87 protein-coding genes and 2 pseudogenes are annotated in these 103,307 nt (G+C 73.9%); 31 read left to right on the top strand and 58 right to left on the bottom strand.

Annotated elements, in window-relative coordinates; translation table 11 throughout:
• Nucleotides 1-675 (top strand): thiamine pyrophosphate-dependent enzyme (locus ACIQVZ_RS28750; protein WP_402453820.1); only part of this gene is annotated, 675 nt, incomplete at its 5' end.
• A gap of 108 nt (nucleotides 676-783) precedes the next feature.
• Here the strand turns inward: ACIQVZ_RS28750 and ACIQVZ_RS28745 are convergent.
• Complete coding sequence (locus ACIQVZ_RS28745) at nucleotides 784-1,623, bottom strand: helix-turn-helix domain-containing protein (protein ID WP_402453818.1); 840 nt, start codon at nucleotides 1,621-1,623, stop codon at nucleotides 784-786.
• Here ACIQVZ_RS28745 and ACIQVZ_RS28740 point away from each other — a divergent pair.
• Nucleotides 1,622-2,533: an NADPH-dependent F420 reductase gene (locus tag ACIQVZ_RS28740; protein ID WP_402453817.1), complete on the top strand. Its 912-nt coding sequence runs from the start codon at nucleotides 1,622-1,624 to the stop codon at nucleotides 2,531-2,533. The two genes, ACIQVZ_RS28745 and ACIQVZ_RS28740, sit on opposite strands and share 2 nt — an antisense overlap.
• A gap of 95 nt (nucleotides 2,534-2,628) precedes the next feature.
• Here the strand turns inward: ACIQVZ_RS28740 and galK are convergent, their stop codons facing one another.
• Together galK and galT are read right to left on the bottom strand one after the other, a co-directional pair.
• The gene (galK, locus tag ACIQVZ_RS28735; protein ID WP_350883147.1) at nucleotides 2,629-3,807 is read right to left on the bottom strand and encodes a galactokinase; all 1,179 of its coding nucleotides are present in this window, start codon (nucleotides 3,805-3,807) and stop codon (nucleotides 2,629-2,631) included.
• Nucleotides 3,804-4,904 (bottom strand): galactose-1-phosphate uridylyltransferase, encoded by a 1,101-nt coding sequence (gene galT, locus ACIQVZ_RS28730; RefSeq protein ID WP_402453813.1) that lies wholly within the window; start codon nucleotides 4,902-4,904, stop codon nucleotides 3,804-3,806. Before galT ends, galK begins: the two co-directional genes overlap by 4 nt.
• Before the next feature lie 168 nt (nucleotides 4,905-5,072).
• Between galT and ACIQVZ_RS28725 the strand changes: the two genes are divergently transcribed.
• Nucleotides 5,073-5,897: a DeoR/GlpR family DNA-binding transcription regulator gene (locus ACIQVZ_RS28725; protein WP_350883152.1), complete on the top strand. Its 825-nt coding sequence runs from the start codon at nucleotides 5,073-5,075 to the stop codon at nucleotides 5,895-5,897.
• 8 nt (nucleotides 5,898-5,905) lie between these two features.
• Here ACIQVZ_RS28725 and ACIQVZ_RS28720 read toward each other — a convergent pair whose 3' ends face one another.
• The 10 genes from ACIQVZ_RS28720 to ACIQVZ_RS28675 form a co-directional block, all read right to left on the bottom strand.
• A complete protein-coding gene (locus ACIQVZ_RS28720) occupies nucleotides 5,906-6,946 on the bottom strand; it encodes a LacI family DNA-binding transcriptional regulator (RefSeq protein WP_402453809.1) in 1,041 nt (346 codons plus the stop codon).
• 44 nt (nucleotides 6,947-6,990) lie between these two features.
• A complete protein-coding gene (locus ACIQVZ_RS28715) occupies nucleotides 6,991-8,712 on the bottom strand; it encodes a glycoside hydrolase family 36 protein (protein ID WP_402453807.1) in 1,722 nt (573 codons plus the stop codon).
• A gap of 2 nt (nucleotides 8,713-8,714) precedes the next feature.
• A complete protein-coding gene (locus ACIQVZ_RS28710; protein WP_402453804.1) occupies nucleotides 8,715-9,545 on the bottom strand; it encodes a carbohydrate ABC transporter permease in 831 nt (276 codons plus the stop codon).
• Between the two features lie 71 nt (nucleotides 9,546-9,616).
• Complete coding sequence (locus ACIQVZ_RS28705) at nucleotides 9,617-10,537, bottom strand: carbohydrate ABC transporter permease (RefSeq protein WP_402453803.1); 921 nt, start codon at nucleotides 10,535-10,537, stop codon at nucleotides 9,617-9,619.
• Nucleotides 10,534-11,877, bottom strand: a complete 1,344-nt coding sequence (locus ACIQVZ_RS28700; protein WP_350883163.1) for an extracellular solute-binding protein — start codon at nucleotides 11,875-11,877, stop codon at nucleotides 10,534-10,536. Before ACIQVZ_RS28700 ends, ACIQVZ_RS28705 begins: the two co-directional genes overlap by 4 nt.
• 220 nt (nucleotides 11,878-12,097) lie before the next feature.
• Complete coding sequence (locus ACIQVZ_RS28695) at nucleotides 12,098-13,324, bottom strand: radical SAM protein (protein ID WP_402453800.1); 1,227 nt, start codon at nucleotides 13,322-13,324, stop codon at nucleotides 12,098-12,100.
• 20 nt (nucleotides 13,325-13,344) lie between these two features.
• Nucleotides 13,345-14,079, bottom strand: coding sequence for a hypothetical protein (locus ACIQVZ_RS28690; RefSeq protein WP_350883168.1), 735 nt, complete (start codon nucleotides 14,077-14,079; stop codon nucleotides 13,345-13,347).
• 281 nt (nucleotides 14,080-14,360) lie between these two features.
• Complete coding sequence (locus tag ACIQVZ_RS28685; protein WP_402453797.1) at nucleotides 14,361-14,957, bottom strand: isochorismatase family protein; 597 nt, start codon at nucleotides 14,955-14,957, stop codon at nucleotides 14,361-14,363.
• A gap of 243 nt (nucleotides 14,958-15,200) precedes the next feature.
• Entirely contained in the window at nucleotides 15,201-16,592 is a 1,392-nt protein-coding gene (lysA, locus tag ACIQVZ_RS28680; protein ID WP_402453794.1) for a diaminopimelate decarboxylase, read from the bottom strand.
• Nucleotides 16,593-16,637: 45 nt separating this feature from the next.
• Nucleotides 16,638-16,832, bottom strand: coding sequence for a hypothetical protein (locus ACIQVZ_RS28675; protein WP_402453791.1), 195 nt, complete (start codon nucleotides 16,830-16,832; stop codon nucleotides 16,638-16,640).
• 379 nt (nucleotides 16,833-17,211) lie between these two features.
• Here ACIQVZ_RS28675 and kdpB point away from each other — a divergent pair, with 379 nt between their 5' ends.
• Together kdpB and ACIQVZ_RS28665 are read left to right on the top strand one after the other, a co-directional pair.
• Nucleotides 17,212-19,470, top strand: a complete 2,259-nt coding sequence (gene kdpB, locus ACIQVZ_RS28670) for a potassium-transporting ATPase subunit KdpB (RefSeq protein WP_402453789.1) — start codon at nucleotides 17,212-17,214, stop codon at nucleotides 19,468-19,470.
• 169 nt (nucleotides 19,471-19,639) lie between these two features.
• Complete coding sequence (locus ACIQVZ_RS28665) at nucleotides 19,640-20,128, top strand: universal stress protein (protein ID WP_350883186.1); 489 nt, start codon at nucleotides 19,640-19,642, stop codon at nucleotides 20,126-20,128.
• A 36-nt stretch (nucleotides 20,129-20,164) separates the two neighbouring features.
• Here ACIQVZ_RS28665 and ACIQVZ_RS28660 read toward each other — a convergent pair whose 3' ends face one another.
• The 4 genes from ACIQVZ_RS28660 to ACIQVZ_RS28645 form a co-directional block, all read right to left on the bottom strand.
• Complete coding sequence (locus tag ACIQVZ_RS28660) at nucleotides 20,165-21,508, bottom strand: ABC transporter ATP-binding protein (protein ID WP_402453786.1); 1,344 nt, start codon at nucleotides 21,506-21,508, stop codon at nucleotides 20,165-20,167.
• Nucleotides 21,509-21,664: 156 nt separating this feature from the next.
• Entirely contained in the window at nucleotides 21,665-22,852 is a 1,188-nt protein-coding gene (locus ACIQVZ_RS28655; RefSeq protein ID WP_402453784.1) for an alpha/beta hydrolase, read from the bottom strand.
• A gap of 60 nt (nucleotides 22,853-22,912) precedes the next feature.
• On the bottom strand, nucleotides 22,913-25,648 hold the full coding sequence (locus ACIQVZ_RS28650; RefSeq protein WP_402453782.1) for a molybdopterin-dependent oxidoreductase: 2,736 nt from the start codon (nucleotides 25,646-25,648) through the stop codon (nucleotides 22,913-22,915).
• Entirely contained in the window at nucleotides 25,645-26,544 is a 900-nt protein-coding gene (locus ACIQVZ_RS28645) for an FAD binding domain-containing protein (RefSeq protein WP_402453780.1), read from the bottom strand. Before ACIQVZ_RS28645 ends, ACIQVZ_RS28650 begins: the two co-directional genes overlap by 4 nt.
• A 505-nt stretch (nucleotides 26,545-27,049) precedes the next feature.
• On the opposite strand from ACIQVZ_RS28645, the gene ACIQVZ_RS28640 reads away from it, so the two are divergent.
• Nucleotides 27,050-27,502 (top strand): hypothetical protein, encoded by a 453-nt coding sequence (locus tag ACIQVZ_RS28640; RefSeq protein WP_350883196.1) that lies wholly within the window; start codon nucleotides 27,050-27,052, stop codon nucleotides 27,500-27,502.
• A gap of 11 nt (nucleotides 27,503-27,513) precedes the next feature.
• Here the strand turns inward: ACIQVZ_RS28640 and ACIQVZ_RS28635 are convergent, their stop codons facing one another.
• The 4 genes from ACIQVZ_RS28635 to ACIQVZ_RS28620 form a co-directional block, all read right to left on the bottom strand.
• The gene (locus tag ACIQVZ_RS28635) at nucleotides 27,514-28,143 is read right to left on the bottom strand and encodes a hypothetical protein (protein ID WP_402453778.1); all 630 of its coding nucleotides are present in this window, start codon (nucleotides 28,141-28,143) and stop codon (nucleotides 27,514-27,516) included.
• Between the two features lie 141 nt (nucleotides 28,144-28,284).
• Nucleotides 28,285-28,701, bottom strand: a complete 417-nt coding sequence (locus ACIQVZ_RS28630) for a cupredoxin domain-containing protein (RefSeq protein ID WP_402453775.1) — start codon at nucleotides 28,699-28,701, stop codon at nucleotides 28,285-28,287.
• Nucleotides 28,702-28,721: 20 nt separating this feature from the next.
• Nucleotides 28,722-29,189, bottom strand: coding sequence for a hypothetical protein (locus ACIQVZ_RS28625; protein WP_402453773.1), 468 nt, complete (start codon nucleotides 29,187-29,189; stop codon nucleotides 28,722-28,724).
• 320 nt (nucleotides 29,190-29,509) lie between these two features.
• Entirely contained in the window at nucleotides 29,510-31,144 is a 1,635-nt protein-coding gene (locus ACIQVZ_RS28620; protein WP_402453772.1) for a purple acid phosphatase family protein, read from the bottom strand.
• A 244-nt stretch (nucleotides 31,145-31,388) separates the two neighbouring features.
• On the opposite strand from ACIQVZ_RS28620, the gene ACIQVZ_RS28615 reads away from it, so the two are divergent.
• Together ACIQVZ_RS28615 and ACIQVZ_RS28610 are read left to right on the top strand one after the other, a co-directional pair.
• Nucleotides 31,389-32,507, top strand: coding sequence for an NAD-dependent epimerase/dehydratase family protein (locus tag ACIQVZ_RS28615; RefSeq protein ID WP_402453770.1), 1,119 nt, complete (start codon nucleotides 31,389-31,391; stop codon nucleotides 32,505-32,507).
• 39 nt (nucleotides 32,508-32,546) lie between these two features.
• Complete coding sequence (locus tag ACIQVZ_RS28610; RefSeq protein ID WP_402453767.1) at nucleotides 32,547-34,088, top strand: AMP-binding protein; 1,542 nt, start codon at nucleotides 32,547-32,549, stop codon at nucleotides 34,086-34,088.
• A 75-nt stretch (nucleotides 34,089-34,163) separates the two neighbouring features.
• Here ACIQVZ_RS28610 and ACIQVZ_RS28605 read toward each other — a convergent pair whose 3' ends face one another.
• Both ACIQVZ_RS28605 and ACIQVZ_RS28600 read right to left on the bottom strand, forming a co-directional pair.
• Nucleotides 34,164-35,336, bottom strand: a complete 1,173-nt coding sequence (locus ACIQVZ_RS28605; protein ID WP_350883210.1) for a HAMP domain-containing sensor histidine kinase — start codon at nucleotides 35,334-35,336, stop codon at nucleotides 34,164-34,166.
• Complete coding sequence (locus ACIQVZ_RS28600) at nucleotides 35,333-36,115, bottom strand: response regulator transcription factor (RefSeq protein WP_402453827.1); 783 nt, start codon at nucleotides 36,113-36,115, stop codon at nucleotides 35,333-35,335. The genes ACIQVZ_RS28605 and ACIQVZ_RS28600 overlap by 4 nt, the downstream gene beginning before the upstream one ends.
• Nucleotides 36,116-36,369: 254 nt before the next feature.
• Here ACIQVZ_RS28600 and ACIQVZ_RS28595 point away from each other — a divergent pair.
• The 3 genes and pseudogenes from ACIQVZ_RS28595 to ACIQVZ_RS28585 form a co-directional block, all read left to right on the top strand.
• A pseudogene (locus tag ACIQVZ_RS28595) lies at nucleotides 36,370-37,083 on the top strand (glycosyltransferase family 2 protein); the annotation flags it as partial.
• Nucleotides 37,084-37,182: 99 nt separating this feature from the next.
• Nucleotides 37,183-37,710, top strand: coding sequence for a DUF2064 domain-containing protein (locus ACIQVZ_RS28590; RefSeq protein ID WP_402453825.1), 528 nt, complete (start codon nucleotides 37,183-37,185; stop codon nucleotides 37,708-37,710).
• On the top strand, nucleotides 37,707-38,363 hold the full coding sequence (locus ACIQVZ_RS28585) for an SAM-dependent methyltransferase (protein ID WP_402453765.1): 657 nt from the start codon (nucleotides 37,707-37,709) through the stop codon (nucleotides 38,361-38,363). Before ACIQVZ_RS28590 ends, ACIQVZ_RS28585 begins: the two co-directional genes overlap by 4 nt.
• Before the next feature lie 132 nt (nucleotides 38,364-38,495).
• Here ACIQVZ_RS28585 and ACIQVZ_RS28580 read toward each other — a convergent pair whose 3' ends face one another.
• The 4 genes from ACIQVZ_RS28580 to ACIQVZ_RS28565 form a co-directional block, all read right to left on the bottom strand.
• Complete coding sequence (locus ACIQVZ_RS28580; RefSeq protein ID WP_350883214.1) at nucleotides 38,496-39,770, bottom strand: MFS transporter; 1,275 nt, start codon at nucleotides 39,768-39,770, stop codon at nucleotides 38,496-38,498.
• A complete protein-coding gene (locus ACIQVZ_RS28575) occupies nucleotides 39,767-41,230 on the bottom strand; it encodes an amidase (protein WP_350883216.1) in 1,464 nt (487 codons plus the stop codon). Before ACIQVZ_RS28575 ends, ACIQVZ_RS28580 begins: the two co-directional genes overlap by 4 nt.
• Nucleotides 41,231-41,575: 345 nt before the next feature.
• The gene (locus ACIQVZ_RS28570) at nucleotides 41,576-42,184 is read right to left on the bottom strand and encodes a cytochrome b/b6 domain-containing protein (RefSeq protein WP_402453761.1); all 609 of its coding nucleotides are present in this window, start codon (nucleotides 42,182-42,184) and stop codon (nucleotides 41,576-41,578) included.
• Complete coding sequence (locus ACIQVZ_RS28565; RefSeq protein WP_402453758.1) at nucleotides 42,168-42,881, bottom strand: molybdopterin-dependent oxidoreductase; 714 nt, start codon at nucleotides 42,879-42,881, stop codon at nucleotides 42,168-42,170. The genes ACIQVZ_RS28570 and ACIQVZ_RS28565 overlap by 17 nt, the downstream gene beginning before the upstream one ends.
• Nucleotides 42,882-43,144: 263 nt before the next feature.
• On the opposite strand from ACIQVZ_RS28565, the gene ACIQVZ_RS28560 reads away from it, so the two are divergent.
• The 3 genes from ACIQVZ_RS28560 to ACIQVZ_RS28550 all read left to right on the top strand — a co-directional run bounded on the left by ACIQVZ_RS28560 (nucleotide 43,145) and on the right by ACIQVZ_RS28550 (nucleotide 46,739).
• Nucleotides 43,145-43,618 carry a hypothetical protein gene (locus ACIQVZ_RS28560; protein ID WP_402453757.1) on the top strand — a complete coding sequence of 158 codons (474 nt, stop codon included), beginning with the start codon at nucleotides 43,145-43,147 and terminating at the stop codon, nucleotides 43,616-43,618.
• A gap of 301 nt (nucleotides 43,619-43,919) precedes the next feature.
• Nucleotides 43,920-44,240 carry a hypothetical protein gene (locus tag ACIQVZ_RS28555; RefSeq protein ID WP_402453755.1) on the top strand — a complete coding sequence of 107 codons (321 nt, stop codon included), beginning with the start codon at nucleotides 43,920-43,922 and terminating at the stop codon, nucleotides 44,238-44,240.
• A gap of 90 nt (nucleotides 44,241-44,330) precedes the next feature.
• Complete coding sequence (locus ACIQVZ_RS28550; protein ID WP_402453753.1) at nucleotides 44,331-46,739, top strand: HelD family protein; 2,409 nt, start codon at nucleotides 44,331-44,333, stop codon at nucleotides 46,737-46,739.
• Here the strand turns inward: ACIQVZ_RS28550 and ACIQVZ_RS28545 are convergent.
• Complete coding sequence (locus tag ACIQVZ_RS28545) at nucleotides 46,660-48,075, bottom strand: glycosyltransferase 87 family protein (protein WP_402453751.1); 1,416 nt, start codon at nucleotides 48,073-48,075, stop codon at nucleotides 46,660-46,662. The two genes, ACIQVZ_RS28550 and ACIQVZ_RS28545, sit on opposite strands and share 80 nt — an antisense overlap.
• 113 nt (nucleotides 48,076-48,188) lie before the next feature.
• Between ACIQVZ_RS28545 and ACIQVZ_RS28540 the strand changes: the two genes are divergently transcribed.
• Together ACIQVZ_RS28540 and ACIQVZ_RS28535 are read left to right on the top strand one after the other, a co-directional pair.
• On the top strand, nucleotides 48,189-49,292 hold the full coding sequence (locus ACIQVZ_RS28540) for a molybdopterin-dependent oxidoreductase (protein WP_402453749.1): 1,104 nt from the start codon (nucleotides 48,189-48,191) through the stop codon (nucleotides 49,290-49,292).
• Nucleotides 49,292-49,714, top strand: a complete 423-nt coding sequence (locus ACIQVZ_RS28535) for a hypothetical protein (RefSeq protein ID WP_402453746.1) — start codon at nucleotides 49,292-49,294, stop codon at nucleotides 49,712-49,714. Before ACIQVZ_RS28540 ends, ACIQVZ_RS28535 begins: the two co-directional genes overlap by 1 nt.
• Here the strand turns inward: ACIQVZ_RS28535 and ACIQVZ_RS28530 are convergent.
• Nucleotides 49,689-50,540, bottom strand: coding sequence for an S-methyl-5'-thioadenosine phosphorylase (locus ACIQVZ_RS28530; protein ID WP_402453744.1), 852 nt, complete (start codon nucleotides 50,538-50,540; stop codon nucleotides 49,689-49,691). The genes ACIQVZ_RS28535 and ACIQVZ_RS28530 overlap by 26 nt on opposite strands.
• A 243-nt stretch (nucleotides 50,541-50,783) precedes the next feature.
• Here ACIQVZ_RS28530 and ACIQVZ_RS28525 point away from each other — a divergent pair, with 243 nt between their 5' ends.
• A complete protein-coding gene (locus ACIQVZ_RS28525) occupies nucleotides 50,784-51,455 on the top strand; it encodes a transglycosylase family protein (protein WP_402453742.1) in 672 nt (223 codons plus the stop codon).
• Between the two features lie 75 nt (nucleotides 51,456-51,530).
• Here ACIQVZ_RS28525 and ACIQVZ_RS28520 read toward each other — a convergent pair whose 3' ends face one another.
• From ACIQVZ_RS28520 to ACIQVZ_RS28510, 3 genes are all read right to left on the bottom strand, one after another.
• Entirely contained in the window at nucleotides 51,531-53,534 is a 2,004-nt protein-coding gene (locus tag ACIQVZ_RS28520; protein WP_350883235.1) for an amino acid transporter, read from the bottom strand.
• Between the two features lie 248 nt (nucleotides 53,535-53,782).
• Nucleotides 53,783-55,378, bottom strand: coding sequence for a multicopper oxidase family protein (locus ACIQVZ_RS28515; protein WP_402453740.1), 1,596 nt, complete (start codon nucleotides 55,376-55,378; stop codon nucleotides 53,783-53,785).
• 98 nt (nucleotides 55,379-55,476) lie between these two features.
• Complete coding sequence (locus tag ACIQVZ_RS28510; protein ID WP_402453737.1) at nucleotides 55,477-55,887, bottom strand: DUF6153 family protein; 411 nt, start codon at nucleotides 55,885-55,887, stop codon at nucleotides 55,477-55,479.
• A 221-nt stretch (nucleotides 55,888-56,108) separates the two neighbouring features.
• On the opposite strand from ACIQVZ_RS28510, the gene ACIQVZ_RS28505 reads away from it, so the two are divergent.
• The gene (locus ACIQVZ_RS28505) at nucleotides 56,109-56,510 is read left to right on the top strand and encodes a YccF domain-containing protein (protein WP_350883241.1); all 402 of its coding nucleotides are present in this window, start codon (nucleotides 56,109-56,111) and stop codon (nucleotides 56,508-56,510) included.
• 130 nt (nucleotides 56,511-56,640) lie between these two features.
• Here ACIQVZ_RS28505 and ACIQVZ_RS28500 read toward each other — a convergent pair whose 3' ends face one another.
• From ACIQVZ_RS28500 to ACIQVZ_RS28470, 7 genes are all read right to left on the bottom strand, one after another.
• Nucleotides 56,641-58,272: an AMP-binding protein gene (locus ACIQVZ_RS28500; protein ID WP_402453735.1), complete on the bottom strand. Its 1,632-nt coding sequence runs from the start codon at nucleotides 58,270-58,272 to the stop codon at nucleotides 56,641-56,643.
• Nucleotides 58,273-58,412: 140 nt separating this feature from the next.
• Nucleotides 58,413-58,652: a chaplin gene (locus ACIQVZ_RS28495; protein ID WP_063346586.1), complete on the bottom strand. Its 240-nt coding sequence runs from the start codon at nucleotides 58,650-58,652 to the stop codon at nucleotides 58,413-58,415.
• A gap of 92 nt (nucleotides 58,653-58,744) precedes the next feature.
• Nucleotides 58,745-59,155, bottom strand: coding sequence for a hypothetical protein (locus ACIQVZ_RS28490; RefSeq protein WP_402453733.1), 411 nt, complete (start codon nucleotides 59,153-59,155; stop codon nucleotides 58,745-58,747).
• Nucleotides 59,152-61,719 carry an Hsp70 family protein gene (locus ACIQVZ_RS28485; protein WP_402453732.1) on the bottom strand — a complete coding sequence of 856 codons (2,568 nt, stop codon included), beginning with the start codon at nucleotides 61,717-61,719 and terminating at the stop codon, nucleotides 59,152-59,154. Before ACIQVZ_RS28485 ends, ACIQVZ_RS28490 begins: the two co-directional genes overlap by 4 nt.
• 45 nt (nucleotides 61,720-61,764) lie before the next feature.
• Nucleotides 61,765-62,526: a nucleotide exchange factor GrpE gene (locus tag ACIQVZ_RS28480; RefSeq protein WP_402453730.1), complete on the bottom strand. Its 762-nt coding sequence runs from the start codon at nucleotides 62,524-62,526 to the stop codon at nucleotides 61,765-61,767.
• Nucleotides 62,523-62,948 (bottom strand): hypothetical protein, encoded by a 426-nt coding sequence (locus ACIQVZ_RS28475; RefSeq protein ID WP_402453729.1) that lies wholly within the window; start codon nucleotides 62,946-62,948, stop codon nucleotides 62,523-62,525. The genes ACIQVZ_RS28480 and ACIQVZ_RS28475 overlap by 4 nt, the downstream gene beginning before the upstream one ends.
• Before the next feature lie 128 nt (nucleotides 62,949-63,076).
• Nucleotides 63,077-67,207 carry a hypothetical protein gene (locus ACIQVZ_RS28470; RefSeq protein ID WP_402453728.1) on the bottom strand — a complete coding sequence of 1,377 codons (4,131 nt, stop codon included), beginning with the start codon at nucleotides 67,205-67,207 and terminating at the stop codon, nucleotides 63,077-63,079.
• A 242-nt stretch (nucleotides 67,208-67,449) separates the two neighbouring features.
• Between ACIQVZ_RS28470 and ACIQVZ_RS28465 the strand changes: the two genes are divergently transcribed.
• Entirely contained in the window at nucleotides 67,450-69,240 is a 1,791-nt protein-coding gene (locus ACIQVZ_RS28465) for a protein kinase domain-containing protein (RefSeq protein WP_350883255.1), read from the top strand.
• 129 nt (nucleotides 69,241-69,369) lie between these two features.
• On the opposite strand, the gene ACIQVZ_RS28460 is transcribed toward ACIQVZ_RS28465, so the two are convergent.
• The 3 genes from ACIQVZ_RS28460 to metF all read right to left on the bottom strand — a co-directional run bounded on the left by ACIQVZ_RS28460 (nucleotide 69,370) and on the right by metF (nucleotide 74,025).
• A complete protein-coding gene (locus ACIQVZ_RS28460; protein ID WP_402453726.1) occupies nucleotides 69,370-71,610 on the bottom strand; it encodes a heavy metal translocating P-type ATPase in 2,241 nt (746 codons plus the stop codon).
• A gap of 204 nt (nucleotides 71,611-71,814) precedes the next feature.
• The gene (locus ACIQVZ_RS28455) at nucleotides 71,815-72,978 is read right to left on the bottom strand and encodes a permease (protein WP_402453725.1); all 1,164 of its coding nucleotides are present in this window, start codon (nucleotides 72,976-72,978) and stop codon (nucleotides 71,815-71,817) included.
• Between the two features lie 105 nt (nucleotides 72,979-73,083).
• Nucleotides 73,084-74,025, bottom strand: a complete 942-nt coding sequence (gene metF / locus ACIQVZ_RS28450; RefSeq protein ID WP_402453724.1) for a methylenetetrahydrofolate reductase [NAD(P)H] — start codon at nucleotides 74,023-74,025, stop codon at nucleotides 73,084-73,086.
• 250 nt (nucleotides 74,026-74,275) lie between these two features.
• Between metF and ACIQVZ_RS28445 the strand changes: the two genes are divergently transcribed.
• Both ACIQVZ_RS28445 and ACIQVZ_RS28440 read left to right on the top strand, forming a co-directional pair.
• Nucleotides 74,276-74,608 (top strand): heavy-metal-associated domain-containing protein, encoded by a 333-nt coding sequence (locus tag ACIQVZ_RS28445; RefSeq protein ID WP_402453723.1) that lies wholly within the window; start codon nucleotides 74,276-74,278, stop codon nucleotides 74,606-74,608.
• A 274-nt stretch (nucleotides 74,609-74,882) separates the two neighbouring features.
• Complete coding sequence (locus tag ACIQVZ_RS28440; RefSeq protein WP_402453722.1) at nucleotides 74,883-76,094, top strand: cytochrome P450; 1,212 nt, start codon at nucleotides 74,883-74,885, stop codon at nucleotides 76,092-76,094.
• Between the two features lie 76 nt (nucleotides 76,095-76,170).
• Here the strand turns inward: ACIQVZ_RS28440 and ACIQVZ_RS28435 are convergent, their stop codons facing one another.
• The gene (locus tag ACIQVZ_RS28435; RefSeq protein ID WP_402453720.1) at nucleotides 76,171-77,358 is read right to left on the bottom strand and encodes a Dyp-type peroxidase; all 1,188 of its coding nucleotides are present in this window, start codon (nucleotides 77,356-77,358) and stop codon (nucleotides 76,171-76,173) included.
• 52 nt (nucleotides 77,359-77,410) lie between these two features.
• Between ACIQVZ_RS28435 and ACIQVZ_RS28430 the strand changes: the two genes are divergently transcribed.
• A complete protein-coding gene (locus tag ACIQVZ_RS28430; RefSeq protein ID WP_402453718.1) occupies nucleotides 77,411-78,775 on the top strand; it encodes a right-handed parallel beta-helix repeat-containing protein in 1,365 nt (454 codons plus the stop codon).
• Between the two features lie 42 nt (nucleotides 78,776-78,817).
• Here ACIQVZ_RS28430 and ACIQVZ_RS28425 read toward each other — a convergent pair whose 3' ends face one another.
• Nucleotides 78,818-79,582, bottom strand: coding sequence for a hypothetical protein (locus ACIQVZ_RS28425; protein WP_350883271.1), 765 nt, complete (start codon nucleotides 79,580-79,582; stop codon nucleotides 78,818-78,820).
• A gap of 188 nt (nucleotides 79,583-79,770) precedes the next feature.
• A complete protein-coding gene (locus tag ACIQVZ_RS28420) occupies nucleotides 79,771-82,464 on the bottom strand; it encodes an SdrD B-like domain-containing protein (RefSeq protein ID WP_350883274.1) in 2,694 nt (897 codons plus the stop codon).
• Nucleotides 82,465-82,986: 522 nt separating this feature from the next.
• Between ACIQVZ_RS28420 and ACIQVZ_RS28415 the strand changes: the two genes are divergently transcribed.
• Nucleotides 82,987-83,361, top strand: coding sequence for a helix-turn-helix transcriptional regulator (locus ACIQVZ_RS28415; RefSeq protein WP_402453823.1), 375 nt, complete (start codon nucleotides 82,987-82,989; stop codon nucleotides 83,359-83,361).
• A gap of 36 nt (nucleotides 83,362-83,397) precedes the next feature.
• Here the strand turns inward: ACIQVZ_RS28415 and ACIQVZ_RS28410 are convergent, their stop codons facing one another.
• From ACIQVZ_RS28410 to ACIQVZ_RS28400, 3 genes are all read right to left on the bottom strand, one after another.
• Nucleotides 83,398-83,583: a hypothetical protein gene (locus ACIQVZ_RS28410; protein ID WP_402453716.1), complete on the bottom strand. Its 186-nt coding sequence runs from the start codon at nucleotides 83,581-83,583 to the stop codon at nucleotides 83,398-83,400.
• Nucleotides 83,584-83,622: 39 nt separating this feature from the next.
• A complete protein-coding gene (locus ACIQVZ_RS28405; RefSeq protein ID WP_350883278.1) occupies nucleotides 83,623-83,901 on the bottom strand; it encodes a helix-turn-helix transcriptional regulator in 279 nt (92 codons plus the stop codon).
• 218 nt (nucleotides 83,902-84,119) lie between these two features.
• Nucleotides 84,120-84,998 (bottom strand): LysR substrate-binding domain-containing protein, encoded by an 879-nt coding sequence (locus tag ACIQVZ_RS28400; RefSeq protein ID WP_350883280.1) that lies wholly within the window; start codon nucleotides 84,996-84,998, stop codon nucleotides 84,120-84,122.
• A gap of 124 nt (nucleotides 84,999-85,122) precedes the next feature.
• Here ACIQVZ_RS28400 and ACIQVZ_RS28395 point away from each other — a divergent pair, with 124 nt between their 5' ends.
• Both ACIQVZ_RS28395 and ACIQVZ_RS28390 read left to right on the top strand, forming a co-directional pair.
• On the top strand, nucleotides 85,123-86,175 hold the full coding sequence (locus ACIQVZ_RS28395) for a bile acid:sodium symporter family protein (RefSeq protein ID WP_402453714.1): 1,053 nt from the start codon (nucleotides 85,123-85,125) through the stop codon (nucleotides 86,173-86,175).
• 188 nt (nucleotides 86,176-86,363) lie between these two features.
• Entirely contained in the window at nucleotides 86,364-86,945 is a 582-nt protein-coding gene (locus ACIQVZ_RS28390; RefSeq protein ID WP_402453712.1) for a hypothetical protein, read from the top strand.
• A gap of 185 nt (nucleotides 86,946-87,130) precedes the next feature.
• Here the strand turns inward: ACIQVZ_RS28390 and ACIQVZ_RS28385 are convergent, their stop codons facing one another.
• From ACIQVZ_RS28385 to ACIQVZ_RS28375, 3 genes are all read right to left on the bottom strand, one after another.
• A complete protein-coding gene (locus tag ACIQVZ_RS28385; protein WP_402453709.1) occupies nucleotides 87,131-88,546 on the bottom strand; it encodes a DUF2079 domain-containing protein in 1,416 nt (471 codons plus the stop codon).
• A gap of 370 nt (nucleotides 88,547-88,916) precedes the next feature.
• On the bottom strand, nucleotides 88,917-89,870 hold the full coding sequence (locus tag ACIQVZ_RS28380) for a Gfo/Idh/MocA family protein (protein WP_402453707.1): 954 nt from the start codon (nucleotides 89,868-89,870) through the stop codon (nucleotides 88,917-88,919).
• Nucleotides 89,871-89,922: 52 nt separating this feature from the next.
• Complete coding sequence (locus ACIQVZ_RS28375; protein WP_402453704.1) at nucleotides 89,923-92,529, bottom strand: hypothetical protein; 2,607 nt, start codon at nucleotides 92,527-92,529, stop codon at nucleotides 89,923-89,925.
• 407 nt (nucleotides 92,530-92,936) lie between these two features.
• Between ACIQVZ_RS28375 and ACIQVZ_RS28370 the strand changes: the two genes are divergently transcribed.
• Nucleotides 92,937-93,098 (top strand): hypothetical protein, encoded by a 162-nt coding sequence (locus tag ACIQVZ_RS28370; protein ID WP_350883292.1) that lies wholly within the window; start codon nucleotides 92,937-92,939, stop codon nucleotides 93,096-93,098.
• The gene (locus ACIQVZ_RS28365; RefSeq protein ID WP_402453702.1) at nucleotides 93,095-93,268 is read left to right on the top strand and encodes a hypothetical protein; all 174 of its coding nucleotides are present in this window, start codon (nucleotides 93,095-93,097) and stop codon (nucleotides 93,266-93,268) included. The genes ACIQVZ_RS28370 and ACIQVZ_RS28365 overlap by 4 nt, the downstream gene beginning before the upstream one ends.
• 75 nt (nucleotides 93,269-93,343) lie before the next feature.
• Here the strand turns inward: ACIQVZ_RS28365 and ACIQVZ_RS28360 are convergent, their stop codons facing one another.
• Nucleotides 93,344-94,159 carry an SAM-dependent methyltransferase gene (locus tag ACIQVZ_RS28360; protein ID WP_402453700.1) on the bottom strand — a complete coding sequence of 272 codons (816 nt, stop codon included), beginning with the start codon at nucleotides 94,157-94,159 and terminating at the stop codon, nucleotides 93,344-93,346.
• Nucleotides 94,160-94,581: 422 nt separating this feature from the next.
• Here ACIQVZ_RS28360 and ACIQVZ_RS28355 point away from each other — a divergent pair, with 422 nt between their 5' ends.
• Both ACIQVZ_RS28355 and ACIQVZ_RS28350 read left to right on the top strand, forming a co-directional pair.
• Nucleotides 94,582-95,142 carry a sigma factor-like helix-turn-helix DNA-binding protein gene (locus ACIQVZ_RS28355; protein ID WP_350883298.1) on the top strand — a complete coding sequence of 187 codons (561 nt, stop codon included), beginning with the start codon at nucleotides 94,582-94,584 and terminating at the stop codon, nucleotides 95,140-95,142.
• Complete coding sequence (locus ACIQVZ_RS28350; RefSeq protein ID WP_350883300.1) at nucleotides 95,139-95,801, top strand: hypothetical protein; 663 nt, start codon at nucleotides 95,139-95,141, stop codon at nucleotides 95,799-95,801. The genes ACIQVZ_RS28355 and ACIQVZ_RS28350 overlap by 4 nt, the downstream gene beginning before the upstream one ends.
• A 354-nt stretch (nucleotides 95,802-96,155) precedes the next feature.
• Here ACIQVZ_RS28350 and ACIQVZ_RS28345 read toward each other — a convergent pair.
• The 5 genes and pseudogenes from ACIQVZ_RS28345 to ACIQVZ_RS28325 form a co-directional block, all read right to left on the bottom strand.
• A pseudogene (locus tag ACIQVZ_RS28345) lies at nucleotides 96,156-96,347 on the bottom strand (hypothetical protein); the annotation flags it as partial.
• A gap of 12 nt (nucleotides 96,348-96,359) precedes the next feature.
• Nucleotides 96,360-97,595, bottom strand: a complete 1,236-nt coding sequence (locus ACIQVZ_RS28340; RefSeq protein ID WP_402453697.1) for an McrC family protein — start codon at nucleotides 97,593-97,595, stop codon at nucleotides 96,360-96,362.
• Nucleotides 97,592-99,463, bottom strand: a complete 1,872-nt coding sequence (locus ACIQVZ_RS28335) for a DUF4357 domain-containing protein (protein WP_402453695.1) — start codon at nucleotides 99,461-99,463, stop codon at nucleotides 97,592-97,594. Before ACIQVZ_RS28335 ends, ACIQVZ_RS28340 begins: the two co-directional genes overlap by 4 nt.
• 88 nt (nucleotides 99,464-99,551) lie before the next feature.
• Entirely contained in the window at nucleotides 99,552-100,691 is a 1,140-nt protein-coding gene (locus ACIQVZ_RS28330) for a hypothetical protein (protein WP_402453693.1), read from the bottom strand.
• Between the two features lie 13 nt (nucleotides 100,692-100,704).
• On the bottom strand, nucleotides 100,705-100,935 hold the full coding sequence (locus ACIQVZ_RS28325; protein ID WP_402453822.1) for a hypothetical protein: 231 nt from the start codon (nucleotides 100,933-100,935) through the stop codon (nucleotides 100,705-100,707).
• On the opposite strand from ACIQVZ_RS28325, the gene ACIQVZ_RS28320 reads away from it, so the two are divergent.
• Nucleotides 100,826-101,119 carry a hypothetical protein gene (locus ACIQVZ_RS28320; RefSeq protein ID WP_402453829.1) on the top strand — a complete coding sequence of 98 codons (294 nt, stop codon included), beginning with the start codon at nucleotides 100,826-100,828 and terminating at the stop codon, nucleotides 101,117-101,119. The two genes, ACIQVZ_RS28325 and ACIQVZ_RS28320, sit on opposite strands and share 110 nt — an antisense overlap.
• On the top strand, nucleotides 101,055-101,489 hold the full coding sequence (locus ACIQVZ_RS28315) for a polymorphic toxin-type HINT domain-containing protein (protein WP_402453692.1): 435 nt from the start codon (nucleotides 101,055-101,057) through the stop codon (nucleotides 101,487-101,489). The genes ACIQVZ_RS28320 and ACIQVZ_RS28315 overlap by 65 nt, the downstream gene beginning before the upstream one ends.
• 660 nt (nucleotides 101,490-102,149) lie before the next feature.
• On the opposite strand, the gene ACIQVZ_RS28310 is transcribed toward ACIQVZ_RS28315, so the two are convergent.
• Nucleotides 102,150-103,109: a pirin family protein gene (locus ACIQVZ_RS28310; RefSeq protein ID WP_402453690.1), complete on the bottom strand. Its 960-nt coding sequence runs from the start codon at nucleotides 103,107-103,109 to the stop codon at nucleotides 102,150-102,152.
• Nucleotides 103,110-103,307 lie beyond the last annotated feature (198 nt).

The following is a 103,307-nucleotide window of genomic DNA, read 5'->3' as shown; positions in this document are numbered from 1 at the left end:
CGCCTGTCCCCGCAGCAGGTCATCGAGCGGATCGGCCGACTGGTCGGCCCGGAGGCGATCTACGCCGCGGGCGTCGGCCAGCACCAGATGTGGAGCTCGCAGTTCATCCGCTTCGAGAAGCCGGGCACCTGGCTCAACTCGGGCGGCGCCGGCACCATGGGCTACGCCGTCCCCGCCGCGATGGGCGCCAAGGCCGGCCGCCCGGACACCGCGGTCTGGGCCATCGACGGCGACGGCTGCTTCCAGATGACCAACCAGGAACTGGCCACCTGCGCCCTGAACGACATCCCGATCAAGGTCGCGGTCATCAACAACGGCTCGCTCGGCATGGTCCGCCAGTGGCAGACGCTGTTCTACAACCAGCGCTACTCCAACACCGTGCTGCACTCCGGTCCCGGCCACGACGGCGTCGCGCCGCCGGCCCAGGGCACCCGGATCCCCGACTTCGTGCTGCTGTCCGAGGCGATGGGCTGCGTCGGCCTGCGCTGCGAGCGCCCCGAGGACCTGGACGCCGTCATCCAGCAGGCGATGGAGATCAACGACCGCCCGGTCGTCATCGACTTCATCGTCCACCAGGACGCCATGGTCTGGCCGATGGTCGCCGCGGGCACCAGCAACGACGAGATCCAGTTCGCCATGGGCGTCCGCCCCGACTTCGGCGACGATCTCGACTGATACCTGCCCGCCCCTGAACCCCGGTCGTAGGCCCTCGACCCCCGCGAGGGCCTACGACCGGTCCTGTTTCTCGCGCCCTTCAGGCGGAGGGCCGTTGGAGCGGGCCGCTCAGCGGCTCGCCGACCAGGAGAGCAGGAGGCGCAGGGCGTCGTCCGACGGGGTGTGCGGGTCGGCGGTGTAGGTGACGAGGGCCTGGTCGGGGTCGTCGGCGGGGCGGAGCGTGTCGTAGGCGAGGTCGAGGGGGCCGGCTATGGGGTGGTGGAAGAGCTTGCGGCCGGAGGTCTTGTCGGCGACCGGGTGTTCGGCCCAGAGGTGGCGGAACTCCTCGCTGTGGACGCAGAGTCGGCCGACGAGTTCGGCGAGGAGGGGGTCGTGGGGGCGGCGGCCCGCCTCCAGGTGGAGGAAGGCGACGTTCTCGCGGGCGCAGGCCGTCCAGTCGCCGTAGAGCTCGCGCGAGGCCGGGTCGAGGAAGGTGCCGCGGGCGATGTTGCGCTCCTCGACCGGCAGGGCGCCGTAGTCGCCGAACAGCGCGACGGCGGCGCGGTTCCAGGCCAGGACGTCCATCCGGTGGCCCATCACCAGGGCCGGGACGTGGTCGAGCTGGTCGAGCAGCCGCAGCAGGGAGGGGCGGGGCTGCTGCGGGGCGGTGCGGCGGCGGGGCGCGGGGCGGGTGGGGCGGGCGAGGCGGTGGAGGTGGCCGGACTCGTCGGGGGCGAGTTGCAGGGCGCGGGCGACGGCGTCGAGGACGGCTTCGGAGGGGTTGCCGACGCGGCCCTGTTCGAGGCGGGTGTAGTAGTCGACGCTGACCCCGGCGAGGTGGGCGAGCTCCTCGCGGCGGAGCCCGGCGACCCGGCGGCGGCCGCCGTAGTCGGGCAGGTCGACGTCCTCGGGCCGCAGCCGGGCGCGGCGGGTGCGGAGGAACTCGCTCAGGGCACTGGTCGGGTTCATGGGGATGATTCTCACCCGGAGGCGGGCGGCCGTGCCTGGCCCTGCCGGGACCAGGCACGGCCGGCACCGGGGCGCGGCCGGTCGCGGGCTCGGTCATGGCCCCCACTCTCCCGACGGCCGCGGGACCGGGGCCAGGCCCGGCCCGACCCTGGGTCCGGAAGAACCACCCTGCACCGGGAATCGACGGCGCCACCGGGTGGTTGGGGCAGGACGACAGGCGTGTGACACTCGCGAACAGGGGTCTGACATGAAGATCGGCATCATCGGTGCGGGCAACATCGGCGGCAACCTGACCCGACGGCTGACCGCGCTCGGGCACGACGTCTCGGTGGCCAACTCGCGCGGCCCCCAGTCGCTGGCCGCCCTGGCCGAGGAGACGGGCGCGACGGCCGTGCCGGCCACCGAGGCGGCGCGCGGGGCCCAGGTCGTGGTGGTGACGGTGCCGCTGAAGAACGTGCCGGACCTGCCGGCCGGGCTGCTGGACGGCGCGGCCGCGGGCGCGGCGGTGATCGACACCGGCAACTACTACCCGCAGCAGCGCGACGGCCGGATCGACGCGATCGAGGACGACGGGCTGACCGAGAGCCGGTGGACGGAGCGGCACCTCGGCCACCCCGTGGTGAAGGCGTTCAACGGCACCTACGCGCAGGACCTGCTGGAGCGGCCGCGCCCGGAGGGCGACCCTGAGCGGATCGCCGTGCCGGTGGCGGCGGACGACGAGGCGGCCAAGCGCGTGGTGCGGGCGCTGATCGACGAGCTGGGCTTCGACACCGTGGACGCGGGCGGGATCGACGAGTCCTGGCGCCAGCAGCCGGGCACGCCGGTGTACGGGCTGCGCGCCGGGGTGGAGGCGGTCACCCGGGCGCTCGCGGAGGCTTCTCCGGAGCGCCCGGCGGACCACAAGGCGTGACCCCGGGAAGGCGCGAACCCGGGAAGGTGTGACCCCCGGGAAGGTGTGACCCCCGGAAGCCGTGACCCGCGCCGAGCCGACCTCAACGGGCCCGGTCAGCCCGTGCGGCGGGCCCCCTCGGCCGGGACGGCGGTGAGGGTGCGCGGGGCCGCGTAGCCGGCCGCGCGGAACGCGGTGGTGACGGCGGCGGCGACGGTGTCGGCGGCCGGTGCGTCGACGAGGGCGATCACCGAGCCGCCGAAGCCGCCGCCGGTCATCCGCGCGCCGTGGGCGCCGGCGGCGAGGGCGGCCTCGACGGCGAGGTCGGTCTCGGGGCAGGAGACCCGGTAGTCGTCGCGCAGCGAGGCGTGCCCGGCGGTGAGGATCGGGCCGAGCGCGGCGGGCCGGCCGGCGTCCAGGTGGGCGACGGCGGCCGTGACGCGCTCGTTCTCGGTGACCACGTGGCGCACCAACGGCCTCAGCTCCTCCGGGAGTCGGGGCAGCGCGGTCGGCAGGGCGGCGGGCGTCAGCTCGCGCAGCGCGGGCAGCCCGAGCAGCGCGGCCGCCCGTTCGCAGCCGGCCCGCAGGGCGGCGTAGGCGCCGTCGCCGAGGTCGTGCTTGACCCGGGTGTCGAGGACCAGCAGGGCGAGGCCGGCGCCGGCGAGGTCCAGCGGCACCTGCCGCATCGCCAGGTCCCGGCTGTCGAGGTGCAGGGCGGCGCCCGGGCGGCAGCACATCGAGGCCATCTGGTCCATGATCCCGCAGGGGACGCCGACGAAGTCGTTCTCGGCCCGCTGGGCGATCAGGGCGAGTTCGGGGGCGGACAGCCCCAGCCCGTACAGGTCGTCGTACGCGATCGCGACGACGCATTCCAGGGCGGCCGAGGAGGACAGCCCGGCCCCCCTGGGCACGTCGCTCTCCAGCCGGAAATCGGCGCCGCCGACGGGGTGCCCGGCCTCGCGCAGCGCCCACACCACGGCGGCCGGGAAGGCCGCCCAACCGGTCACCGAGCCCGGGGCCAGGTCCGCGACGGCCAGGTCGGCGACCACCCCGTCGCCCTGGGCGGACCAGAGCCGCAGCCGGCCGTCGTCGCGGCGCCGGGCCTGGGCGCGGACGGCCTGCGGGAGGGCGATCGGCAGCACGAACCCGAGGTTGTAGTCGGTGTGTTCGCCGATCAGGTTGACCCGGCCGGGGGCGGCCCACTCCCCCTCGGGGGCGTGGCCGTGGAGCTCTTCGAAGGAGAGCACGGGGGTGTCCACCGGAGTCTTCACGGGCGTGTTCGCGGGCGTGGTCACAGGGCTGCCTCCCGCAGCCGGCGGGCCGCGTCCTCGGGGGTGACGTCGTTGACGAAGGCGTCCATGCCGGATTCCACCCCGGCCAGGAACTTGAGCTTGTCGGCGGCGCGCCGGATGGTGAACAGCTCCAGGTGGAGGGCGAGTTCGTCCTCCTGGCCGGCGGGCGCCTGGTGCCAGGCGGAGATGTACGGGGTGCGGCCGGTGCCGAAGAGGCGGTCGAAGCGGCGCAGCAACTCCAGGTAGAGGCGCGGGAATTCGGCACGCTGCGGCTCGTCGAGGCCGGTCAGGTCGGCGACCCGGCGGTGCGGGTAGAGGTGCACCTCGTACGGCCAGCGGGCGGCGAAGGGGACGAAGGCCGTCCAGTGCTCGCCGGCGAGCACCACCCGGGCGCCGTCGGCGCGTTCGGCGGCGAGCAGGTCGTCGAAGAGGCTGCGGCCGGTGGCGGCGCGGTGTTCGGCCGCGCGCGCGGCCATCCGGGCGGTGCGCGGGGTGGTGAAGGGGAAGGCGTAGATCTGGCCGTGCGGGTGGGCGAGGGTGACGCCGATCTCGGCTCCCCGGTTCTCGAAGCAGTAGACCTGCCGGACGCCGGGGAGGGCGGCGAGTTCGGCGGTGCGGTCGGTCCAGGCGTCGAGGACGAGGCGGGCCCGCCGCTCGTCGAGGTCGGCGAAGGAGGCGTCGTGGTCGGCGGTGAAGCAGACCACCTCGCAGCGCCCGGCGCCGGGGCCGCTGACCCGCAGTCCGCCGACGCCTTCCAGCGCCGCCGGGGGGCCGGCCAGCGAGGGGAAGCGGTTCTCGAAGACGGCCACCTGGTAGTCGTCGGCGGGGATCTCGCTGTGCCGGCCGTCCCGGGAGGGGCAGAGCGGGCACTCCTCGGCGGGGGGCTGGTAGGTGCGGGCCTGGCGGTGCGCGGCGACGGTGACCCAGGCCCCGGTGGCCGGGTCGAGCCGGACCTCGGAGCCGTGGGCGGGCGGGTCGAGCGGGCGCCGGTCGACGGCGTCCCGGGGGACGGCCGCGCCGCTGTCGTAGTAGATCAGCTGTCGCCCGTCCGCGAGTGTGGTCGCGGTCTTGGCGGTGGGCTGGGTCAGGGTCCCGGCCATGGCCTTCTTCCCTCTATCCGACACGAAACAACAATATCCAACATTATCCATCAGGCCTGGCTGTCCGGAAGGGGTCCGCGCCTGCCATGATGGCGGTGACCGCAGCCCGCCGGACGGCCTGCCGGGCGAACGGTCACACGGACCACCCCGACCCGAGGAGCACCCCCGATGGCTGACAGCGCCCAACCGCTCGCCGGACAGCGCCGCGTGCTGATCCTGGAGCGGGTCCGCGCGCGCGGCGGCGTCCGGGTGACCGAACTGGTCCGGGACCTCGGGGTGTCCGACATGACCATCCGCCGCGACCTGGACGCGCTGGCCCGCCGCGGGCTGGTGCACAAGGTGCACGGCGGGGCGGTGCGCATGGAGGCGGCGGCCAGCGGCGAGCCCGGGTTCGAGACCAAGGCCAACTGGCAGCTGCCCGCCAAGGAGGCCATCGCCCGGGCCGCCGCCGCCCTGGTGCCGCCCGGCTCGGCGGTCGGGCTGGCCGCCGGGACGACCACCTTCGCCGTCGCCCGGCAGCTGCGCGCCGTCGAGGGCCTCACCGTCGTCACCAACTCGCTGCGGATCGCGGAGCTGCTGGAGGAACCCGACGAGGACGGCACCCCCGCCACCGCGACGGTGATCCGCACCGGCGGCGTCCGCACGCCCTCCGACGCGCTGGTCGGGCCGGTCGCCGACCAGGCGATCCGCTCGCTGCACGTCAACGTGCTGGTCATGGGCTGCCACGGCCTCTCGGCCGAGGCCGGCCTGACCACCCCGAACCTGGCCGAGGCGGAGACCAACCGGACCTTCCTCCAGTCCGCCCGCCGGGTCGTCGTGGTGGCCGACCACACCAAGTGGAACGCGGTCGGCCTGGCCTCCTTCGCCACGCTGGAACAACTGGACGTGCTGGTCACCGACGACGCGCTGGCGGCCGAACACCGGGCGGCGGCAGCCCGGTTGGTCGGCGAGCTGATCGTCGCCCCGACCGGGGAGCAGGGCAACCCGGCCTGACGGGCCCGCTACGGACCCGTCCGGGAACTCGCCCGCACCACCAGCTCGGCGGCCAGCTCCAGCCCTCCCGCCGGCGGCGCCTCCCCCCGTACCTGGCCGAGCAGCCGCTCCACCAGGGCGGCGGCGATCGCCCGCAGCGGGAGCCGCACCGAGGTCAGCGCGGGGTGCAGGTGGCGGCAGAGCGGTGTGTCGTGGAAGCCGGTGACCGCCACCCCCGCCGGCCCGACCGCCAGTCCCTCCGCCCGGACCGCCTCGTAGACGTCCAGCGCCAGCAGATCGCTGCCCGCCGCGAAGGCCGTCGGCCGCTCGGGCCCGCGCAGCAGCTCCCGCACGGCCGCGACGTCCGGCCGCGCCGCCGTCACCGCGGACAGGCCCAGCCGGGCCGCCTCGGCGAGGAAGCCCGCCCGCCGGGCGGCCATCCACGGCAGGTCCTCGGCGCGGCCGACGTACCCGATCCGGCGGTGGCCGAGCGCCGCCAGGTGCCGCACGACCACGGCCATCGCCGTGTCGTTGGCGATGTCGACCCAGTGCTGGGGCTGCCCCGGGCCGGTCCGTCCGAAGGTGACGAACGGGAGGCCGGTCCGGACGACGTGCCCGATCCGGGGGTCGTCGTCCAGCACGTCCGCCAGCACCAGTCCGTCGACCTGGCGGGCCGCCACCAGTTCGTCGATGGCCGCCGGCGGGCCGGCCGCACCCTCGGCCGCACCCCGCCCCGGGCGGAACAGCAGCACCCGCTGCCCCTGCGCCCCCGCCGCGTCGACCAGCGCCTCCAGGAAGCCGGCCATCAGCGGGTTGGGGTCGAACGGGTCGTCCACCGGGGCGAGGTAGCCGAGGGTGCGCCGGGCGCCGCTGCGCAGCGAGCGCGCCGACTGGTCGGGCTGGTAGCCGAGTTCGCGGATCGCCGCGGTCACCCGGGCCAGCGTGTCCGGGCGGACCCGCTGGGGCGCGTTGAGCGCGTTGGAGACGGTCTGCCGGGACACCCCGGCCGCGCGGGCCACCTCCTCGATGGTGGTGGCGCCGCGGCGCGGTCGGGGTGTTCCCTCGGGCATCGGAGGCTCCAGGACGGCTGCTCGGCTCTGACGGGTGCTCGGTTCTACGGACGGCGCAGGGTCAGCAGCCCGCCGCGCGGCACGGAGATGCCGCCCGCCCGGCCGAGCTCGACCTCGCCCCGCCGGACGATACGCCCTCGGGCGTCCTGCACGGTGGCCTCGGCCGTCCCGTCGCCGCCGGTGAGCCGGACGTCCGGGTCGGCGTCGGCGTTGGCGACCAGCAGGGTGCGCCAGTGCGCACCGGAGACGTCCACCGGCAGCGCGGCGTAGCGGGCCACCGCGACGGTGCCGCCGCCGACGGCGGTGACCATCGGGTAGCCGAGGTCCGGCCGGGCCGGGCGCAGTTCGCCGAGCTGCAGGGTGGCGACGTGCTCGCGGAAGACGCCGAGCCAGAAGGCGATCGCCTCGCGCTGCCCCGGGCTCTGCGCCGCGAGGTCCACGGAGACCTGCGGCACCGAGAACAGCACGTTGATCAGGTGGCAGGCGATCTGCTCGGGCGGCTCGGCCGGGTGCCACATCAGCATGTCGGCGTGGACCGGGACGGGCCCGGCGGCGAGCCGCACGTCGATGGTGCGCTGCCGGTTCTCCTGCGGGCTGAGCGGGCAGTCGGTGGCGCGGACCATGGTGACGTACGGCCACATTCCGGGGCTGACGTACGGCTGGCGGTGCTCGATCATCGCCCCCGGCTTGACCGCGGTGATCCGGCCGCGGATCGCGGCGAGCAGCCGCTCGACGCCCTCGTCCACGGTGGCGCAGTCGGCCTCGGGCCCGGGCTCCGGCGCGTCGGCGCGGGCGAACCAGTCGACGAAGTCGACCTTCAGCCCGTCCATGCCCCACTCCTCGACGGCGCGGGCGAGCCGGCCCGCCAGGAACGCGCGGACCTCGGGGTAGCGCGGGTCGGCGACGATCGCGCCCATGTGGGCGACGTCGGCGAGCGCGTAGCGGCCGATCGCCTCGAAGGCGGCGCTGTCCTTGCCGATGAACGGCAGCGCGTACCAGAGCAGGTACTGCACGCCGAGGTCGTGGACGCGCTGGACGTGGGCGGCGGTGTCGGGCAGCGAGACCGGCTCCCAGTCGCCGCAGTGCGCGTAGCCGCGGGTGCGGTCGGCGGTCATCCAGCCGTCGTCGACGATGATGACGTCCATGCCGAGCTCCTTGCCGAGCGCGGCCTGGGTCTCGACGGCCTTCGGCGAGACGTCCTGGTGCATCGAGTACCAGGTGGAGTAGGCGGGGCGGCGGGCGGCCTCGGGGATGGCGGGGATGTCGGCCGCGCGGCCCGCCCACCACCAGGCGGCGAGGTCGGCCAGGCAGCGCGCGAAGTGCCGGCGGGAGGTGTCGATGCGGACGGTCAGCCGGCCGGCGGCCTGGGCCCAGAAGCGGAACTCGCCGGTCTCCTCCAGCACTCCGGCACCGGTCAGGACGTCGACACGCTCGGCGGCGAAGGCGCAGATCGCGAGGTCGCCGGTGCCGATCAGGGCGGCGATCGGGGCGCCGTCGGCCAGGCCGGTGCGACGTGGGGCGCTCCACGCGGCGGGCAGCCGGCCGGTGCCGCGCGGCTCGGGTGTCCAGAACGCGGTGGCGTCCACGCACGGCACCCGCCACTCGATCCGGACGTCGCCCTCCCCCTCGGCGGTCACCTCGACGATTCCGTCGCCCGCCCCGCGGGCGGTCGCGTTCCCGCTGACCCGCAGGTCCAGGCCCTCGGCGTGGAGCGGACGCAGGCCGCCGGCGACGGCGGGGGCGTGCGGCTCCCAGATCTCGGTCATGTTCAGCCCTTCGTGGCGCCGGCCAGCAGGCCGGAGATGAACTGCCGTTGGAGGACCAGGAAGAGGACCATCATCGGCAGGGTGGACAGCGCGGTGCCGGAGAGGATCGCGCCGTAGTCGGTGTTGCTCTTGTTGCCGTGCAGGGTCGCGAGGGCGACCGGCAGGGTGTGCATCCCGGGGCTGCGCAGAGCGATCAGCGGCCAGACGAACTGGTTCCAGGAGCCGAGGAAGAGGAAGATCGAGAGGGCTGCCAGCACGGGCCTCATGACCGGCACCACCACGCTGAACAGCACCCGGAACTCGCCCGCGCCGTCGACCCGGGCGGCGTCCAGGAGTTCGTCCGGCAGGCTGCTCAGCGACTGCCGCATCAGGAAGACGGCGAAGGGCACGCACAGGCCGGGCAGGATCAGCGCCTGGTAGGTGTCCAGCAGGCCGAAGTTCGTCATCATCTTGAACAGCGGCACCAGCATGACCTGTTCGGGCACCACGAGGGTGGAGAACAGCAGCGCGAACAGCAGGGTCCGGCCGCGGAAGCGGAACTTGGCGAAGGCGTAGCCCGCGAGCAGCGCCACGACGAGGGCGCCCAGCGTCTGGACCCCCGCCACCAGCAGGGAGTTCCCGACCACCCTGAGCAGGCCGATCTTCTGCTCCAGGTGGCTCAGGTTCTCGCCGAGGCTCCCGCCGGGCAGCAGCTCGGGCGGCCAGTCGAAGACCTCGGTGTCCTTGCGGGTGGAGGAGACCACCAGCCAGTAGAAGGGGGCGATCGACAGCCCGGTGACGCCGGCGAGGAGGAAGGTCAGCGGCCAGCCGCGCAGCTTCCCGAGGGGGTTCACGCGCCCGGAGGCCTCGCTCCGGGGGGTACCGCTCCGGGGGGTACCGCTCTTGGAGGTATCGCTTGGGGAGGTCACTTGTCGCGCTCTCCCATCAGGCGCATCTGGACGGCGCCGAGCACCGTCACGAGCAGGGTGAGGGCGTAGGCGACGGCGGAGGCGTAGCCGAAGTCGTAGTACCGGAAGCCGTTCTGGTACAGGTACATGGAGACGGTCAGGGTGGCGTTGTCCGGCCCGCCGCCGGTCAGCACGTACGGCTCGTCGAAGAGCTGGAGCGTGCCGATGGTCGAGAGCACGACCGTGAACAGCAGCACCGGGCGCAGCGCGGGGACGGTGACGGAGGTGAAGCGGCGGATCGGTCCGGCGCCGTCGACCATCGCGGCCTCGTACAACTCCCGTGGAATGGACTGGAGTCCGGCAAGGTAGATGACGGCGTTGTATCCGGTGTAGTGCCAGGTGAGCACCACGACGACGGCCATCCGGGCCCAGACGGGCTGGCCCAGCCAGTCGACGGAGGGCAGGCCGACGGCGTTCAGCACCCAGTTGACCGCGCCGTCGTCGGTCTTGAGCAGGTAGGCGAAGATCACGCCGGTGGCGACCAGGCCGGTGACGGAGGGCATGAAGACGCCGAGCCGCCACACCGTGCGCCAGCGCACCAGCGCGGAGTTGATGCCGACGGCCATCAGCAGGGCCAGCCCGAGCATCAGCGGGACCTGTATGACGAGGATCTCGCCGGTGTTGGACAGGGCCGTCCAGAACAGCGGGTCGTCCAGCAGGCGACGGTAGTTGGCGAGGCCGGCGTCGCGGGTGGCCGCGCCGGAGCCGGTGGTGAAGGACAGCAGCAGCGACTCGACGACCGGGTAGGCCTTGAACACGCCGAAGGTCAGCAGGGCGGGGGCCAGCAGCAGGTACGGTACGGCGGCGCGCCGCAGGCGGGACCGGCGCGGCGCTGCGGACCTCCCGGCGAGGGCGGCGGACGGGCTGGCGGCACTCATGCGGTACCGCGCCCGGTCTGCTGGGCGAGCTGCTTGGCGGCGTCCTGGAGGACGGCGGCCGGGTCGGCGCCCTTGAGGAGGACCTTGACCTGGGCGTCGCTGACGAGCTTGAGGGCGCGGGCGTAGTCACCGGAGTAGTTGGTGGGGTAGCCGCCCTCGGTGGCGAGGTCGGCGAAGGTCCTGAGCACCGGCTGCCCGCCGTAGTAGGCGCTCGGTTCGGCGTACAGCGGGTCGGTGTAGGCCTCGGTGAGGGCCGGGAAGACGCCGCCCGCGTTGAACATGGCGTTCACCGAGGCCGGGCGGGTGACCGCGTACTCGACGAACTTCCAGGCGGCGCGGCGGCGCGGGCTGGAGGCGGCGACGGCCAGGTGGGTGGAGTTGACCAGCGCGGTGCGCTTGCCGCCGGGGGTGACCGCCGGGGGCTTGGTGAGACGCCAGTTGCCGCTCTGGTCGGGGATCTTCTTCTCCAGGTAGTGCGCGACCCAGGCGGGCATCGCGGCCACCGCGAGCTTGCCGGCCTTCATCACGGGCGGCCAGCTCTGGACGCCGGGGGTGTCGCCGATCAGCCCGGCCTCGTCCAGCCGCTTGACGATGGTCAGGGCGCGCACGGCGGGCTCCGAGCCGACGGTGATCCTGCCCTGGAGGTCGAAGTAGAAGGCGCCCTGCAACTGCATCAGGCCCTGGACGAAGTCCAGGTCGGGGGTGGGGTTGGCGGCCCTGTTGATGCCGATCAGGGCGACGCCGGGGTTGGCGGCCTTGAAACGGTCGGCCACGGCGAGCAGGTCGTCCCAGGTGGCGAAGGACTCGGGGTCGATGCCCGCCTTGTCGAAGTAGTCCTTGCGGTAGAAGAAGCCGAGCGGGTTGACCTCCCAGGGCAGCGCGTAGGCGTGGCCGTCCTTGCCGCTGACGACGGGCCACAGGCCCTTGGCGAACTTGTCCTTGTGCGCGTCGGCGCCGAGCGCGGAGAGGTCGGCCAGGCCGCCGGGGAACTTCTCCTGGTATCCGGGCAGGTAGTCGCAGCCGATGTGCAGCACGTCGCCGAGACCCTGGCCGCCGGCCGCCAGGCCGACGGTGATCTTGTCCCAGATGGCCGGTTCGCCGATGTCCTGGACGTCGACCGTGATCCCCGGGTTGTCCTTCTGGAAGGCCGGGACGATCCCGCGCAGGGCTTCGGCGGCCGTGGCCCAGGACCAGACGGTGATGTTGCCGGTGTCGGCGTCCCCGCCCGAGGCGCCCCCGGAGCCGGAGTCGCCGCAGGCTGCGAGCGTGCCGCCGGCGGTCAGGGCCAGCAGGCCCGCTCCCGAGGCTCGGAGCAGATCACGACGGGAAAGGTGTGACATTGCATTCCTCTCTGAGGGGTGGCGAGGAAGGGTTGAAACAGGAAGGGTGGTGGGTGAGGCGGGAGGGGGGCCTTGAAGGGTTTTGAATGGTTTTGAACGTTCAAATACACAAAACAGATCAGAACCAAACAGGTTCGAACGAGCGGGTCACAGCAAACGCCCACCCTCCCCGCGCCGTCAAGACCTGGGCGCGGAGAGGGTGGGCTCCGAAACCGTTCTGTTATCCCAGGGCCGCGTCCGGAGCGCCGAACACGGTCCCCGGGGTGACCGGGATCCCCCGCGCCATGGCCTCGAAGTCCAGGATCGGATGGGTCAGGATCTCCTCGACCTCGTCGGACAGGAGGTTGCCCAGGATGAACTCCTCCTCCGCGCCCGACCCGAAGGTGACCACCTGCCCGCTCGACTGGATCATCCAGTTCAGCAGCTCCCGCTCGCTGCTCTCCGCGAGGTGGATCTCCCGGCCGGGGTGGTCGCGCCGGATCCCGTCGACGACCGCGCGGACCTCCTCCACCGCCACACCGAGCCTGCGCACCGTGGCCGGCGAGGCCCGCCGTCCCCACCACTGGAAGATCACCCACTGGGCGACCGACGGGTGGGACAGCACCTCCGCCGCCAGCTCCGGCAGTTGGTGGAGGTTCTCGGCACTCGCCACGGTGTGCACCCGCACCCGGTCGAAGCCCTCGGCGTCGCACAGGGCGAGGGACTCCAGCAGCGCGTCGAGGAGCCTGTCGTCCGGGCTCCGGCGGAAGGCCCGTTGCACCTCCGGCGTGACGGCGTCCAGCGGCAGCCGCAGCGAGGACAGGCCGTGGAGCCGGGAGAGCTTCTCGGCGGTGAGCGTGTAGCCGGTGGTGTCGAGGCCGACCTTGAGACCACTGGCGACGGCGTCGTCGACCACGTCGAAGATCGGCGGCCACAGCAGCGGGTCACCTCCGGCCAGGACCAGGTCGGTGGTCCCGTGCGCGGCCAGCTTCCCGACGATCCGCCTGGCCTGGCCGAGGTCGATCTGCTCCGCCGCGAACGGGTTGTAGCAGCCCTGGCAGGACATCGGACAGCGGTTGTTGATCGACCAGTTGACCCTCCGGACGCGGCGGCCGGTACGCGGCCGGTCGGCCCTCCCGCGGATCCCGGCCACGAGCCGGGCCAGGCGGACGGCCTGCGGGAGGGCGGCGCCGGCGAGCAGTTCCCCGGCCCGCTCGACGCCGGCCGCGGTGGCGTTGTTCTGGAGCAGGAGGAAGGCCAGGCGCCACCGCATGGTCTCGTCCCCCGGGTCCTGACCCAGGGCCTGTTCGACCCGCTCGGCCAGGGCGCCGAGGTAGCCGGGGGTGAAGTTGGCGGGTTCCAGGCGCCGTTGGAACGCGTCGGCGATCGACCCGCGCTCCAGGGCCCGGTCGTAGCCGGCCCGCAACGGGTGCGGGGGCAGGATCTCCACGTGCTGCCGGGTGGGCATTCGGTGTTCTCCGGTACGGGTCAGTTCGGGGCGGACGGCAGCATGACGACCATCGAGTCGGCGGACGACAGGCCCATGCCCTCGACGAAGACCGCGTCGCGGACGAGCTGCGCGATGGCGGGGTGGGTGGGGGCGGCGAGGTAGCGGGCGGTGGATTCGAGCGGGGCGATGTCGTGCTTGGCGATCAAGGTGCGCAGCGAACCCGGCAGGTCGTCGAGGCCCTCGCGCATGTCCTCCAGGTCGAACCGGTCGGCCAGCCGCATCGCCGCCCTGCGGGCCTTGGCGAGGTTGGTCGTCGGGTCCAGGACGGTCGCCTTGGCCAGGTAGTAGGGGACGGGCTGCATCATCCAGGCCAGCGCCGCGCGCGGGTCGTCCTCGTCGTGGCCGGGATAGTCGAAGGCCTCCGGCCCGAGCCCGAGGCCGTCGCAGAACCACTCGGGCCGCATGCTGATCCGGTAGTGGGCGTGGCCGGCCAGCCGGAACGCCGGGAGCCTGGCTATGACGGACGTCGTCTCGATCCGGAACGTGTCGGAGATCCGCCGCATCGTCCGCCCCAGCACGGCCCGGACCTCCGGCACGTCGGCCCCGTCGGCCACGACGTGGATCAGGTCGAGGTTGGAGACGATGTCGCCGGCGGGCCCGGTGCGGTGCTCGCCTCGGGCCAACGAGCCGGTCGCCGCCACCGACATGTCGGTCACGTCCGCGAACTCGCGGGCCAGCTCCTGGAACAGCAGGGGGACGTCTTCGGGTCTCACGCGCTTCCTCGGGTGTCGGCTACGGAGGTGGAGTAGACGCCCTCTCTTCCAATGCCGCTCACATCATGGAGAGTTGGCGTTCAGATGGGCACCCTAACAGCGACCCGCCACAAATGGTCGTGTTTGCACCACATATCTCACACATCGCAGCTGACGGACCGACACAAACGGTCTCAACCAGTCACTCAGGCGCCGCCCGCCGCAGGTGGATCGGGTGGGCATCGAGACATCCGAACCACGCATGCGCGAGAAGTCGGCCAGGCCGACTTCTCGCGCAAACCTCATCCGGCCAGCACGACCGGCGTGCCCGTCAGATCCACGCCCGCCTGCCGGAGTTCGCCGAGGGCGGTGACCGTGGTGTCGGTGGCCACGCCCGCCGTGTAGTCCAGCAGCACCCTGGTCGCGAACCCGGCCTTCACGGCGTCCAGCGCCGTCGCCTTCACGCAGTGGTCGGTGGCGATCCCGACCACGTCCACCGCGTCCACGCCCTGGCCGCGCAGCCAGTCGGCGAGCCGGGTGCCGTCCGCCGCGAAGCCCTCGAACCCGCTCTTGGACGCCGAGTGCGCGCCCTTGAAGAACACCTCGTCCACCGCGCCCGCGCCGACGGCGGGCGCGAAGGACGGGTGGAACTCGCCGCCCTCGCTGCCGACCACGCAGTGCACCGGGAAGGACTCCCGGAAGTCCGGCTGCGCGGAGAAGTGCGGGCCCGGGTCGATGTGGTGGTCCCGGGTCGCGACCACCCGCGCCCAGCCCGCCCGCTCCGGGCCCTGGACCAGCTCGGCGATCGCCCGGGCCCGGTCGGCGCCCCCGCCGACCGGGACGCTCCCTCCCTCGCAGAAGTCCTTCTGCACATCCACCACGATCAGCGCGCGAGCCATCGACCGGCCTTTCCTCGGGGGTACGGGATTTCGCGGCCAGCTTGACGCCTTCGAGGTGCGTGGACGAAGCAACCCGGGCTGCCGTTCACCCGGACGGGCCCCGGCGCGGCGATCGGCGCATCCCGGCGGCGCCGCCAGGCCAGGTCCGCGAGCCGCACGCCGAGCCCCGAGCCCCGAGGCCCTGTCCGGCCAGGAGTCGCGCGAGAAGTCGACGGGGCCGACCTCGCGCGCGACGGCGTTCGGCTACCGGCCGACCTCGCGGAGGCGGAAGTCCTCCACCGTCTCCCGGCGGATCAGCAGGCGGGCCCGGCCGTCCTTCACGGCGGCCACCGCCGGGCGGCCGACCAGGTTGTAGCCGGAGGCCATCGACAGCTGGTACGCCCCGGCCGCCGGGACGGCCAGCAAGTCCCCCGCGCGCAGGTCGGCGGCGAGCACCGCGTCGCGGACCAGCACGTCGCCGGCCTCGCAGTGCCGGCCCACCACGTCCACCCGGGCCGCGCCCGCCTCCGAGCGGCGGCCCACCAGGCGGACGCTGTACGCCGATCCGTACAGCGCCGGGCGCGGGTTGTCGCTCATCCCGCCGTCCACGGCGGCGAAGCAGTGGCCGTCCGCGGTGTGCTTCACCGACAGCACCCGGTACACGGCGACGGCGGCCGGGCCGGCCAGCGCGCGGCCGGGCTCGACGATCAGCCGCGGCACCTCCAGGCCCGCCTCGGCGCAGCGCACCGCCAGCCGGTCGGTCACCCGGACGGCGAAGTCGGCGACGTCGAACTCGGCGTCCCCCGGCAGGTAGCGGATGCCGTGGCCGCCGCCGAGGTCCAGTTCGGGCAGTTCCACGCCGTGCTGCTCCCGGATCTCCGCGAGCAGCCGCACCAGCGCGTCCACCGCCTGGAGGTAGGGCTCGACCTCGGTGATCTGCGAGCCCAGGTGGCAGTGCAGGCCGGCCAGTTCGAGCCCGGGCTGGTCGAGCACCCGGGCGATCGCGTCGGCCGCGTCGCCGCCCTCGATCGGGAAGCCGAACTTCTGCCCGCCCACTCCCGTCTGGACCGCCGTGTGGTGTCCGGCGGCGATCCCCGGGACGACCCGGACGAGTACCCGCTGCGGGGTGTCGGCGGCCACCAGGGCGGCCAGCCGGGCGATCTCCGCCGGTCCGTCGATCACGATCCGCCCGACCCGCAGCCGCCGGGCCAGCCGCAGTTCCTCCGGGGACTTGGCGTTGCCGTGCAACAGGATCCGCTGCGCCGGGAAGCCGGCCGAGGCGGCCAGCCACAGCTCGCCGGAGGAGCAGACGTCCAGGCCCAGGCCCTCCTCGGCCGCCCAGTCGGCCATCGCGCTGCACAGGAACGCCTTGGCGGCGTACAGCACCTCGGCGTGCGGCAGCGCCCGCCGGTACGCCCGGGCGCGGCCCCGCACCTCGGCCTCGTCCAGGACGTACAGCGGGGTGCCGAACCGCTCGGCCGCCTCCGCCAGCCCCACCCCGCCGACCAGCACGTCGCCGCCGGGGCCGGGCCGCGCCGAGGCCGGCCAGGGGCCGCCGAGCGCGTCGACGGCCGGCGCGCCGGGTCGGGCGGTGGAGGTGCCGGTGGAGGGTGCGGGGGCGGCGGAGGGGACGGACGGGGCGGTCAGCTGCGTCATGGCGGTACTCCTACGGGGCGGGGTTGCGGCACGCGGTGGGCGGGGTCAGTCCTCGAACTGCATCGCGATCCGGCAGTGCGCCGGGCGGCCGCGGTCGTGGCCGGCTGCGGTCGCGGGCGCCGGTTCGGGCGGCTCGGGGCTGTCCTGAAGCTCCTGTCGGTCCTGCCGGACGCCGGCAGGCAACAGGCGGACCAGGCGGCGCGGCGACTGGTCGACGGCGGTGGCGATCGTGCTGCTCACGGGAGGCTCCTCGGGCTCGGGCGGGCCGCCGTGGTGCGGCCCTCGGTTCCAGTGGATGCCCACCGGACGCCGATCGCACCGGGCCTTGACGCGTGGCCTACGCTCCGCCGTGCGTCCTTGACGCCTTCCTGACATCCGCCGCCCCGGCCCTCACCCGTACAGCCGAACGCGCCCCCGAACGTCCGTACGAGCCTCCGAACGCCCGCCCGGTCCGGATGTCAGGGAGCCGTCAAGGACGGCCGCCCACACGCCAAACCCGCGTCAAGAGGAGCGTGGCGGGCGCGGATCCGGTGGTGGGCTGGCCGCCGTCCCCGCCGCCACCGAGTCCGCCGCCCCGTTGCCCCGCAGCCCGGGGCGGCCCGGAAGGTCTTCCGAGACGATGCGCCGTTCGGCCCTCACTCCCCCGGACACCACCACGCCCCGAACCGACTGGTTCCGCCGCCCGGAGGGCGCCCGCGAGCAACCCCCGCACGACCGACCGGACGACCGACCGGACGACCGGTCGCACCAACCGCAGCACCACCCGAGCCACCACCCGAGCCACCGACCGAGCCACCGACCGACCGGCCCGGACGGCGGCCGCCGCCGGCTCATCACCCGCCGCCAGCTCACCGAGGCCCTGCCCGCCGCCGTCCGCAAGCTCCACCCGCGCACCATGATGCGCAACCCGGTGATGCTCGTGGTGGAGACCGGCTCCGCGCTCACCACGCTCAGCGCGGTGATCCACCCGAGCGTGTTCGCCTGGGTGATCGGCTTCTGGCTCTGGCTGACCGTGCTGTTCGCCAACCTCGCCGAGGCCGTCGCCGAGAGCCGGGGCAAGGCGCAGGCCGATTCGCTGCGCCGCACCCAGGCCGGGACGACCGCCCGGCGGCTGCTGCACTGGCGGGTCGGCACCCGCGACCACCGCCACGAGGTGATCCCCGCCGAGCAGTTGATGCTGCACGACGTGGTGCTGGTGCCGGCCGGCGAGGTCGTGCCGCAGGACGGCGAGGTGGTCGAGGGGGTGGCCTCCGTCGACGAGTCGGCGATCACCGGGGAGTCCGCGCCGGTGATCCGCGAGTCCGGCGGTGACCGCACCGGCGTCACCGGCGGCACCAGGGTGCTCTCCGACCACCTGGTCGTCCGGGTCACCTCCCGGCCCGGGCAGAGCTTCGTCGACCGCATGATCGCCCTGGTGGAGGGCGCCAACCGGCAGAAGACCCCGAACGAGATCGCGCTCAACATCCTGCTCGCCTCGCTCACCATCGTCTTCCTGCTCTCGGTGGTCTCGCTCCAGCCGATGGCGATCTACGCGCACGCGCCGCAGACCACCGTGGTACTGGTCGCCCTGATGGTCGCGCTCATCCCGACCACCATCGGCGCGCTGCTGTCCGCGATCGGCATCGCCGGGATGGACCGGCTGGTCCAGCGCAACGTCGTCGCCCTCTCCGGCCGGGCCGTCGAGGCCGCCGGGGACGTCGACGTGCTGCTGCTCGACAAGACCGGCACCATCACCCACGGCAACCGCCGGGCCGTCGCACTGCACCCGCTGCCCGGTGCGAGCACCGAACAGCTCGCCGAGGCAGCCCAGTTGGCCTCCGTCGCGGACGAGACCCCGGAGGGGCGCTCACTCGTCGAACTGACGAACCGCCAGTACTGGGTGCCGCCCCGCGCCCCCGGCGAACTCGGCGAACAGCGGCCCGTCCCGTTCACCGCGCACAGCCGGATGAGCGGCGTCGACCTGGCCTGGCCCGACGGGACGAACTGCCTGATCCGCAAGGGTGCCGCCGGAGCCGTCGCCCGCTGGGTGGTGGACTCCGGCGGGCGGATGCCGATGGAGGCCAAGCCGCTGGTGGACCGGATCGCCGAGGCCGGCGGCACCCCGCTGCTGGTAGCCGTCCACGACCGGCACGGCGCCCGGGCGCTGGGCGTGGTCGAACTCAAGGACGTGGTGAAGGAGGGCATCGCCGAGCGCTTCGCCGAGCTGCGCAGGATGGGCATCCGCACCGTCATGGTCACCGGCGACAACCCGCTCACCGCCCGCGCCATCGCCGCCGAGGCCGGGGTGGACGACTTCCTCGCCGAGGCCACCCCCGAGGACAAGCTCGCCCACCTGCGCCGCGAGCAGGCCGCCGGGAACATGGTCGCGATGACCGGCGACGGCACCAACGACGCCCCCGCGCTCGCCCAGGCCGACGTCGGCGTCGCGATGAACTCCGGCACCCCGGCCGCCAAGGAGGCCGGCAACATGGTCGACCTCGACTCCAACCCGGCGAAGCTGATCGACATCATCCGGGTCGGCAAGCAACTCCTCATCACCCGGGGCGCGTTGACCACCTTCTCGATCACCAACGACGTGGCCAAGTTCTTCGCGATCATCCCCGCCATGTTCGCGAACGCCTACCCCGGGCTGCACCACCTCAACATCATGGAACTGCACAGCCCGACCTCGGCGATCGCCTCCGCGATCATCTTCAACGCACTGATCATCGTCGCCCTGATCCCGCTCGCCCTGCGCGGCGTCCGCTACCAGCCCGCCTCCGCCACCGACCTGCTCCGCCGCAACCTGCGGGTGTACGGGCTGGGCGGGCTGATCCTGCCGTTCCTCGGCATCAAGGCGATCGACCTGCTGATCCAGTTCGTGCCGGGCCTCGGCTGAGGCGCACGGCGCGACGGAGCTGTCAGAAGGCCGTCAAGAAGTGTGCGACCGGCGTCATGGAGCCATCAGCGGCGGTACGGACGGCCCGGTTCCGGGGTTCACTGGAATCATCCGAACCAAGGAGTACGGAACCGGGAGTACCCGACCGGAGAAACGGAGGCGAACGGCCATGACCGGGACCACCCGAGTGATCGTCGGCCTGAGCGGATCACTGAGCAGTCTGGCCGCCCTCTACCACGCCGTCGGCGAGGCGGCCCGCAGCGAGGCCGTGCTGGTGCCGGTGGCCGCGTGGAACGCGGGCGAACGCGACGGCCTGCGCCCGCTGTCCGAACTGGAGCACGCCGCCCGACGGCGGCTGGACATCGCCTTCGAGCAGGCCTACGGCGGCTATCCGGCCGGGCTGGTCATCCACCCGCTGGTGGTCAGGGCCGAGCCCGGGCCGGCCCTGGTCGGCGCCGTCACCGGGCCGGAGGACCTGCTGGTCCTCGGCGCCGCCACCCGCCGCCGGTTCGACCGGCTGCGGCACGGCTCGGTGGCCCGGCACTGCCGCCACCGCGCGGGCTGCCGGGTGGTCGAGGTCTCGCCCTCCGCGCTGCTGACCCGGCTCGAACTCCCCGCCCGCACCGGGGCACCGCTCCCGCTGCTCGGGCGTGCCTGACAGCACGTCCCCGAACCCGCCCGCCGGCTCGGCGCGTCACCTCACCCACGCCGAGCCGGCGGGCGCCATCGCGCCCGGGCCCGCCGCTCCACGGCCCCTGGTCCAGGCCCGCCCCGGCGCCGCCCCCAACCGCACCACCGCGTCCGCGTGTTCGCGCACCGGCGGCAGGTCGCGGCTGATCAGCGCCAGCGCCACCCCGCGCTCGACGCGCAACCGGCCCAGCAGGGTCATGATGCCCGCGGCCGTCTCGGCGTCCAGCCCCGAGGTCACCTCGTCGCACAGCAGGACGTCCGGCCCGGCCGCCAACGCCCGGGCGATGGCGACGCGTTGACGCTGGCCGCCGGACAGCTCGGCCGGGTGCCGGGCGGCCAGGTCGGCGGGGAGGCCGACGGCGGCCAGCAGTTCGGCGACCCGGCCGGGGCACTGCTCGTGCGGGGTGGTGTGGTGCAGCCGCAGCGGCCGGGTGAGGGTGGCGCCGACGGTCCGGACCGGGTTGAGCGCGCCGAGCGGGTTCTGCGGGACGAGTTGGACGCGGCGGCGCTGCTCGCGGGTGCGGGCGTGGTGCGAGCCGGCCAGCGGGGCGCCGTCCAGGGTGAGGGTGCCGCCGGTGGGCGGGTGGAGCCCGGCGAGGACCCGGACCAGGGTGGTCTTGCCCGTGCCGGAGGGGCCGATGATGCCGGTGCAACTGCCGGGGGCGAGGTGCAGGTCGACCCCGGCGAGGATCCGGCGCCGCCCGCGCCCGTACCCGACGTGGGCTTCGACGCCGAGCGCGGCCAGCCCGACGGCGGTGCGCGCCGCGACCGGTCCGGACGTACGGCCGGCCCCGGCCCGGACGGCGTCGCCGCCCGCCCCGGGGCGGGCCGGGGCGAGGACGTGCACCTCGTCGGCGCAGCGGGCGACGAAGGCGGCGTCGTGGCTGGCGAGCGCGACGGCGATGCCGTGCCGGCGGGCGAGTTCGCGCAGCAGGTCGGCGATCTCGTCCCGCAGGGCACGGTCCAGGCCGGCGCCGGGTTCGTCGAGGAGCAGCAGGTCGGGGCGGCGGGCGAGGGCCCGGGCGAGGGCGACGCGGCGCTGCTGGCCACCCGAGAGGGCGCCGGGGAAGGCGAGCCGGTGACGGCGCAACCGGCGCAGCGCTTCGGGGGCGAGGGCGAGGACGTCCTGGCCGAGGACGGTGACCAGTCCGGTGGCCCGGGCGCCTGGGGGCAGGGCGCCGGCGAGGGCGTGCAGCAGGGTGGTCTTGCCCGCGCCGGAGGGGCCGGTGACGGCGTGCACGCGCCCGGGGCGCAGGTCGAGGCTGACCGGGGCGAGCAGCGGGGTGCCGTCCGCGAGGGCGATGGCGAGCCGGTCGACCCGGGCGGTCGGGTTCTCGGTCACTGTCATGGCGCGCGTCCTCCCCCCGAATCGGAATCACTTAGGTTTGCCTACCCTGAAGTTGAGCCCCCAGGCAACCCTCCTGCCACACAATGGCTCAGGAGTGACCACCCCGCCGACGTTCTCGGCCGCCGTCCGGCCGTCGGCACCAGGGGGCGGCCGGCGTCACCGCGGGTCGCGCAGGTGGTCGCTCAGCCAGGTCAGCGACGGCGGGAGCAGCCTGGTCCAGGTGGTGAAGTTGTGCCCGCCGGTCTCCACGGTGGCCTGGGTGACCACCAGCGGCGGGCGGGCGGCCGCGGCGAAGGCCACGGAGTCGGCGTAGCCGTGGCCGTCCTCCTTGCTGTCGGCGAGAAGGACGGCGAGGGCGGGCATCGGCAGGTGGGCGAGGCGCCAGTTCAGGTCGGCCTCGTCGCGCCGCTGCCGGCTGCCGCCGAAGAGGTCGCCGGTGGTCGCGTCCTCGGCGGCCTTGAAGTAACCGGACAGCGAGACCGCCACCGGGAAGGTCTCCGGGTGGACCATGCCGAGTTTGACGGCGCAGTAGCCCCCGGTGGAGTCGCCGATCACGCCGAGGGAGCCGGTGCCGTCGAGCACCCGGTAGGAGGCGCGCAGGTCGGCCGGCACGTCGGTGGTGAAGTAGCGCTGGGCCTGCGGGCCGTTCGGGACGTCCTCGCACTCGCTGTCGCGCGGCATCGACGGCGAGGGGCGCACCAGCACCAGCACGGTCGGCTTCATCGTCCCCCGGCGCAGCAGGTCGAGTTCGTACGCGGGGTAGCGCAGTTTGGTGACCAGGTTGGCGGCGTCCCCCGGGAAGCCGGTCATCACCAGGGCGGCCGGGAAGTGCCGGGTCTCGGCGCCGGGGCGGAAGTACTGCGGAGGCAGGTAGACGTACCCGTCGGTGCTGAGCCCGGTGGTGCCGCCGGGCAGCCGGACCCGGTCGAGCCGCCCGATGGTGGCCGGGTCGCGGTCGGCCCCGTCCGCGCCGGTGATCTCCGCGGTGCCGAGCACCTGCACCCCGGCGGGCACCTCGGCCGGGGCGCTGCCGGGGGTGCCGGAAGGGGGGCCGGAGGGGACGGCGGTCGGGCTGACGGACGGGCCGCCCGTCTGGATGACGCCCGTCCCGCGGTCGCGCCCGAACAGGTCCGACCAGCTGCTGTAGAACACGAAGTCGTCGTTGACGGCGAGCCCGAGGGTGGCCAGCAGGGCGAACTGGGTGACGGCGATCGTGCCGAGCCGCAGGAACACCGCGGGCCAGCTGCGGACGGCCAGCCGGGGCCAGACCCAAAGCGTGCCGAGCACCGTGAACACCGCGAACAGTGCCACCAGCGCCAGCAGCTTGTGACTGGTGAGTCCCATCCGGCCTCCCTGGGGCGCGTCCGACAGTGCGACCCAGGGTAACCAGGGCGGGACCGAACGTCACTCCCGCCGGTCGGCGAGCGCCTGCCAGACCTGGTCGCGCAGGAACGGCGGGTCGGTGAAGCGGATGCCGGTGGCGTCGCGCAGGGCGTTGGCGAAGGCGGGGGCGACCGGGTTGAACGGGCTCTCGCTCATCGACTTGGCGCCGAGCGGGCCGATCGCGTCCGAGGTGGTCGAGAAGTGCACCTCGGTGCGCGGCACGTCGGCGTACGCGGGCAGGCGGTAGCGGCGGAAGGCGGCCGTGGTGACCTCGCCCCGGTCGTCCAGCAGCACCCGTTCGAACAGCGTCGCGCCGAGCGCCTGGGCGACCCCGCCCTCGACCTGCCCGCGGCACTGCATCGGGTTCATCACCCGCCCGGCGTCGGCGCCGTGCACGCTGCGCAGGATCCGGATCTCCCCGGTGTCCGGGTCGACGGCCAGGCGGAACCACTGCGAGTTGAACGCCACCGAGCGCGGCGAGCCGCCCCAGTGCCCGGTGCCGACGAGGTCGACGCCGCGTTCGCGCGCCGCCGCGTGCAGTTCCTTCAGCGGGATGCCGCGCCCGTCGCAGTCGACGGCCTCGGCGCCGAGCCGGACCAGGCTGCGCGGGGTCCGCGCGTACTCGGCGGCGAAGTCGGTCAGCCGTTCGGCGAGCGCGTTCGCCGCCCGCATCACCGCCTTGCCCGCGACCACCGTCCCGGCCGAGCCGAAGGCGCCGGTGTCGTGCCGGACGACGTCGGTGTCGGACTGCCGGATCGCGATCCGGTCGACGGTGGTGCCGAGCGCGCCCGCGGTGATCTGCTGGTGCACGGTGGTCGTGCCGTTGCCGAACTCGGCCGTCCCGACGGCGACGTCGTAGCTGCCGTCCTCCAGCAGGGCGACGGCGGCGTCGGCGAAGTGCCCGCCGGGCGGGCCGGTGGCGATCATCGCCATCGCGAAGCCCTGCCCGACCAGCCAGCCCTCGGGGGCGTCCGCCGCGCTGCGGTCGTTCGCGAGCGCGTCACGGACGACTTGCAGGCACTGGTCGAGGCCGTAGCTGGCGATGTGCAGGTCCTCCTCCTCGCCGCCGGGGCTGAGCAGGTGCTCGCCGGGGCCGATGACGTTGCGCTCCCGGAACTCCAGCGGGTCGATGCCCAGCCGACGGGCCAGTTCGTCCATCGCCGACTCCACCGCGAAGGTCACCTGCCCGAGCCCGTAGCCCCGGAAGGCGCCGGCCGGCACGCAGTTGGTGTACACCGAGTACGCCTCGACCTTCTTGTGCGGCACCCGGTAGACGCCCATCGACTCGCCGACGCTGTGGAACATCACCGCCGGGCCGTGGTTGCCGTACGCGCCGGTGTCGGACACCACCCGGAAGCTCAGCGCCGTGAGCGTGCCGTCCGCCTTCGCGCCCGCCTTGACGGTGATCGTGAACGGGTGCCGGGTGGTGGCGCCGTAGAACTGCTCGGCCCGGGTGAACTCCAGCTTCACCGGCCGGCGCAGCCGCAGCGCCGCCAGCACCGCGATGTCCTCGGTCAGCATCTCCTGCTTGCCACCGAAGCCGCCGCCGACCCGGCCCGCCACCACCCGGACGTCCTCCTCCGGCAGGTCGAACAGGGCGCAGAGCGCGCGCCGGGTGAGGAACGGCACCTGGGTGCTGGAGCGCACCACCAGCCGCTCGCCGACACCGTCCTCCCGCTCCTCGAAGGAGACCACGCAGCCGTGCGTCTCCAGGCTGGCGTGCTGCACCCGCTGGGTGCGGAAGGTCTCCTGGTAGACCGCGTCGGCCTCGGCGAAGCCCTGCTCCACGCTGCCGATCTCGCCGTGCACCTCGCCGCACACGTTGTTCTCCGGCCGGGCGATCCGGGCCTGCGGCCCCTTGGCGTGCAGCACCGGCGCGCCGGGCGCCATCGCCTCCTCCGGGTCCAGCACGTACGGGAGTTGCTCGTACTCGACGGCGATCCGGCGGCAACCCTCCTCGGCGGCGGCCTCGCTGTCGGCGACCACCGCGGCGACCCGCTGGCCGACGAAGCGGACCACGTCGTCCAGCAGCCGGGTGTCGTCCGGGTCCTCGGTCGGGTGCTCGTGCCGGGCCGAGGAGTACAGCCGCTCGGGCGCGTCGTGGTGGGTGAACACCGCGTGCACGCCGGGCACCCGCAGAGCGGCCGCGGTGTCGATGGCGACGATCCGGGCGTGCGGGTGCGGGGAGCGCAGCAGCTTCAGGTGCAGCAGCCCCGGCACCTCCACGTCGAAGGTGTACCGGGCGGTTCCGGTGACGACCTGCGGCCCGGCGGGCGCGCCGAGGCTGCGGCCGACGGCGCGGCCGGCCTCGGGCTCCTCGGTGTGCCGGACGCCGCGGATCGCGTCCTCGATCGCCCGGTAGCCGGTGCAGCGGCACAGGTTGCCCTTCAACGACCTGGGGAGGTCGGCGAGTTGCTCCTCGTCGAGGGCACTGGCGGTCATCAGGAAGCCGGCCGTGCAGAAGCCGCACTGGAAGCCCTGGGCGTCCAGGAACCGCTGCTGCATCGGGTGCAGTTCGCCGTCCTTGGCCAGGCCCTCCACCGTGGTGACGCACCGCCCCTCGGCGCGTGCCGCCGGGTAGAGGCAGCTGTGCACCGGGGTGCCGTCCACCTGCACGGTGCAGGCGCCGCAGTCGCCGGCGTCGCAGCCCTTCTTCACCCCGAACCAGCCGCGCTCGCGCAGGTAGGTGCGCAGGCACTGGCCCGGGCGGGGCTCGGTGTCGAAGTCCCGTTCGTTGACGCGGATCGAGAAGCTCATGCGGCGGCCTCCTCGGCCAGGTCCGGTCCAGCCGAGTCCGGGCCGGCCAGGTCCGGTCCGGCCGTGCCCGGCGGGGCCGGGCGGGCGGGGTCCAGTTCGCGGCGGATCTGCTCGGCGAACCGGAAGGTCAGGTGCCGCCGCCAGGCGGGCAGTCCGTGGATGTCGTCGACGTACTCCTCGGGCCGGATGCCGCCTCGGACCGCCTCCTCGACGGCGGCCGCGTTCGGCCCCGGCGGGAACCAGAGCCGGATCGGGCGGACGGTGGCGGCGGTCACCGTGATGGTCAGCGAACCGTCCACCGGATCGAGGGTGCCGATCAGCAGCGCGCCGGAGCGGCCCAGCCCGTACAGCGAGGCCTGGCGGAACGCCGTCCGGGCCGCCAGCGCCCGGCCCGGCAGGGTGATCGAGCGCAGCAGCTCACCCGGCCGCAGGTCCTTGACGCCGGCGCCGGTGACGAACTCCGCCACCGGGACGCGGCGTTGCTCCCCCGACGGGGCCCGCAGCAGGCAGACCCCGTCCAGGGCGGCGGTCAGCGAGATCATCGGGCCGGCGGGCAGGCCGTTGCACAGGTTGCCGCCGACGGTGGCCATGTTCCAGATCTTCCAGGAGGCCAGGAACGCCCGGCAGCACTGCTCGAACAGCGGCGCCGCCGCCCAGGCCGCGGGTTTGGGGTGGCGGGAGAGCTGGGCGACCGTGCAGGTCGCGGCGATCTCCAGGCCGCCGTCCGGGGTCGGGGTGAGCGGTTCCCAGCCCATCCGGCCGAGGTCGATCAGCCGGCGGATGTGCGGCTGCGGTTCGGAGAACAGGTACGTCCCGCCGCCGAGCCAGGCGTCCCCGGGCCGCCAGGTGCCGCCCCGGCGGGCGTCGCACAGCTCGGCCACCGTGTTCAGATCCATGTCGCTCCATCGCCCCCGGCCGGTCCCGTTCCTTCGGTACGGCGATTGAAGCCGCGGCGACCGGTCGGGCACGAGTGGGCCCGCACACCAGCCGCACCCGGCCCCACCTGGTCGATCGTCCAACCGCGGGGCTCCCCCACCCGCGCCAACTTCGACAAGGGTGTCGAAGTTGGCGTGAGGGCCGGGCTATGCTGTCCCGAAGTCCGAGGATGACCCCCCCTTGCCCCGTCGACGAACGCACCAGCATGGCGCGCCCGACCGGAAGGAGGCGAGACGCATGGACAGCAGCAGTGCGGGCCGCACCACCCGCCCCCACCCCCACATGCCCCGGTCCGCCTCCGGCAGACGGTGAGCACGGCCGAGACGGTGAACACACCCGTCACCCAGCCTTTCTGACGCTACGTCAGGCCTTCCCGACGTCAAGTCACCCACGTCGGCCCTGCCGCCACCGCCGTCCGCGACCCCTTCACCCGCCCCGGTCTCCCCCGCCGAGGAGAGGTATCCCATGACGACGTCCCGGCCCTACCCGCGCCCCGCCGAAGCAGCGGTGCTGCTCACCGTCCTCGCCCTCCTCGTCGCCGAGGAACTCGCCCTCGGCATGGCCGAGGAGGAGGACCGCCCGGTCATCAACGCCATCCTGATCGGCGCCTCCGGCTCCGGCCTCCTGGCGGTCGGCGCGGTGCTGCTCGGGCGCTGGCTCGACACCCGCCGCCCGCTCCCGTTACCCCCGCCCGGCCCCAACGGCCGCGAGTACAGCGCCCGCGCCCTCGAGGACTTCCCGATGGACGCCGTACGCCCGCTCCTCCTCGCCCACCAGGCCCCGCAGCTGGGCCAGTTGTACTCCGCCTGGATGCTCGCCCGGGCCGGCCGACCGGCCCCGTGGATCGCCCGCCGACTCGGCATCCCGCTCGACGCCGCCCACCTCCTCGTCGACGCCGCCCGCACCCGCCACGACTGATCCGGCGGGCGTCAGCGGCGCCGGCCGGGCGCCCCCGCGCCCGCCTGCGCCAGCAGGAACGGCACCAGGCCGCGCTCCGCCAGCGCCGACCGCCAGGCGTCCCGCGCCAGCCCCAGCTCCCCCAGGACGCCGACCTCCCCGCCGGGGTCCACCACCCTCGGCCGCGAGGCCGCGCCCAGCAGCCCCAGCCCGCCCACCAGCAGGCTCACCGCGGCCACCCCGGCCGCCACCCACCCGGCGCCGACCAGCGCGCGCCCGAGCACCTCGCCGTCGTCCGCCAGCCCCAGCGCGTACCCGAGCAGCAGGAAGATCGCGGCGGCCACCCCGGCGACGATCGGCGCGATCACCCCCAGCACCCCCCACCACCCGGACACCCGCTGGCGCCCCGGCTCGTCCACCGGCAGCCGCGCGACCGCGTCCTGGTCCGCCCGCAGCGCCGCGTACCGCTCGTACTCGGGCGCCGCCGCCGCCAGCACGAACTCCGCGTTCTCGCGGGCGCTCCGGCGCAACCGCTCCACCCCCGGCCCCTCGTCCCCCACCGCCCGCAGGGCCGCCCGCACCTGCGACCCGGCCAGCGCCCTCCCCAGTTCCGTCTCGAAGTCGGCCCGATCCTGCTGCGGCAGTCGAAGCGGCCTGTCCATGCCGTGCCCCCGTTCGCTGTTTCTCCTAGTTCTACAGAACTGTAGAACATGGCGGCGGATAGCAGCAGCCCCGTTCACCTGTGGGCTTGCGATTCAGGAGCGGCCGCACCCGGCACCCGCGCGGCCCGCGGACCGGCCGGCTCAGGACACCGTCAGGATCCCCCGCATGAAGTGGTGCAGGCTGCACAGGTACGAGGAGGCCCCCTGCCGGGCCGGCGCGGTGAAGGTCGCGGACGCGCCCGGGGCGATGACGCCGGTGTCGAACCCGCGGTCCTGGGCGGTGAGGGTGTGCTCGACGGTGTCGGCGTTGCGGACCGTGACGACGGCTCCAGGGCGGACGGTGAAGTCGGCCGGCTCGAACACGAAGTCCCTGATGACCACCGCCCCCGGGGCGGGAGCGGTGGCCGGGGACGGCGAGGCGGCCGGGGCGGGCGGAGTCGCCGAAACGGACCCGGTCGGCCCCGGGCCCGAGGTCGATCCCGAGTCCGGGCCCGAATCCGGGCCGCCCACGCGGACGGAGCAGGCGGCGAGGGCGGCGCCGAGGAGCACGGCGGCCACGGCCCGGGCCCGCGACCGCATCAGGACCCGAAGAGCGGGACCCGCCGGGCGTCCGAGGACGCGGGCGGGGTGGCGCCGAGGTCGGAGACCGTGGCGATCAGGACGGCGTCCGCGCCCGGGATCCAGTTGACCGTCTTGGACTGGACGACGAGCTGCCGCTGCCGCGCCGTCCCGTCGCAGATCACGTCCGCCTCGGCCGTCCGGCTGGAGCCGAAGGCCATCGAGGAGGTGTCCTCCGGGTCCCGCTGCTCGACCGAGACGGTGAGCGAGCGGGCCTCCTCCGCGACCCCGCAGACGTACTCGACGTCGACCCGGACCCGGCCGGGGACCTTCGGGTCGATCCAGGCCTCACCGAGAGTGACGCCCGTGGGGGCCGAGTCCCCGTCCCGCACCCGGGCCGGGGCGGCCACCGAAGCGGCGGCCGGCGCCGGGTCGGCGGCCAGGGCGGGTGCCGTGAGCCCGCCGAGGGCCGTGGTGAGGGCCGTCACAATGATCCACCGCTGCACTGCCAACCTCCCATAGCTGAAACCGTGTTGCGGCCGACGCTAACCGCCCCGCCAGTGGCCCGCGCGTCGGCGCGGGCACCCGTCGCACGGACAGCCCAGCCACGGCGGCGGCCGCCGTCACCAACGGCCCAACCCGCCGCCCGACCGACCGTCACCACCGGACCGCTCCGCCACGACGACCCTCCGTCACCAGCCACCCCGCATGGACCAGCGCCCGCCCGGCCGCCCTCCCCGGCGCCGCCTGAACGGACGAGGGGCCCGCCGCGCGGTACGCGCGACGGGCCCCTCGAAGACGCGAGGCGTCACCGGCGCCCGGCGCCGACCCCGGAGCCGGTGTTCTCGTCCTCGCCCTGGTCGCCGTTCCGGCCGCCGTACCGGTCGTCGTTCCGGTCCCGGTCGCCCCAGCCGTCGCTGCGGTCGCGGTACAGGGTGAAGCGGTCGAAGAGCACCGGCGTCGGGAACGGGTTCGCGGCGGTGGCGGGCGGCGAGTGGTAGTAGCTGACGGTGATGGTGGTGCGGCCACCCGGCAGCGCCCCGGGGTCGACGTCGAAGACCGCGACGCCGTACGGGAAGGCGGTGTCCGGGTCGGTGACCGCGGACCAGTGGGCCTTCTCCTTCGCGTCCGGGTCGGCCTTGAAGGTGAGCCGCTGGGTGCGCACGGAGGCCTGGCGGACGCCGTCCGCGTCCGCGGGCAGGTAGACGTCGTCGTGGCCGGCGGTGCCGCCGCCGCCGAGGATCAGGTGGACGGTGCCCTGCGAGGTGTCGATCCGGCGCAGGTCGTCGTCGGCGACGGCCGGGGTGAGCAGGCCGCCCGGCTCGGTGCCGCGGACGGGGTGGGTGCGCTCGTAGTCGTGGTCGTGCCCGGCCAGGACGAGGTCGACGCCGTAGCGGTCGAGCAGCGGCAGCAGCTTCTCGCGGATGCCCATGTCACCGCCGTGGCTGGCGGCCGAGGAGGACATCGCGAACTGGTGCAGGTTGACGACGACCCAGTCCACCGCGCGGCCGCGCCGGGCGCGTGCCAGGGTGCGTTCCAGCCAGCGGAGTTGGGCGCCCTCGCTGTAGTCGCTGAGGTAGATGGACTCGCCGGTGGCCGGGTCGAGGCTGGCGTCGTCCTCGACGGCGATCTCGTTGCCGTCGAGGCTCACGAACAGCACCGAACCGACCTGGAAGCCGTACCAGTTGCCGCAGTAGTCGCGGGTGCCGTTGTCGGGCAGTTCGAAGCGGGTCAGGTAGGAGGCGTAGCCGAGGTCCCCGCCGCCGGCCTCGACCTCGTGGTTGCCGGGCGCGGGCATCCAGGGCCGGCTGGCGGCCGACTTGGCGAGGTTGTTCATGAACGCGTTCCAGCACTGCGGCTGGCGCTGCGGGTTGTTGTTGGCGTACGCGAGGTCGCCGTTGAGCAGGTGGAACAGCGGCGCGAACTGCTCGACCTGGCGGACGGCGGCGGCGCCGTGGATCGAGGACTTGCTGAACGCGTTGTCGCCGGTGCCGAGATCGCCGAAGCTGGTGAAGCGGAACGCGGCCCGGCCGCGCGCGGGCGCGGTGCGGAAGGTGCCGCGCACCGGGCCGGAGCCGTCGTGCAGCACCTCGTAGACGTACGTGGTGTCGGGCCGCAGGCCGTCCAGGCGGACGTGGTGGGTGTACGTCTCGACCTTGTTGAGCCCGTCGACGTAGGTGCGGGTCTCGGCGTCCACCGTGTGGCCGGCGCCGCCGCGCGGGGTGCCGATCCGCACCCGGGGGCGGCGCACGGTGGCGGCCGTCGCCCAGGAGACGGTCATCTCGCGGGACGGCTCGTTGCCCCACTGGAGGTGGATCTGTTCCGGTCCGGGGGTGCCCGCCAGGGCCGGCTGCGTCCAGAGGAGGGTGGACGCGGGCAGCGCGGCCAGCGCACCTGCCGCGGTACCCGTCCGAAGGACCGTTCTGCGCGAGGGATGTGACACTGCCGCCTCCAAGGCTCCGGGAAACGCCCAGGAGGGTCCCAGTCGGACCGGGCGCCCGGGCCACCGGCGAAGGTTCCTCCGGCGAACGCCAGTTGAACGCCGGATCGGATCGGTCGGCGATCCTCCGTCACGCCCGTCACGCCTGTCACGCCTGTTACGCCTGTTACGCCGGAAGGATTACCGGTCTCTGACGGCCGGTCCGTCCACGCCCGATCCGCCGCACCGCGCGGCTAGCGTCGGCGGCATGGAGATTCTGGTCACCGGCGGAGCCGGGTTCATCGGGTCGGCCGTGGTCCGCGCACTGGTCGCGGCCGGGCACGGGGTACGGGTGCTGGACGCGCTGCTGCCCGCCGTCCACCGCTCGGGGCGGGCCCCCGAACTGCCCGGGGGCGTGGCCTTCGAGCAGGGGGACGTCCGGGACGCCGCCGCCGTGCGGCGGGCGCTGGCCGGGGTGGACGCGGTCTGCCACCAGGCGGCGATGGTCGGCCTCGGGCTGGACCTCGACGACGCCCCCGCCTACGCGGGCTGCAACGACCTCGGCACGGCCGTCCTGCTCGCCGCGATGGCCCGCGACGGCGTCCGCCGCCTCGTCCTGGCCGGCTCGATGGTGGTGTACGGGGAGGGCCGCTACCGCTGCCCCGCGCACGGCGACGTCGCCCCGGGCCCGCGCCGCCCGGCCGACCTGGAGGCCGGGCGCTTCGAGCCGCCCTGCCCGGCCTGCGGCCGCGCCCTGAGCCCCGGCCTGGTCGGCGAGGACGCCCCGGCCGACCCGCGCAGCGTGTACGCGGCCACCAAGCTCGCCCAGGAGCACCTTGCCTCCGTGTGGGCCCGGACCTGCCAGGGCGCCGTCCTGACGCTCCGCTACCACAACGTGTACGGCCCGGACATGCCGCGCGACACCCCGTACGCGGGGGTCGCCTCGCTGTTCCGCTCGGCGCTGGCCCGGGGCGAGGCCCCCCGGGTGTTCGAGGACGGCGGCCAGCGCCGGGACTTCGTCCACGTCGAGGACGTCGCCGCGGCCAACCTCGCCGCACTGGAGGCCCTGGCCGCCCGCGCGCCGGGCAGCTCCCGCGCCTACAACGTGGGCAGCGGCGAGGTCCGCACGATCGGCGAGCTGGCCGGGGCGCTGGCGGCGGCACACGGCGGCCCGGCGCCACTGGTGACCGGCGAGTACCGCCTGGGCGACGTCCGGCACATCACCGCCGACTCCTCCCGGCTGCGCGCCGAACTCGGCTGGCGCCCGCAAGTGCCGTTCCACGCCGGGATGGCCGAGTTCGCGGCGGCGCCGCGGCCCGACGCCACAGCTGACGGCCCGTCCGATGTCGGCCGGAACTCGCCGGTGAAGAGCGGAGGATGGAGCTAGCCTTGCAACATGGTTGCAAACTACAAGGAAGAAGTGGCCATGAACGACCAGGAATTCGTGAGCGCACCCGCCTTGATCCTCCGGTCCCTCTCCGCCGACCCGGGCCGGCGGGCCATCGTCACCGCCGACGGCGTCGAGATCACCGCCGGCGACTTCGCCACGGCCACCTACCGCCTCGCCCACGAGCTCATCGCCCGGGGCGTCACCCGCGGGGACACCGTCACCCTGCTCACCGGCAACACCGCCGAGGCATTGAGCGCCCGCTACGCGGCGGGCCTCGCGGGTGCGCGGGTGGTGAACCTCTACGACGGCATGAGCACCCCCGTCCTGGCCGAGATCGCGGCGAGCGTCGACACCGCCGTCCTCCTCGTGGACGCCGAACGGTACCCGGCGGCCGCCGAGTTGCTGCCCCTGATCGACGTGCCGACGGTGCTCCGCCTCGGCCCCGGACCGGACGCGATCGGCGAGGACGTGATCGCCGCCGCCGCGAACCGCCCCACCGAGCCGCCCGCCGTCCGGATCGGCCCGGACGACGACCTCGGCATCCGCCACACCGGCGGCACCACCGGGGTCCCCAAGGGCATCCTCAGCCTGCACGGCCCCTACCGCGGCGTCTTCGACACCTCGTTCGGCTCCGGCGGCACGGCCGACGAGGCGCCCCGCTTCCTCGCCGCCACCTCGCTCGCCCACCTCGCCGGGATCTTCTCCGACCTGACGCTCCACCACGGCGGCACGGTGGTCCTCCAGCGCACCTTCGATCCCGGCGAGGTCCTGGCCGCCGTCGAGCGCGAGCGCATCACCAGCCTCTGGGTGCTGCCGCCGCTGCTCTACCAGCTGCTCGACCACCCGGCGATCGGCCGCACCGACCTGTCCAGCCTGCGGCAGATCATGTACGGGGGCTGCGCCGCCTCGCCGACCCGGATCCGCGAGGCACTCAAGGTGTTCGGGCCGGTCCTGGTGGGCGTCTACGGGATGTCCGAGGCGCAGCTGATCTCCTTCCTCACCCCGGAGGCGCACGACCGGATCGCGCAGGGCGGCCAGGTCTCGGTCGGCCGGCCCATCCCCGGCGTCGACGTGGAGGTCCGCGCCGAGGACGGCACCGCGCTGCCGACCGGAGAGCAGGGCGAGGTCCACGTCCGATCGGCCGGACTCATGGCCGGGTACTGGAAGCTGCCCGACCTGACCGCCGAGGTGCTGCGCGACGGCTGGCTGAACACCGGCGACGTCGGCTACTTCGACGCGGACGGCAACCTCTACCTGGCAGACCGGGTCAAGGACCTGATCATCGTGGTCGGCGGGCACGTCTACCCGTCCGAGGTCGAGGATCTCCTGCTCACCCACCCGGCGATCGCCCGCTGCGCGGTCTTCGGCGTGCGCGACGCGCAGGAGGCGGAGCACGTCCACGTCGCCGTCGTTCCCGCTCCCGGGCAGCAGCCCGAATTGGCGGAGGTCCAGGCGTTCGTCACTGCCCGCAAGGGGCGGATCTACGCGCCGGAGGCCCTGCACCTCGTGGACGAGATCCCGCTGACGTCGGTCGGCAAGCCGGACAAGAAGCGGCTGCGCGAGGCCGTGGCCGAGTAGACCGAGCAGGCCGAGCAGGAACAGCGGGCCGAGCAGGCCGCGCGCTCGAAAGGCGGACCCCCGGGACCTGTCTCGTCATTCCCGCCGGGCGCGCGGCGCGGGCAGGGCGATCTCGAAGCAGCAGCCCCCGGCGACGTTGCGCACCTCCGCGCGCCCGGCGTGCGCCTCGACGATGCCGCGCACGATGGCGAGCCCGAGCCCGGCACCGCTCTCGCCGGGCTCGCCGGCGGCCCGGCCGTCGTCGCGGCGGGGCGTGCGGGCGGAGCCGCCGCGCCAGCCCGTCTCGAACACCCGGGGCAGGTCCTGTTCCGGGATGCCGCCGCAGCCGTCGGTCACCGACAGCACCACCTCGTCGGCCTCCCGCCGGGCGGCGACGGCCACCACGCCGTCCGCGGGGGTCGAGCGGATCGCGTTGACCAGCAGGTTGCCGAGCACCCGGGTGATCTCCCCGCTGTCCACCTCGACCGGCTCGGCCGCCGCCGGCTCGTCGGCCACCTGCCGCCCCTCCAGCCGGACGCCGCGCCGCCGGGCCAGCGGGTACGCCCCGGCGAGCGCGTCGTCCACCAGGTCGTACACCGAGACCCGGGTGAGCGAGAGGGCGAGCGCGCCCGCCTGGATCCGGGAGAGCTCGAACAGGTCGTCCACCATGCCGGTGAGCCGTTCGACCTCGGTACCGATCCGCACCAGGTAGCGGTCGGGGTCCTCGGCGACGCCGTCCTCCAGCGCCTCGGCCATCGCCCGCAGGCCGGCCAGCGGGGTGCGCAGGTCGTGCGAGATCCACGCGACCAACTCCCGGCGGGAGTGCTCCAGGGCCTGCTCGCGCGCCCGGGACTCCGCCAGCCGGGCGCTGGTGGCGGCCAACTCCTCGCTCAGCGCGGCGAGCTCCGCGCCGAGCGGATGGTCGGGCGCGGTGAACCCGGCGTCGCTGCCGACCGTCCGGACGGCCTCGGTCAGCGCCCGGCTGCCGGCCACCACCTGACGGCCGAGCAGCGCGGCGGTGAGCAGCGCGACGACGGCGGCCATGCCGAGCACCGTGATGACCACGCCGAGGTCGTGGGTGGACAGGAACATCGCCTGTGCCACGGCGAACGTCCCGGAGGTCACCGCGAGGACGGTCACGACCGCCACGCAGAACAGGGACAGGGCGACGGAGCGGCGGCGCAGCAGCCGGATCGCCGCCCAGCCGAGCAGGCCGGCCCCGCCCGCGCCGAGGGCGGCGAACAGGGCGATCAGCAGCAGGTCCTTCACGCCGCACCGCCCTGCGGGTGGTCCCGGTCGCGGGGGGCCGGATCGTGCGGCGCCGGTTCCCGGGGAGCCGGGTCGTAGCGGTAGCCGACGCCCCAGACGGTGCTGATCAGGGCGGGCGCGGCCGGGTCGTCCTCGATCTTCTCGCGCAGCCGCCGGACGTGGACGGTGACGGTGGAGAGGTCGCCGAAGTCCCAGCCCCAGACCCGCCGCATCAGGCTCTGCCGGGAGAACACCGTGCCGGGGTGCCGGAGCAGGAACGCCAGCAGGTCGAACTCCCGCAGGGTGAGGGCGAGTTCCCGATCGCCCCGGTGGGCGCGGCGGGCCTTCGGGTCGAGCGTGACGTCCCCCGAGCGCAGCACCCCGCCGGCCGGCCCGCCGCCCGTCCCATCGGCCGTCGCGTCGGCGGCCCCGCTCCCCGCCCGGGCGCGGCGCAGCACCGACTGCACCCGCAGCACCAGTTCGCGCGGGCTGAACGGCTTGGTGACGTAGTCGTCCGCGCCCAGCTCCAGGCCGAGGATGCGGTCCGCCTCGTCGCCCTTGGCGGTGAGCAGCACCACCGGCAGCGCGGCGCCCCCGGCGGAGGCCCGCAGCCGGCGCAGCACCTCCAGCCCGTCGAGGCCGGGCAGCATCAGGTCCAGCACCAGCAGGTCGGGGCGGGTGCGCTCGGCGAGGTCCAGGCCCAGCGCGCCGTCGGCGGCCCGGTCCACGTGGTGCCCGGCGCGGGTGAGGTAGCCGGCGACGACCTCGGCCACGGTCGGGTCGTCGTCGATCACCAGGATGTGCGAGGTGTCGTTCACCTCGCCGAGGATAGGAGGCCCCGGCGGCGGACGCGGACGGAAGCGGGCCCGCGTTCGCGTTCCGTAAGATCCGCCGCCCGCACCTCGCCCGGCCCGGCCCGGCCCGGACCAGCCCATCCCATCCCAGCCCGATGCGGCCCGGCCGGATCCGCCGGACGGGTCAGCCGCCGGGGCGTCCGACTTCCGTAAGGCTGCGCCGCCGCCGCACCCCGCCGTCCCGCACTTAGCGTGGCCGGGTGACCTCACCCACCTCCCCCGTCTCCCCCGTCGACGTCGTGCTGCCCTGCCTCGACGAGGCCGCCGCGCTGCCCTGGGTGCTGGCGCGGATCCCGGACGGCTGGCGGGCCGTCGTCGTCGACAACGGCTCCCGGGACGGCTCCGCCGACCTCGCCCGCTCGCTCGGCGCGACGGTGGTCGAGGAGCCCCGGCGCGGGTTCGGTGCCGCCTGCCACGCCGGGCTGCGCGCCGCCACCGCCGACCTGGTCTGCTTCCTGGACTGCGACGGCTCCCTCGATCCCGCCCAGCTCCCCCTGGTCACCGGCCCGGTGCTGGCCGGCTCCGCCGACCTGGTGCTGGGCCGCCGCCGCCCGGCCACCGCCGGGGCGTGGCCGCTGCACGCCCGCCTGGCCAACACCGTCCTGGCCCGACGGCTGCGCGCCCGCACCGGCGCGCCACTGCACGACCTCGGCCCGATGCGGGCCGCCCGCCGCGAACAGCTGCTGGCCCTGGGGCTCGGCGACCGCCGGTCCGGCTACCCGCTGGAGATGGTGCTCGCCGCCTCGGCCGCCGGGCTGCGGATCACCGAGACGCCCGTCGACTACCTGCCGCGCGCGGGCCGCTCCAAGGTCACCGGCACCCTGCGCGGCACCCGCCAGGCGATCCGCGACATGCGGGTCGTGCTGGCCGCGCCCCCGCCGACCCTGCTGGTGATCGCCAAATCGCCCGCCCCCGGCCGGGTGAAGACCCGGCTCACCCCGCCGTGCACCCCCGAACAGGCCGCCGCCCTGGCCGCGGCCGCCCTCTCCGACACCCTGCACACCCTGGGCACGATGCCGGCCGGGCAGCGCGTGCTCGTCCTGGACGGCGAACCGGGCGACTGGCTGCCGCCCGGCTGGGAGGTCGTCGCGCAGACCGGCGGCGGGCTGGACGAACGGCTGGCCGCCGCCTTCGCGCACGCGGCCCGGGTGGCCCCGCACGCCCCGGCGCTGCTGGTCGGGATGGACACCCCGCAGCTGAGCGCCGCCGTGCTGGCCGAGCCGCTGTCGGCCGCGCGGCGGTCGCGCACGGGCGCCTGGTACGGCCCGGCGGCCGACGGTGGCTTCTGGGCGCTGGGCCTGGCCCGGCCGACCGCCGAACTGGCCGCGCGCCTGCTGCACGGCGTGCCGATGTCCACCGCGAGGACCGGCGCGGCACTCCTGGAACGCCTCACCGAAGCCGACTTGACGATCCACCACCTCCCACCGCTCACCGACGTGGACACCGCCGAGGACGCCCGCCGCGTCGCCGCCGAGGCCCCGGGCAGCCGTTTCGCCGCCCAACTGGCAACGGTCGACCTGGAGCCGGAGGTGGCGAGTTGACGACCGCCACCGCCTGGGTGGACGACCCGTTCGCCGAAGCCGTCCGCACCGGGCGCGGCCCGCTCTGGCTGCGCCGCGAGGACGGCCACCGCCTGCGGCTGGACATCGAACGCTGGTGCGCCCCGGCGGCCGGCGCCGACCACAGCCTGCTCCGGCGCTGCGCCCGCCGGGCCGCGCCCGTCCTCGACCTCGGCTGCGGCCCCGGGCGGCTGGTCGCCGCGCTGCTCGCCCTCGGCGTCCCGGCCCTCGGCGTCGACGTGACCAGGGCGGCCGTCGCCCGCACGGTCGGACTGGGCGGCCCGGCGCTCTGCCGCTCGGTCTTCGACCGGCTGCCCGCCGAGGGCCGCTGGGGCGCCGCGCTCCTCGCCGACGGCAACCTCGGCATCGGCGGCGACCCCGACGCCCTGCTCCACAGGGGCGCCGAACTCATCGCGCCGGACGGGCTGTTGCTGGTCGAGGTGGAGCCCGAGGAGGTGGACGAGCAGGTCACCGTCCAGGTCGAGGGCCCGGACGGCCGGCTCGGACCGGCCTTCCCCTGGGCCCGGCTCGGCACGGCCGCCGCCCTCAGGCGGGCCCGCGCCGCCGCCGGGCTGGTCGAGGCGGAGCGCTGGACCTCGCACGGCCGCCGCTTCCTCGCCCTGCACAAGCACTGAGGCGCACAGGGCCGTTGATCTCGGCGGTCCCGGCCTCACCGTCCTGACCCGACGGCGGGTTACCGGCAACGACGGTGTCCCGGTCCCGCTGCCATGAGGACGGGCCCCGCGGCCCCGCAACCGCGCAGCCCCTCAGCGGGCCCGCCCACCAGCCCGTTCCGCCGCCGCGCCCACCGACGCCGACGACGGCTCCGACTCCGGCTCCGACGACGGCTCCGGCTCCGGGCCCGGTGGCGGGCCGGACTCGGCCGTCGGCAGCACCCGGTCACGCAGCCGCAGTCCGCAGGCCAGGGCGACCAGCAGCACCCCGAGCACCGATCCCAGTACGGTGCGCAGCCCGTACGCGTCCGCGATCCGGCCGAGCAGTGGGGCGGCCAGCCCGCCCACCGACATCGCCAGGCCCAGGGTCAGCCCGCTGGCGGTGCCGGGCCGGTTGGGCAGGTAGTCCTGGGCCAGCGTCACCTGGGCGGCGAACGGCAGGAACATCGCCAACCCGAAAGCGACGGTGGCGAGTTCGGCCGCCGCGAAGGTGGGGGCGAAGGCCACGCCGGCCAGGGCGGGGACGGCCAGCAGGTAGCCCAGCCGGATCGGGAGGAGCCGCCCGTACCGGTCGCCCAGCCGCCCGCCGAGCAGGGTGCCCGCCGCACCGGCCAGGGTGAGGGAGGTGAGGGCCACGGCCCCCGCGCCCGTCGAGGTGTGCAGGTCGCGCTGGAGGTGCAGGGCGAGCATCGAGGTCACCGTGACGTAGGGAACCGACCAGCAGACCGTGGCGACCACCAGCCGGCCGAAGGCCCGCCAGTCGTCGCGCTGCCCGCCCCCGGCCGTGCCGGCCGTCACCAGCGGCGGCGCGGGGGTGTGGCCCCGGCGGCGCAGCCACGGGCCCTGGGCCGCCCACAGTGCGCCCATCACCACCGCGGGGACGGCGAGCAGCCAGCTGCCGGCCAGGCCGAGCGAGCCGACCACCAGCGTCACCAGGGCCGGCGCCAGCGAGGCGCCGAGTGTGCCGCCGACGGAGAACAGGCTCATCGCCTGCTGGGACTGGCCGCCCGCCGCCCTGGCCTGGTTGGTGGCGGGCGGGTGGTAGGCGGCGACGCCGATCCCGGCGAGGGCCACGCAGAGCCAGGTGAGCAGGTAGCTGTCGGCGAGCCCGGCGCAGCCGAGGCCCCCGGCGGCGGTCAGGAAGCCGGCCGGGACGAGCCAGCCGCGGTGACGGCGGTCGACGAGCAGGCCGAAGAGCGGCTGGACCACGCTGGACAGGCCGGTGGCGGCCAGCGCGATCCCCGAGACGGCGGTGTAGCTGTAGTGCCGCTCGGACATCAGGAAGGGCAGCAGTGCCGGGACGGCGCCCTGGTAGAGGTCGTTGACGACGTGGGTGCCGGTCAGGAAGGCCAGCTGGCCGCGCTTCACGCGGTTCCCTCCTCTACCTGGGGTGCGGCGTCCAGGTGTGCGGCGTCCAGGTCGAGCACCGGCTGCGGGGTGCGGTGGAGCCACGGCAGGGCCTGCTCCAGCTGGGCGCCGAGGGCGAGCAGGGTGGCCTCCTGGTGCGGCCGGCCGGTCAGCATGATGCCGACCGGCAGCCCGTCGGGCGTCCAGTGCAGGGGGAGGCTGATCGACGGCTGCCCGGTGATGTTGGCCAGCGGGGTGCGCGGGGTGAAGTCGAGCATCCTGGCGAAGGTCCGTTCGGGGGCGTCCTGGTCGACCAGCGAGCCGACCGGCGGCGCGAGCGTGTCGGTGGTCGGGCTCAGGATGACGTCGAACTCTGCATAGCGGGAGGAGAGTTCGCGGGCCGTCGCCGTGAGCGAGGCGTGTGCGGCGAGCAGGTCCGGGGCGCTGCGGGCACGCCCCTCGGACCGCAGCCAGGCGGTCAGCGCGAGCAGGTCGCCCTCCCGTCCGGGCGGTACCGGTACGGACGCGGCCAGGACGCCCCACACCACGGTGAAGGCGGCCAGGTACTCCGCCGGGCTGAACGGCGGGGCCTCGTCCACCTGGTGGCCCAGGTCGGCGAGCAGGTCGGCCGTGCGGCGACAGCCGAACCGGCTCGGCCCGTCCTGTCCGGCCGTCTCGGGCAGGACGCCGATCCGCAGCCGCCCGGGCGCCCGCTCGGCACCCGCCTGGAAGGTTCCGGCGGGACCGGCGGGCAGCGTGCCGCTGTCGCCGGGCGCGCTGTGCGCCATCACGTCCAGCAGCAGGGCGGTGTCGAACACGGTCCTGGCCAGCGGTCCGGCGGTGGCCAGGCCGAGCGCGTCGGTGCCCGGCGCGGGGGTGACCCGGCCGCGGCTCGGCTTGAGGCCGACGAGCCCGCAGGCGGCGGCGGGGATCCGGATCGAGCCGCCGCCGTCGCTGCCCATCGCGCCGGCGGCCAGGCAGGCCGCGACCGAGGCGGCGGCGCCGCCGCTGGATCCGCCGGCGCCCCGCTCCAGGTCGTAGGGGCTGCGGGCGGTGCCGTGGGCCGTCTCGGTGTAGGCGGAGCAGCCGAATTCGGCCGCCAGGGTGGTGCCGAGCAGGACGGCGCCCGCGGCCCGCAGGGCACCGACCACGACGGCGTCGGCGGGGGCGATCCGGTCGGCGAAGACGGCCGATCCCCCGGTGAACGGGAGTCCGGCCACCGGCCAGGTGTCCTTCACCGAGATCGGCACTCCGAGCAGCGGCGGCAGCTGCGAGGTGTCCTCGGCGGCGGCGAGCCGGGCCTCGGCCGCCGCGGCCGCCTGTCGCGCGCCCCGGTGGTCGACGGTGCGGTACGCGCCGACCGCGCCGTTCAGCCGGTCGATCCTTCGGAGGTAGTGGTCGACGAGGTCGACCGGGGAGACGGTCCGTTCCCGGATCGCGGCGGCCTGTTCGGCCAGGGTCAGTTCATGGAGTTCTGTCATGATCACTCTTAAGTCCTCAGGTTCTCAGGTCCTCTGAGGAGTTACCTTAGAGTGCTGGTCAGAGCGAAAGCAAGGCATACCTAACCTGAGTGTCGGCTACCCACGGAGCCGGAGGGCCGCCCGCGATCGACAGGGCGGCGAGGGAGGGAAGGAAGGAAGGAAGGAAGGAAGATTGGCGCCGGGGTCCAAGGAGCCTTGCAGGATGCCGGTCGTGCACCACGCGTGCGGCTGTCGCCCAACCGCCTCTTGGCCCCACGGTCAGGGGTGCCCCGGCGGCACCCTTCGAGGCGTCCCGGCCGAGCCTGCCACATGCCCCGGGCCACGACAAGACGTCCGACCGGCCGCCTACTCCCGGCCCACCGGGCGCCACTGCGGGTGCTCGCGCTCGGCCCACTGGCGCTCCACCAGCCCGGTCCTCATCCCGAGCCGCGCCTGCGGATCCCGCCAGGCCAGCCGGACGTGTCCGACCACCACCACGGCGATGGCGGCGGCCAGCCAGTCGTGGACGAAGGTCGCCCCGGTCCTCCAGGCGGGCGGAGCGAGACTGGGCAGCCACATCAGCAGCCCGGTGCCGACGATCACCAGCATCGAGCCGAGCGTCCACTGCGCGTAGAGCTTCTGCCCGGCGTTGAACTTGCCCGCCGGCCGGTCCGGGGCGCGGCGCCGGACGGCGCGCAGCCAGGCCCAGTCCGCCGGGGTGAAGCGGCTCAGCCGGGCGGCGTCCGCGCGCAGCGCCCGCGAGGCGAGGCCGAGCAGCAGCGGCACGGGCAGCGCGAGGCCGCACCACACGTGCACCGTCACCACCAGCCGCCGGTTGCCGACCAGTTCGGCGAGCGGGGCGAGGTAGAGGCAGGCCGCCGTGGCCAGGCAGACGCCGGTCAGCGCGGCGGTCGTCCGGTGCACCCAGCGCTCGGCCCGGGTGAAGCGCAGCAGGAGTTCAGCCGGTGGGCGCATCGTCACGTCCGTTCGACCGGCCGACCCAGGCGTCGACGTCGTACCCGTCCTGCTCCCAGTAGCCCGGCTCCACCGAGCCGGTCACGGTGATCCCGGAGAGCCACTTGGCGGACTTGTAGAAGTACATCGGCGCGACGTACAGCCGCACCGGGCCGCCGTGGGTGTGGGAGATGGGGTTGTCCCGCATCCGCAGCGCGACCAGCACGTCGTCCCGCCGGGCCTGCGCCAGCGTCAGGCTCTCGGTGTACGCGCCGTCGAAGCAGCTGAACCGGACGGCCCCGGCCCCCGGCCGCACGCCCGCGGCGTCCAGCAGGTGCGCGAGCGGCACCCCCTCGAACGGGGTGTCCGGCACCCGCCATCCGGTCACGCACTGCACGTCCCGCACGAGCCGCCGCTGCGGCATCGCCCGCAGGTCCGGCAGGCGGAACGTCGCGGGCCGCTCGACCATCCCGTCCACGCTGAGCGTGTAGTCCGCCGCGCTCCGCTCCGGGACGGACGACACCACCGAGTAGTACCGGAATCCGTTGTTGCCCGGCAGCAGCCCGCTCAGCCCGCTCGGGTCCCGTTCGGCCAACCCCGACTCGGCCCGTTGCAGGTACGGCCCCGCCGCCACCCCGACGGCCCCGAGCCCGAGCAGCCCGAGCACCACCCGCCGCCCCACCGGGGCTCCCCTACCCTCTTCGCCTGTTCTGTCCACGCCCCCGATTGCACCAGCCCGAGCCCGGCCGGCGCGAGGCCCGGCACCGGTCCGTCAGCCTTTCGTCATCTCCGCCCGCAGGCTCCACGGCCGAGCGGACGAGCGGACGAGCGGCGGGAGATCGTTTTCCGGTCAAGTTCGACGATCTTTCGAACCCCGTATTCCCCCGGCTCCGACCACGCCACTACGGTGCCACGCATCCCCGCTGTTCCCCCTCCCCGGCCGGCCGCGACCGCCGGGGCTACCGATCGGACCGGTGCGCCGTGACCAGAATCCTCCGTCAGCTGCGGACCCACGCGGGAAGAGCGGCGGCCGTCGTCGCCCTCCTCGCCGCCGCCCTCACCGGCACGGCGGCCGGAACCGCCACCGCCGCCACCCCGGCCGCCCCCGCGGCAACCGCCTCGGTGGGCGGGTGGACCTGCCCCGGAACGCCCGTCCCGGACGGTTACGTCATCACCATGTTCAACTCCAGCGGCTGCAACAACCATGGTGCCTGGTTCCAGGCACCCGCCCAGAACCGCCTGTGGACCTGCTCCGGCTCGCCGATCGTCTCCGGCTACGTCCTGACCAACTACAACCCCCAGGGGTGCAGCGGCGTCGGCGCCTGGTTCCACGAACTGGTCCGCAACGGCATCTGGACCTGCCCCTACTCGCCGATCCCGGCCGGCTACCGCAGCACCAGCTACGACGCCCGCGGCTGCAACGGTCTCGGCGCCTGGCTCACCATCAAGGCCTGACCCACACCCGGCGGGGCCCGACCGGAACTCCGGTCGGGCCCCGTCCGCGTCGTCACGCCGTCACGCAGTCATTCCGGGCCGAACACTCCGCACACGCAGCACATGCGGCGCGCGCCGCACACACCGCTTCACCAGCAGCGAAGAAGTCCGCCCGCAGCGGGCGAGAAAAAAGGCACAGGAGGAAAAACCACTCCCGGCCACTTCCAACTTATAACGTACGGGGGGCCTTGCGGCAAGGCCCTGGTCGTGCCGCACAATCGTCGACCTGAACCGGAATCCGCGGAAATTTGGGGTCGCGAGAATGCGTGTGCTGTTGTCGACGTACGGGTCCCGCGGGGATGTCGAACCGCTGGTGGGGCTCGCGGCGCGGCTGCGGGACGACCGGGGCGGTTGCCTCGTCGTCGGCGAGGTCGACCAGCAGGCGCTGTTCGGCCGGGTGGCCGAGCCGGGCATCGGCGTGGCACTCGACGGGCCGGCCCCGACCACCGAGTCCCTGTCGGCCGCGCTCGGGACGGCCCTCGCCCCCGAGACCCGGGTGTGGGCGACCGCCGCGGCCACCATGGTCCGCACCGACGGCGCGGCGCCGGCCGCACAACTGCTGCTCGACGCGGCCGGCCGCTGAGGCGTGCCGGATAATTCCACCCGCCGCCACCCCCGATTTCCCGGCCGACCGCCCGCGGAATCGAAAAGCTCAGAACACCTGGAGCCAGGTTTGTCCCCCATCTCGTCCTCCTCATCCTCCTCATCCGAATCCTCCTCGCCCGAATCCTCCTCGCCCGAACCGAATTCACCCGCCGACGACTGGCGGTCCGGCGAACTGCGGGCGGAGAACGCGTACGTCGGCAGGCTGTACGAGCGGCTCGAAGCCCAGCGCGCGCTCGCGGCCGCCCGGCTGCGCGAGGTCCACCTCCAGGACAAGGGCGGGACGATCCAGGCCCTCCTGGAGCGCGACACCATGGAGATCCACCACACCCGCCGGCTGGCCGCGCTGCACGCCGCCGAGTACGGGCTGTGCTTCGGCCGGATCGACGACGCCGACGGCGAGCGGCAGTACATCGGCCGGATCGCCCTGTCGGACGACGACCACGAGCCGCTGCTCACCGACTGGCGGGCGGCGGCCGCGGAGCCGTTCTACCGGGCGACGCCCGCCGCACCGGGCGGTGTGGTGGCGCGACGGCACCTGCGGACCAAGGGCCGGACCGTCGTGGACTTCGACGACGACGCCTTCGGCGTGGGCGCCCACGCGGGCCGCAGCAACGCCGAGCTCAGCGGGGAGGGCGCCCTGCTCGCCTCGCTGACAGCGGCCCGGACGGGGCGGATGGGCGACATCGTCTCCACCATCCAGGCCGAGCAGGACCGCGTCATCCGCGACGCGCTCGGCGGCGTCCTGGTCGTCCAGGGCGGCCCGGGCACCGGCAAGACCGTCGTCGCCCTGCACCGCGCCGCGTACCTGCTCTACACCCACCGCGACCGGCTGGCCAAGCACGGTGTGCTGGTCATCGGGCCGAACACCACGTTCCTGCGCTACATCGACGAGGTGCTTCCCGCGCTCGGCGAGAGCGAGGTCGTGCTGAGCAGCGTCGGCACGCTCTACCCGGGGGTGACCGGGACCGGCACCGAGACGCCCGAGGCGGCCGCCGTCAAGGGCGACGCCCGGATGGCACAGGTCCTCGCCGCCGCGCTGGAGGGCCTGCGGCAGCTGCCGGAGGAGTCGTGGACCATCACCGTGGGCAGGACCTCGCCCTACAACGAGCAGCTCCGGATCGACCGGGCGCTCTGCGAGCGGGCCCACGCCGCCGCGCACCGGAGCGGCAGGCCGCACAACGCGGCCCGGGCCGATCTGGTGGAGCGGCTCTCCTCGGAGCTGGCCCTGCGGATCGCCCGGGACCAGGAGAAGGACATGGACCTGGACGCCGTGGCGGACCTCGCCGACGCGCTCGTCCACGAACCCGAGTTCCAGGCCGTGGCCCAGAAGCTGTGGCCGCTGCTGAACCCGGAGCAGGTGCTCACGAGCCTGTTCGGCTCCCCGGAGCTGCTGGCCAGCGCCATGCCGGACTTCACCGCGGCCGAACGCGCCGCACTCCTGCGCGAACTGCCGGACCCGGACCGGGAGTCCGCCGCCGAGGAGGCCGAGGAGGCCGAGGAGGCCGTGCCCACCGCGACCGCCCGGACCGTCTGGACCACCGACGACGTACCGCTGCTCGACGAGGTCGCCGAACTGCTCGGCCCGCTGCCGGGCGCCGTCGTCGCCCGCCGGGCCGAGGCCGCCGCCGAGGCGGCTGAGCTGGAGTTCGCCAAGATCGTCCTCGACGACTTCGGCGTGGGGCTGGTCGAGATGGACGCGAAGATGCTGGCCCGCCAGTACCGCGGCGAGGAGTCGCTCCGGCCGCTGGCCGAGCGCGCGGCCGAGGACCGGACCTGGGGCTACGGGCACGTGATCGTGGACGAGGCCCAGGAGCTGTCCCCGATGGCCTGGCGGATGCTGGCCCGCCGCTGCCCCGGCCGTTCCATGACGATCGTCGGCGACCTGGCGCAGACCGGCGCGCCGGCCGGGCTGAGCTCCTGGGGCCAGGCCCTCGACACCTACACGGCGGGGCGCTGGCGCACGGTGGAACTCACCATCAACTACCGCACCCCGGCCGAGATCATGCAGGTCACCGAAGGCGTCCTGCGGGCGCTCGACCCCTCGCTCGCCGCCCCCACCGCGGTGCGCAGCGGCGGACCCCGCCCGTGGAGCCTGCGGATCCCCGCGGACGGCCGGGCGGCGGCGCTGCGCGGCGCCGTCGAGCGGGAACTCGCGGCGCTGGACGGCGGCCGGCTGGCGGTCATCCACGCCCCGGACGCCCCGGCCGAACTGCTCGACGGGATCGCCGGGTTGGCAGGCGTCTGCGTCAACGACGGCCCGGCGTCGCTGGATTCACCGGCCGTCCTGCTGACGGCCGCCCGGTCCAAGGGGCTTGAGTTCGACGCCGTCCTGGTCGTGGAGCCCACCGAGATCCTCGCGGCGCACGCCCACGGCGTGAACGACCTCTACGTCGCCCTCACCCGGGCGACGAAGTCCCTCGGGGTGCTGCACAGCCGGGACCTGCCGGAGATGCTCCAGGGGCTGGAGCCCCGCTGAGGGCGGCGGCCGTTCTCCCGCGCACCAGGACGCCGACCACGACGCACGCCAACGCGGCGCCGTAGGCGGCCTGTTGGGCCGCGGCTCCGCCCGCCAGGTAGAGGTACTGCCCGGCGGCCGGGACGGCGAGCCACTCCCAGCGGCCGGTGAGGCCGACCAGGGCCACCACCAGCAGGCCATACCAGGGGTAGGCGGGCGCGGCGAGGAGCAGGGCCGTGCCGGTGACGAACAGGGCGCCGTCCCAGGGGCGGGCGGGGTCGCCGCGCCGGAGCACCCACAGGGCGACGGCGGCCAGGACCGCCACGGCGGCCCACGGCAGCAGGGCGTCCGGCAGGAGGAGGGCGAGCAGGCCGAAGCGGTCGAGGTGCCCCTGCTCGTACCCCTCCTCCTTCAGGTAGCCGGGCAGGTAGCCGAGCACGCCGGTGCCGGAGGCGGCGAGGTAGGGCAGGTAGGCCAGGGCGAACACGCCGAGCGAGGCGCCCAGCAGCAGGGCGCTCTCGCGCGGGCGCCGACGGGCCAGCGCGCCCGGCAGGGCCAGTGCGGGGATCAGCTTGACCGCCACCGCCGCGCCGAGCAGCGCGCCGGCCCGCGTCGCCTTCCCCCGGGCCGCGTAGCCGAGGCCCACGACCAGCAGCAGCGCCCCGAGGGTGTCCACGTGCGCGTCGTTGACCGACCACACCGCCACGCCGGGGCACCACCCCCACAGTGCGGCCCGCCGGCCGCCCCGCCCGATCACGAGCAGCGCCCCCGTGGTCGCCACCGCGAGCAGGGCGCCGGCGGCCTGCATCCCGCGCACTCCTCCCCCGAAGGGGTGCAGGGCGAGGAACCAGGCCTCCGCGACCGGCGGGTAGATGGTGTGCACGGCGGGCCGGTTGATGCGGGTGCAGTCGCCGGCGGCGGTGCGCCGCTCGTCCCAGCCGTCGCAGGCGCCGCCGGCCGGCCACAGGTCGGGGGTGCGCAGCCGGGCGAGCGCCGGGTCGTCCGGGGTGTGCGCGTACGGGGAGGTGCCGGCGGCCTGGACGCGGCCGTCCCAGACGTAGCGGTAGGCGTCGTCGCTGGTGCGCGGCGGGGCGAGCAGGCCGACGGCGGCGACGGCGATACTCCCGGCCAGGACCAGCGGCACGATCTGACGGTCACTCACTTGCCGCAGCGCCAGCAGGGCGAGGGCGTACAGGGCGGCGTCGACGGCGTACCAGGCGTACAGCGGTGCGCGGTGGCCGAGCGTGCCGCCGCCGGTGACGGTGAGGGCGAGCGCGACGGTCAGGGCGGCCAGCGCGAGCAGGCAGGGCAGCACGCGGGTGAGCCGGGGGCGGATGCGCGGAGGGCGGTTGGGCACCCGCCCACCCTGCCACCGGGCGGCGGCGTGCGGCCGCAGCGGCGTGGCGCCGTTCGGATTCCGTAAGCACGTCGCGCCGCGGCGAAACCGGGGCCCGGCGGTTCCATGGACGGGTGACTCCGAACCTCCTTCCACGATTCCGCTCGGCGCTGCACGAGCCGCGCACCGCCGTGGTGCTCGGCCGCTGGCTGGGCGCCGCGCTGCTGGTGTGCTTCCTGACCGGGCTGATCAGCCACGCCCTCCAGGACCCGCCCGACTGGCTGACGCCGTATCTGTCGAGCCGCCCGGTGAACGGCTACCGGGTGACTCAGGGGCTGCACGTGATCAGCGGCCTGGCGGCCGTCCCGTTGCTGGGGGCGAAGCTGTGGACGGTCTACCCGCAGCTGTTCGCGTGGCCGCCGGTGCGCGGCGTGGCGCACGCGCTGGAGCGGCTGGGGATCTTCGTGCTGGTCGCGGCGATGCTGCTGGAGCTGTTCACCGGGCTGTTCGACACCCTGCAGTGGTATCCGTGGCCGTTCCCGTTCCGCCAGACGCACTTCTGGCTGGCCTGGCTGGCCACCGGCGGCCTGCTCGTCCACCTCGCGGCCAAGGGCCCGCTGATCGCGCGGCACTGGCGCCGCCCGGCGGCCGGGCTGCCGCAGCGGCGGGCGTTCCTGGCCGCCGTGACGGCCGCGGTGGGCGTGGTCACGCTCACCACAGCCGGGCAGACCGTCCCCTTCCTGCGCCGGCTGGTCCTGCTGGCCCCGCGCCGCCCCGATCTGGGCCCGCAGGGGCTGCCGGTCAACCGGACCGCCGCGCAGGCCGGGACGGTCACCGTGCCGGCCGACTGGCGGCTCCGGGTGGACGGCCCGCAGCCGTACCGGCTCTCCCTCGCCGAGCTGAGCCAACTCCCGCAGTACGAGGTGGAGTTGCCGATCGCCTGCGTGGAGGGGTGGAGCTTCTCGGCGCGCTGGACCGGGGTGCGGGTGGCCGATCTGCTGGTCCGGGCGGGCGCCCCGGCCGGCTCGGGCCTGCTGATCACCTCGCTGGAGGCGGACGGCCCGTACCGCGAGATGCGGATGCCCGCCGAGTACGCCGTCGACCCGCTCACCCTGCTCGCCCTGCGGATCAACGGCGAGGTGCTGACGGCGGACCACGGCTTCCCGGCGCGGATCATCGCGCCCAACCGGCCGGGGGTGCTGCAGACCAAGTGGGTCGCGCGCCTGGAGGTGATCTGATGCCCCGGTGGCTGCGTACGGTACTGCTGCTCGGCGGGCTCGCCCTGATCGGCTTCGGCCTGTCGGGCCTGCTCACCGACTCCTACATCACCGCCCCGCTCGACGTGCTGGTCTGGGCCGTGGGCGGGGTGCTGCTGCACGACGGGCTGTGGGTGCCGCTGCTCTGCCTGGTCGGCGCGCGACTGGCGCGCGACTGGGCGTTGCGCGGCTGGCTGGTCGTCGCGGCGGCGGTGAGCGCGATCGGGCTGCCGGCGGTGCTGCGGGACGGCGAGAACCACGGCAACTCCTCCGTCCTGCCGCTGCCGTACCTGCGCAACTGGCTGCTGGTGCTGGCCGCCACCGCCGGGCCGGTGCTGCTGTTCGCACTCGTCCGGTGGTGGCGGCGGCGCCCGCGGGTCAGACGCCCGGCAGACCCGTCGTGAGCCCGTCCAGGGCGTGCGAGCAGACGCAGTCCCGGGCGGCGGGCAGGCTCTCCAGCGCCTTGAACAGCACCGTGCGCAGCCGGTCGACGTTTCCGGCGAAGACCTCCAGCACCTCGGCGTGGGTGACGCCCTCGCCGCTCTCCACGCCCGCGTCGAGGTCGGTGACCAGCGCCAACGAGGTGTAGCAGAGGCCGAGTTCGCGGGCGAGGACGGCCTCCGGGTGGCCGGTCATGCCGACCACCGACCAGCCGTTCGCGGTGAACCAGCGGGACTCGGCGCGGGTGGAGAAGCGCGGGCCCTCGATCACCACCAGGGTGCCGCCGTCCACCGGCTCCCAGGCCGCGCCCCGGGCGGCGTCCAGGGCGGCGCGCCGCCCGTCCGGGCAGTACGGGTCGGCCATCGAGACGTGCACCACCTCGGGCCGCGCCCCGCCGGGCAGCGGCTGGCCGTCGTAGTAGGTCTGCACCCGGCCGGAGGTGCGGTCGACGAACTGGTCGGGCACCAGGAGCGTGCCGGGCCCGTACTCCGGGCGCAGCCCGCCGACGGCGCACGGTCCGAGCACCTGGCGCACGCCCAGGGAGTGCAGCGCCCACAGGTTGGCCCGGTAGTCGATCCGGTGCGGCGGCAGGCCGTGGCCGCGCCCGTGCCGGGGGAGGAAGGCGACCCGGCGGCCGGCCACCTCGCCCAGGAACAGCGCGTCGCTGGGCGGCCCGTACGGCGTGTCGACGTGCAGTTCGGTCACGTCGTCGAGCAGCGCGTAGAGCCCTGAGCCGCCGATCACGCCCAGTTCGGCGCGCGGAGCACCGGTTCCCTGATCGATCGTCATCGTTCGTACCCTTCCTCGGGGAGGCGTCCCGGCCACTCTAGGGTCCGCGCGGCGGCACCGGTCCTTACGGTTCCGGGACGCCGGGCGGGGCCGGATGGCCGCGGGCCGGCAGGGTGGTCCGGGGCGGCCGAGCGGGTGACTTGCCGGACGTGTCGGCGGCGGCGCGCCCCACCCGGCGTGCATCGGTTGGTGTGCGCCGCCTCCGGGCGGTGCGCGCCCTGTTCCCGAAGCTGAGAGCCGCCGATGCCTCCCACCGTTCGTCTTCGCCGCCTCGTCCCCGCCGCCCTGTGCGCGCTCGCCGTGGCCCTCACCGCTCCCGCGGCCCAGGCCGCTCCCCCGGGCCGCGGCCCGGGCACCGACCCCGGCGGGGGGTACGACGGCGGGAGGTACGACTGGGAGAGCGTGGCCGCCTGCGAGAGCGGCGGCAACTGGCACGTCAACACCGGCAACGGCTACTTCGGCGGCCTCCAGTTCGACACCCCCACCTGGCGCGAGAACGGCGGCCTCGCCTACGCCCCGCGCCCCGACCTCGCCAGCCGCGAGGAGCAGATCGCGGTGGCCCAGCACCTCGCCGGGCGGCGCGGCCTCTCCCCCTGGCCCGCCTGCGGCGCCCGCGCCACCCGCGGCCACGAGCGCGAGCGCGGCACCGCGCTGCCTCCGCCGCCACCCGCGCCCGCGCCCGCGCCCGCGCCCTCACCCTCGCCCGCGCCCTCCGCTGACAGCAGCAGCGACCGGGCCGGCGTCGAGGCCGGCGACGGCCGGTGGACGGTCCGCGAGGGCGACACCCTGGGCGACGTCGCCGAGACCCTGGGCGTGCCCGGCGGCTGGCCCGCCCTCTACGCGCTCAACCGCGCCGCCATCGGCGACGACCCGGACTTGATCCTGCCGGGCACGGTGCTGCGCCTGCCGTCCTGACCCGGCCCCCGGAAAGCCGTCGGCCCGCCCGGTCCTGTGCGACCGGGCGGGCCGACGACGTGGTGCGGCGGAGCGTCAGCCGACGTGGACGCGCGGGCGGCGGCTGCGGTCGGGCTCGGCCTCGCGCAGCACCTCGCGGGTGACCGGGGCCACCTCGCCCTGGCCGAACAGGAAGAACCGCAGGAACTGGGCGAAGGGGTTGCCCTCGGTCCACTCGAAGTAGAGGTGCGGCTGCTGCCCGGTGCGGTCCCGGATGGTGAGGGCCAACGCGGCGATCGCGTTCGGGATGCTGGAGCTCTCCAGCGTCAGCACCCGGTAGCGGCCGTGCAGCACCTCGCCGCGCACGGTCAGCACGGTCTCGAAGTCGGAGGCGTCCCGGACGGTCACCTCGACGAAGACCAGGTCGTCCTCACCGGGGATGTCGTTGTCGGCGCGGATCTGGCGGATCTTGTCGCGGTACTCGGCGACGTCGCGGTGGGTCGGCTCGTTGGCGATCAGCCGCAGCGGGCGGTGCGCGTAGTCCCTGACGAAACGTTCCGCCACGTCGTCCAGCACCACATCGGTGACGCGCAGCTCGAAGGCGCGGCGCAGCCGGGAGAGCAGCGAGACCAGGATGATGCCGGCGATGAAGCAGGCGCCGATCTTCAGACCGTCCGGCCGCTCCATGCAGTTCAGCACGGTGGTGTACAGGAAGATCGCCGCGATGATCGCGAAGGCGGTGGTCCAGCCCCGCTGCTTCGCCTTGTGCGCGGCGATGGTGACGGCGATGGCCGCCGAACTGATCAGCACCAGCACGCCGGTCGCGTACGCGCCGCCCTGGGCGTCCACGTTGGCGTCGAACAGCCAGGTGACCAGGAAGCCGATCAGGGTCAGCACGATCACCATCGGCCGCACCGCACGCGCCCAGTGCGGGGCCATGCCGTAGCGGGGCAGGTAGCGCGGCAGCAGGTTGAGCATGCCCGCCATGGCGGAGGCGCCGGCGAACCAGAGGATGGCGATGGTGGACAGGTCGTAGACGCTGCCGAAGGTGCCGCCCAGGTACTCGTGGGCCAGGTAGGCGAGGGCGCGGCCGTTCGCGTCGCCGCCGGGCTTGAACTGGTCGGCCGGGATCAGCAGGGTGGTGATGAAGCTGGTGGTGATCAGGAAGCAGCTCATGATCACGGCGGCCGTGGTGAGCAGCTTGCGGGTGCCGCGGATCCGGCCGGTGGGCTTCTCCTCGGTGTCGTCCGGGTCCCCCTCGATGTGCGGCATCACGGCGACGCCGGTCTCGAAGCCGGACAGGCCGAGCGCCAGCTTCGGGAAGACCACCAGCGCCACGCCCACCATGATCACCGGGTTGCCGTGCTGGGCGGTCAGCGCAGTGGTCCAGTCCGTGACCACGTGCGGCGCCTCGATGATCTTCCAGATGCCGACGGCCACCACGACCACGTTCAGCGCCAGGTAGACCCCGACCAGGGCCACCGCCAGGCCGATCGCCTCGCTGAAGCCCTTCAGGAACACCGCGCCGAGCAGCGCGACCAGGATCAGCGTGATCAGCACCTGCTTGCCGCCGAGGACGCCGGTCAGGTGCGGGTTCTCCACCAGGTGCGCGCTCGCGTCGGCGGCCGACAGGGTGATCGTGATGAGGAAGTCCGTCGCCGCGAAACCGAGCAGCGCCAGGACGAACAGCTTGCCCTTCCAGAACGACAGCAGCCGCTCCAGCATCGCGATCGAGCCCTCACCTCGCGGGCTCTCCTGCGCGACCCGCCGGTAGACCGGCAGCGCGCCCAGCAGGGTGACGACCACCAGCACGATCGTCGCGATCGGCGACAGCACGCCCGCGGCCAGGGCGGCGATGCCCGGCTGGTAGCCGAGCGTGGAGAAGTAGTCCAGGCCGGTCAGGCACATCACCCGCCACCAGCGCTGGCCCTTGTGCGCGCCGGAGTCCCCCGCCTGCGCGCCGCCCTGCGAACCGTCCTGACCGGCCTCCCCCGTGGCCGGCCCGTCCGCCGACACGCCCTCCAGCAGCCAGCCCCGCAACCGTATTCGCGCCGACGACGGCTCCGCCGTCGCCGCCTCCGTCGAACCCGACGAAACCACCTTGCACCTCTTGTTAAAGACCCCGTAAAAGCGCCGTCGGGCGACGGCAGTGCGACAGGCTATGCGACCGGCGTTAAGGACGCGTCATCGCCCCGCGTTAAGAAAACGTCATTGCTCCGCAGGTCGCGGCGGGTGGTGCGGCCGGTGGTGCGGCCGGTGACAGTGCGCCCGCGACGGGGCTCCGAGCGACGGCAGGACGGCGCCGGGGCAGGGCCGTTCCCCCGCCCCGACGCCGCGTGCCGCGAAGGTCAGGCCCGGTAACCGAGGACGGTCATCATGCCCGTCTCCGCGTGGTAGACGTTGTGGCAGTGCACCATCCACAGGCCCGGGTTGTCGGCGTCGAAGTCGACGGCGAGCGTCGCGCCCGGCAGCACGACCGCGGTGTCCTTGCGGGGCCCGTCACCGGGCAGCGCGAAGGTGTGGCCGTGCAGGTGGACGGGGTGCCACATGCTCGTGGTGTTGCGGAACTCCAGCCGCACCCGCTCCCCCGCCGCCACCGGGTAGCGCTGCGCCGGGTCGTACCGGCGGCCGTTGAACGCCCAGTCGGCCTTCGCCATGCCGCCGGTGAGCTCCAGCCGCACCGTCCGGTCCGGCGCCCTGGCGGGCAGTCGCACGCTCGGGTCGGCCTTGAGCCGGGCCGCGCCGAGCAGCCTGCCGTCCAGCTCCGCCGGGCGCACCGAGGCGTCCGGCGCGGCGCCGCCGCCGCTGCGCAGCAGGGCGAGTGCGGAGGCGTTCTTGCCCTCGGCGAGCGCGGTCAGCGGGAACACGCCGTCCTGGACGGTCACCAGCACGTCGTAGCGCTCGCCCATGCCGAGCAGCAGCGCCTGGGTGGTGGCCTGCTCGACCGGGAAGCCGTCGGTGTGGGTGACGGTCAGCTCGTGGCCGCCCAGCGCGACCCGGTAGGCGGTGTCGCCGCCCGCGTTGATCAGCCGGATCCGGACCCGGTCGCCGGGCTTGGCGGTGAAGGTCTCGGGCGCGGTGGCGAGCCGGCCGTTGGCCAGGTGGAACGGGTAGCCGACGTCGCCCGCGTCGCCGCCGAGCAGCGCGCTGCGGGCACCCATCAGCATCCGGGACGGGCCGGTGGCGGCGGGGTCCGGTGCGGCACTCGGGGTGCCGCCCATGGCTGCCATGTCGTGGCCGCCCGTCGCCGGGTGGTCCATCCCCGCGTGGTCCATCCCGCCCATGCCCCGGGCGAGTTCGGCGAGCACGGCGTCCGGGGTGCTGCCGTCGACCCCGTCCACCCAGTCGTCCAGGACGACGACCCACTCCTTGTCGTAGCGCAGCGGCTCCCTCGGGTCCTCGACGATCAGCGGCGCGTACAGGCCGCGGTCCTGCTGGACGCCGGAGTGCGGGTGGAACCAGTACGTCCCCGGGTGGGCGAGCGCGAAGCGGTACTCGAAGCCGGCGCCCGCCCGCACCGCGTCCTGGGTGAGCCCGGGCACGCCGTCCATGTCGTTGCGCAGCGCGAGGCCGTGCCAGTGCAACGAGGTGGGCTGCGGCAGGTGGTTGGCGAGACTGACGGCGAGCGTCTCGCCGACCGTGGCGCGCACCTCCTGGCCGGGCAGGCGGTCACCGTACGCCCAGCTGCGGACGGTGCGGCCGCCGAGGTCGAGCGTCGTCTCGGTGGCGGTGAGCGCGACCTTGCGCTCCGGCCCGGGCCCGCGCCGCGCCTCGGCGGCGGCGACCTCGGGGCCGCCGGGGGCGACGAAGCCGCCCGGGGTGGTGGGGGCGGCGCCCCCGTGGTCCATGCCCTTCATCGGATCGGCGGAACAGGCGGCGAGCAGACCGGTGCCGGCGGCGGCGAGCGCCGCGCCGAGCACGGTACGACGGGTGGGTGTGCGCATGACGGAGTGCACCTCGTGCGGTGGGTGTGGGTGAGCAGGACGTCGCGACGGCCGTCCCGCCCGCGCCGGAGCGCGGCCACGGGGCGGCCGGCGTACGCCTACTGACGCAGCACCGACAACCGGGCGAGGAGGATCCGGCCGCCTCCGGGCGGCGGCAACGCGCGAACGGCCCGCAGCAGCCGGGCCCTCACCTCGGCGGCGGCGTCACCGCTGTGCCGCAGCAGGGGGCCTGCGACAAGGAGCAGCAACGTCCATCCGGCGAGCACGGCCAGACACACCGTCATCGGATCCATGCCGTCGGCCGCGGCGGTGTGCGCCGTCTCCCCGGCGCCCGCCGGGTGACCGGCGCTCACGGCGTGCCGTGCCGTCCCGTGGTCCGTCCCGTGCTCCACCCCGTGCCCGCCGGTGGCCGGATGGCCGAGCGTGTGCATCGTCACGATGCCGAGCAGGAGCGCCGCGAGCAGCAGCAGGCGCAGGGCCCGGGGGACGGCCGGACGCGGCTCCGCCATCGTCCACCTCCCGACCGACCCGCCACCAGTTACCCCCACAGGGTATCCCGAGCCACACCCCCCACCCGCCCCGGGGCAGGTCACCCGGCCCCCTTCCGCCTCCACCCGCGCCGGCCCCGGAACAAACCCTGAGGAACGTCCCCTAAGGGCGTAGACGCGCCCGGCGACGGGCATGGCTGGATCGTGGAACCCCGAGCAGCAGCCGTGAGAAGGTGTCGGCCATGAAGGTGATCGAGTTCGTCCTCAATGTCATTTGGCTGATCTTCTGCGGTATCTGGATGGCTATCGCCTATACCGTCGCCGGAATCATCTGCTGCGTACTGATCGTGACCATCCCGTTCGGCATCGCGTCGTTCCGGATCGCCGGGTTCATACTGTGGCCGTTCGGACGCACGACCGTGGAGAAGCCGGGTGCCGGGGCGGCGTCCTGCGTCGGAAACGTCATCTGGCTGATCTTCGCGGGCTGGTGGCTGGCGATCGCGCACCTGGTGACCAGCATCCCGCTGTTCCTGTCGATCATCGGCATCCCGTTCGGCTGGGCGAACCTCAAGATGATCCCGATCTCCCTCATGCCGCTCGGCCGCGAGGTCGTCCCCACCGACCAGGCCTGGGGCGCCCGGTAACCGCAGGAGAGGCAGCCGCAGGAGAGAACGGCCCCGGGCCGGCGGAGGAACCGCCGGCCCGGGGCCGTTCGGCGTGTGCGGGCGGGCTCGGACCGGGCGGCGGCGGTCCGGCGACCGGTTGCGGGGCGGCTCAGAGGCCGAGCAGGCGCACGGCCTCGGCGCGCATCTCGACCTTGCGGACCTTGCCGGTGACGGTCATCGGGAACTCCTCGACCACGTGCACGTACCGCGGGATCTTGACGTGGGCGAGCCGGCCGGCGCAGAAGGTGCGGACGGTGTCGGCGGTGAGCGGCTCGGCGCCCGCGCGCATGCGGACCCACGCCATCAGCTCCTCGCCGTACCGGGCGTCGGGCACGCCGACGACCTGGACGTCGAGGACGTCGGGGTGGGTGTACAGGAACTCCTCGATCTCGCGCGGGTACAGGTTCTCGCCCCCGCGGATGACCATGTCCTTGATCCGGCCGGTGATGGCGAGGTAGCCGTCCTGGTCCATGACGGCGAGATCGCCGGTGTGCATCCAGCGGGCGGCGTCGATGGCCTCGGCGGTGCGCTCGGGCTCGCCCCAGTAGCCGAGCATGACGGAGTAGCCGCGGGTGCAGAGTTCACCGGGCTCGCCGCGCGGGACGGTCCGGCCGGTGGCCGGGTCGACGACCTTGACCTCCAGGTGCGGGCCGACCCGGCCGACGGTGGAGACCCGGCGGTCGACCGTGTCGTCGGCACGGGTCTGGACGGAGACGGGCGAGGTCTCGGTCATGCCGTAGCAGATGGCGACCTCGGCCATGCCCATCCGGCCGATGACGTCCTTCATCACCTCGGCCGGGCAGGGGGAGCCCGCCATGATGCCGGTGCGCAGGCTGGTGAGGTCGTGGCGCGCGAAGTCCGGGTCGGCGAGTTCGGCGATGAACATGGTGGGCACCCCGTACAGCGAGGTGCAGCGCTCGGCGGCGACGGCGGCCAGGGTGGCGCCCGGGTCGAAGGAGGGCGCGGGGATCACCGTGCAGGCGCCGTGGGAGATCGCCGCCAGGTTCGCCATCACCATGCCGAAGCAGTGGTAGAACGGCACCGGGACGCAGATCCGGTCCTGCTCGGTGTAGTTGAGCAGTTCACCGACGAAGTAGCCGTTGTTGAGGATGTTGTGGTGCGACAGGGTCGCGCCCTTGGGGGAGCCGGTGGTCCCGGAGGTGTACTGGATGTTGATCGGGTCGTCCGGCGCCAACTCCCGCTGCCGCTGCGCGAGAAGGCCTGGGTCGGCGCGGCGCCCGGCGGCGAGCAGGGCGTCCCAGTCGGGGCCGCCGATCAGCACTCTGCGCTCCAAATCGGGGCACCGGGGCCGCACTTCCTCGATCATTCCGGCGTAGTCGGAGGTCTTGAAGCGCTCGGCCGCGACCAGCAGGCGGATCCCGGCCTGATCGAGCACGTACGCCAATTCGTGCGAGCGGTACGCGGGGTTGATGGTGACCAGGATCGCGCCGAGCTTGGCGGTGGCGTACTGGGTGAGCGTCCACTCGGCGCAGTTGGGCGCCCAGATGCCGACCCGGTCGCCCTTGGCGATGCCGAGGTCGAGCAGACCGAGTGCCAACGCGTCGACGTCGGCGGCGAGTTCGGCGTACGTCCAGCGGCGGGCGGTGGCCCGGTCGATCAGGGCGTCCCGTTCGGGGAAGGCGCGCACGGCGCGGTCGAGGTTCTCCCCGATGGTGTCGCCGAGCAGCGGCACGTCCGAGGTGCCGGAGGCGTAGCTGCGCGGGGTCGGCGTGGTCGGCACGTTCTGGCTCCTGGGTGGGCGCGTGCGGGTCGGACCCCATGGTCTCCACCGCGCGCCCCGCGCCGCCACCCCCGAACGGGGGTGCGGACACGATGCTGGGGCCGCCCGCCGGGGTTCGGCGGACGGCCCCAGCAGTCGGGTCAACCGTTGATGCAGGTGTTGCCGAAGGCCGGGTTGAGGATGCTGATGATGCCGATCGAGTTGCCGCAGACGTTGGCCTCGAGGTTGATCGGGATCTGGATCTGGTTGCCGGAGAGCACGCCGGGGGAACCGAACGCGACACCGTTCGCGGTCGCGTCGCCCGCGGCGGCGGTGCCGGCACCGGCCAGAACGGCCACGGCGGCGAGGGCGGTGGCGGCGAGGGTGGTACGAATACGCATTGCGTCACTCCTTGTGAGGGCAGCGAACATCCATGTGACGAACACACTCGCACCGATCGAACTCGATGGCAGGCCGGGAACGGCCGAATTGGTCACTCAGAGGGCGTGTCGCCCTCCCGCTCCCCCGGCTCCGGCCCCGCGGACCCGGACGCGCTCACCCGTTCCAGCAGGTCCCGGGCCGGTTCGAGCCCCGGTTCGGCCGCCACCGCGCGGTGCAGCAGTCCGAGCGCGAACGCCCCGTCACCGGCCGCCAGCGCCGCCAGCGCCCGGTTGTAGTCGATCCGGGCGGCGTAACGCAGCCGGAACAGCACGCCGAGATCCTCCCGGCAGGACGGGCAGCGCAGGCCCTGCGGGTCCGCCGGGACGGCGCACTGCGGGCAGAGCACCTCGATCGGCGCAACCTCGGCGGCCCGCCCGCCGATCGGGTGCACGCCGGACGGGTACACCCCGGACGGTGGTACCTCGGACGGAGTCAGGTCGGACGGAGTCACGTCGGAGCTCATCGCGGACCGGCCTCCTCCGGGCGGACCGGGCCGAGCGACTCCGCGAGCGGCTCGCTGCCCAGCTCCCGCTGCGCCTGCGCGTACAACGCCAGCAGCGCCGAGCTGTGCTGGTTGGCGGCCTCCATGTTGGCCGACTCCACCGCCTCGTCCAGCCCGCGCAGCTCGGCCATGATCCGCTGGGCCAGCGCCGGCGAGACCATGTTCTGGTTGACGTAGACGTTGCACATGGTGAGCATCCGGAAGGTGTGCCCGAGCGAGTCGCACAGCTCGTCGGCCCGCTGGGCGGCGCGCATGGCGCCCTCCCAGTCGGCCGCCTCCCGGCGTAGCCGCAGGTCGGCGGCCACCGACCGCAGCCGGTCGAGGTCGCTCGGGTCGAGGTGCTTCTCGCAGTAGTGGATGAACAGGCTGAGGTACGCCTCCGAGCCGCGCACCCAGCGCTGGGCCTTGAGCTGGCGCTGGGCCCGCTCCAGCGCCTCGTCCACCGACTGGCCACGGGTCTGGCCGGCGGCCAGGTCGTCCAGGCTGTCCATGAGGCGCTGCGCCTCGCGCATCTCGGCCTCGGTGAGCTCGCCGCCCCAGCGGTCGGTGAAGGTCTCGATCTGCCGCTGCTGCTCCTCGACCTGGACCTTGAGCTCGGGGTCGAGGGTGACGCGCTCCAGCTTGACGGTCTTCTCGTCGCCGCCCTGGATCCGTACCGACAGGGTGATGGTGCGGTCCCGGTCGAGGCCGAAGGACACCTCCACCGGGGTGCGGCCGCCGAGCCCGGCGGGCAGCCGCAGGGTCAGGTGGCCGATCAGCTCGTTCTGCTGGGCGATCTCGTGCTCGCCCTCGTAGACCGCGATCTCCAGCCGCTGGCGGCCGCTGCCGGAGACCACGAACTCGCGGCTGACCGGCGAACTGGTCGGGTAGCTGGTGTTCTTGGGGATGATGACGGCCAGCCGGCCGTCGTTGAGCTCGATGCCGAGGTTCTTCGGGGTGATGTCGAACGGGTTGGTGACCTGCATCAGCTCGCCGCAGCCCTGGCAGGTCTCGCTGCCGGGCGGGTTGACCACGCCGCAGGCGGCGCAGCGCAGGCCGACGTCCTCGGCGGCGGTCGAGGCGGCCTTGGTCTGCCCGGGTGCGGCGGAGTCGAGTGCCTCGCCGCACAGTTCGCAGGCGGTGACGCCGGGGGCGGCGGGGGTGCCGCAGCGCGGGCAGTTGTCGCCGCGTACGGCGGTAGCCGCCTGGGACTGCGCCGGGATGGCCGCGCCGGCGGCCGAACCGCCGAGATCCTGACCGCACTTGGGGCAGGCGGCGGCCTCGGCGTCGACCGGGAGGTGGCAGCCGGTGCAGGAGACCCGGGGCCCGCCGAGCAGCGTGGTGGCGCAGTTGGCGCAGTTGGAGGCGGAGAGGTCGCCGGGGGCCCGGCACTCGGGGCACTCCACCTCGCCGACCAGCGCGGACTGCACGGCCGCGCCGAGCGCCACGCACTGCATCGGGTTGACGCCGCGCCGGATCCGGCGCGGCCCGAAGACCTCGCCGAGCCGCCGGGCCACCAGCGGGATCGCGGTGGAGCCGCCGACCAGCACCACCTCGTCGATGTCCCCGACGGTGAGGTTGGCCTGCATGATGGCCTTGTGGGTCAGCTCGATGGTGCGTTCGATCCGGGCCTCGATCAGCTCCTCGAAGCGGGCCCGTTCGAACTCCGTCTCCAGCACCAGCTGGCCGGCGCCGAGGCCGGGCAGGATCACCTCGGAGGCCTCCTGGTGGGAGAGCTCGATCTTGATGGTCTCGGCCGTGGAGGCGATCTTGGGGCGGTCCCGCAGGTCCGGCTGGTAGTCCGCGCCGTACTCCTCGCGGATGTCCTCCAGCAGCGCGGTGGTGATGGCCCGGTCGAAGTCGTCGCCGCCGAGCAGGTTGTCGCCCTCGATGCCGAGCACCGAGACCGAGCCGGGCACCAGCAGCAGGATGGAGATGTCGAAGGTGCCGCCGCCGAGGTCGTAGACCAGGACGGTCCGGCCCTCGTCGCCGGCCTCGGAGGTGATCCCGTAGGCGAGCGCGGCGGCGGTCGGCTCGTTGATGATCCGCAGCACGTGCAGGCCGGCCAGCCGGCCCGCCTCCTGGGTGGCGGCGACCTGCCGTTCTCCGAAGTACGCGGGGACGGTGATGACGGCCCGGTGGAAGGGCTCGCCGAAGCGCTGCTCGGCGTCCTCCTTGAGGCGGTGCAGGATGATCGCGGAGATCTCGATCGGGGTGTAGGAGCGGCCGTTGAACCAGACGTTGACGTCGCCGTCGGTGCCGGCCGTGACCTTGTAGTCGACCTCCTTGAGGGCGGCCTGGACCTGCGGGTCCTTGAACTTGCGGCCCATGAAGCGCTTCACCGAGCGGATCACGTTGGCGCCGTCGATGGCGACCCGGCTGCGCGCCGTGGAGCCGACCAGCAGTTCGCCCTTGCGGCCGCTGCCGACCACGGAGGGCGTGGCCTCCTGGTTCTGCCGGTTGAAGATGATCTCCGGCTCGCCCCGGCGCAGGTGGGCCACCACCGAGTTGGTGGTGCCCAGGTCGATGCCGAGTGTGCGGTACATGTCGTTCCCCTCTTGCCCCTCGTGTCTTGCCCCTCGTGGTCCTGGCTACTTCTTCCGCTTGCGCCGGCTGCCCGCGGCCGTTCCCTTCCGGCGGGCCCGGGGCGGGGCCGCCGTGGCGCGGGCGGCGGGGTTCACCGGCGCGGCGGCTGCTTCGGGGCCGCCGTCCTCGCCTTCGGCTTCCGTGGGCCCGGTGTCCGTGGGCCCGGTGTCCTCGGGCCCGGCGGCCGCTGTCTCACGACCCGGCGCCGCGGCCTGCTCCGGTGCGGGCTTCAGGGCCCGCTCGACGTCCTCCGCGAGGACCGGCTCCCCCGCCGGTGCGGGCTCGGGCACCGTGGCCACGACGACCTGGGCGCGGCGCAGCACCTCCTCCTCCCAGAAGAACCCGGTGACCACCGTCCGGACGACCGTCTCCGGTGCCACCCCGGGGCGCGGCTCGGTGCCGACGATCTCGGTCAGCGCAGGGTCCGCCGCCAGCCCCTCCAGCCGCATCGGGCGCACCCCGGCCTTGGCGAGGCGGCCGAGCAGCCGCCGGCGGGTGGCCTCGATCCCGGCGCCGCGCCCGAGCAGCACCAGTTCCCGGTCCAGGCCGAGCGCGGCGAGGGCGTCGTCCACCTCGACCAGGATGCCCAGCAGGTCCCGCTGGGTGGCCCGGGCGGTCTGCGCCTCCTCGGCCCGCAGGCGCTGCAGGAGCGAGGCCCGGTACAGCAGTTGGCTGAACGCCTGGTCGAGGTCGACCTCCAGGGCGCGCTGCGGGACGTCCAGCGGCCGGTGGCCGTCGGGCGCGGGAGCGGTCGGCGTGTCGGTCATTCGGGTACCTCGATCTGCGGCAGCACGGACAGGTCGGCCGCGTAGCGGGCGGGGACGGGCGGTTCGGGGTCGCCGCGGCCGGGGGCGGGTTCGGCGAAGTCGGCCGCCGCCTCGGCCCGGTGCAGCACCAGGAGGGCGGCGGCCGGCGGCAGCGGCGGGCGTTCGACGACCAGCAGCGGTTCGGCGAGGGCGGGCGCCAGCAGTTCGGCGGCCTGGTCGACCGGCTCCGGCGGCAGGGGGCGCTGGAGGTCCAGCTCCAGCCGCCGGTCGGGGTTGCGCAGCAGGGCGGCGGCGTCCTGGATCTGCTGGCGGCTGTAGCGGCCGGCCTTCATCGCCGGGCCGACGGCGAGGTTGATCTCGCGCACGCCGGCCGTGAGCGCAACGCCCAGGACCTCGTACGGCGACGGTTCGTGCAGTGGCATGGCGGGCGGCTTCTCTCCTCACGGCTGACGATTGCTCAGAAGTTGGTTGTGGCTCGGGGTTTGGCTGCGACCGCGGATCAGGGACGGACGCATGGGCTACGACGACGGCGGCGGCTCCGCGGTTGCCGTCAGCGCAGTGCGCCGATCCTCCGTTGCAGGGCGCGCAGGTCGCGGTCGTCCGGGCTGTACTCGACGGCCTGGCGGATCAGCGAGCGGGCCTCCCGGAACTGGCGCAGGTTGGCCCGGCTGACGGCGTAGGAGCTGTAGACGACGCTGAGTTCGACGTGCAGCTTGGCGACGTCCTCCGGGGCGCGGGACAGCGCGAGCGCCTCCGACAGCAGCCGGATCGCGTCAGGGTAGCGGTGGGCCTCGTAGTGGCCGATGGCCTCGCCGCGCCAGACGCTGACCATCAGGCGCCGGATCTCGGCCGAGTCGTCGTAGGACCTGGCCTTCTGGAGCATGGCGGCCTGGGTGGTGAACGGGCTGCTCTGGAGGTTGTCCAGCATGTGGTTGGCCAGCATCACGGCGACCCGGCGCGGGGCCTCCTCCTCGGTGTCGCCGTCCCATTCCGGGTCGGCGCGCAGGGCTTCCGCCATCCGGGCGACGGCGAGGGCGCGGTGGTCCGCGAAGGCGGCGATGCGGGAGAGGTGGCGCAGCACGAAGGCGAGGCCGAGCCGGTGGTCCGGGTCGGGGTTGAGCGCGATCAGCTCCCGCCACGCGTCGGCGGCCTCCTCCAGTTCCGCTTCGGGGGCGTCGGGGCGGCTGAGCTGGCTGGCCCGGTTGCCGAGGGCGGCCTCCAGGAAGTGGACGGCGGTCGGGTCGCCGGGGGCGAGTTCCATGCTCTTGCGCAGCAGGACCAGGGCGCGGGGGTAGTCCTTGTCCTCGTTGTTGATCTTGCGGGCCCACTGGGCGTAGGTGGCACCGAGGTCGCCGCGCACCTCGGGGTGGTCGGGGGCCAGCGCGAGGGCCTTCTCCAGGAGTTCGGTGGCGCCCGCCTGGTCGTCGTCGCTGCTCTTGAGCAGGGCGCGGGCGGCCCGGACGCCGGACTCGGCGGCGATCGCGGGCGCGTCGGCGGGCAGCACGGCGCCGGGCACGGCCCGGGCGCGGGTGAGGCAGTCCAGGGCCTCGCGCCAGTCCTGGTTGCGGTGGTGCTCGCGGGCCTCGCTGACCAGGCTCTCGCCGAGCAGGTTCCGCCAGCCCGTCCCGCGTTCGGCCTCGGGCACCGCGTCCAGGGCGCCGACGGCGGCGGCCTGGCGGCCCTGGAGGAGCAGGTAGCGCTGCGGGCCGAGGTCGCCGAACAGGCCGAGGGCCCTGGTCAGCGGGTGCCCGTCGGGGGTTTCCGGTCGCCGCCAGGCCCGTACGGCCTCGTCGAACCCGGCCGCCCAGGCGGCGAGTTCGGGCTCCTGGCGGAGCAGCCGGTCGAGTGCGGGGCCGAGGGCGAGGCGCCGGGCGGGGCGGCCGGGCAGGGTGATCCGGACGTCCTCCTGGGCGAAGGCGTCGGCGCTGTGCGCCTCCATGCCGAGGCGCAGGGTCCAGGCGGTGACCTCGTCGCCGGTGCGGCCGGCGGCCCGGTCCAGGGCGCGCAGGTCCTCGCGGAGGCGGTCGGTGAGCGCGCTGCGGGCGGTGGACATCCGCTGCGGTTCGGCCGGGCGGCCGGTGATCCGGGCGGACTCCGCCCACAGGTCGGGCTGGTGCAGGGCGGCGACCAGGCAGCCGAGCGTCCAGGTCCAGATCCGCTCGTCCGGGCCTTCCGGGGTTTCCGGGCCCGTCTGGAGGGAGACCGCGAGCCGGTAGCCGGCCAGGCCGAGCGCGTGCAGCAGTCGGGGGTGGGCCGGGTCCTTGAGCAGCAGGGCGCGGTAGCCGTCCCAGGCCTCGCGGTGGCGGCCCTCGACGGCGTGCTGGTGGGCCTCGTGCTCGGCGAGCAGGACGAGCGCGGCGGCGGCCTGCGGTCGGCCCGGGGCGAGGGTGAGGGCCTGGCGCAGGTCGACGGCCGCGCGTCCGGGCTCCCCGGCGTCGAGGGCGGCCCCGGCCCGGCGGATCAGGACGGCGCCGTGCGCGGCGGCGGCGTCCGCCGGAAGGTCGGCCAACGCCTCGTCCAGTCGGCCGAGTTCGGCCCGCAGCAGGGCGAGGTCCAGCCGTACGGGCGCGGCGGCGGGGCTGTCGCCGAGGGCCTGCGCCCAGGCGGCGAGGACGGGTTCGGCCTGCTCGGGCACGCCGGCCCGGCGGGCGCAGTCCAGGACGGCGCGCAGCGCGGGGCCTGCGCAGCGCACGCAGCGCGGCGAGGCGCCGTCGGCGGGGCCGTGCAGGTGGGCGGCGCAGACCTCCCGGCCGCAGCCGGCGCAGGCACCGGTGGCGGGGGCGGGGCAGACGGCGCAGCCGGCCGTCGCGGGCGGGGGCTGCGGCGGTTCGGAGGTCTGGCCGGCGGTCAGGAAGTGGCGGTACCAGTCCAGTGCGGCGGACCAGTTGCCGGCCCGTTCGGCGAGCAGCGCCCGCAGCCGGGCGAGAGCCGGGTCGCCGGCCGGGTCGGGGGCGAGCGGGGCGAGCAGGGCGATGGTCTGGACCGGACGGCCCGTCAGCAGGGCGGCGGCGGCCAGGTGGTAGCGGTCGCGCGGCCCGGTGGCGGCGTCGAGCAGGGTGCCCAGCGGTTCGGTGGAGCCCCCGGCCAGGGCGAGGGCCGCGCGCAGCCGGGCCTGCCGGTGGGTGACGGAGCCGGCCAGGGTGTCGGCGAGGGCGAGGGCGGCGGCGGCCCGCTCGCGCGGTTCGGGCCGGTCGCGGCCGGTGATCAGCAGGTGCGCGGCCTCGCGCAGGGCGGCCTCGCGCAGCGCGGCCCGGTAGCCGGGGGCGGCCGGGTGGTCGGCGGCGGCCTGCTGCCAGAGCTCCCGGGCGGCCACCGGGTCGTTGGCCAGCCGGGTGCGGGCGAGCCGGTCGCGGGCCAGGGCCTGCCGTTCGCGCAGGTCCTCGTCGTGCAGCGGCTCCCAGCGGGCCAGGGCGCCGGCCGGGTCGCCGGTGCGGGCGAGGGCGAGACCGTGGTGGAAGGCGGCGATCCGGGCCCAGCGGGAGTCCGGTTCGACGTCCGCCTCGGCACCGAGCACGGGCGCGGCCTCGGCGGCCTGCCCGGCGGCGAGCAGGGCCGCGCCGAGCCGGACCCGGGCGGGGCGCCAGTCGGGGGCGAGGCCGAGGCCGGTGCGGTAGTCGGCGGCCGCCTCGGCGGGGCGCGCGGCCCGCTCGTGCACCAGGGCGAGGCCGAACCGGGCCGGGGCGAAGGAGGGTTGGACGGTCAGGGCGGCGGTGAACTGGTCCCGGGCCTGGTCGTCGGCGCCGAGCAGCAGGGCGAGCCGGCCGAGGGCGTAGCGGGGGCGGGGATCGCCGGGAGTCTCGGTGGCGGCGGCCGCGAGGTCGGACCAGGCGGCGTCGGTGGCGCCGAGCCGCTGCCGGGCCAGGCCCCGGAAGAGCAGGCTCTCGGTGCGCAGCGCCGGGCCGCGCCCCCACGGGGAGGGCTCGCCGGGGCCGCGGCGCAGCGCCTCGTCGAAGGCGGCGACGGCGGGTTCGTCCCGGTGCAGGGTGAACAGCTGGGCGCCCCAGCGGAACCAGAGTTCGCCACTGCCGCCGGGGGCGGACGCGGCGAGCAGGGTCTCGGCCTCGGCGGCGCGGTCGGTGCCGCGCAGCAGGGCGGCCCGGGCCAGGACCGGCCAGTCCCGGCCGGGCAGCGCGGCCAGCGACCGGGTGGTGGCGCTCTCGCGCTGCTCGGGGGAGCCCTCGCGGCAGCGCCGCTGGAGCCAGTCCGTGGCGCGGGCGGCGGCCGCGGCCTCCTCGCCGGGTTCGGCGCCGCCGGCGGTGGCCTGGAGGAAGGCGAGCAGCGGCCCGAGGTCGCCCTCGGGGGCGGATATCCGCTCCTCGGCGAGGCGGTGCAGGCTCCACCGGGGCAGTTGCCGGGCCGGGTCGGCGAGCAGCGGGAAGGCCTCGCGGTGCAGGGCGAGGGTGGCCTGCCGGTCGCCGGTGGGGACGGTGGCCTCGGCCTGGCCGAGCAGGGCGAGGCCGCGTTGCGGGCGCAGTTCCTCGGGGCCGGCGGCGAGCCGTTGGGCGAGGCGCGCGTAGCGGCGACGGGCCTGCGGGGCCTTGCCGGCGGCGAGCCGTTCGGCGGCCGCGGCCAGCGCCTTGGCCACGGCCTGGGCGTCCAGGCTCCGTCGGCGGCGGGCCAGTACGACGGCTGCCGCACCGGCCAGTGCCACCACGACCAGCAGCACCGCGAGCTGCACCATGCACCGTCCCCCTGCGCTTGGAAATACGCCACTCGATGATCAACACGCGGTGTGTGAACATGACTTGACGCCGTTTCGATGTTGCTCGGGCGCCCATCAGAATAGGCCCTCCACCGGACAGACGAACAGAATCGAGCACTATCCTGGGCGACGCAGCGGAAGCGGTGCGAGAACCACCGCGCGGGAACCGGTCCGAGGCCGGGTCAGGGCGAACAGGCCAACAGGGACCAGTCGGGGGATGCGTGTCCGAGTCGCGTTGGGTGCCCGGGCTCCGGTTCGGGCCGGAGTTCGACCCCGAGCAGTACGAGCTCCTGGAATTCCACCACCGGGGCGGCGAGGCCGAGGTGTGGCGGGCGGTGCGGACCGGCCACAGCGGGCTCAAGGAAATCGTCGCCGCGAAGATCATGCTGGAGCGCGACCCCTCCGAGGTGCGGCGCTGGCTCGGCCGCTGGGACGACGTCTCGCACAACGCCCACCGCCTGGGCGTGACCGACCTGGTGGTGCCCAGCTTCCTGCTCGGCCCCTCCCCGCACCGGCCCGGCGCCGCGCCCTCCGCCGGGCTGCTCGGCTACCAGATCTCCCCCTGGGTCGAGGGCGTGCCGCTGCACACCTGGGCCCGCACCCAGCGCGGCGGCCCGGCGGCGGTGGCCGAGGTGCTGGCCCGGCTCTGCCGGATCGTCGACGAACTGCACCGCAAACGCTGGGTGCACCGCGACATCTCCCCCGCCAACGTCCTGGTGGACGCCCAGAACCAGGTCAAGCTGATCGACCTGACCTTCCTGGCCCCGCTCGACCACACCCTCACCGTCGCGGTGTTCACCCCCGGGCACGTCCCGCCGGAGGCCGAGCAGGTCGGCGGCTTCCCCACCACCGCCAAGGACCTGTTCGCGGTCGGCACCCTCGCCCGCACCCTGCTGCTGCCCGACCACGGCCGGCTCGACCACCGGCTCGCCGCCGAACAGGCCCGCGCCGAACTCCTGGCCGCCGGCTACGGCGAGGACCTGGCGCGTTGGGCCTGCGAACCGCTCGCCCGCGAACCGGACCGCCGCCCCTCCCCGCTCGGCCCCTGGGTGGGCCGCGGACGCGAACTCCTGCGCTCGCGCCGGCCGGTGACGCGCACCGCGGGCCTGGCCGTCCTGCCCGACCGGGCCGGCCGGCCGCTGCTGGTCACCGGCGGCGCCGACGGCACCGCACTGGCCGGCCCCGGACACCACGGGCAACGCCTGCCGGCCGGCCAGGGGCCCGGCCCGGTCCGGGAGTTGCTGGCCGGCTGGGCCGGCGGCCAGGGCGAACTGGTGGTCTGCGCCGAGGACCGCGGCGGGACGCTCTGGGTCGGCACCTCGGCCGGCTGGTGGGAGGCCGCGCGCGGCGTCAGCGGGCTCGCCGGTGCGGTCGACTCCGCCGGGGAGATGACGGTCTGGACGGCGGCCGGTGGCGCCCTGCGCTCCTACCGCTGGGCGCCCGGCCGCACCCTCACCGGCCAGGAGCTGCCCGGCTGCCCGGCCGACCGGGTGCTCGCCGCCCTGGAGGAGCGGGCCGGATCCTGGCTGGTCCTGGTCGAGCACCGGGAGCGGGTGCTGAGCTGGCGACCTGGCTCGGCGCGGGGCCCCGCCCCGCTGGGGCCGCCCGGCGCCCTGCGCGCCGGGGCGCTGGCCCGCACCTCCGCCGGCCCGCAGGCCGCCACGCTGCGCCCGGACGGCTCCGTGCAGCTGCACACCCTCGGCGCGGCCGGCCCGGCCCCCGAGATCGGCGACGGCGAGCCCTCCCTCGGCGTCGCGATGGCCGGCCACCGGGGCGGCCCGACGGTGGCGCTGGCCGGCGCGGGCGGCGTCCGGCTGCGGCTGCCGGCCGGCGGCGCCTCCCGGCGGCCGCGCTGGTGGCGGCCGACGCTGCGCCCGGCCACCCGGGTCGCGCTCGCGATGGGCGAGGACTGGCGGCTGTGCCTGGCCGCGGTGGTGGAGGGCGAGTTGCAGTGCTGGCAGGAGGACGCGGCGTACCGGTGGCAGGCGGTGGCGCTGCCCGAACAGGGCTGAGCGGGGCTGCGCGGGCCTGAACGGGGCTGAACGGGGCTGAACGGGGCTGAGCGGAACGCGCCGGGGCCCCGGAACCTGGTGCGGTCCGGGGCCCCGGCGGCTCGGGTGGGTCCAGCAGGATGGACGGGCTCAGCGGAAGCGGCGCAGCCGCAGGCTGTTGCCGACCACGAAGACCGACGAGAAGGCCATCGCGGCCCCCGCGATCATCGGGTTGAGCATCCCGGCTGCGGCCAGCGGCAGGGCGGCGACGTTGTAGCCGAAGGCCCAGAACAGGTTGCTCTTGATGGTGGCCAGGGTCTTGCGGGAGAGCCGGATGGCGTCGGCCGCCGCCAGCAGGTCGCCGCGGACCAGGGTGAGGTCGCCGGCCTCGATCGCGGCGTCGGTGCCGGTGCCCATCGCCAGGCCCAGGTCGGCCTGGGCGAGGGCGGCCGCGTCGTTGACGCCGTCGCCGACCATCGCCACGACCCTGCCCTCGGCCTGGAGCCGCTTGACGGTCGCCACCTTGTCCTGCGGCATGACCTCGGCGATGACGTGTTCCGGGGCGATGCCGACCTCGGCCGCGACGGCCTCGGCGACCGCCCGGTTGTCGCCGGTCAGCAGCAAGGGGGTCAGGCCCAGGCCGCGCAGCCGGGCGATCGCCTCGGCGCTGGTCGGCCTGACCGCGTCCGCGACCTCCAGGACGGCCCGGGCCTCGCCGTCCCAGCCCACCGCGATCGCGGTCCGCCCGGCCGCCTCGGCGGCGCGCTTGGCCGCGGCCAGGCCCTCCGGCAGGTACTGCGACCAGTCGTTCAGCAGCGCCTCCCGGCCCGCGACCACCGCGTGGCCGTCGACCACGCCCTGGACGCCCAGGCCCGGCACGTTCTCGAAGCCCTCGACCGCGGGCAGTCCACCGGCCTCGGCGGCGGCGGTGGCGATCGCCCGGGCGATCGGGTGCTCGGAGGCGTGCTCCAGGGCGCCGGCCAGGCGCAGCGCCTCGGCCTCGTCGACGCCCTCGGCGGTGTGTACGGCGAGCAGGGTCATCCGGCCGGTGGTGACGGTGCCGGTCTTGTCCAGGACGATGGTGTCGACCTTGCGGGTGGACTCCAGCACCTCCGGGCCCTTGATCAGGACGCCCAGCTGGGCGCCGCGGCCGGTGCCGACCAGCAGCGCGGTCGGGGTGGCCAGGCCCAGGGCGCACGGGCAGGCGATGATCAGCACCGCGACCGCTGCCGTGAAGGCCGCGGTCCAGCCCTCGCCGGTGCCCAGCCAGTAGCCGAGGGTGGCCACCGCCAGGACGATCACGATCGGGACGAAGACGGCGGAGATCCGGTCGGCGAGGCGCTGGGCGGCGGCCTTGCCGTTCTGCGCGTCCTCGACCAGCCGGGCCATCCGGGACAGCTGGGTGTCCGCGCCGATCCGGGTGGCCTCGACGACCAGCCGGCCGCCGGCGTTGACGGTGGCGCCGGTGACCTGGTCGCCGACGCCGACCTCGACCGGTACGGACTCGCCGGTGAGCATCGAGGCGTCCACCGCCGAGGCCCCCTCGACCACCGTGCCGTCGGTGGCGATCTTCTCGCCCGGCCGGACCACGAACCGGTCGCCCACGGCCAGGCCGCCGACCGGGATCCGGACCTCGGCCCCGCCGCGCAGCACGGTGACGTCCTTCGCGCCCAGTTCCAGCAGCGCCCGGAGCGCGGCGCCCGCGGTGCGCTTGGAGCGGGCCTCGAAGTAGCGACCGGCCAGGATGAAGGCGGTGACGCCGGCCGCCGCCTCCAGGTAGATGTTCGACGCGCCGTCGCTGCGGGCGATGGTCAGCTCGAAGCCGTGCCGCATGCCCGGCATCCCGGCGTCGCCGAGGAACAGCGCCCACAGGGACCAGAGGAACGCGGCGCCGGTGCCGAGCGAGACCAGGGTGTCCATGGTCGCGGCGCCGTGCCTGAGGTTGGTCCAGGCGGCGCGGTGGAACGGCCAGGCGGCGTAGGTGACCACCGGCGCGGCCAGCACCAGCGACAGCCACTGCCAGTTGTCGAACTGCAGGGCCGGGACCATCGCCATCGCGATCACCGGCAGCGCGAGCGCCACCGCCGTGACCAGCCGCTGGCGCAGCGGGGCGAGTTCGTCGGCCGACTCGGCCTGCCCGGCCGGGCCTTCGGCGGCCGGCGGCTTCGGCAGCGCGGCGCTGTAGCCGGTGGCCTCGACGGTGGCGATCAGGTCGGCGACGTCGACGCCCGCGGGGAAGGCGACCTTCGCCTTCTCGGTGGCGTAGTTGACGCTCGCCGAGACGCCGTCCATGCGGTTCAGCTTCTTCTCGATGCGGGCCGCGCACGAGGCGCAGGTCATGCCGCCGATCGAGAGTTCCACCTCCGTGGAGGCGGGTGCCTGGGTGGTCATCGTTGCTCCTCGTGACAGTCGTCGTTCCGGGGACGTACTGAGCGTCCCCGGTCCGGCCTTCATACCCTAGGGGGGTATCGGTCGGCGTCGAGTTCCTTTATACCCCCCAGGGGTAACCAGAACAAGCAGATACCCCCACTGGGTATCTTCCGGATCGGCGATCCGCCCCGCCCGAAACCCCCGGGAGGTACCCACCGCCGGGCGTCAGCGCAGGTCGTGCCGGTGCCCGTCCCCGGCCGCGGGCTCGCCGCCCATCATCCGGAGCATGGCGCGGCCGCCGGTGCGCAGGAAGCGGGCGAGCAGGGCGGCGGCGAGGAGCAGGAAGGCGATGTTCAGCCAGGTGGTGTAGTTCCACTCGATGCCCGCCATCGGGATCTCGGCCTCGCGCTGGTCGGGGACCAGGCCGAGCGCGCCGAAGAGGAACTCGACGGTGTAGCCGGCCACCACCATCGCCGCGTAGAAGGTGCCGAGCAGGAACAGGGCCGTCCGGCGGCCGTAGTACTTCCGGTAGATGTTGAGGATCGGCAGGATCAGCAGGTCCGCGAAGATGAACGCGACGACCCCGCCGAAGCTGATCCCGCCCTTCCACAGCACCACCGCGAGCGGCACGTTGCCGATCGAGCAGACGAAGGACGCCATCGCCACCACCGGGCCGAGCAGCGGACCCCACAGCCGCCCGGCGAGCGGGTGGTCGGCGAAGAAGAAGGCCTGCCAGAAGGAGTCCGGCACCCAGGCGGCGATGGCACCGGCGATGAGCAGCCCGAGGACGAGGTCCTTGAGGATGGCCGCCCACTCCATCACGAACACGTGCGACACGGCCGTGACGCCCTGCCGGGACAGCAGCCGCCGGACGAAGGAGCCCTCCCCGGCGACGGACATGTCCATCGCCGCGTGGCCCTCCATCGAGCCGGCCAGGCCGCGTTCGGCCTGGGCGCGGGCCTCGCGCAGCAGCCGGTCACGCAGCAGCAGCCGGAAGAGCAGGGCGAGGACGAGGATCATCACCGGCCCGCCGACGAACTCGGCCGCCGTGAACTGCCAGCCGAGCAACAGGGCCAGGATGATGCCGAGTTCGACGACCAGGTTGGTCGAGGCGATCTCGAAGGCCATCGCGGCGGTGAAGTCCGCGCCCTTGCGGAACAGCGAGCGGGCGAGGGCCACGGCCGCGTACGAGCAGGAGGAGGAGGCCGCGCCGAGGAGCGCGGCGACGCCGAGGGTGCGGGGGCGGTCGTCGCCGAGCAGCCGGACGACGGTGGACTTGCGGACGACGGCCTGGACGACGGCGGAGAGCAGGAAGCCGAGGATCAGCGCCCAGGTGATCTCCCAGGTCATCGATCCGGCGATGGACAGCGCGTGCAGGATCGCGTGCATGGTGGGTCCGCCTTCCCTGGTGCCCCGGGTTCGCCAGCGCCGAGCACCATATACCCGTACCGGGTATCACCCCTCGCACCTCGCCGGGGGCCCGGCGCTCCCCCGTCAGGCCGCCGCCGGCGGGGCCGAGGACTGTGCCGCCCGGTCCAGCCCGAGGTTGCGGTGGATCTCCAGGGCCGCGGTGGAGCGGTTCAGCGTGATGAAGTGCAGGCCGGGCGCACCCTCGCGGAGCAGACGCTCGGCCATCCGGGTGGCGTGGTCGACGCCGATGTGGTGCGCGGCCGGCCGGTCGCCGCGGGCCGCCTCCAGCCGTGTGGCCAGGCCCGCCGGGAAGGTGGCGCCGCTGAGTTCGGCGAAGCGGGCGATCTGGCGGACGTCGGTGGCCGGCATGATCTCCGGGATGACCGGGGTGTCGCAGCCGGCCCCGGCGAGCCGGTCGCGCAGCCGCAGGTAGTGCTCGACGTCGAAGAACATCTGGGTGACGGCGTAGTCGGCGCCCGCCCGGCACTTGGCGACGAAGTGCCGGATGTCGTCCGCCCAGTCCGCCGAGCGCGGGTGGCGCTCCGGGAAGGCCGCCACCCCGACCGTGAACGCGCCGCAGCCCTTGACCAGTTCGACCAGTTCGGCGGCGTGCCGCAGGCCGCGGGGGTGCGGCTGCCAGACGCCGTTCGGGTTGCCGGGCGGGTCGCCGCGCAGGGCGAGGACGTCGCGGATCCCGACGTCCGCGTAGCGGCGCAGGACGGCCTGGAGCTCGGCGGTGGAGTGGCCGACGGCGGTCAGGTGGGCCACCGGCCGCAGCGTGGTCTGGGCGGCGATCCGCTCGGTGGTCTCGATGGTGCGGTCACGCGAGGAGCCGCCGGCGCCGTAGGTGACGGAGACGAAGGTCGGCGCGACCGCCTCCACCCGCCGGATCGCGGCCCACAGGGCGCGCTCGCCGGCGTCGTCCTTGGCCGGGAAGAACTCGAAGGAGTACGTCCGCTCGCCGGCCGCCAGGATCTCGCGCAGTCCGCGCGGGCCGCGCGCTCCGGGTCGGGTGGTGTGGTCCATGGGGTGTCACCTCGGGTGCTGGGGTCGGCCGCCTGCCGGCGCCGGCCGCCGGGATGCGGGCGGCCGCTCCCACCCTGCCGAAAGGGCGCAACGAGAGTGCCACAAGGATCGGTTGACGATTGCTGGAGCCCGTTCGCGGCCGTCGCAGGCGACGCCCTCAATTACCCCTGGGGGGTATGGTACGTTCTCCAGGCGAAGCGGCCGACCGCACCCGCGGCCGGCGCCCGGCACTGATGACAGGAGCACCCCCATGTCCGAGACCGCCGTCACCGTCGAGTCCCCCGCCACCGGGACCACTGCCGAGACCACCGCCTCCTGCTGCGGCTCCTGCGGCACCGGCGCCACCGAGACCCCCGCCACCGGGACCGCCGGGCGGGCCGACTTCCAGGTCAAGGGCATGACCTGCGGCCACTGCGTCACCTCGGTGACCGCCGAACTGCGGAAGATCGACGGCGTCACCGACGTCGCCGTGGACCTCGCCACCGGCAAGGTCACCGTCGACAGCACCGTGTCGCTCGCCGACGAGGCCGTCGCCGCCGCCATAGACGAGGCCGGCTACGACCTGGTCGGCCGCCTCGGCTAGGCCCCGTACACCGAACGCCCCCGACGGCAGGGCCGTCGGGGGCGCCCCCACCCGCCCGCGCGACATCGGGCCGGCCGACTGACGGACCGGCCCGCTGACGGGCTGACGGGCTGACGGGCTGACGGGCTGACGGGCCAGGTGAAACCCTGACCGGGGGAGGTGAAATCGCTACCATCGGGACCAACGGGACAAGCAGCAGCGGAATCCAACGATCTACGTAAATAAGACAGTTGGATTCTCATCCCGCGCCGGACCACCGACCCCGAGGGGACCCATGTCCACCGCCGCACCCGCCCTCCCCCCGTTGCACCGACTCCCCGTCACCCCCGCCCAGGCGCCCCACCCCACCACCCTCCCCGACGGCACCCCCGCCTGGCTGGTCACCCGCTACCACGACGTCCGCCAGACCCTCACCGACCCCCGCTTCACCCGCGACGACCTGGCCGCCGTCGGCACCCCCGGCGGCGGCGCCGACGTCTCCAGCAACCCGGCGTCGATGTTCAACCAGGACGGGCCGGAACACCGCCGGCTGCGCAGCACCGTCCAACGGGCCTTCACCGCACGCGCCATCGCCGGCTGGCAGCCCTGGGTCGCGGAGAGCGTCCAGCAGGCCGTCGACGTCCTCGCGGCCGGCGGCACCCCCGCCGACCTGGTCACCGCCTTCACCCGGCCGGTGCCCTTCGCCGTCACCAGCCGCCTGATGGGGCTCGACGGCGACGGACCGGACCACCTCGACGAGCAACGGCTCCGCCGCTGGACCAGGGCGATCCTCGCCGACGGCACCCCGGACGACAGCGGCGACGCGGCGGACGGCGCCCTGGACCCGGCCGAGGCGCTCGCCGAATACGCCGCCTACACCGGCGAGTTGATCGCCCGCCGCCGCCACCACCCTGGCGAGGACCTGGTCAGCCGCCTCGTCCAGGCCGCCGACCAGGACGGCGGCGTCCCCGAGGAGTCACTCGTCTACCTGGTCTGCGGGCTCACCGCCAGCGGCAACGAGAGCGTCACCGGCGCCCTCGGCAACGCCCTCGTCTACCTGCTCGGCGAACGCCCCGAGCACTGGCCCCGCCTCGCCGATCCCGACACCACCGAACGCGTCACCGAACGCCTCCTCCACTTCATCCCGCTCGGCGACGACGAGGCCACCACCCGGCGCGCCACCGAACCGGTCGACCTCGGCGGCGTCCGGATCCCCGCCGGCGCCGTCCTCGCCGTCAGCCTCGGCAGCGCCAACCGCGACACCGCCGTCTTCCCCGACGGCCTCGACGCGGGCCTCGACCACCCCCTGCCCGCCCCGACCCTCGCCTTCAGCGCCGGCCCCCACTACTGCCTCGGCGCCTGGCGGATGCGCCTGGAGATGCGCGAATCCCTCCGCCGCCTCGCCACCGCCCTCCCGGGCCTGCGCCTCACCACCCCCATCGACCGGCTCACCTGGCAACTCGGCACCACCACCCGCAGCCCCGCCCAGCTGCCGGTCACCTGGTAGCCGGGGGCGCCGGGCCGCCCGCGGCGAGCAGCCCGCGACGGCTTCGGGCCGTCGCGGGCAAGCCCCCTGCCCCCCGTCAACCCCAGAGCTGCTCGCCCAGGGTGGCGCCCTCGGGGGCGCCGGGCAGGACGTAGGCGACGGCGGAGGCCTGGTGCTGGAGGAACGGGTTGAGGGCGTCGCGGGTGGCGAGGCGGGTCTGGACGCGGGTGAACTGGGCGGGGTCGCGCATGAAGGCGCAGAAGAGCAGGCCGCGGTCGTCCGGGCCGTCGTCGTAGCTGTAGCCGCGGCGGAGCATGCGCGCGCCGCCGTCGAGGCGGGGGCTGCTGAGCCGGACGTGGGCGGTGGCGGGGATGACGTAGGAGCCGTCCGGGTTCTTGGCGTAGACGTCCGGTTCGTCGTGTTCGGCGCTGCCGGTGAGCGGGGCGCCGTCGCCCGCGCGGCGGCCGATGACCAGGTCGCGCCGGTCCGCGGGGAGGGCCGCGAAGGCGGCGACGTCCATCCGGATCCGCCGGTAGACCAGGACGGTGCCGTTCTCGTGCGCCCCCGCCGGGCCCCAGACCCACTGCCGGGCGGTCGGCTCGTCGGGGTTGGCGGTGCCGTCCTTGAAGCCGAACAGGTTGCGGGCGGTGGTGCCCGGGGCGGTGGCGGGCAGGAAGCCGGACTGGGTCCAGCGGGGCGCGGCCCCGGCGGCGCGGGCGGCGGCGGTGGCGAGTTCGGCGACGACGGTCAGCGTCCAGCGGTCGGCGCCGCAGAGTTGGAGGAGGACGTCGCCGCCGCCGCGCGCCGGGTCGAGGCGGTCGCCGGCGAAGGCCGGCAGGTCGGCGAGCGCGGTCGGGACGTTCAGGCCGAGCCGGGCGGCGAGGTCGGGGCCGACGCCCACCAGGCTGGTGAGCCGGGCCGGTTCGGCGCCCTGGAGCCGCAGGTCCGGCGAGGTCCCGGCGGTCGCGTCGGCCAGCAGCCGGGTGAGGTCCGCGAGCAGGCCGCGCAGGGCGTCCCGGCCGCCGGCGGTGGTCGCGGGTGCGAGGTCGAAGGCCAGCAGCTGGGTGGCGGGTTGCGGCGGTGTGGTCACGCCGGCCTGGCGGGGGCCGTGGAAGAGGGGTGCCGGGCCGGGTGGCGGGGCCGCCGGGTGCGGCGCCGCGCCTTCGTGGCCGCCGTGCGCCAACGCCTGGACGCCGGCGCCGAGTCCGGCGGCGAGCACCGCTCCGGCCGCGAGCAGCGCCCTCCGCTCGACACCGGGTCCGGCGGCTTCCGTCTGTTTCCGCACTTTTCCGGTTTCGGCATGCATGGGCGACATTGGAGACGATAGAACACCTCTCATGCAAATCCTGATGATGCGTCAACTCACTCACCGGCCCTCACCTGCACGAGCGACGAGACCGCTGCGACGGCTGCCCGCGGCCCTGTTCGCCGCCACCCTCGCGCTGGCCGGCTGCGCGGCATCGGGCTCCTCCTCCGACGAGGCGCGCCATCCGGCCGGTACGGTCGTCCAGGTCCCGGAGGACTTCCCGACCGTGCAGCAGGCCGTGGACGTCGCGCGCGAGGGCGACACGGTGCTGGTCCACCCGGGCGTGTACCCGGAGAGCGTCCGGATCACCAAGCCGCGCATCGTCCTGCGCGGGACGGACCGCAACGGCGTCGTCCTCGACGGCGGGGTGCGGCTCGTCAACGGCATCACCGTCACCGGCGCCGGCTCGGTGGTGGAGAACCTCACCGTGCACGGCTACCTCGCCAACGGCGTCCTGTTCACCGGCGTCACCGACGAGCACCTGCAGCGGCACGGCGCCGGCGGCTCCGCGTACGACCCGCTGGACACCGGCCGCTTCCCGCCCGTCCAGGGCTTCCGGGCCTCCCGGGTGACGGCGTACGACAACGGTCTGTACGGCATCTACGCCTTCGACGCGCGCGGCGGCGTGATCGAGGACTCCTACGCCTCCGGGCAGGCCGACTCCGGGATCTACGTCGGCCAGTGCAAGCCCTGCGACACCCTCGTGCACGGCAACACCGTGGAGCGCAACGCGGTCGGCATCGAGCTGACCAACGCCTCCGACGGGCTCAGCATCCTCGGCAACCGGGTGGTCGGCAACCGGGTCGGCGTGACGGTGAACTCCAACGACCTGGAGTCCCTCGCCCCGCAGCACGGCGCGGTGATCGCCGGGAACGTGATCGCCGACAACAACGCCGCCGACACCCCGGAGCAGGCGGACGGCGGCTTCGGCATCGGCCTCGGGATCGGCGGCGGCACCGCGAACCAGGTGCTGCGCAACCTCGTCCAGGGGAACCGCGCCGCCGGGGTCATCGTCACCGACCCGCCCGGGCACCCGGCGAGCGGCAACCGCGTCGAGGGCAACCGCGCCACGGGCAACGGCGTCGACCTCGTGCTGGCCTCCACCGACCCCGGCAACTGCTTCGCCGGCAACACGCCCGACACCCAGAGCCCGGACGGGTTGGAGGGCCTGGCGGCGTGCGGGGCGCAGGGCCGCGGCCCGCTCCCCGGCGGCCGGCCCGCCACCGTCATGGCGCCGCCCGGCGTGCCGTTCCACCAGGTGCGGGCCCCGGCCGCGCAGCCCTCCCTGCCCGACCCGGCCGCGCCGGGCCGGCCGGCGACGGACCTTCCGGGGCCCGTCGACCCGGACCGCTACGCCCTGCCCACGGACACCGCCGCCGTGCCGCAACCCCGGTGAGCCCGGGCCCCGGCGAGCCGCGGCAACGGCGGCCCCGGGGCCTCACCCGGCGGCCCACGGCGCCTCCGGCATCCGCACGCCGTCCTGCCGCCCGGTGAGGTCGACGGTCGTCGGGGTGCCCAGGCCGGTCATCCGCATGGTGACCCGGCGCAGCGAGCCGGCGCCGTCGACCCAGTAGGTCAGCGGCGACGGCCCGCCGTCCGGGGCGGCGCCCTGGGCGCGCGGGCCCGAGAAGCGGTCGTAGTCGCGGCCGTCGATGCGGTCCCGGCCGAGCAGGCGCGCCCCGGACTGGGCGAGCAGCAGCGGGTTGTCCGGCCGGTCGGCGCCGAGGCGGACCAGCAGGCCGAGCCCGGCGTCCAGCGGGTCCGCCGTGTAGGAGCGCGGCGACCAGCCGGAGCGGGGGATGTGCTCCGCCTGCTCCCAGGCGGGGCCGGAGCCGGCCGGCTCCGGGGCCAGCCCGAGGCCGTCGCCGTCCCAGATGATCAGGCCGTGGTCGAGCTGGCCCGAGGCCCCGGAGACCTGGTAGCGGCCCACTCCCCGGCGGGTGCGGTAGTCCACCACCCCCTCCACCCGGATCTGCACGCCGCCGCCCTCCGCCGCGGTGAGCGCCACCGCCGCCGGGCTGGCCTGGTACAGCGTCAGCCGGGACAGCGCCAGCCGGGACGCCTCGTCCATGGTCACCGCCCGTTCCTCCGGTTCGCCCCAGGCCGTCACCCCGAGGACCGTGGCCCCGGCGACCACCATCGCGCCGACCACCCCGACGAGCAGGCGCAGCCGTGCCCTCTTCCCGATCTTCCTGCGGGCCATCTGGCAGCCCTCCTCCTTGTCATCACCGTCATGCTTGTCGTCGCCGGCGTGCTTGCCATCGCCGTCGTGCCTGTCGTCGCCGTCGTGCCTGTCGTCGCCGTCGTGCCTGTCGTCGCCGTCGTGCGAACGAGCGGCGGGCGGGCCCGTGGCATGAATCGCGCCACGGGCCCGCCCCTCCTCACCGCTTCCTACTGGTGCCGCGCCCTGCGCTTACGGGCGACGAGGACCAGCGCACCGCCGGACGCCACCAGCACCGCGCCGCCGACGATCCCCAGCGGCACCATGGCGCTGGCGCCGGTGCTGGGCAGCTGTCCCCCGGGCGGGGGCAGCGGGTTCGCCGTCGACGGGCTCGGCGACTCCGTCGGCCCCGGCGGCGTGCTCGGCGAACTCGTCGGGCTCGGCGAGTTGGTCGGCGTCGGGGTCGGCGTCGGGGTGGGCGTCGGGGTGGGCAGCAGCCGGTTGACCGCCGTCACCGAGACACCGTCCGCGAGGTTGTCGGAGGTCAGCGCCAGCGGGCCGAACACGGTGGTGTCCGGAGCCGCGTAGCCGTCGGGCGGGCTGAGCTCCTGCCAGTAGTACGTCCCCGGCACCCCGGCACCCTGGCAGAGGCCGTCGGCGCCGGTCGTGCAGGGGCCGCCCACCGCCGTGTCGGGCTTGTCACCGCCGGTCTGCAACCCGTCGGTGCCGTTGGTGTCGTGCCACAGCTGGAACTTCGCCCCCGCCAGCGGCTTGCCGTCCTGGTCGTGCTTGACCAGGCGCAGCGCGCCCTCCTGCTGCCGGAACCCGAAGTCGAAGGTGTGGTCGTTCTCGCCCGGCCCGCCGGTGGTCAGCGCCCGCTCGGGGAACTTCGTACCGGGCGGCACCAGGCCCTTGGAATCGATGAAGTGGTTGTCGCCGACGTCCGCGTCGGTGGGCACCCACTGGTAGAGCGGCCCGCCCTTGGCGTAGTCCGCCGGGTTGTCGAGCCGGATCGTGTACTTGGTCCTCGGCTTGAGGCCGCCGGTGACGTTCGAGTCGTCGAAGTAGTACTCGCCGCGCTTCGTCGTCTTCGTCGTGCCGACCAGCTTGCCCGACTCGTCGTAGAGGTGGACGGTCGCGCCCTCGACGGGGCGCTGGCCCGGGTTCTGGATGCCCTTGCGCTCGGGGTCGTACCAGACCCGGTTGCCGATCTGCAGCGGCGCCTGGTCGCAGAGCACCTCCAGGTCGCCCATCGAGGCGCCCTTGCCGAACGGCGCGACCGTCCCGGCCGGGTTGAGCCGGAAGCCGAACTGCGGGTCCTGCTGGCCGTTCGCCCGCTGGAGGAACGACGTGCCGTACCCGAAGGCGGTGTGGTTGGGGTCGAAGGCGGAGACCGCGACGGTGCTCTCGACCTTGGAGAGCGCCATGCCGGCGAACGCCGTGTTGCGGTGGCCGCCCCAGCTCGTGTCGAAGAACCGGGTGCCCCGGGGAGCGAGCCCGCACCCGTTGTTGGTGTCCATCACGTACGTGCCGTTCGCCCGGCAGGCCTTGTTCAGGTCACCGCCGGACATGACGACGGCGACGGAGCCCGGCGCCGGGGCGCCCGGCGCGCGGTCGCCGAAGCGGTCGCGGAAGGCCAGCAGCATCGAGCCGTCGGTCTCGAACGTGATCTCGCCCAGCTCGGGCTCGGGGTTGGCGATGGTGGCGTTGCCGCACGGGCGGCCGTTCTGCGTGGTCGGGTAGGTGCTCGTCCACGGGAACCAGCCCGCGCCGTCGCACGGACCCCCGCCGACGGTGGACTGGCGCGGGTAGTCCAGCGGCTGGTCCAGCACCGGCTTGCCGAACACGCCGGTGGCGAGGTCGAAGGGCAGGACCACCGCGCGCAGGTCGGTGAGCTTGCCGGTGGACTCGCCGGAGCACACTCCGCCGAGGTAGCCGGTGCCGTCCTGGAGGCCGAGGCCGAACGGACGCCAGTCCCCCGCCGCCGGGCAGCCCGGGTCGGGGATCGGGTAGGAGGCCGTCGGGCTCCCGGCGGCCGGCAGGGTGGCGTTGTAGCGGTAGAGCCTGCGGTCGTTGAGGTTGACGACGAACAGGTCCTTGCCGTCGTCGGTGATCTTGATGCCGCCGAGGCTCTCCTTGCCCGGCGTGTCGAGGAAGGCGTCGTCGGTGCCGCCGCCGTGGGCCGTCGAGCCCGCGTTCGGAACGGTGGTGAACAGCGTCGTCTTCTTCTGCGCGATGTCGGTGACGTAGACCGCCCCGGCACCGCCCGGGCCGTAGTCGGTGGTGCGCTTGGCCACCGCCGAGGAGAACAACCGCCGGTCGGCCTTGTTCCAGGCGATGCCGTACAGCGTGCCGGTATCGGCGTTGGTGGCGAGGTTCGTGGCGGTCACGCCCTCACCGTCCTGGCCGCGCGCGCTGTACGGGAAGGAGACCAGCGTGCGCTGGACCCCGCCCTCGCGGTCCATCGGCTGGCAGGCCGCGACCAGCGGCGCGTTCTTCTGGCAGTAGTCACCGGGGTTCCAGAGCCCGGTGGTGTACGCCACGTTCTTGCCGCCCGAGAGGTCGACGAACTCCTCGTTGCTGCTCAGCTGGGTCGGCGCGCCGTCCAGCCCCTGCCGCGAGGCGAACGCCGGGAACAGCACCCCGGGCTTCGGATTCACCACCTGCACCCGGTACTTGCCCCCGGTCGGCTTGGCCGCCGCCGGGGCCAGGGTGACCGTCCCGTCGGCGGCCGTCACCCCGTCGATCGCCAGCCCGGCGTCATCCGTGAGCGTCACTTTCACGCCCGCGAGCCCTGGCTCCAGGGCCGGTGTCCACACTCCACTGGTGTCCACCGCCCGGATCACCCGGACGGTCACCGTCCCGTCGCCGGGCTGTGGAAAGGCCGCCGGCGCCGTCACCAGCGCCGTGGCGGACAGTCCCACCGTCAGCGCCGCGACCTGCGCGGCGCACCTTGTTCGCTGACTCGTTCGTCCCAATGTCCCGCTCTCATCATCGACGGGTTATCACACCCTGGCCGATCAGGAGTCATCAGCAGATCGGCAATCTAAGTTCTCCGCAAGGGAATTGACGAAACTTCATGTGCATGCGTGACAAGAGCGACACGCCCGCTCCATCACCAGTTCGAATCGGGGCCTGCTCATCCGATACCAACCACCCTGCTCGAAAACACCGCCTTCGACCTGAATTCGTCCGGACGGGGCGGTGGGGTGCGGAGGCGGGGCGCAGCGCGCTGGGGCGGGACGGGGGCGCAGGGCCGGGGACGGGCACGCGGAAGCGGGTGGAGCGCGGGTGGGGCGCGGGCGTGGACGCGGCAGCCCGGGGCGGCGGCCGGCGCACGCCTGCGCGCGCCCCTGTCGGACCGGGCGGGTAGCGTGGCGCACGTGCCCCAGGCGTCCCGAGTCCCCCTACCCGACCTCGTCCGGCTGCGGCGGGCCCGCGACCGGATGGACCGCGACTACTCCCAGCCACTGGACGTGCCGGCGCTGGCGCACACCGCACTGATGTCGCCGGGCCACTTCTCCCGCAGCTTCCGCGCCGCCTTCGGCGAGACCCCCTACGGCTACCTCATGACCCGCCGGATCGAGCGGGCCAAGGCGCTGCTGCGGCGCGGCGACCTGAGCGTGACAGAGGTCTGCATGGCGGTCGGCTGCACCTCGCTGGGCTCGTTCAGCTCGCGGTTCACCCAGCTGGTGGGCGAGACCCCCAGCGCGTACCGGGCCCGGGACCACGACCACGCCGCCGCCCTCCCGGCCTGCGTCGCCAAGGTCCACACCCGGCCGACCAGGACCGGGGGCGCGGGCGACCCCACCGGCCCGTAGCGCGGCTCCGGCCGAGCTCGGCCCCAGCCCCGCCCCCTACCGCCGGCTCTGCTCGGGCCGGTCGTCCGAGTCCGGGTCCGGGTCCGGGGGCAGGCCCACCTCCTCGCGGTCCTCCTCGGTGCGCTCGTCGAGCTCCTCCTCGTCGGGCCGCCGGGGCAGACCGCGCCCGTGCCCGCTGTCCGGGTCGCCTTCGACGTCCTTGTTGGACTTGTGGTGCGACATGGCGCCTCCTCGCCCCCGATTCCGCCGGTACCTTCCCACTCAAACGCGCGCCCCGGGCACCCGCAAGCCGGGGCCGCGATCACGGGCCGCCCCGCCCGGCGCCTCGGAGAACGCCGCCGACTCGAACTGCGCCCGCTGGTCGGCGTCCAGCCGCAGCACGTCCACGAGCAGCCGCACCGTCTCCCGCCGGGGCCGCAGCGCCCCGCCCCGTTCCAGGTTGCGCACCGCGCGAACACTCAGCGTGGCGAGGTCGGCCAGTTGCTGCTGGGTCAGGCCCCGGTGCTTCCGGTGTCCGTGCAGCATGTCGCCAAATCGCATCTTTCCCGACCTTTCCCTGTCCGCGTCAGCCGGCTGCTATAGCCTTCGTAACGCGACCGGGGAACCGCCGGGTTCAACGGCGGGGCGGCGTGAAGTCAGCCTCGGGCCACCGCCCTTGACTCTCTGTCACCATCGACGGTAGGAACCCGCCGACACGCCGCCTCGCCGCTGCCGCGCGCTCGCCCACGGCCGGGGCGACCCCCGGCCGTCGCCCCCCGTCACGGCTCCGCCCGCTCCGGTGCGCGTTGCAGGCGGAACGCGTCCGCGAGGACGGCCTGGGCCAGCACCCGGGCCGGGCCGCGCGCCGTGGTGCGCCCCGTGGTGAGGGCGAACTCGGTGGTGCCGAGGCTGGGCAGGCCCGGCTGGTCGGGCAGCACCCGCAGGCCTGACGGGATCAGGCTGCGGGCGTGCGGCACCACCCCGAGGCCGGCCAGCGCGGCGGCCCGGACCCCGGAGAGGCTGGTGCTGGTGCAGGCGATCCGCCAAGGCCGCCCGTCGCGCTCGCAGGCCTCCAGGGCGCGGACCCGGATGAAGCTGGGCGGCGGGTAGACGATCAGCGGCAGCGGCTCCGCCGGGTCCGTCCGGAAATCCTCCGCAGCGATCCACACCAGCTTGTCCTGCCACACCAGTTGGCCCTGCGAGCCACCGCCGGGAGGGCGCTTGCCGAGCACCAGGTCGAGCCGTCCGTCGGCCAGCTGCTCGTAGAGCACGGCGCTGAGGCCGACGGTGAGTTCGAGGTCGACCTGGGGGTTGCTCCGCCGGAAGCTCCGCAGGATCTGCGGCAGCTCGGTGTGGACGAAGTCCTCCGAGGCGCCGAACCGCACCCGCCCGCGCACCTGCGTCTGCGCGAAGTAGCCGAGCGCCTGCTCGTGCGCCTCCAGGATCGTCCGGGCGAAGCCGAGCATGGCCTCGCCCTCGCTGGTGAGCTGTACGGAGTGGGTGTCACGCAGGAAGAGCTGCCGGTCGGCGGCCGTCTCCAGCCGCCGCACGTGCTGGCTGACCGTCGACTGCCGCAGCCCCAGCCGCTGGGCGGCCCGGGTGAAGCCGCCGGTCTGGGCCACCGCGAGGAAGGACCTCAACTGCACCGGATCGAACATCCAGCCATTCTATCCGCTGATATCACAGATCATGATGACAGTGAGTGCCGCCAGCGGGATTCACAATCACCCCGGCGGGCGGCAGGCTGGGGCCGTCCCACCCGAACCGCCACCGCGGAGAACCATGCCTCGCCCGAACCGCCCGCTCCGCTCCCACCTGCCCCGGCGCCCCGCCCGCCTCCGGGTCGACCCGTTCATCGCCGCCCTGCTGGGCACCGTGGCAGTGGCCGCCCTGCTCCCCGCCCGCGGCGCCGCCGCACCGGCCTTCTCGGACGCCGCCACCGGCGCGGTCGCCGTCCTGTTCTTCCTCTACGGCGCCCGGCTCTCCGCCCGCGAGGCCTGGGAGGGGCTCAAGCAGTGGCGGCTGCACGGCACCGTGCTCGCGGTCACCTTCGGCCTCTTCCCCCTGCTCGGGGTGGCCGCCCACCTGCTGGTGCCGACGGTGCTGTCGCCGCAGCTCTACCCGGGCCTGCTGTTCCTGACCCTGCTGCCCTCCACCGTGCAGTCCTCGATCGCCTTCACCTCCATCGCCCGCGGCAACACGGCCGCGGCGGTCTGCAGCGCGACCTTCTCCAGCCTCTTCGGCATCGTCCTGACCCCGCTGCTCGCCGCCGTGCTCCTGCACACCGAGGGCGGCGTCTCGCCGGGCACCGTGCTGGAGATCGCCGAGCATCTCCTCCTCCCCTTCGCCGCCGGCCAGGTGCTGCGCCCCTGGATCGCCGCCTGGATGGCCCGCCACCGCGCCGTCCTCGGCCTGGTCGACCGCGGCTCGATCCTGCTGGTCGTCTACAGCGCCTTCAGCGCCGCCGTGGTGGGCGGGGTGTGGAGCGCCCTCTCCCTGCCCCGGCTGGCGGCACTGCTGGGGGTGGAGGCGGCGCTGCTGGGGCTGGTCCTGACCGCGACGCTGCTGGTCGGCCGCCGGCTCGGGTTCGACCGGGGCGACGTGGTCGCGATCGTCTTCTGCGGCTCCAAGAAGAGCCTGGCCAGCGGCGTCCCGATGGCCGCCGTCCTCTTCCCGGGCCCGGCGGCCGGGCTGATGGTGCTGCCGCTGATGCTCTTCCACCAGCTGCAACTGATGGTCTGCGCCATCCTGGCCCGCCGCTGGGGCGCGCAGGCCGAGGGCGCCGGGGCCACGGCACAGCCGGCGGCCGTGCAGGCCCTCGACCCCGTGGCCTGACGAGTGCCGCGCGCCCTCAGCGGAGGGCCGGACCGCAGTGCTGGACCATTCGAGGCGTATCGGCGGGATCCCCGGGATGGCGACGGCCGGAATTCCTCGCGCCGTGCCACTGTCACCCTTCGGCCCGCCCCACCGCGCTCCGAGAGCCAGGGCCTCACCCCCGGTCCGACGAAAGAAAGGGAATCCACGTGTCCGTACGCCGAAGCGCCGTGACCGTGTCCGCCGTTCTCGCCGCCCTGTGCACCGGCGTGACACCTGTCGCCGACGCCGCCCCGACGGCCGCCGCGGAAACCTTGAACTGCACCGTGAACGCCGCCGTCAGCTTCAGCCCGCCGCTCTCGGCCGGCCCGAAGGCCACCACCGTGGCGATCGGCGGGACGGCGAGCGGTTGCGAGGACTCACTGGACGGCCCGACGGCCGTGACGGGCGGCACCGTCACCGCGACGCTCAGGTTCGACGCGATCAGTTGCAGCCCGGTGACGCCCCCGGCACTGGCGCCGGGCTCCTCGGCGACCTTCACCTGGAACCTGAAGAACGGCACGCAGGCGAGCAGCACCATCACCGACATCGCCATCGTCGAGGTCGACGGGGCCGGGACCCTCACCGGCACCGTCACCGGCTCCTCCACCCGCCTGGCCGGGGAGAAGCTGTCCGCGCTCGTGGACGTCACCAGCGACCAGCCGATCGTGGACAACTGCGTCGACGTCCTGCTCGGAACCGGCCAGGACATCGCCCACTCGACGCTGACCGCCGACGCCACCTTCAGCTGACACCAGGCCGACCTGTCGCCCCTCCGCCCCGCTGTCCTGTCGTCCCTCCGCCCCGCTGTCCTGTCGCCCCTCCGACGCGCGCAGGGCCACCCCGCACGTGGCGGGCCCCGCGCGCGTCGGCGCAACCACCGCACGTTGGCGCCGAGTTGTCACCATGCCCCCCGTCGTCCCACCGCCGCCCCGGGTCAGCCCGCAGGGTCGGTGAGCCGGTAGACCGTGATGCCGGCGGCGCTCGCGACGGGGCGGTAGCCGGCGGCGGGGAGAGCACGGAGGGCTTCGACCTCGTCGCGGGCGGGGAGGAGCCCGTCGCGCGGCTGGTCGGCCGCCACCACCCAGTCGGGCCGCGCGCCGGGGCCGCCCGGGTAGCGGGGGAAGAGGTAGACCCGGGTACGACCGGTGAGTTGGGCCGCGAAGCCGTTGGCGGCGGCCACCTCGGCACCGTCCGGGATCCGGCGCAGCAGCGCGCTCACCGCGTCGACGGTCGCGTCACGCTGCCAGGTGGCGGGGCGGGCCAGTTCCGCGAGGGGCTGGGCGGGCAGGGCGGCGGCCGTCGCGGCGAGCCCGACGGCCACGGAACCGCGGACCGTCCACCACCGCAGTCCGTGCCGGGCCCGGAACCGGAGCCGAAGCCGAAGCCGGACCAGAGCGTCGACGAAGGCGAGGAAGACGATCGGCATCAGGACGGCGCCGTAGTGGAAGCCCGTCCCCCAGTAGAACGGGTTAGTGGACCAGAAGCGCCAGCCCAGCGTCGGCAGGGCGAGCAGGATCAGCGGGGTGCGCAGCGCCAGGAACGCGGTGGGGGCCAGGATCGTGACAACGGTGTGCCACTTCTCGCCGGGCAGGAGCAGCCTGGTCACGGGGTCGCCGGCCGGGCCGTCGACGCTGGAGAGGTAGGTGTAGGCGCCGTCCGGGTTCAGGGCCGGGATGACGACCAGCAGCACCAGGAGCAGGGTGGCGGCGGAGAGCCCGACGACGCTCGCGCCCAGTCGGCGGCGGCCGTGCCAGAACAGGTGGCAGCCGATGACGGCGACCGTCGCCGCGAGATCCTCCTTGACCAGCAGCAACGGCAGGGCGAAGCCCACCGCCGCCCGCCACTGCCGGAGTATCAGCCGCTCCAGCGAGAACGCCAACAGCGGTACGGCGAAGGCGATTTCGTGGAAGTCGAAGCCGACGGCCTGTTGCAGGCCGACCGACAGCCCGTACGCCACCCCGATGCCCCCGCCCGCCCACCGGCCGACCGCCCGCACCGCGGCCCTGGTCACGGGGACGGCGGACACGGCGACCAGCGCCGCCTGGGCGACGAGCAGGGTGAGCGCGGAGGGGAAGACCCGGTAGAACGGTGCGAGGGTAACCAGGATCGGGTGGAAGTGGTCCCCGAGCAGGTGGAAGCCCGGCCCCTTCAACTCGGAGACCGGCGCGCGGCCCTCGGCGTAGCCGCGCACGGCCTGCTCGAAGATCCCCAGGTCGAAGCCGTTCGTCCGCAGGTGCAGGTGACGGGAGACGGACAGCGCGGTGTAGGCGGCGAACAGCACGGCGGCGAGCACCCAGGGCAGCAGGGCCGCCCCCGCCCCCTCGGCGGCGGGCCGCCGCCGTTCGGGCACGGGCCGGGTCTCGGCCGTGGCGCGGGCTGCACGGATCGGGCTCAGGGGCAACGGGGGCTCACTTGCGACGGGGCGGACGGGGAGTGACCCCAGAAGCCTCCGACCAACCCGCTGAAGATCCGCTGAAGAAGCCTGAGCACACCTTCAGGAACCGCGACACCCCCGCGCGCCCGTACGCGGGTCCGCTCGCGTGCGCGCCCCGCAGGCCCCCGCGCGCAGACCGTCCGGTGGCTGCGGGCGAACCGCCGGGCCTTGCGGCTCCTCAACCGCTACGACCGGCCCGGGGAAGGCGGCCGCCGACCAGGCTGGCGAGTTGCCCCCCTGGTAGCGCCCGCGGGTGCTCGTCGCAGCGTCCCTCCCGCCCCGGGGACTACTCCGCGCCGGGCGCCGCGTGATGGATCTCGGTGATCCTCGCGGCCGCGTCGAACCCGAGGACCGGGTCGGGGCGGTCGGAGAGCAGGCTCTCGTACAGCGGCCGGTAGTGGGCGACCTTCCGGGCCGTCCGACCGTCCGTCCCGAAGGCGGCGAGCAGGTCGCCGTCCCGGGCCGCGAAGCCGGTCATGGAGGTGTGGTCGATCCACACCTCCACACCCGCCCGGCCGAGGACCAGACTGCTCTCCTTGCTGCTGGAGCCCGTGAGCCAACTGCTGCGCAGACGTGCGGTGCCAGACTCGCCCCGGGACAGGTACTCGGCGGTGCACCACGCGCTGGCGCCGCCGTCCAGCTGCCGGACGGAGGTGAGCGCCGTGAGGTCGACCAGGCGGGTGAGCATGCTGAGCTGGTTCACCCCGGAGTCCATCCAGCTGGAGCCGTAGGACTCGTAGGCATCGGTGCCCTTGAGGACGTAGGGGTCGTAGAACGCGGAGGTGACGGTCGTGACGGGCCCCCACTCGGGGTGCTCGGCAAGCAGTTCCGCCGCCCAGCCGACCTCCGGCGAGAAGGCGAAGTGGTGCGCGGTGAACAACCGGCCCCACACGTCGACCGCTTCGTCCAGCGCGCGGAGCCGCCCGAGCGAGGCGAGGTCGTGGACAAGGGGTTTCTCGACCAGCACCTTGGCCGTGGAGAGCCGGAGAGCCTGGGCCGCCAGCTCCGCGTGCGTGTGCGTGGGAGTGGCGAGCACGAGCAGATCGGGTCGGTGCTCCGCGAGCGCGTCGTCCAGACCGGCGTAGTGACGCGGGGTGGTTCCACGGAACGAGGGCGGTTCCGGCCGGTTCGGATCGACCGTGAACTCGACCAGCACATCGGCCCGTTCGGCCAGGACTGCGAGATGGGTCTGCGCGATGGTACCGACGCCGACGAGGCCGACGCTTACGAGGTCAGTCATCGAACTCTGCTTTCTCCGGACGACTCGGCCGAGGTGCGGGGGCCGGGGAGAGTCATCGACGTGTCACCACCGCTGCCCAGCGACCCAACGACGCGACGGGGCCGTCCACCCAGCCGACGGCAGGCAGGTGCTCCGCGGCGGCGAGGGAGCCGTCGATCCAGGAGGTCGCGATGGGAACCCAGTAGGTGTTGCCTCCGGACGTACGGGTGCGCGCATCGAGCTCGGATCGCGTGCGACGAGCACACTCGTGGTCACCGGCGAGGACGCCGAGGAGGATCTCGGCCACGTCCGCCAGGTTGTGGCCGCCCCGGTAAGCGATCCCGTCCGCAAGGTGCCGGGTGTCTCCTACTGCGGACCGGGCGGCGCCGACGTCACCGGCCATGGCGTGGGCCACCGCCTCGGCGGACCGGAGCTTGACCAGTTCGACGGGGTTGGGCACCAGGTCGAGCAGTTCCCGGGCCCGGCCCGCCGCGTCGGCGACGGCTGCCGTGTCCCCGGACCAGCAGGCGGTCTGCGCCAGGTTGGCGAGTGCCTTCGCCTCTGCGGCGGCCAGCCCCTCGCGCCTCGCCAGGCCGATCGCCTCGTGGTAGACGGAAGTCGCCTCCTCGAAGCGGGCGTTGACCCGCCAGATGTGCCCGGTCAGCCGGAGCCGTTCGCCTTCGTCCTCCGGGCCACGGACCGGTTGTTCGTGCAGGGAGGCGAGAGCGGCCGCGAACCGCCCGTTGAGGTAGTCGAAGTCGCTGAGCCAGTAGCGGGCGGCCGCGTCGAACTCGCCCCCCACCAAGCCCCGGTAGATCTCCGCGGCCTGCGTGTAGTCGCCGTGGTTGCGCAGGGCGTGGGCGAGGTGGATGCGGACCAGCTGTGCCGTTCGACCACCGTGCCGCACGCCTCCGGCCGCGCCGCCGAGCAACTCGATCGCCTCCTCGACGCGGCCGGTCCGGCGGAGCTGGACTCCTCGGATGGCGGCCCGGATCGCCCGGTACTCGGGGAGGCCCACCGGGGCGCCGGTAAGACCGGCTCCGAGCTCCGACCACTGGCCGGCCTCGACGAGTCGCTGCGTGGCCAGCGCCATCCAGTCGTCGAAGACACCGTGCTCGGCAGAGAGCTTGAGCCCGGTTTCGAGGGCTTGCGCCGTCGCCACCCGCCCGCCGGAGGGGCCCAGCCGTTCGCCCAGCCAGCTCAGCAGACGGGCGGCGACCTCACTGCGGTCACGATCCGACCAACCGTCCGGAAGCGTCCGGTCCGCCTCGCCGATGGCCTGCCGCAGCGCCATGTGCAACGCGTACGGGAACGCATAGGCGTCGTCGTGTGTCAGGAACGGTCGGCGAAGGAACCGTGCCACGCTCCCGTCGGAGACTCCGGGTTGACCGGCGCGCAGCAGCTCTGCGCCCACCCGGTCGGTGAGCGCGGCTGTTCGGACCAGGTCGCGTTCCTCCCGGGGGAGGTCCCTGATCGACCGGGTCGCGACGGCTGTGAACGAGCCGCCGAAGTCCGCCACGGAAGGTTGCCGACCGCGTGCCAGCAGGGCGGCGTAGTGGGAGACCGACAGGTCCAGGTACAGGGGAAGCCCCTGGCCGCCGGAGATGACGCGTTCCCGGATCTCCGCCGACATCGCGGGCTCGCCGTCCCGGACGAGGGCCTCACGGAGATAGCTGTCCGCATCGGAGTCCGACAGGTACCCCACGAGGTGCTGCCGCGGTTCGGCCGTGTCGTTGCTGAAGTGCAGATGGGGCCAGCACTCCGGGCCGGTGAAGTCCAGCTCGCCGCCCGCACCCGGGTCGGCCCAGTCGATCCGGTTCCGGCCGGTGATGACGAACAGCACGTTCGGCATCAGATAGGCGCAGCGCTGGACGAACCGTTCCACTGCGCGATCGGCCTGACCGTTGACCACCTCGAAGGTATCGAGGAAGACGCACACCCGGGGCCGCCGGCCCGGCCGACCGCCCCGGGGTTGCCGTTCCAAGTCCCAGGCCAGCAGGTACGGGAAGTACGAGAGCGTCTCGTAGTCGGCGTCCGCCTCGACCAGTTCGGCGAACAGATCGCAGTCGGCCAGCAGCCGGCCCTCCCGCACCCGGTCCCGGACGGCACGGTACGTGACCAGCGCGGCCCGGTGGGCCAGTCCGGTCAGACCTCCCAGACCACCCGGGTCGACCTGCTTCACGGCCTCCGCGATCTGGTCGCCCAGCGCGATGCTCCGCGAGGCGCGCCGCAGCGCCGGCGAGGCGTCCAGGAACTCCTGCAAGGCCTCGCCGGGGTGGGCGCGAGCCCAGTAGGCGGCCAGTGCCAGGTCGAAGGCCGGCCAACGGCTCCCCAACCGGCCCAGAGCGGCCCTCAGACACAGCAACAGTCTCTCGATGTCGCCGGCGCCCTCCTCCGAGAGATCGATCCGCACGGTCACCACGTCGTCGCGCTCCTTCTCCCGCGCTTCGGCGAGGAGGCGGCGCTCCAACTCGTGGGAGAGCGTCGTCTTGCCTATGCCACCCACGCCGTAGAAGGTCAGCACATTGCGGCGGCCCTGCCCGCGGTCCACGACCGACGAGACCTCGGCCTCGTCCAGCATCCGGTGAAGCTCGTCGACCGACCGGGCGAATGCGGCCACTTCGTCGACCCGGTTGGTGAAAACCTGCTGAGCCGTGACGGTGGACGAAAGGCCGCTCATGAATGCAGCCCTCAGGTTCACCCGTGCCATGCGGCCTCCTGGCGTGCGTCGAGCCACGGTCGGTCCGGCGGCATCTCCCGCAACAGGATGCCGTGCTGAAATCTTGTCAGTGATTGCTGCGACGCCACAATCTCTCTCATGGGGATTTCAGGCGGCCGACCCCGTGCGCTCCTCGGCCACGACGATGGGGTGCGGCGGGCCTCGGGCAGGCTCCCCGAGCCTGTCTCAACCTGCGTGGGGCGCCGCATCCGACGGCTGGTCGGTCCGCTGGGCCACGGCGTCGAGGGGTTACGGCACGTCAAGGAGCCTGATACCGGGGCTGGATGTCGTACGCATCGGACTGGACTGTGGCGTCCGCACTCCCGGAGTGGGACCGTCTGATTCCGGTGGGAGTGCCTTTCCCGGGTGTGCAACCCGATGACCAGACCGCCGTGCTGGTCAGGTCCGCGGACGGGACCGGCCCGAAGGCGCTCGCCGACGCGCTGCGCGGCGCCGTCGGACGCCACCTGACGGTCCAGGTCGGCGGCCAGGAGGCGTTCAAGGCCGCGCGGGGGCGGCCGTTCGGGTGACTGGGCGCTCCAGCCTCGGGCTGACGGAGTCACCCGTTCCGTCCGTCTCCCCCGTCGGCCTCCTCGCGATCGTGGCGGTCACCGTCGCGCTCTCCTGGGATTCGATCGCGGTGGCCACCCGGTCCGCCCTGCGGCCGGCGCCGGTCGACGCGATCGGCGGGCGCGAGTGAGCCGCCCGGGTCCCGGAATGCCGATGTACGGGCTTGAACATCCGGGCTTCGGAGCTGCCAGACTGGGAGAACGACTCAGGGGCGGATGGCGACGGCCCCGTAGCAGGAGGCCGCTGCGTCGGTGACGTGCTCGGTGTCGTCCGCGGGCGCCGGGTGCCAGCGCGGAGTGGCCGCGACGCCCGGCTCCAGGAGGTTCCAACCGGTGAAGAACTGCGCGAACTCGTCGCGGGTGCAGGCGGCGACGGGGGTTCCCGCGGCGGTGTAGACCTGGATGAGCCGAGCGGTCTCCTCGGCGGCGAAGTCCTGCGTGAAGTGGCTGACCACCAGCGCGGAACCGCTGGGCAGTTGGGCCTTGAGGCCTTCGGTGATCCGCTGGGCGTCGAACGGCACGAAGTGCAGCAGGGCGTTCATGCTGAGCGCTATCGGCTGGGTGAAGTCCAGGATGGACCGGGCCGAGTCCAACAGGTCTCCGGGCTCGCGCACATCGGCCTGCACGTAGGCGGTGACGCCCTGCTCGGTGCCGCGCAGGAGCGCCTGGGCGTGGAGGAGCACGATCGGGTCGTTGTCGGCGTAGACGACCTTGGCGTCCGGTGCGACCGACTGCGCGACCTCGTGCAGGTTCGGCGAGGTGGGGATCCCGGTGCCGATGTCGAGGAACTGCCGGATCCCGGCCTCGGCGAGCAGCTGCGTCGACCGGCGCATGAAGGCGCGGTTGGCGCGCGCGGCGGAGCGGGCGTAGGGGAAGACCGCCAGGGCCCGGCCGGCGGCCTCACGGTCGGCGGGGAAGTTCGTCGTGCCGCCGAGGTAGTAGTCGTACATCCGTGCCGAGTGGGCCAGGTGTATGTCGAGGTTGACCTCTACGTCGTCGGTCCTGGCGGTGCCGTCCGTCATGCGTTCCCCCTGATACGTCATCGACTCGCCCTGCGCAGGACAGGACCGATCCGCGCCCGCGCCACCGTGGCGAGCGGTGGCGAACCCTGGCGCGGCCCCTTCCACTATGCCCACACGCCCGAACGGCCAATCAAGGGCCGCCGCCGGTGACGACGCGACCGTGCAGCAGGACGACCGAATCAGAGCATGTAGTGACTCACTCTGACCATGTTCCGACACGGTATCTCCATCATCGCCGCACCTTATGTCTGATCTCGAAACACCTTGTCGCGGTTTAACATCTCGGCATCCAATCCGCCTTAATGTTCCTACCAGGGAAGCGAGTTCCCACCGTGACCGCCGTACGGCCGTGGGGTTCAGCCACGGTCGGCGGCCCGCGCCGGACGGCAGCCGACAGGCGTGCCGCAGGGGAGGAATGGGACGTGACCGAGAGCGACTGGGTGGTCGGAGACCGGGACCGCCTGACGTTCGACGCCTTCTGCGACACGCACGAGGGGGCGTGGAGCGGGTTCGCCCGCGCGCGCCTTCGCGACGACGACGCCGCACACAGAGCGGTGGAGATCGCGAAGGTCCGCGTGTGGAAGGAGTGGCCGCGCATCCTGCGCGAGAAGATCCCACCGTTCCACGCCTGGACGATCCTCAAGGAGGAGATCGGTGCCGCCCTGGCGGAACTGATGATGAACGGCGAGCCGCTGCCCACCCAGCCGTGCGTCCCCGGGTGGGTCTACGCCGTGCGGATCGCCGCCGAACGGGCGCAGCACCTGATGGAGACCGGCGGCACCCACGAGCAACTGTACGTCGCGCTAAGGCGGTTGTCCGAGCGGCGGCACGACGTGATCGTGCTGCGGTACCTGCTCGACCTGCCGGACGAGCAGATCGCCGACTGCCTGGGGACGACCGAGGCCAACGTCCGTTCGACCGCGAGCCAGGCTCTCGACCGTCTGGCCGCGGCGCTCGGCGGCCGACGCGGGGAGAACCGGTGAGCACCGAGCACGACCGGGCCCTGCACCCGAACATGGCCGGCATCCACCTGCCCACCCGGGCCCCGCGGCCGCAGCCAGGGGGCACGGGCGTCTCCTGGGAGCGGCTGCTGACCGCCCCGAGTCCGCTGTCCTCCGAGCACAAGCAGGCGGCCCACGAACTCGACCTCGCCGCGTCCCTGGTCCTCTCGATGCCGTCCGCCGCGGCCTCCCTGGGCCTCCTCGTCAACGGCGAGCAGATCCACCCCGAGGGCGCCCTCGTCCTCGGCGCGCTGCTGTACGTCGCGGGCCATCGCGACGGCGCCCAGTTCTGGTGGCAGTTCGCGGCCGGCGGCGGTTCCTACACCTCCGCGTCGTTCCTGAGCCTGCTGCACCGCAGCCTCGGGGAGTTCCTGGACGCGGAAGTCTGGCGCCAACAGGCCGAAGCACTGGCCACCAAACCCCGCCCGCCACAGCGCGTCCTGAGCACTCCTCACGCCCTGCTGCCGGCCCAGGTGCTCACCGACATCCTCGCCCGGTGCCACTACGGCCTCGACGTGAAGCTGCCCCCCCGCCTCGCGGCCGTGATCCACCAACTCCCCGTCGCCGGCGACGACCCCGAGTACGGCGAACTCCCCCAGATGAGCAGCACCCTCGTACGCGACCTCACCGACGAACGCTAGCGACCGCGAACCCCGCCTCCCCGCCTCAGCGCACGCGCCCCCGCGCCTTCAGCGGGAGGGCGGGGAGCTCCGGCGCCCGCAGCCGGTCGCCGGCGTAGCCGTGGACGTCGCGCCAGGTTGGCCACCTGGGAGGTGTCCAGGAACACGCACACCGTGGGCCGACGGGCCGGCCGGCCGGCCCCGGTGCGGCAGTCGGTCGAGGTGCCCGGCAAGCAGGTACGGGAAGTAGGAGAGCGTCTCGTAGTCCGCGTCGGCCTCGACCAGTTCGGCGAACAGCTCGCCGTCGACCAGCAACCGCCCCTCGCGCACCCGGTCACGGACGGCGCGGTAGGCGGCCAGGGCGGCACGGTGAGCGATCCTGATCGTCCGCATCCGCGGATCGCACGCCTTGTCCACGGACTCCAGGTGCAGGCCCTTGCCCGCGTGCAGCTCGGACACGGTGAGCTGCTGGAACTTCTGCATCGCCTTCCGGACGCCGACCTTGACGGGCTTCTCCGGGACGTCATAGCTCTCCCAGAAGCTGTTCGCGAACGCGAGCTGCGGTACCCGACGGACTCCCTACCCGCCTGGCAGCTGTTCCGATCGTGATCGGACCGTCACGCCCGAGGCCATCTGGCGGGCCAGGGAACGGATTTCACCTAGCAGACCGACCGACCCCCGGTCGAGGTCCAGCGCGTGCTGGTGGATGACGATGCCGGCGTGCCGCACCCGGTGGGCGGCGTGCGGGGCGTTTCCCTTGGCGTAGACGAGGTGCCCCTCCGGCAGGCCGAGGGCGGTGCAGTAGGCCAGCATCTGGTACAGGTCACCGTCCGGGTAGCCGCCGGACTTCTCGGTCTTGTACTTGGCGTCGGCCACGGCCTGCGGAGCGCCCTCCGGGCCGTACAGGACGAAGTCGGGCTTCATCCGGATCTCCCCGGCCTCGTCGAGGTGGTGCGGGTCCTGGAGTCGGCAGGTGCGGTCCGTCCCGCGGTACTCCTCGCGCAGGGCCACCGTCACAAAGTCCTCGAAGAGCTTGTTCATGTTGAACAGGAAGCCGTCGATGCGAAGTTCACCGGTGGTGTGCTCGGGTGACGATCCACCGAGGACGGCACGGGCGAGATGGAGCGCCTGGTGGTAGCGGGCGTTGAGGCGGGTGGCGTGCCAGACGGGGAGCGCCTGGCCGCGTAGGAGCGGAGAGACCTCCGCGAGGCGTACCCGTTGGTGCAGCAGGCGGCGGCGCACGTCCTGGGGTACCCCGGGCAGGCGGAGCAGGCGTTCGACCGCGGCCCGCAGGATACGGTTCTCCGTGATGTCGGTGGTGAACTCGTCGTACGCGATCTCCACGGGCAGGACGGCGCCGAATCGGCGGCGTATCTGCTCGGCTTCGCGGATCCGGCCGCGGACCACGAGGGCGCTGTCCTCGAACGTACGGTAGCCCTGGAGGAGACCCTGTCGCAGCGCCCGGTCCACCTGACGCTCCACTGCGTGGGCGAGGGCCGGCAGGAGTTCGTCGTGGTCGCCGACCTCGACGTCCCCGTCCCGCCAGCCGCGCGGGTCGAGGCTGTAGCCGATCAGGAAGAAGAGGCGGGCGATCGGCACCTTGGGAGTGATCCGCAGGACGACGGAATCGCCGCCCGGGACCGCCAGGCTCACCGCGCCGACCTTGCTGCCGGCCCGCAGTGTCCAGTGGCCCGTCCGGTACGGATCGGGGGCGGCCGTGTCGAGGATGCGGGAGGCGGCGATGGCCCGGCCGGCGGCGTCCGGAAGGGGAACGGACACCGCCGGGGCGTGCTCGGTCAGGCGGGCGACGGTCACGACTCGGACTGGGGCTGGTTGTCCCACACGATGTCGCCCGGCTGCATGGCGAACCTGGAGCGCTTGGCGGCCACTTCGGCCCGCAGCGCTGCGAGGCCGTAGCGCTTCTCGATGTCGACACCCTCGCCGTAGTGGTGCTCCTCCAACAAGGGAAGAATTTTGGTCCGCCAGGTGCGGTCCAGCCCGCCATCGCGATAGACGCCCGGCTTCATCAGGTACGAGGGCCCGATCCGGAAGTCCGCGTCGTCGATTCGGGTATTGAGCGCGTTCAGCAAGTCGGCCGGTTCGTCGTCACGCTCCTGCGCCGCGAGCCAGCGCCGCAGCAGACCGCTGGTCGGCTCCGTCCGCGGTGACAGCTCGACGAACGCGAACCGCCGCCGCATCGCCGCGTCGACCAGGGCGATGGAACGGTCGGCGGTGTTCATGGTGCCGATGATGAACAAGTTCGGCGGGAGGGCGAAGTCGTCGCCGGAGTAGGTGAGCCGGACGGCCTTGTTGCGGTACTCCAGGAGGAAGTACAGCTCCCCGAAGACCTTCGCCAGGTTGGCGCGGTTAATCTCGTCGATGATCAGGAAGTGCGGCACGTGCCGGTTGCCCTCGCGAGAGGCGAGGTCGGCGAGTTCACGCAGCGGGCCGGCGGTGAGACGGAAGGCGACCTCGCGAGTCTCCGGGTCCTCCTTGGGGCGGAACCCCTCGAAGAAGTCCTCGTAGGCGTAGGAGGGGTGGAACTGGACGAGTTTGACCTGCTCGGGGCCGCCGCCCAGGAACTCCGCGAGCTTCTGCGCGAGGTACGTCTTGCCGGTTCCCGGAGGACCATAGAGGACCAACTGGCGCTCGTCCCAGAGGAGGTCGCGGACCTCCTGGAGCCACTCCACGTCGTGAACGAGCAGTTCCTCGGCGAGTTCGGGGGTCGGCTCGGGCAGGGCCAGTTCGCGCCGGGCGATGCGGATCTCCACACTCGGGTCACGCTCTATCGCCTCGGCTTCCTCCTCCAACTCCTGGTCGCTCAGCCCGAGGCCCCTGATAAGGGCCTGTTCGGAGGTGAGATCCACGACGTCGTGCTGCACCGAGAGCTTCTGCTGAAGCTCCTCGGGCAGGTCGGAAAAGGAGTACCCCTCGCTCTGCCACTCCACCGGGCGGCGCAGGTTGGACCGCCCGTCCTCCGAGGACGTCTGTTCCACCGGTCCGGTCACCTCGCCGACGTACAGCAGGCCACCGGAGATTGTGCACACGGTGTCGCCGGGCTTGATCCGGGAGAGGAAGGCGTGCAGTTCCTCGACGAGATCCTGCTTCTGGCTGTACGTCGTCGTGGACTCGTAGTCCTCCCGGACGAACGCGCTCAGCTGCTCCTTGCTCGCGCCCTGCCCGACGCCCTGCCGCAACCGGGACGCGGAGAGGGTGACCCGGCCCTCGGGCAGCCAGAGTCGCTGGACGAGGTCAAAGCCGGAGACGTTGGAACCGCGAACCAACCAGGCACGGTTGGGCCCGGCCCAGACGCCCGACATGAATTCCGACAGCGGCCGGTCGTCCTTGGTACGCCATCGCGTCCAACCGTTGGCCGAGCGGCCCATCATCACTTCGGCAGCGGCGGAAGGGGAGCCGAACTCCACGTCCTCGGCCAGTTCAAGATGTCCGGGCCAGCGCTCGGAGGGTCGCAGTTTGCCCTCCTCAATGAGCTGCATCCGCAGGCGGCTGGAGGACGCCCTGCGCTCCGAGTACGACGGAACAACCTTGCCCCGCGCCGGCGCCCCCTCGTACACCAGGAACTTCTGACTGCCGTTGCTCCCCTTCTCCGACAGCAGCCGGCCGCGCGCGACCGGCCCGCCATAGGGCAACCGCAACTCGAACTCCTGGAACTCGTCCTCCACGCCCCGCTCCCACCCTCACGCCCGAAGATCCTCAACGCACAATAAGGCCTGCCACCGACAAGTAGCGCCCGCCCTCTCCTCACCCGGGTCAGCGATCGAGCAGGCCTCGCGCCGGAGCCCAGCTCGACTTGTCGAGGACGACCTCCCTGGCGAGGTCGTTGCATGCGTGGGGACGGTGGCTGCCCGGATCGACCGTGAAGACGAAGGCCTTCGCCTGGTCCGCGAAGGCACAAGCGGGCTTCGTGGCAGTGCTCTCCGACAGCACCATGAGCCGTCGTCCTGCCACAGCGGCCGTGCCGTACAGACGCTGCACGTCCCCGAGGCCCATACTCTTCGAACGGTTCCACCACTCGATATGGAAGGTCTCCGACTCAAGTCGGCTGCACGTGTCGTCCGGTACGACGTCCGCGAATCCCATCCTGGCCAGCTCCCGTGCCGCGCTTTCGACCACAACCGAACGCGCCGGCGGGTCGGCCGCCTGCGACCGCTGCGCGGGCAGGCCTTGGATCCGGTCCTCTACGGTGGCCACGCGAGGAAGGTGGGCCAGATCCGCAACAACCCCCACGAGCTTCGCCCGGTCGACGCGGTCGGGCTTCACCCCCGGGACGACGGACGGCTCACCGAACAGGAGGCCTCCCAGGTCGAGCCGCTGCCAGACCTCTCCCTCGTCGGCCCGGACGCTCGCACTCCACCCCGACAACGGCTTGCTGGACACCCTGATCAAGCACCCCAGGCCCTGGACGACGACGAAGTCTCCCTGGTCTCTGCCGAAGTACTCAGCCTTCGTACCTCGCTCGGCCTCCACCGCGCAACACCGGTTCTGCACCACGGCCATCAGCACGTCCACTCCGTGGGCCGACAGGTCGTCCGCGAGCGCCACCATCTCGCCAGCCGCAGGCTCGTCCCACCTCCAGGGGCCCTGCTCCTCCTCACGTTCGAGCTCGGCCACGGCCCTGGCATGGAGAGCGTCCACGAGGACGTCCATGTCCGTGGTGCCGGACCAGATGCGAGGCGGCTCGGAGATCTTCGGCCCAACAACCGCCCAAACGGGCGTGTGGTCGTACGGCTTGGCGAAACGCATCTGGGCGAGAGCCACGGAACGTTCTCCGGCCAGCGACACAGACAGGTGCAACGTCGGCGATTGCCGCACCTCAAGGCGCCTGGCGAGATCGGGATGCCGCGTACGAAACCTCTCGCCGAACGCCTCGTACATGAGGAGATCCCCCATCGCTGCAAGCATGTCACTCGAAGGGAAGCCCACAGCGGACCCGCTTTCCTGATAGAGCGCCAGCACTGCTTCTGCCGATCCGCACGCTATCGCCGCCCACCGACGGCCGCGGCAGCGAGCCCCGACACCGGCCGATGGTGGCGGTGGTCTTCCACTTCGGCGCGCCCGCGGCCAGGGCCTGCGGCTGGTCGGGGTCGTCGGCGAAGCAGGAGGCGGCGGTGAGCACCCAGTATCGGCCGGCCAGGGCGCCGGTACAGGCGCTCACGTTGTCGCCGATCGCCAGGCGGGCGGAGCCCCGACGGGTCCAGCCCACCATCTACACCCCGGACGACCTCGACTTCACAGACATCAGCCTGACCGCAGGTGGCTCTCTCACCAGCACAGACCACCACCCCCTTCTGGCCGGAAAATCGCCAAACCTGGGTTGACGCCAGTGACCTGAAGGCCGGGGAGACACTTCGTGACCCCTCCAGCCAGTCTCAGCAAATCGGCCTCATACGCCACCGCAGCGTTCTTCAACCCGCTTACAACCTGACGGTCGAAGACCTCCACACGTACTATGTAATGGTCGGCGCGACACCGGCGCTCGTCCACAACTCGAAGCCGCTTTGCGATAATTGGGACGTACCCAGCGCAAAGGAGCTCGACGCGACATGGGAGCGACTGGGTGTGCCTACGCGAACGGCTTTGAGCAAGGTGGCACGGGGTGGGAAATCCCTCGAAAATGCGGCAATTCTCGAACACCGGAGCAGGCATGGACAATGGCCGAACTCGGACTGGCCAAGACAGTTGCCATGAAATGGGGGAGCTTCCATAAGAATAGAGCTGACAAGTCGGCAGAAAAGTGGGTCGGCGACCCACTGAAGGCCAACCCAAGCGCCTGGTCCTGGGCGCACCTGTTCCAGTACTACATGGATCATCTCGAAGGGTAAAAATGCGTTTCGTAATCCACGCAGACCGACCAATTGTGGTGGCTTTTGAGCCGACTGCGGATGAAACCACCATGTGGCCGGGCACGCCAATCATCGTGGAGTGGCCAGAGGGAGGAGACGACGGGATGGTTGCCCTGGAGGACGGAAAATTTGTGGTCTCCGCGCCGCGCGGTGGGTACACTCGGGCATGGCATGAGGGCGGCGCGGAGATTTACGTAGGTCCCGAATCGGGGCCGGATGCGCAATGACCTAAATATTGGATGGCTTCGGCGCGGCTTCCTCCGGCATGGAAGCGATTCTTTCGCTGGAATTCGGTTCGAGGTGGCCTTCGGGTCCGGGATCGAGAATTTCACCTGGAGCGAAGGGCCCTGCGGCAATTTCCACAGGGCCCTCGATGCATGTTGGCTGACTTATCGCCATTACGTAGCACGCACCCCACGCCCTCCTCAGCCCGGCGCACCGCATGATCCGGATCCACCTCTGGAGAAGGCCGCAGGTGCGTGCCTCCCGAGCGCATTTCGCCAGGTCAGCGCAGGCGCCCCCGCGCCTTCAGCGGGAGGGCGGGGAGCTCCGGCGCCCGCAGCCGGTCGCCGGCGTAGCCGTGGACGTCACCGAAGCGGGCGGTGGACATCCAGTCCTCGCGGGCCTGGGTGATCTCCTCGCCGGAGCGGCCGATGAAGTTCCACCACATGAGGATCTGCTCGTCGAAGGGTTCGCCGCCGAGGAGGAGGACAGCGGCGTCGGTGCGGGCGTGGAGGGGGAGTTCGGGGCGGCCGCAGCCGAGGTAGAGCATGGAGCCGGGTTCGACGCGGACGCCGTCGACGTCGACGCTGCCGGACATGGAGAGGACGGCGTACTCGAAGTCGGGGACGAGCGGGAGCTTGAGGTCGGCGCCCTCGGTGAGGGCGAGGTCGGCGCCGACGAGGGGGGTGTAGGCGGTGCCGGGCGAGGTGGCGGTGTCGAGGGTGCCGAGGATGACGGTGCCGTGCAGGCCGGGGGCGGTGACGACGGGCAGGTCGGCGTAGTGCTCGAAGGTGGGGGCGGTGTGCCGGTGGGCGTCCGGGAGGGCGACCCAGAGCTGGGCGCCGTGCAGGTAGCGGGCGTGCGGGCGCGGGGATTCCTCGGAGTGGGAGATCGCCCGGCCGGAGGTCATCAGGCCCAGTTCGTACGGGCGGACGGTCTGGAGGCTGCCGAGGCTGTCGCGGTGCAGCACCTCGCCCTGGTGGAGCCAGCTGACCGTCTGGAGGCCCATGTGGGGGTGGGGCGGGACCTGCATGCCGGGTTCATCGGCGATGTCGTCGGGTCCGTAGTGGTCGACGAAGCACCAGGCGCCGACCATCCGGCGGCCCAGGTTGGGGAGCAGGCGGCGGACCATCGTGCTCTCGCCGAGCTGGACCTGGCGTCCGGTCAGCAGGTCCTTGACCGGTCCGGTGTCGGCCTCGCGGCCGCAGGTGGTCGGGGAGGGCTTGCGGTCGAGGTTACTCATGTGCGGTTCCACCACCGTGCGGAGAGGGGCCGGGCGAGGGGCGTTCGCCAACGATCATCCCTGACGGCCACTGGATCCTCCACCCCTCGGCGGGCCGGGCCCCTAGGGCGCGTATTCGGTCGTGATCAACGGGTCCGGGTGAGGTCCTTGATCCAGATCATCGCGCCACGGAGGTGGAGGCCTGCGAGGTAGCTGTCC

Source organism: Kitasatospora sp. NPDC098663, assembly GCF_044760075.1.
In the GTDB taxonomy this organism is placed as follows: domain Bacteria; phylum Actinomycetota; class Actinomycetes; order Streptomycetales; family Streptomycetaceae; genus Kitasatospora.
This window is presented reverse-complemented; position numbering and strand designations above follow the sequence as displayed.

Excerpts from the sequence above, each read along its gene's own strand:
- ACIQVZ_RS28740 (WP_402453817.1), top strand. The coding sequence starts at position 1,622 with ATGGGGATGATTCTCACCCGGAGGCGGGCGGCCGTGCCTGGCCCTGCC.
- ACIQVZ_RS28745 (WP_402453818.1), bottom strand. The coding sequence starts at position 1,623 with ATGAACCCGACCAGTGCCCTGAGCGAGTTCCTCCGCACCCGCCGCGCC.
- galT (WP_402453813.1), bottom strand. The coding sequence starts at position 4,904 with ATGGCCGGGACCCTGACCCAGCCCACCGCCAAGACCGCGACCACACTC.
- ACIQVZ_RS28725 (WP_350883152.1), top strand. The coding sequence starts at position 5,073 with ATGGCTGACAGCGCCCAACCGCTCGCCGGACAGCGCCGCGTGCTGATC.
- ACIQVZ_RS28720 (WP_402453809.1), bottom strand. The coding sequence starts at position 6,946 with ATGCCCGAGGGAACACCCCGACCGCGCCGCGGCGCCACCACCATCGAG.
- ACIQVZ_RS28715 (WP_402453807.1), bottom strand. The coding sequence starts at position 8,712 with ATGACCGAGATCTGGGAGCCGCACGCCCCCGCCGTCGCCGGCGGCCTG.
- ACIQVZ_RS28705 (WP_402453803.1), bottom strand. The coding sequence starts at position 10,537 with ATGAGTGCCGCCAGCCCGTCCGCCGCCCTCGCCGGGAGGTCCGCAGCG.
- ACIQVZ_RS28700 (WP_350883163.1), bottom strand. The coding sequence starts at position 11,877 with ATGTCACACCTTTCCCGTCGTGATCTGCTCCGAGCCTCGGGAGCGGGC.
- ACIQVZ_RS28695 (WP_402453800.1), bottom strand. The coding sequence starts at position 13,324 with ATGCCCACCCGGCAGCACGTGGAGATCCTGCCCCCGCACCCGTTGCGG.
- ACIQVZ_RS28685 (WP_402453797.1), bottom strand. The coding sequence starts at position 14,957 with ATGGCTCGCGCGCTGATCGTGGTGGATGTGCAGAAGGACTTCTGCGAG.
- lysA (WP_402453794.1), bottom strand. The coding sequence starts at position 16,592 with ATGACGCAGCTGACCGCCCCGTCCGTCCCCTCCGCCGCCCCCGCACCC.
- kdpB (WP_402453789.1), top strand. The coding sequence starts at position 17,212 with ATGCGCCGTTCGGCCCTCACTCCCCCGGACACCACCACGCCCCGAACC.
- ACIQVZ_RS28665 (WP_350883186.1), top strand. The coding sequence starts at position 19,640 with ATGACCGGGACCACCCGAGTGATCGTCGGCCTGAGCGGATCACTGAGC.
- ACIQVZ_RS28660 (WP_402453786.1), bottom strand. The coding sequence starts at position 21,508 with ATGACAGTGACCGAGAACCCGACCGCCCGGGTCGACCGGCTCGCCATC.
- ACIQVZ_RS28655 (WP_402453784.1), bottom strand. The coding sequence starts at position 22,852 with ATGGGACTCACCAGTCACAAGCTGCTGGCGCTGGTGGCACTGTTCGCG.
- ACIQVZ_RS28650 (WP_402453782.1), bottom strand. The coding sequence starts at position 25,648 with ATGAGCTTCTCGATCCGCGTCAACGAACGGGACTTCGACACCGAGCCC.
- ACIQVZ_RS28645 (WP_402453780.1), bottom strand. The coding sequence starts at position 26,544 with ATGGATCTGAACACGGTGGCCGAGCTGTGCGACGCCCGCCGGGGCGGC.
- ACIQVZ_RS28640 (WP_350883196.1), top strand. The coding sequence starts at position 27,050 with ATGACGACGTCCCGGCCCTACCCGCGCCCCGCCGAAGCAGCGGTGCTG.
- ACIQVZ_RS28635 (WP_402453778.1), bottom strand. The coding sequence starts at position 28,143 with ATGGACAGGCCGCTTCGACTGCCGCAGCAGGATCGGGCCGACTTCGAG.
- ACIQVZ_RS28615 (WP_402453770.1), top strand. The coding sequence starts at position 31,389 with ATGGAGATTCTGGTCACCGGCGGAGCCGGGTTCATCGGGTCGGCCGTG.
- ACIQVZ_RS28610 (WP_402453767.1), top strand. The coding sequence starts at position 32,547 with ATGAACGACCAGGAATTCGTGAGCGCACCCGCCTTGATCCTCCGGTCC.
- ACIQVZ_RS28590 (WP_402453825.1), top strand. The coding sequence starts at position 37,183 with ATGCCGGCCGGGCAGCGCGTGCTCGTCCTGGACGGCGAACCGGGCGAC.
- ACIQVZ_RS28575 (WP_350883216.1), bottom strand. The coding sequence starts at position 41,230 with ATGACAGAACTCCATGAACTGACCCTGGCCGAACAGGCCGCCGCGATC.
- ACIQVZ_RS28570 (WP_402453761.1), bottom strand. The coding sequence starts at position 42,184 with ATGCGCCCACCGGCTGAACTCCTGCTGCGCTTCACCCGGGCCGAGCGC.
- ACIQVZ_RS28555 (WP_402453755.1), top strand. The coding sequence starts at position 43,920 with ATGCGTGTGCTGTTGTCGACGTACGGGTCCCGCGGGGATGTCGAACCG.
- ACIQVZ_RS28535 (WP_402453746.1), top strand. The coding sequence starts at position 49,292 with ATGCCCCGGTGGCTGCGTACGGTACTGCTGCTCGGCGGGCTCGCCCTG.
- ACIQVZ_RS28530 (WP_402453744.1), bottom strand. The coding sequence starts at position 50,540 with ATGACGATCGATCAGGGAACCGGTGCTCCGCGCGCCGAACTGGGCGTG.
- ACIQVZ_RS28525 (WP_402453742.1), top strand. The coding sequence starts at position 50,784 with ATGCCTCCCACCGTTCGTCTTCGCCGCCTCGTCCCCGCCGCCCTGTGC.
- ACIQVZ_RS28515 (WP_402453740.1), bottom strand. The coding sequence starts at position 55,378 with ATGCGCACACCCACCCGTCGTACCGTGCTCGGCGCGGCGCTCGCCGCC.
- ACIQVZ_RS28510 (WP_402453737.1), bottom strand. The coding sequence starts at position 55,887 with ATGGCGGAGCCGCGTCCGGCCGTCCCCCGGGCCCTGCGCCTGCTGCTG.
- ACIQVZ_RS28505 (WP_350883241.1), top strand. The coding sequence starts at position 56,109 with ATGAAGGTGATCGAGTTCGTCCTCAATGTCATTTGGCTGATCTTCTGC.
- ACIQVZ_RS28495 (WP_063346586.1), bottom strand. The coding sequence starts at position 58,652 with ATGCGTATTCGTACCACCCTCGCCGCCACCGCCCTCGCCGCCGTGGCC.
- ACIQVZ_RS28490 (WP_402453733.1), bottom strand. The coding sequence starts at position 59,155 with ATGAGCTCCGACGTGACTCCGTCCGACCTGACTCCGTCCGAGGTACCA.
- ACIQVZ_RS28485 (WP_402453732.1), bottom strand. The coding sequence starts at position 61,719 with ATGTACCGCACACTCGGCATCGACCTGGGCACCACCAACTCGGTGGTG.
- ACIQVZ_RS28480 (WP_402453730.1), bottom strand. The coding sequence starts at position 62,526 with ATGACCGACACGCCGACCGCTCCCGCGCCCGACGGCCACCGGCCGCTG.
- ACIQVZ_RS28475 (WP_402453729.1), bottom strand. The coding sequence starts at position 62,948 with ATGCCACTGCACGAACCGTCGCCGTACGAGGTCCTGGGCGTTGCGCTC.
- ACIQVZ_RS28470 (WP_402453728.1), bottom strand. The coding sequence starts at position 67,207 with ATGGTGCAGCTCGCGGTGCTGCTGGTCGTGGTGGCACTGGCCGGTGCG.
- ACIQVZ_RS28460 (WP_402453726.1), bottom strand. The coding sequence starts at position 71,610 with ATGACCACCCAGGCACCCGCCTCCACGGAGGTGGAACTCTCGATCGGC.
- ACIQVZ_RS28455 (WP_402453725.1), bottom strand. The coding sequence starts at position 72,978 with ATGCACGCGATCCTGCACGCGCTGTCCATCGCCGGATCGATGACCTGG.
- metF (WP_402453724.1), bottom strand. The coding sequence starts at position 74,025 with ATGGACCACACCACCCGACCCGGAGCGCGCGGCCCGCGCGGACTGCGC.
- ACIQVZ_RS28445 (WP_402453723.1), top strand. The coding sequence starts at position 74,276 with ATGTCCGAGACCGCCGTCACCGTCGAGTCCCCCGCCACCGGGACCACT.
- ACIQVZ_RS28440 (WP_402453722.1), top strand. The coding sequence starts at position 74,883 with ATGTCCACCGCCGCACCCGCCCTCCCCCCGTTGCACCGACTCCCCGTC.
- ACIQVZ_RS28430 (WP_402453718.1), top strand. The coding sequence starts at position 77,411 with ATGCAAATCCTGATGATGCGTCAACTCACTCACCGGCCCTCACCTGCA.
- ACIQVZ_RS28425 (WP_350883271.1), bottom strand. The coding sequence starts at position 79,582 with ATGGCCCGCAGGAAGATCGGGAAGAGGGCACGGCTGCGCCTGCTCGTC.
- ACIQVZ_RS28415 (WP_402453823.1), top strand. The coding sequence starts at position 82,987 with ATGGACCGCGACTACTCCCAGCCACTGGACGTGCCGGCGCTGGCGCAC.
- ACIQVZ_RS28410 (WP_402453716.1), bottom strand. The coding sequence starts at position 83,583 with ATGTCGCACCACAAGTCCAACAAGGACGTCGAAGGCGACCCGGACAGC.
- ACIQVZ_RS28405 (WP_350883278.1), bottom strand. The coding sequence starts at position 83,901 with ATGCGATTTGGCGACATGCTGCACGGACACCGGAAGCACCGGGGCCTG.
- ACIQVZ_RS28400 (WP_350883280.1), bottom strand. The coding sequence starts at position 84,998 with ATGTTCGATCCGGTGCAGTTGAGGTCCTTCCTCGCGGTGGCCCAGACC.
- ACIQVZ_RS28395 (WP_402453714.1), top strand. The coding sequence starts at position 85,123 with ATGCCTCGCCCGAACCGCCCGCTCCGCTCCCACCTGCCCCGGCGCCCC.
- ACIQVZ_RS28380 (WP_402453707.1), bottom strand. The coding sequence starts at position 89,870 with ATGACTGACCTCGTAAGCGTCGGCCTCGTCGGCGTCGGTACCATCGCG.
- ACIQVZ_RS28375 (WP_402453704.1), bottom strand. The coding sequence starts at position 92,529 with ATGAGCGGCCTTTCGTCCACCGTCACGGCTCAGCAGGTTTTCACCAAC.
- ACIQVZ_RS28360 (WP_402453700.1), bottom strand. The coding sequence starts at position 94,159 with ATGACGGACGGCACCGCCAGGACCGACGACGTAGAGGTCAACCTCGAC.
- ACIQVZ_RS28330 (WP_402453693.1), bottom strand. The coding sequence starts at position 100,691 with ATGGGGGATCTCCTCATGTACGAGGCGTTCGGCGAGAGGTTTCGTACG.
- ACIQVZ_RS28320 (WP_402453829.1), top strand. The coding sequence starts at position 100,826 with ATGGTGGCGGTGGTCTTCCACTTCGGCGCGCCCGCGGCCAGGGCCTGC.
- ACIQVZ_RS28310 (WP_402453690.1), bottom strand. The coding sequence starts at position 103,109 with ATGAGTAACCTCGACCGCAAGCCCTCCCCGACCACCTGCGGCCGCGAG.